Source organism: Clostridium culturomicium (genome assembly GCF_000821305.1).
Taxonomy (GTDB): domain Bacteria; phylum Bacillota; class Clostridia; order Clostridiales; family Clostridiaceae; genus Clostridium_J; species Clostridium_J culturomicium.
The window spans coordinates 288,358-403,700 of record NZ_CCXK01000016.1 but is presented as its reverse complement, the minus strand read 5'-3'; the positions used below and the strand labels follow the sequence as shown (position 1 = coordinate 403,700).

Here is a 115,343-nt window from a genome sequence, read left to right as displayed (position 1 = left end):
AGATGATTTTGATATAACCCCTTTAAAATTCATGCTTAGAACATCTTATTAATTTCCTTTAGAATTACTTCATAGTTTTCAAGTGAAAAGCCTAGAAGTAAAATTTGAACTACAAGAATTAAAGGAATACCAATAGTGAATTTTTTATGCTTAGTTTTATGCCTAAATATCTGCATTCCACAAAGCATACCAATTGATCCGCCAGCTACTGACATACCTATAAGAGCTTTTTCACTAATTCTCCACTGCTTATTAATTGCACGACGTTTATCTATTAACATTGCAAAGAATGCAACGGTATTTATAAATAATAAGTATATGATAAATGAACTAGTCATAATAGGACCTCCTTTATTATTATTTGGAGCTTTACTATATAATTTTATATCAATACTGCAATAATGAGAAGGTGTACATTAAAAAAGTGAAATAAAGCTATAGAATAGTGGAAAGTTTGTAGTATAATTGGGAGTGGACTAAAATATCACCGATGGGGGGAAAACAAATGAAGGCAGCAAATGAGATTATTGCCCTATGTTTTATGATGGCAATAGGTGTATATGCCAGAAAGAAAAATTTCATTGACGATAGAGTGGAAAAGGGTCTTAATAGTCTTTTAGTTAATATTACATTACCTTTATCTATAATTAATAGTTTTTATATGACTTATGATAAAAGTATTGTAGATAACTGTAAAAAATTAATTTTTTATTCTTTTATAATACATGTATTGGCATTTGTTATTAGTAAATTAGTATTTTGCAAGACAGAGAAGAAGCGTAGGTCTGTACTTGTATTTATGACAACCTTTAGTAACTGTGCTTTTATGGGGTTTCCTGTTTTAGGAAGTATTTATGGAGAAATAGGAATTTTCTATGCATCAATATATAATATATTTTTCTATATTTTCGTATGGACATTCGGCTATGGGTTGTTTAGTACAGGCCTAACAATTAAGGAATCATTTAAAAATATAGTGAAAAATGCTGCACTATGGGCTGTGGCAATTGGTGGAGTTATATTTATGACTCAAGTAACAATTCCAGATTTCTTGCTTTTAGGAGTAAGAAATGTGGCCGCAATAACAACACCACTTTCAATGATAATAATTGGTTCTATGCTATGTAGCAGTAGTATTAAAGAGGTTTTATCAGATTGGAGCTTATATCTTGTATCATTTATTAGGTTAATATTAGTTCCGATAATAGTATTTTTACCAATGAAATATCTTGGCATAGATCCAATGCTTATAGCTGTACCAACATTAATTATGGCTATGCCGGGAGCGGCAATATGTCCAGTTATGGCAATTGATAATAATGGTGATGGTAAATATGCATCTCAATGTGTATTTATTACTACAGTTTTATCTATTGTAACAATACCGTTGTTTGTAGCATTAGTTGGGTAAAATTAGGCTTGGACGTATACATGTTGAAAAATTGAACAAAATAATGATATAGTAAATTATATTAGTTTAATCAAAGAACAAGATGGAGGAACGTATGAGAATATTATATAAGAACCCAAAAGAATTGGGGTCATGCTTAAGAGATATGGTAGATGTTTATAGAGATGATTTAATGTCCTATGAAGATTTATCAGAAAGAATTAAGAAAATAATAAGTGCTAATGAAGAAAGAGTATTTAAAAAAGGTGGTAGCATAGAAGTTAAAATTGCTAACATCTTAGGAGAAGAAAGAGTAGAAATTATTAAGGACATAGTTAATAATTAATATAAAAATATTTCTAATAGCTTATGGATAAAATCCATAGGCTATTTTTTTATATTAAATAAAAAATATAAAAAAATATTAACTATTTGGTAATTTTTGCCAAATGGTTTCGTATATTGATTAAGCATGTTTTGGACATCAAGTTATAACTAGTTCTTAAACATTATTTTTATAAGAGGGGGATAAATTATGTCAAGAAAAAAATGGGAAAGGGTTCAAATGTGGAAACGTTTGATAAGTGGTACAATTTCGCTATCGTTATTCTTATCATTCTTTCCAATAAGTGCCGTAAATGCTTATGATATCCGTACTGACAGAAGCGCAAATGCACTAAAGGAATGGGTAGAAAAGTATAATAAGGAGCTTCAAGATTCATCGGCAGGGGTAAGTCCAATTAAGGATGGAGTTGATGTTTCAACAGAAGAATATCAGTCAATAATAATTGAGTTTAAATCATTACCAAGGATAACAGCCAATGTTCTAAAGGAGGAAAGCTCCAAGTACTCATTAGGAGATGAGATTGAAACAGAACATAAGGAGTTCAGCAAATTTTTAGCAGGAAAGGCTAAAGAAAAATCATCAGAAACTTATGAAATAGAACATTCTTATTACGATACCTTTAATGGTGTAGCCATGAAGGTTAGGGGAACGGATATATCAATGCTCCTTGAAAGTGGAGTTGTAAAATCCATTTGGAAGGATGAAGAGGTAAGAGTAGATCCGGAGATTAAAAGTGCAAAAAGCATAGAAGAAATATCATCTAGAATGGTATCGAGTACACCATTAATTGGGGTGGACAAGCTTCGAAAGGAAGGTATAACTGGAAAGGGGATTAAGGTTGGAGTTCTTGATACAGGAATTGATTATAATCACCCAGATTTAAAGGAGAATTATAGACCTGGTGGATATGACTATGTTAATAATGATGAAGACCCAATGGAAACAACTTATGATGATTGGAGCAAAAGTGGTGAACCAGAAAAGGATGATTGGGGAAATAACTATTATACATCTCACGGTACCCACGTTTCAGGGACTATTGGAGCTAATGGAAAAAATAGTGAAAGTGAATTCGCAGTCACAGGTATAGCACCTGATGTGGAGCTATACGCATATAAGGTTCTGGGACCTTATGGAGTTGGGTCATCTGCAGATATTATTGCTGCAATTGAACAATCAGTTAAAGATGGCATGGACGTAATAAACTTATCTTTAGGAATTACAACACCAAGTCCTCTATATCCAAGTTCCATTGCATGTAACAATGCTGCTATTGCTGGGGTTGTTCCAGTAGTTGCCAATGGCAATTCAGGTCCGGGAGCAAGCACCTTAGGGTCTCCAGGAACTTCACCACTATCAATTTCAGTTGGTGCAAGTACAACTAACATTTCCATAGATAAGTTTAAACTTGAACTTCCTGATGGTAATGCTATTGATGGTGAGCTTATTGCAAGACCATTTGACAGCATAGATAGTGTAGTAGGAAATGAATATGAAATCATTTATGGTGGTTTTGGTTTTGACTATGAACTTAGTGAATTAGATGTGAAGGGAAAAGTTCTATTTGTAGACCGTGGATATTTGTCCTTTGCAGAGAAATTTATTAATGCTAAGAATGCAGGTGCAGTTGCTTTAATATTAGCCAATAATGTTCCTGGAGAAATAGGATTATTCTTTGGTGAGGGAACTGATAGAGTTCTTGGAATTGGAATAAGTCAAGAAAATGGTAAAGTTCTTAAGGAAGCACTTGGTATAGCTACTACAGATTCAAAGGAAGAGAATCTTGAAGTACCACAAGTAGAAGATAAGCAAGATAGTGTAGAAGATATTGAAACTACAGAGGGACAACAAGAGGTAGAGGAAAAAGCAGAAACTAAAACAGAGGATCAATCAACAGTAGAAGTAGAAGAACAAAAGGTTAAAGAAGAGAAGGCTGGAGCCATTGTAGAGAATACTATGGAGGCTACAGCAGTAAAAAGTATTAAAATTGAGTTTAATGGTAAGACATCTACAAATGGGGACGAGTTAGCGGACTTTAGTTCAAGGGGACCATCTTCTGATGAAACTATAAAGCCTGATATCACAGCACCAGGAGTAGGAATATTCTCTACTTATCCAGAATATATTAATAGCCCGGAAGACGGCATTGATTACAGTATTGCATATTCACGTATTGATGGGACTTCCATGGCATCACCTCATGTTGCTGGTGTAGCAGCTTTAATGCTTCAAAACAATAAGGACCTTACTCCAGAACAGATTAAGGTTGCAATAATGAATACTGCAGAGAAGCTAACTAAGGATTATGGAGTAAATGAAATTGGAGCAGGGAGAATAAATGCATATGAGGCAGTTAATAGAGATATTGCTATAAAGGTTTTAGATAAGTGTGAATCTCTTGATGAGGATTATAAGAAAATTGAGTTACCTTATATAACAGGTTCCTTATCCTTTGATAGAATTGCTAAGGGTGAAGAAGCTGTAAGTAAATCATTAGCAATTCAGATGATAAATTCAGGAGAAAAAAATAAAACCTTTGATGTTGATGTTCAATTCCTAGGAGAAAGCACTAATTCACAGGATGCTGTAAAAAATGGAGTTGCTTTGGAAATTCCAAATAAAGTAACTTTAGAAGCTGGAGAAACTGTTGATATTAAGTCAGAAATTACAGTACCAGGTAACTCAGCAGTTGGAAGATATGAAGGGTTTGTAGTATTTACCAACACAGAAGACCCAGCAGAGGATTACAGAGTACCTTTTGCAGTTAAGTATTTAACTCCAGGAGTTGAGTCAGTAGTTTTATCTAGACCAGCTATGAGTAATGACCTTGAAATGATGCACTTTGCAAAAATACCAGGACTTTCTGCAATGATAAGTGTTTCCTCTCCAATCAGTACTGTAGAGGTCTATGTAAGGGATTATGAAACTAAAGAGCTTGTTGGATTATCATCAGTCATTGATATATCTTATCTTCCACCAGGATATAGTGATAATATTGTAGCTTTAGACAGCAGAGCGGGATATTTCCCTATAGACAAGGATGGCAATATGGATATGGTAAGAAGCTCTTTGAAAGATGGCAAGTACATTTTAGAGTTTGTTTGTAATGATGCAGAAAAGGATGCTAAGTACACTTCTAGCTACAATGTATTAGTAGATAATGAGGATGTTAAAATTAAATTAGATAAAGAGCCAGGCGTATATGAAGTATCTGAAAATATGTATACAGAGGAAGAATATTCAGGGGAAACTTTTAAGGCTTATTGGCTACATGGAAATGTTACAGATAACAGTATTGAAGTTTTAAATGAAATGGGTTATAAGGTTGATACCACAAGTATACAAATTGCAGGATTTGTAAATGGTATGCCTTACTATGGTATTTCTGTTGATAACCAAGGAAACTTTAAAATAGGTATACAGGAAGAGGATCTAGAAAATGGTATTTTTGAAGTTTCACCAATGCCAATAGATATAGCTACTTCACAAAACCTATATATGCCCCCAAGATATTTTTTCATTAAGGAGGGAACACCTTATCACAGTGTAACTTTAGATAAGGATGAAATGTCTCTTGGAGAAAATATAAATGCAACTATATCAGTGAATAATGTAATTGGAAGCAGTTTTAAAACTACATTGAACTTCTTTAAAGCCTTTGAAGTCATGGATGTAAGAGTAAATGCTCAGCTTCAAGAATTCTTAGATAAGAATGGATATGAAGTTAAAATTGATAAGAGAATCTTTGGTTATTCAACTAGAGAACTTGGATTAAATATTGAGTTAGTTGATAAGGATGGAAATCCAGTAAATATACCAGAGGATATGGCTTTAGTGGATGTAGAGTTAAAACTTGCATATGATGCAGAAACAGAGTTTTATAAAGAATATATCCAATGTCAAGGCATGGAAGTTAAAGATGCAGAAGGCAATCCAGTAGATATTTCTTACAATGGAACCTATGAAGGAGTTAAAATAAAACCCAAAACTTCAACACTTAAGACTTTCCAATTGGCAGAAGGTTTCTATGAAGTAAGTCTAATGGATTTATACAATCCAAAATTTGATAAGTATATATGGATTGAAGACTCAAAGGGAAATAAATATGATTTAACCTATGACGAGGGTACAGGTGAATATGATAACTATAACCTTCCAATAACAGATGAAGAAATGATGTTAGTAACAGCAATGCCAGGACATTTTAAAAAGACTGCTAAGTTTATACCATCTAGGATGATTGATGGTGAATTAATAGGTAAGGTTTATTACCTATTAGGTGCAGAGTTCTATAAAAATATTTTTGGTGGAGATGCTACAGAGGATGGAGTTATAGATATCCATGATGCTTTAGAGGTTGAAAAGTACTATGGTCAAAAGGTTGATTACTCAAAAGTACCAGTAGACTTTAACTTTGATGGTGTGGTTGATGTTTATGACATGGATTATATAGTGTATAATTTTGAACAATATAATGAACAAGCTCTAGACAGAAAAGATCCCGAGTTAAGTTATGATGGAAGAACTTTAGAGGATATTCTTGAAGCAGTAGGTTATCATGAAGAAGTACGTCTTGAAGAAATGACTATAGATAAAACTTCTATATTCTTAAACGTTGGTGAAACAGATAAAATAACTGCAACTATAACACCAGAGAATGTTACAGGAGTAAGTCTAATATGGAAATCATCAAATGAGAAGGTTGTAACCGTTGATTCAGAAGGAAATGTTACAGCAGTTGCCCCAGGTTCTACAAGGGTAACTGTTAAAACTAGTGATAATAGACTTGCTTTAAGCTGTTATATTTCTGTTGGCATTGATGGAAAAGTTCCAGAAATTGAAGATGTTATTATAGAAGAGCCAGTAAGAGAGGTTTATGTTGGGGATGAATTTGAACTTAACTTTAAGGTTGAGCCATATGAAAGTTTAGTAGACTCAGCAGAATATATATCTTCTGCAAACAGCATTGTATCGGTTGATGAAAATGGAAAAGCTGTAGCTAATAAGGTTGGAAAGGCCTTTGTATCTGTAAACATTGATGGTACATCTATAGTTAAAACTTGGGAAATAAATGTTGTAGAGAAGGAAGAGAAAATAATTCCATTAGAATCAATAAAGCTTAGCAAAAATAAGCTTAACTTAAATAAAAGTGAAGAAGCACAATTAGAGGTTACATTTAAGCCTGAAGACGCTACAAATAAAAATGTTAAATGGTCATCATCAGACGAGAGGGTAGCAACAGTTATTGATGGAAAAGTTGTAGCAATTGGTAAAGGTGAAGCTGTAATCGCCGTAATTAGTGAAGAAGGTGAATTTACTGACACTTGTAAAGTAACCGTTAAAGAAAAGGAAATAGAAAAACCAGAGAAACCAAGTAAGCCTAATAAGCCAAATCTTCCTCAAACAGGAGCAATGATAGGTTCAACTTTTGTATTAGTAGCTGGATTAGCTACTGTTGGAGCGGGACTATTTATTAAAAGAAGGAAGAGAAGTTAAGGCTTAAGGAAATGTATAACAAAATAAAATTTAACAACTGAATATTATTTTATAAATATATGTGTGAAAGGGTGCTGTCGAAACAATTATCGTTAGCACCCTATTTACATTGAATGCTATTTACTATAAAGTGGTATTATATATAACGAAGGAAAAGGGGAGAAAATTATGGGAAAATTAGATTTCATATACAAAAGACAAAGCATCAGAAAGTATAAGAATATAAGGGTTCCAAGAGAAGATATAATGGAACTGATAAAGGCTGCAACCTATGCTCCATCACCAAAGCATCAACAAAACTGGCATTTTGTTGTAATAGAAAATCGTGATTTGATAAATGAGATGGCTGATATAGTTTCTAGGAGTCATGATAGGTTAGCAGAAATGGCAAAGAATGAAAGTGATAGAGAATTATATTTGAAGTTAAAGAAATATTATATTTTATTTAAGGATGCGCCAGCATTAATCATTGTTTATGGAAAGCCATATGATATGATTGAATATAAGATTTTAAAAGAAGGTGGTGCTGATGAAGAAACTTTAAAAGATATATTAGCACCACAATCAGATGCTCAAGCAATTGGAGCAGCAGTAGAAAATTTTCTTTTAGGAGCAGCTGCCATGGGATATGGAACCTGCTATATGACAGGTCCAACACATGCTAAAAGGGAAATTGAGGAGTTGGTTGGTTTTAATAAAGGGGGTTATAGCTTAATGGCAATGATAACTCTAGGTATACCAGATGATAAGGTACCACAGCAGCCGGCACGCAAGCCTTTGGAGGAAGTTGTGACCATTATAGAATAATAAAATAGGTGATAAATAAGAGAAATCTAACAGATGTGTTATTTTTGTTAGGTTTCTTTTTTATTCGAAAAATCATGGATACTTAGAAGAAAATAAATCTTCAAGTCCTATTTAAAAGTATTGCTTTGTGTGCTAAATTTGTACATATATGTATAATTTAATCTAAGGAATGGTGAATATTTATTTATAATGAGGAAGGGATGAATTATGGATATTCAAACTGACATTAGAAAAAATGTTATTAAAAAGAGAAAGCTAAGTGAAGTACAGATTCTAGCAATTGGATTCATTATTGTAATTTTAGTTGGTGGAATGATTTTAAGTCTACCGATATCATCTGCTAGTGGTGAACCAACAAGCTTTTTAGACGCTGTGTTTACAGCTACATCGGCAACTTGTGTTACTGGTTTGGTGGTAGTGGACACTGGAACTCATTGGAATATGTTTGGACAAACTGTAATAATGATTTTAATTGAAATAGGTGGACTTGGATTTATGTCCTTTGCAGCTTTTATTACTGTACTTATGGGGAGAAAAATCACATTGAAAAGCAGATTACTTATGCAGGAGGCAATGAACACCTTTGGAATACAAGGAATTGTAAAAATGATGCTAAAGATAATGCATTTTGCTTTTGTCATTCAGCTAGTGGGTGTATTGATTTTGAGTACTCAATTTATACCGGAGTATGGCTTAGGAAAGGGATTATTTTATAGTCTTTTTCATAGTATATCAACCTTTTGTAATGCTGGCTTTGATATTTTTGGTAATTTTTCTAGTTATACAATATATTATAACAATCCAGTTATTTTATTGACAGTTTCTAGCTTGATTGCTATTGGAGGTCTTGGTTTCACAGTCCTTGTTGAACTGTATAATTTTAGGAGAGATAAAAAGCTATCACTGCATAGTAAAGTAGTTTTATATATTACTGGTATTTTGATTCTAGGAGGCGCTTTGTGCTTTTTTATCATGGAATATAACAATTCAGAGACAATGAAAGCAATGAGTCTAGGGGATAAGATAGTAAACTCTATTGTTGCATCTATAAGTCCAAGAACAGCAGGGATTAATAGTATTTCAACTACAGCTATGACTACTTCAGGAAAATTTCTAACTGTTATTCTAATGTTTATTGGAGGATCACCAGGATCTACAGCAGGTGGTATAAAAACTTCAACATTAGGAATTGTACTTGGTGGAATTATTTGTGTAATAAAGGGACGAGAGGACGTTGAGTTATTTCAAAAGAGAATTCCAAAGGACTTGGTGTATAGAGCTGTAGCAATTATTGGGATAGCAATGTGTTTAGTTTGTGTTGTAACTATGTTTTTAACCGTTACAGAACCAGGCCATGATTTCTTGGCATTACTTTATGAAACAACATCAGCTTTTGGAACGGTAGGATTGTCTTTAGGGGTTACACCAACCCTTAGCGGTGCTGGAAAAATTATAATTATGACCTTGATGTATTTAGGAAGAGTTGGTCCATTAACTGTAGTATTGGCACTTTTAAATAGAAAAACTGCAGGAAATATTAAGTACGCTGAAGGAAAGGTTTTAATAGGATAATACATTTATTAAAATAATAAAGGAATATTATGAACACTACAAGAATATTATTTTAGTAATAAGTAAGGCATAGGGGTTAGAAAAATTTCTATAATCAATATAGTTACACTGAACAAGATTGAGTTGTTGACATTGTTAAATATTTAATCTAAAATGAATATATAATATAATATAATATAATATAATATTTTATGGTTGCAAACGCAATAACAGGGAATGAGGTGAGAATCCTCAACAGCCCCCGCTACTGTAATGGCTACGAAACTCTCAATAGAGTCACTGAGATTAACTTGGGAAGACTGGGAGGAGTAGGTTTGAAGCATAAGTCAGGAGACCTACCATAGAATAAAACAGAAATTTCGGTGGGAAATAGAAGTGATATATGTGATGTATATTTAATTGTGAAACTATAGGTTGAGGGTTTTAAGCTTATAAGGTTCATGGTTTTTATTATATCGTTTATTATTGTTACTCAAAGGTTCTATGGAAATAGAACCTTTTTTATTTGCTCGGATATGTAAAATTGTAGAAATTGTAAATTTATGTGGTAAATATGGAAGTGGAAAGTAGACTGCTAAGCTAATTTTAAAACTCTATCTAAAAGTTCTTCAACGAGCTTACTAATTGTTTCTGAATTATGAATACTAATAATTTTAGATATCTATTAATCGTTTTCATGTAATTTATATCCTTTAACGGCAATAAGGTAAAAATCTACAATAGTTATTGGAAGTTATGAGATATCATTATTTTATTCGAGTATAAAATTACTAAAGCGTTTTTACGTATGTATAGTAAATGGGTTTTGTTAATAAATATATTTAATGATAAATATCACTAAATATACTTTTATTATATTTTAAAATTATAATTGGAAGGGGATTAAGAAATGGGAAAAAGGAATGCAATGAAGAGTAGATTTTTATCTATCATGCTTGTATTTACTATGGTATTTTCACTGTTCGGTCAAATGGTGTCGGCAGAAGCTGTGACAGAAATGGTAACAGGGGGAGTATCAATTTCAACTACTTTAACAGATGGGGTTATATTAAAGGGAAGTAAAAAAACTTTTGATGTAATAGCTCGGGATGCCGATGGCAAGAAAATACCTTCAGAGGTAACACTTAATGGTGAACCTGTTAAGTATAACTGGGATGACCAAGTGAAAACAAGTTATACCCTTACCTTTACACAAGAAGGTGAAAATAGCATTGTTGTGTCTGCTGGAGGAATATCACAGACATATAAGATTATTTATGAAAAAGCAGCACCGGGGGATATAATTGGATATTCTACTTGGTCCATTGAAGCTCTAACTATTGGAAGAGGATTTATTGAGATTCCAATGCAGGTTCCAATTTATGAAGGCGAAAATACAGCGGTAATGCTAGATCGTCTTTTAACGGAACATGGATACTCTTACAGCCGTACAGGTGAATTAGAAGGTGGTTTTTATTTAGCAATTTTAGGAGATGGTGGAGCAAAGAGTTCCTACAATGACAGTTCATTCAAATATGGTTGTCAAGATCCTGAAATAGGAGCAAAAATAAATACACCATTTAATCCAACAGATCAAGTTCCGCAGGCTTTAATATCGGTTTTAGACAAAGAGGGTGTTTCCTTAGAGGACGCTATGTATGTTGATGATAATAGTAAGCCTTTTGGATTAGGTGAGTTTGATTATACTTGGATGTCTGGATGGATGTATGCTATTAACTCTGTTTTCCCGAATGTTGGGTTTTCAGATTCCTATTTATCTGATGGAGATGTAGTACGTGTGCAATTTACTCTTTATGGCTATGGTGCCGATATTGGTGGTGGCTATTCAATGGGTGGAGATAACAGTGATTTTTATCCTATTGCAAATAAAGACAAGTTGATGACAGAAATTGCACGTGTTAATTCAGCAGAAGATAAAGAAGTAATATTGAGTAATGATGACATTAAGCAAGCTTATGAGAAGGCTATAGCTGTTGCAGAAAAACTAGATGCAAATCAAGAAGAAGTGGATAATGCTTATACCGAATTATCTAACATTTTAAATGCTATACCAGAGGAGCCTAAATATCCATTCTTTAAACTTACTACAGCAGATGATTCAACACAATTAAGAGATATTAAAGAAAGTCAAATTACAATAGATCCATGGGAAGATGGATCTGATATAACAATACCTATGTACATGGTTACAGTACCGGAGGGAACAGAGTTTGTAAATATTTATTATTCGTCAGATTCTGATATTTCAGATAAATGTGCTTGGTATGATCAGGCAACCAATAAATATCCTTTCCAAGAAGATGGAGAATATACACTTAATAAAATGCCTGACGGGTCATATAAGCTTTCAATAAAGGTGGACAAGACTGGAGATGGAAATCCAGATACCTTTATCATGGAAGATAATAGTTATAATTTTGTCAATGCAGTTTCATTTAATTATGAAAGTAGTCCAGAAGTAGTTTTTGTTGATGGTGTTTCAATTAATGAAAGCAATGTGGAAATAAAAAATAGTAAGCAGCTTCAATTAGAAGCTAAAATATCTCCAGAGAATGCTACAAATAAGAACGTAAGATGGAAATCTTCAGATATTAATATTGCATCAGTTGATAGCAATGGTCTTATAACAGCTAAAGAAATTGGTAGTGCAACTATTACTGCTACAACAATAGATGGTGGTTATATGGCAGAGTGTATTGTCAATATAATTCCAAATGATAGTGATACAGTTGAGGTTAGCATAAATACAACCCCGGAAGATGCCATTGTATTTATGACTGATAGCAGTTCTAATCGTATTTTACCATTAGAAAATGGAAAGTATTCTCTGAAAAAAGGGGATACTTACAGTTATCTTATTACTAAGAATGGATATGTGAGTAAAGTTGGAGATTTCATAGCTGGTGAAGAGATAATTAATGTTGAATTAGAAAAGGCAATTGATAATGAAGCTATAAAGCCAGATATGCCATCGTACTGGCCATCTTTCCGTGGAAACTCAAATAATAACGCAGTTGTTAATGCACCTACTTCAAAAACAGCTGATGAAACTACATTATATTGGGCAACAAAAGTTGGAGATGGTTGGGGTTCAAATGCAATTGGTTCACCAATCATTGTAGATGATTACTTAGTTTTCTGTTCAGGGACATCAGTCTATAAGATGAACCGCTTTACAGGTGAAGTGATGGAGCAGAAAGGTGAAATGGTTGCGAAATCTAATTTTAATATAATTCCTCCAACTTATGCAGAGGGGATGATTTTTGTAGGACTTGCCAATGGTACTATTCAAGCATTTAATGCGGATACTTTAGAATCACTTTGGGTTTATAAAGATCCATTAAAAGGACAGCCTAATAGTCCAATTATATACAATGATGGTTATGTATATACAGGTTTTTGGCGTAGTGAAGTATCAAATACTAACTATGTATGTGTTTCTATCACAGATGAGAAGATAGATGATACAGTAGAAGAAAAATTAGCTACTTGGAGATATACACAAAAAGGTGGATTTTATTGGTCTGGAGCTTATGTATGTGATGAATTTTTACTTGTAGGTACCGACGATGGGGTAAGTGGATATTTATCAGATACTTCTAATTTACTATCTTTGAATCCGAAAACAGGAGAGTTGCTTGGTAAGATTGAAAATTTAAATGGTGATATTAGATCATCTGTTTCTTATGATGAAGTAACAGACCGTTATTACTTTGCTAGTAAGGGTGGAAGTTTCTATAGTGTGGCAGTAAATGAGGATGGAACCTTTAAAAAGGATGACTTAGGTGTTCAAGGATACGATTTGAAAGAAATATTACTTAATAATGGTGCAAATGAGCCTGAATTACCTCCAATGAGTACTTCTACTCCGGTTGTATACAATGGGCGTGCATATATAGGGGTTGCTGGAACATCTCAGTTTGGACAGTATAGCGGACATAATATCACTGTACTTGATCTAACTACATGGGAGATTGCATATACAGTGCCAACTAAAGGATATCCACAGACTAGTGGACTTTTATCTACTGCATATGAAGATGAAGAAGGGTATGTTTATGTTTACTTTATAGACAATTATACTCCAGGACAAGTACGTGTTATAAAAGATAAACCAGGAGTGACTTCAGTTGTAGATGGTGTAACTGAAAAATATATAAATAATGGTAAAGTTGAAATATTAAATGGTTGTGCACCTGTTTTATTTACACCTTCAGGAAAGCAAGCACAGTATGCAATTTGCAGTCCAATTGTAGATGAGGAAGGAACTTTATACTTCAAGAATGATTCTGCAAATATGATGGCTTTGGGAAGCAAAATAAAAAATATTGTTGTTACAAATGAGCCCAATAAAAATACTTTTGTAGAAGGGGAAACATTTGATCCAGCAGGAATGAAAGTTACAGCTTATCTTACTAATGGAGTAGAACGTGATATTACATCTTATGTGTCATTTTCAAAAGATCCTTTAACTACGGCAGATACAGAAATTACAATTTACTACAATTATGTTATGTATGGGGATAAGTTTGATGCTGAAAATGGAAATGAAACAAATGTAACTGTAACACCTCTTGAAACTTATATTGATCTAAGAATATTATCTGCTAGTGATAAAGGTACTATTACTTATGTAGAAGAACAGATTGATGCAATAGGAGATGTGACATTAGATAGTGGTAATTCCATTAATTTAGCAAGAAGTGCCTATGATGCACTAGAAGATTCCTTAAAAGAATATGTTGCTAACTATAATTTATTGACTGAAGCTGAAGCAGAATATAAGACTATCAATGAAGTAGCATCTAAAATTAAAGAGATTGGACAGTTTTCTTATGATAAGAAGGATGTTATTAAATCAGCAAGGGAAGCATATGAGGCTTTAACTGATGAACAAAAGGAGAAAATTATCAATTATCAAGTGCTTGTAGAAGCGGAAAATACAATGACTAGTTTAATTGATGAAATTAATGCTGTACAACAGTTGATTGAAGACCTAGGAAAAGTAACTCTTAAAAGCGAAGATGCAATTGTGAAGGCACGTGCTGCATATGATTTACTTCCAAAAGAATCAAAAGTAGGTGTAGAAAATTATAATACATTAGTTGATGCAGAGAAGACTTTAAGTGAATTAAAGAAAGAAGAAGAGAATACCATAAATACAGTAGTATCTAAAATCGACGCGATTGGACAAGTTTCCTATTCAAAGAAGGATGTCATTAAATCAGCAAGAGAAGCATATGATGCTTTAACTGATGAGCAAAAGGTTAAAATTGGTAATTACCAAGTGCTTGTAGAGGCAGAAAACACAATGACTAGTTTGATTGAGGAAATTAATGCTGTAAAACAGCTGATTGAAAATATAGGAACAGTAACTCTTGACAGCGAAGCTAAAATCGCCGAGGCACGTGCTGCATATGATGCACTTCCAGAAGAATCAAAAGCAGGTTTGGAAAACTATAATATACTAGTTGCTGCTGAAAATTCTTTAGAGGAATTGAAGAAACCAGAGATTCCAGAGGAAGAAGTTCCAGAAGATAAACCTTCAACTGAAGGTGGACAAGGGAATGTACCTTTAACAGGGGATTATAGCAATTTAATTTACTTCATAATTACTTTTATTTTGTCAGGTGGATGTATAGTGGTGTTGATGAGTAGATCAAAACGCAAAATGTTTAAGAAGAATTAAGAAGTAATATAGCAGGGGCTGTTTATATTTATAATAGCCCTTGCTGTGTTATATATATAAGGTAAAATTAATGAAAATAAGGTGGAATTAATGAGAAAAATTGATAAGAAGTTGAGTAGATTTTTAAATGTTTTAATTATACCTATAGTTCTTATTACATGTATGATTTTGTCTGGATATCAAAAAACAGCTATTCCAGAAAATCCTTTAACAAGTGAGGCTAATCCATCAAAAGTGTTGCCGGATAATGGAAATACAATAGGGATTGATGACAATTATCTTGCTAACTTGATGGATGCAGATATTAATAAAGCAAAGGGAGCAGATGAAGAAAGTGATGATGCTAGTGAGGAATCTAATAATGAAAAGGAAGAACAACAACAAAATTCAAGTGAGAATATAGAAGATAGTAAAAGAGAAGAAAATAAATCACCTAATAAGGAAGAGAATAACTCTGGAAGTAGTGACATTTCAGATAATGTAGGAGATAGTGACAAGTTAAATCCCAATAATCCTGGAGATACTCAACGTCCTTCTGAAGATACAACAGAGATTGTATATTTTACAACAACAATTAAAGATGGAGAATTAATTTATAGTAGAGAATACTCCTTCACTATTACTCATAAACAGAAGGAGCTTAGAATTGAAAATGAGACTGTGTATATTAATAATGTGATATATCCACAGTTTAAAGGTGATGTTTTACTAGAGGATGGAAAAAATACAATTCGAATTGCTGTCACATACGTAAGGGAGGATGGAAAAAAGATTTCTGTGTATCAGGATTATGTTGTGTATGTTGATTTGGGGAGTATTACCATTGAAACAGATTTAAAAAATCAAACGGTTGAAACAAGCACTATAAATTTTACTGCCACAGCAACTTTAAAAGATAAGACTATCCCTATTGATGTAAAGTGTAATGGTGTAGATATGGAAAGTTCTTCCGGGAATTATACAGTAGATTTAATTGAAGGTTCAAATACTATTGAATTATCTGCAAAAAGTGGGGATAAGAGTATAACACAAACTTATTCCATTCAGTGCAATCTACCTAAGGAATTTTCTATTAAGACTGATCTAGAAGATGATCAGATTGTTAATACGGATAGTTTGTCTTTTACAGCTAGTATGGTTAATGGATCAAGTAAATCAAGGCTGACTGTGGTTTGTAATGGAAAAACCATGCTTCCTGTATCAGAAGATGAATATACGGTTCCCTTGAAGATTGGCACCAATGTTATTAGATTAAAAGCTACTGATATTATAGACGGCGAAAAGGTTACTTTAGATCAATCTTATAAAATTAAATATGTACCAATTGCAAATGAAGAAACAAAGCCAGTAATTAAGCATATAAATGTTACAGACAACATGGAGGTAACAGGAAATAAATTTACCTTGGATGTACTTCCGGAGGATTATAAGGGAAATAGAATCTACAGCGAAGGCATTACTGTACGTTTGAATGGTGTGGTATATCAAAATAATTGGCAGTCAGAGTATACTAGTTATCTTCTTTTTTTTGAGGGTGGAATTAATGCATTAGACGTTAGAATTACAGACTCTGAAGGGAGATATACAGATTACAGTTATAAGATTAATTGCACAACGATAGAAGATGGAGAAAAAATTGGTGAAATTACTCTCAGCATAGATGCAAATGTATTAGGATTAGGTTATATTGTTGCTCCAGTTCAAGTTGACGTGCTTCAAGGAGAGACGGCATCTTATAGTATTAGTCGCTTTCTGGAGGAGAATGGATTTACTTATGATAATACAGGTTCTCTTGATGTAGGCTTTTATCTAGCAAGGCTGGCAAGACCAGGTATTGGAGTTGGCGTAGCTATACCTGAGGATTTAAAGCAGGCTATTGATGAAGATGGACTAGAGTGGAAAGATCAGCGATATGATGATAGTATTGGTGAATTTGACTATTGTCAAGGCTCAGGATGGATGTATTCTGTAAATGGAGCATTCCCTAATTACGGATTATCTGATGCGGTATTTAAAGATGGAGATGTAGTACGTATAAGATTTACATTAGCATATGGCAGAGATATTGGAGGAGCTACTGCTACTGGTGGTTCAGGTGGAAATTACAGTAAGGTGTGGTGAAGAAGAAAGTTATGAAGCAACTGATAAGGAGAATAATAGTATTTACTTTAGCAGGATTAATTATTTTGTTTAGCACCCAAAGTTTTGCTTATGCAGAACATGAAGATTATACTTTATCAAATTTGGAAGAAACAATGGTAGACATTATAAATTGGAAAAAATCTGAAAGTGGTATTAAAGGTCAAAGTTTATTTAGTGAGAAAATATTGACGGATGCAGGAAAGAGTTCTATGGATTGGTTTGCTGTAGGCTTAGGGAGAATGGGATATACTGACGATTATATTTCTTATTTAGGAATGTTAAAAAATACTGTTAGACAGAAATATTTAACTGTGGATAAATTAGATGCACAAAAAGCTACTGAGTGGCACCGAATATCTTTAGCAATACTGTCCCTTGGTGGAGACCCTACAAATATAGAGAATGGTACAAAGGAGAATATTATCGATCTGATTGCAGATGGAACATATAATCGAGGTTATACGGAAGCTTTAGGTTCACAGGGGATAAATGGGTACATTTGGGGATTAATTACATTAGATTCTCTTAGATATTCTGTGCCAGAAAATTCATCAGATACTAGGGATAGCATTATTGAAAAAATATTAGAAAATCAACGTTCTGATGGGGCATTTTCTCTTAATGGTGAAGATGCAGATATAGATATAACAGCAATGGCATTAACTGCATTATCACCCTACTATAATAGCGAACAAAGTTACTCTATAAATGGTGAGGAGATGATAGTTCGACATTGTGTTGATAAAGCTGTAAATTATCTTTCAGTTAATCAAAATAGTGATGGCGGTTATACATCTTGGGGAATGGGTAACTGTGAAAGTACAGCACAAGTAATAGTTGCTTTATGTAGCTTAGGGATTGATCCTGTAAATGACATACGTTTTATTAAGGATGGCAACAATGTTCTTGATGGTTTGATGCAATATAAAATAGCGGATGGTGGATTTACCCATAGCTATAAGGCTGATGAGGACAATCCCTTTGCAGATCCGGGAAAATCTAATTCCATGGCAAGTGAACAGGCACTCTATTCTTTAGTTGCCTTATATAGATTTCAGACTGATTTACGATCACTTTTTGATTTTAGACCTGAGATGAGTAATATAGCAAAAACACAAATTCAGAATTTGGAAGATAGCATTGATAACCTTGTAGAGGATAGTGCAGTTGTAGAAAAATTATTTAAAGAATATCTTTTAATTCCAATCACTGAACGTTGTTATGTTAAAAATTATTCAAAGTTAGCAGATGCAATGGAGAATCTTGGAATTGAGAATACAAGTGAATATCTGTCTGCAAATATGAATGAAAACATATCGATGAATGGCACAGTAATTGATATTATAGGCGTGGATGCCATTACCACTAACTTTATTTTTAATGAAAGTGATTTGGAAACATATAAGGGGTTACCAAAGGAAATGGGGACGGAATATTATGCTATGGTTATTCGTCTTCTTGAGAAGTTAAAGTACTCCCAAAATATAGATAAATATGAGGATATTCTTACTGATTTGGAAAGTAAAAAAATTGATATTGAAGAGATTCAACAAGAAATCGAAAATATTAATGCAACTATAGTGGAGTCGCTTTATCCATTTGAAAACATTAGTTATAAAGATAAAGACACAATCGATAGTCTCATAAGCAGAATAGATGGGTTAAATGAGTATGATAGAAAGAAAGTGCTTGGATACGAAGATGTTATCCGTGCTAATACGCAAATCAAAACACAAATAAGAACTATAATGATTACTATATTGATTATTACAGTAGTAATTATATTAAGTATAGTTTTAGTAGTGCGGTATAAAAAGAAAAGACGTATGAAATTGGAAGAGAATTTAATTGATAATGATGAATGGTAAGGTGGAAATTATGATGAATAAAACTAATCAAATAATGGATGAATTAAGAAAAGTTATAGTTGGAAAGGATGATATTTTAATTAAAGTTTATATGGCTATAATCTCAAAAGGTCATGTTCTACTTGAGGATGTTCCTGGAGTTGGGAAGACAACACTAGCTTTAGCTTTTTCAAAGGTATTAGGGCTGGACTATAAAAGAATTCAATTTACATCTGATAGTGTACCTTCTGATATTATTGGATTTTCTTTATATGATAAATCGATGAATGATTTTAAATATCAAGAAGGAGCAGCCATGACAAATTTTCTATTAGCGGATGAGATTAATCGTACCTCAAGTAAAACACAAGCAGCTTTGCTTGAGGTTATGGAAGAAAGACAGATTACTGTAGATGGCATTACCCATCCAGTACCTTCACCATTTGTGGTTATTGCAACACAAAACCCAGTGGGATCTGCAGGAACTCAAATGTTACCTGCATCCCAACTTGATAGATTTATGATAAAACTAAAAATGGGATATCCTGATTTTAAGAGTCAGGTAAATATATTAAAGCATAGGCATAGTACAAATCCTATTGACTATATAAATCCAGTGATTACTCGTGATGAACTTATAGAAATTCAACAAGCAGTAGCTATGGTCAATGTAGAAGATCCAATTTATGAGTATATAACACGTATGGTTGAGATGACAAGAAGTCATAATTCTGTTGAATTGGGGGTTAGTCCTAGAGGTTCATTAAGCATCTGTAATATGACAAAGGCTCATGCATATATTCAGGGGCGTGACTATGTAATTCCAGAAGATGTTCAAGCTGTATTTTCGGATGTTAGTAAACATCGTTTAATAATGAAACAGAAAGCAAGAATCGCAGGAGTAGATTCATTGACCGTGGTTAATGAGATTTTATCCAATATAGAAAGACCTGCTATTGGAACAGGGATAGGAAATAAATCATGTTAAAATCAAGGATTTATTATCTCCTTTGGATTACGTTCATATTGATAGCAAATATATTAATTAATAATTTAGCTACCATTTTAGTTCTTGTTATTTCTGTAGTAATACCTGTGATAGGTATACTAATTTATATTTTTACATCACCACCAATTTTTATTTTGGTGGATTTCCCTGAAAATACTGATAAGAACAGAACTGCTTATGGAAATATTAAGGTGATTAACAAAGGATATCTCCCATATGCACGTATTTCATTTACGCTGCATTGTGAAAATTTATTAACAGGTGAGGTTATTGATTTTCCAATAAAAACGTCGGTGCCTTCTTTGGGAAAAGTTGATATAGCAGTTAAAATTAAAGATGACTTTTGTGGGAAAATCATATTTACAGCATCAAAAATGAAAGTATATGATGTCTTTTTACTTGTTTATAAATTAAGAGATTCTAATATAAGTGGAAGTATGCTTGTTTTACCGGATTGTCTTTCAAGTGAAGTAATAGTTAACAATACAAACCAGATTGCTTTAGATGCTACAGATTATTCAGCTGAGAAGGCAGGATATGACATGAGTGAAGCCTTTGGATACCGTGAGTATATTCCAGGGGACAGTCCTAGAAGTATACACTGGAAACTAACTCAAAAGCTAGATAGTTTAATTGTTAGGGAAGGTGGTAAGCCAATTTCTAGGTCTGTACTTATTCTTTTAAACACAGGAATTAATAGAGGTGAGCACTTACCAACATATAAAGCTAGAGATACATTGATGGAAACAACTATAGCTTTAAGCAAATCACTTCTAGAAAATAATATGGAACACAAAATAGCTTGGCAGGATCAGATTAATAAGGAGTTTACAATATTTGAAATTAATCGAGAGGATGATTTATCGAATATTATTACAAAATTATTAGCTGTATCTATTCAGATTGATGAAAGTTCTTGTATAGAGCATTATGTGAAAAATTGTGGGTTTAATAGTTTTCATCACTTAGTTTGTATTTCTACAGAGTTGCCTAGCAGGGAGTTAATACAGTATGAAAAAATAACAGTATTATTAGTTGAGGATGGAAGAAATCAAGAATCATATGAAGAGGATGAAGCGATGATTATACCAATTTCATCTGATAATATTGAAACTGATTTACTTAATATTATGATCTAAGGAGGGCATATCATGAAAAATATAGAAAAAAACACACTGAAATTTATAACTATTGAAAAAGATTTGCCCGAAAGCTTTTCATTAAAGCAGTTATCATTGGAGTGGATTTTATCTTTGATAGGAATTATAAGCTTTGTCAGCTTGTTAAGTTTATCTTTTTCGATTAATAATATCCAATATGGAATACTCATGGGAGCTATCTTATCTATAGGAATTCAATTTTTATATTACTCAGATAAGAAGGTTAATGGTATAGGATATAGTATTTTAGCGTTCATACTTATTGTGATGATTTTTCAGTATAGAAAAATATTTGGAGGTTTTTTTATTACTGCTAATGAAGTGATTGAGACCATTGGAATGAACTATGGAATAATTATGATGAAATTTTCCATACCAATTTCTGAGATAGATTATGCTTTAGCACAACAGCTATTTATTGCTTTAATAACATTTGTTTTCGCGATTCCAATTAGCTTTTCTGTAAGGTATAAGTATAGTGTGATTCCGGTTATTTATTCTTTTATTATATTAGTTGTATTAGGTATGTTAAATGGTGAACCATCATTGATTTTTCTTGTGTTTTGGTGTGTTTATTTTACTGGAGTAGTCTTTGGAGCAATTACTAAAGATAGAGGAATTACGGGAGTATTTACTTGTGCAACTATAGCTATATGCACTTTATTTTTAATGGGTTGTTATTTTTCAGGATTTACAGATAAATATCAGGGAATGGATATATTTTCAATGATGAAATCAACTGTAGTGAGTAAAATTGATTCAGTAAGATTTAGGGGCAGTAGTGTTTTACCAGAAGGAGATTTCCAAAATTTAAAAGGATTTCAACCAACAGAGAAGGAACAGTTAGAAGTTGTAATGAGCAGCCCAGATTCTTTATACTTAAGGGGATTTGTTGGAAGTAGTTATACTGGCACAGGATGGAATAGCATTTTAAATTCAGAGTTATATAAAAACTCAGAGCTTTTTTATTGGCTTCATGAGGAAGATTTTTATGGACAAACACAAATTTCTAATTTAGCTCAAGCGGTAGACAGTTCTATTACAGAGGAGTTATACAATAATATAGCTGTTAGAAATTTAGGGGCAAGTAGTAAGTATATGTATACTCCATATGAACTTATTGGACAGGAAGAGACTTTACTGAAAAAGAATAGGATTGGAGATGAAAACATACTTACACAGAAGTTATTTGGTGATGAGTATTACAAATATTCTTCACTTTCTAATCAGGTAAAGCAGTATACAGCTTTAGCAGAGAAGCTATATAATCAATCAGATTCAGCTACAGAAGAAGTAAAGAAGTATATTAATAATGAAAGTCATTATAATGAGTTTGTATACGACACTTATTTGGAAATACCAGATAATACAAGAAACTTATTGAAAAACAAATTAAAAGAATATGGAATAGATGAATACAACTTAGATGAAAATACTCATTTAAGTTATAATATTGCAAAACAAAATATATTAGCATATTTAACAGATGCCATAGTTTACAACACAGATGTACAATTTAAAGCTAGTGGAAGAGATTTTCTACAGGATTTTTTAGAAATAAGATGTGAAGGATATTCAGTTCATTATGCTACTGCAGCCACATTATTATTTCGTTATTATGGAATTCCAGCTAGATATGTAGAGGGATTTCTTGTTACACCTAGTGATATAGAAGGAGTACTTTCAAACTCTCCGATTTTAATTGATGAAACACATGCTCATGCTTGGGTAGAATTCTATCAAGATGGTGTTGGATGGATACCATTTGAAGCTACACCACCTTATCTAAATATTATGGAGAAGGATGAGGAGTTAGCGGGTATACCTAGCGCTGGTCAAAGTCAAGGTAGTATGGAACAAAAAATAGACGAGAGTGAAGGCGATAGTAATGAAGGAATCAATGAAATGAATCAACTTCCATATTTTAGTTTTATTAAATGGATTGTAAGGTTCATATTAGGAATAATGATTCTATTGTTATTGAGTTTAATTGTTACTGTAGCTACAAGGAGATCTAAGTTGAAAAAGAGGCTTAAAACTTTTGAGGATAATAATATTTCATACAGTATAATACAAATATTTAGCTATATAGTAGATATAATCATGGTCACAGGGGTAATAAATCACGAAAATGAATTATATGGAGATAATACGAATTTAACACAGTGGCTTATGGAGGATACAGAGGATTTTCAAAAAGCTTTGAAGATATATGAAGAGGCAAAATATAGTAGCCATGATATGAGTGATTTAGATAGAACTTTTTTAATTGAAATTAAAGGGAAAGTCATAAAAAAAATTCAAGAAGGAAATGGTTTTGTGAAGAATTTGAAATATCGTTTATTTGATTGTATTTATTAGGATAGGAAGATGTGTGATGAAAAAAGATTTGCTAGGAATATTTGCACTTATACTTTTGATATCCGTACTGGTAATGGGTACTGATATTAAATCAGTTGAAGAGTATTATATGACTAATATTGATAATATTACAGAAGATTCGGAAACAGTAACTATTAGTATACGTTGTGACACTGTGATGGATAATTATGAGAAATTATCAGAAAGCTTGAAGAGGGATGAATTTATTCCGCAGGATGGAATAATTCTTGAACCTACAGAATATGTGCTTCGGCCTGGCGACACCGTTTTTGATATTTTAGATCGTACAGTTCGTTATAATCGAATTCAGATGGAGTATCAAGGAGCAGATGAAAATAATTTTGGTAGTGTATATATTCAAGGAATTAATTACTTATATGAATTTTCTTGTGGTCCTCTATCAGGCTGGATGTATAAGGTAAATGGTGAATTTCCTAATCGAGGCTGCTCTAAATATGAATTAAATGATGGTGACGTCATTGAGTGGGTATATACCTGTAATTTAGGAATGGATGTTCGATGTGATTGGAACAAATAAAAGTAAACTATTAAGTAACAAGAGAGAAGGGATAGCGATATGAAAGCATTTGGTTCTTATAATCCTATAGTATTGATAATTTATTTTTTTTCAATATTACTAATTAGTATGTTTATAGTAAATCCAGTTATGCTAATTTTAGCATTTGGTGGCGGTATTTGTTACTGTTCTATTATGGAACAGCCAAAAGATTTTTTTCATAATTTATTATTTTATATTCCATTGTTTTTGATGATTGCAGTAACGAATCCGCTATTTTCTCATAATGGAGTTACTCCATTATTCTTTTTAAATGGTAATCCAGTTACGTTAGAAGCTATACTTTATGGACTAAATATAGCAGTAATGCTTATAGCAGTTATGTATTGGTTTAAATGCTATAACCAGATTATGACTAGCGAAAAGATATTGTTTTTGTTTGGCAAGATAATTCCAAAGCTTTCACTGATTTTATCAGCGGCATTGCGTTTTGTACCCTTGTTTAAAATTCAAATTAAGAAAGTACATAAAGCGCAGAAAGCAATGGGACTTTATTCATCTAATAGTTATATAGATAAATTGAGAAGTAGTATGAGAGTATTTTCGGCAATTGTTATGTGGTCCATTGAGAATGCAGTTGACACAGGGGATTCAATGAAAGCAAGGGGATATGGATTAAAAGGGCGGAGTCACTTTTCCATGTTTCCATTCACTTGGAAGGATGGGATTTTAGTTATTTTTATTGGGGTTTTCATGATAATTTTAGCCGTTGGCATAATATTTAAAACAACAGCATTTTCCTTTTATCCCCGTATTACAGAATTATCAACAACACCCCTTGCTTGGATAGTGTATTTTGTATATGGAATTTTATGCTTTTTGCCATTCATAATAGAAATCAAGGAGAATTTAAAATGGAAATATTACGTATCGAAAATTTAAGCTTCCGTTATGCTGGAGCAGAAAAAGCGGTATTGAATAATATCTCTTTTTCAATTAATTCTGGAGACTTTATATTGATTTGTGGTGAATCAGGATGTGGGAAAACTACGTTACTAAAGCTTTTAAAAAGAGAATTAGCTCCATATGGAGAGAAAAAGGGGAAAATTCTTTATCAGGGGGTTGAGCAGAGTGAACTTGATGAACGTACTGCGGCATGTGAGATTGGATATGTTCTTCAGAATCCAGAAAATCAAGTTGTAACAGATAAAGTATGGCATGAATTGGCATTTGGATTAGAAAGTCTTGGATATTCAACAGAAATTATTCGACGCAGAGTGTCTGAAATGGCAAGTTATTTTGGAATTCAAGCATGGTTTCGAAAAAACACAAGTGAACTATCTGGAGGGCAGAAACAAATGCTGAATTTGGCTTCTATTATGGTTATGCAGCCTAAAATATTGATTTTGGACGAGCCAACATCACAGTTGGATCCTATTGCAGCTGCTGATTTTATTGGAACATTACAGAAACTAAACAAAGAATTGGGATTGACCATAATTTTAGTAGAACATAGATTAGAAGAGGTATTTCCTATTGCGGATAAAATTATGATGATGGAGGAAGGAAAAATATTATTATATGAACCTCCAGAGCAGGTTAGTATAAAACTTCATAAAATTAGTCCGAACCATAGGATGTTAGAAGGATTACCTAGTGCAGTTCGAATTTTTTACGAGCTTGGCATGGAGGGAGCCTGTCCTCTGACAGTAAGAGAGGGACGCAATTTTTTAGAACAGAATTTTGATGCAAAGATAAACACATTGGAAATACCTAAATACATTCATAACGAAATAGCTGTATTAGAAATGAAAAATGTATGGTTTCGTTATGAACGAAATTTACCAGATATATTGCGTGGGGTTACTTTTTCTGTGTATTCAGGAGAGTGCTTTTGCATTTTAGGTGGTAATGGAACTGGAAAAACCACTACGTTAAGCCTATTAGCTGGGCTAAATAAGGCCTATAGAGGCAAAACATTGGTACAGGGAAAAAAGATATCAGAATTTAAAGGAAATTCCTTGTATAAGCATAATGTTGCGTTACTTCCACAAAATCCACAAACAGTATTTTTGAAGAAAACAGTACGTGAGGATTTTAAAGAAATTTGTAAAGTGATGGAGTATAAAAAGGAAGAACAGGAAGAGAAAATTAAAAATATTACTGAAAAACTTGGTATTTCACATTTACTAGATAGTCATCCATATGATTTAAGTGGTGGAGAACAACAGAAAGCCGCGCTAGCAAAAATGCTTTTACTGAAACCCAAAATTCTTTTATTAGATGAACCTACTAAGGGAATTGATGCATACTCAAAGAGAAATCTTTCTCATATTTTAAAGCAATTAAAAAAGGATGGAATTACAATTATAATTGTTACACATGATATAGAGTTTGCAGCTATAAATGCTGATAGGTGCGCTTTGTTTTTTGACGGTGAAATTACGTCAATTGATACACCCACAGCCTTTTTTTCAGATAACAATTTTTATACAACTGCAGCTAATAGAATAGCGAGGAATATCTATAAAAATGCTATTTCATGTGAAGATGTTGTGAAGCTTTGCAGAATTAATCAATAGGTATTAGATAAGGGGAGGTAAATTTGAAAGATATATTAAAATGTAAAGACAAGAAAAAATCTTGGTGTACTATATTTTTTATTACTGTGTTAATTCCTATATCTGTGTGGATTGGTTCGGCTATTTTTCCAGAAAGGATCTATGCATTAACAGCGCTTATTGTTGTAGTTCTATCATGCATTCCAGTTTTTATGAGATTTGAGAAGCGTGAAAATGTTACAAAAGAATTGACAGTACTTGCTGTGTTGATAGCTATTTCTGCTACAGGAAGATTTATATTTGCTTGGATTCCTGGATTTAAACCTGTAACTGCCATTACGGTAATTACAGGTGTATATTTGGGAAGAGAGGCAGGATTTGTGGTTGGATCTTTGTCTGCAGTAGTTTCAAATTTTTATTTTGGACAAGGACCATGGACTCCATTTCAGATGTTTTCATGGGGATTTATTGGCTTTTTAGCTGGGGTATTTGCTTCACATTTGAAGAATAAGAAAATGAATTTATTGGTGTATGGTGCTTTGGCGGGAATTTTATTTTCATTAATTATGGACACATGGACTACACTTTGGGTAGATGGTTCATTTAATTTAGCAAGGTACTTGACATTATGTATAGCTGCACTTCCAGTTACAATAGAATATATTATTTCCAATATAGTATTTTTAATCATAATGTATGAAAAAATTGGAGATGTTTTAGAGCGAGTTACGGTTAAATACGGATTATTCCAACAATGAGTGGGAACAAGGTGGGAGTATGAATAATGATAATATAATAAAGGCAATTACGATGTTGCAAAATAAGAGAGAAGCAATAGAAAGGGTGCCGAAAATAGCCGATTTTGGAATAGAAGAGGTAAGATTTATTAAACATATTCTTGGCCCATGGACTCGTGCATTGGAAGAAGTTGGATTAAAAGAAGTTAATTCAAGTTACTTAGTAAAGAAATCAAGAAATAAATCAAAACGTAGAACGAAAAGACAATCAAGAAGAAAAAATAAGATTAAAGAAATAGTTTCTGAAAATGAGAAATAAAATTATGGCTATAAATTGAATATGCAGCATATAAAAAGGAGCATACAAATATGAAACAAAATATTTTGATATCAATTTCACTTGTATTATTGATGATGATATTTATAGTAAGTGGATATCAAATTATAAGGATATTTAAAGAATATAAAATAGGTGAAGATACATATGCTCGTTTAGAAAAATATGTTAAGTTATATGAGCAGAATTTAAATTTATCGGAACAGGGAGAGATAAATGATCCGATAGTAAATTTTGATGAACTAAAAGACATTAATGAAGATATTGTAGGATGGATTTATTGCGATGGAACTGTCATTAATTACCCAGTAGTTAAGACTAATGATAACATTTTTTATTTAAATCATCTGTTTGATAAGAGTATTAATAGTAGAGGATGTATTTTTTTGGATAGTAGAAATAAATCTGATTTTTTAGATCAGCATAATATTATATATGGTCATCATATGAAGAATAACACAATGTTTTCAAGCTTAGTTGAATATAAGAGTCAAGAATATTATGATGAGCATCCACAAATGTTACTGCTTACTCCAGAGAAGAACTATAAGATTGAAATTTTTGCAGGATATGTATCAAATATTGAAGATAATGCATGGAATTTAAAGTTTTCTTCAGATGAAGAATTTGAAAAGTGGATAGAGCAAACTATTAAAAAATCATGTTTTAATAGTGACATAGTACCTGTACGTACAGATAGAATAATTACGATGTCAACATGTAGCTATGAATTTGATAATGCTCGATTTGTTGTTTTAGGTGTTTTGAAAAGTTTATCACCTGAAGAAAGAATAATAGTGAAGTAAAATAGAAAATGTTAAAATAATTAACAACATGCATAAAGTAAAATAAGATATTTTTTCTTATTAGTATCTCTCCTTTAAATATAAATGGTGTAACAAATTATACCATTTATATTTACCGTTTAGAAGCTGTTTTGGAGAGTGATTAAAATGAAGTTATCTAAAAAAGTAAAAACAAAAGTTTTAATATTATGTTGGATTATAATGATTCTTATGAGTATACACGACATAATGAAGGCCAATAGCTTTACTATTATTCCATTCGGTTTTGATAGAGTAAATGTTACGAGTCCCTCCTAGTCGTATTCAAACTTAAACTTTGATAGAAATAACAATTTAATAATTCTAAATATTGAAGATTTTAAAGGTCTTTATACTGTAGATGAAATAAAATTTAATGCTAATGAGGCAAATGTATCTTGGATCTCTGACTTTTCAAGTGAAGATCTTGAACTAATAATTTTAGATGCAAACTATAAAATAGTTGCTAAAGAAGATTTTAATAATACTTTTAATAACATATCATTCCCAGTAAGCTCCGATACGTTATATACTATAAGAATTCATGGAAAGTTAAAAAAAGGATATATAGAAATTGAATTTAAATAATAATTTTATTGCTAAACATTATATATATAGCACCACTTTACAATAAAATTTAACTCATCTTATCGTCAATGAATAGATATTTAAATATGTCCTCAACAGTTAAATTATTTTTCTTAATGTTGTAGTTTTTTCAACAACTTCTCATATATTAATTCACCTTTAAAGAAGAGAAAAGTGACTTCGAACAAGCATTATAATAACAACATCCTTTATCACTCATACCTTGTAAATACCCATGCTCCCTCAATAAATCTTGATAGTCATAAGAGACATATTTATTTATCGACAAGATTGAAATATGAAGTCTTCGGCAGGTCTATCTTTTAGCATAGCTGAATTAAAATCATTTATAACCAGTTTTCTAGTTATAGTAGAATCGATTTGACCACCCTAAAACTTATCTATCAAATAGATTGATAACTGTTGCTAAATACAACCATCTTTCTTCAGTTCCTATATAAGCTTTTTTGAAGCCTCTACATTTTTTATAGCTATTATCCGTACATTCTATGTGTTTATCAAATTAGGTATACAACATATAAAATCATAGCGGAAGATAAAATTATTTGGTAGAGTTTTAATATATATAATTATAGGGTATAATGGTGAAAATGATAATAAGATTTTAAGTTGATAAAGATAGGAATTAATAAAGAGATAGAACGGTAAGGAGAAATATAGATGGCAAAGGTAATAGTAGTTGGAGGAGGCCCTGCTGGAATAATGGCAGCATTAAGTGCTTCGAAAACTAATGAAGTTACATTAATAGAGAGAAATAATGAAATAGGGAAAAAGTTGAAGCTTACAGGCGGAGGAAGATGTAATATTACTAATAACAGAGTGATAGAAGAATTATTTGATAAAGTAGTGACAAACAAAAAGTTTTTGTACAGTGCTTTTTATACATTTTCAAATGAGGATTTACTTTCATATTTCAAGGAAAATAATCTTGAATATAAGATTGAATATGATGAGAAGGTTTATACTGCAAGTGATAGAGCTGATGATGTTATAGAAGTATTAAAGAATGACCTTAGAAAAAATGGTGTTAAGGTTCTTTATAATACATTAGTTGAAGACTTAATTATTGAGAATGGAGAAGTAAAAGGTGTTATTACCTATAGTGGAGAGAAGCTTTTAAGTGACAGAGTTATAATTACAACCGGAGGCAAAAGCTATCCGCAGACAGGTTCAGATGGGTCAATGTATGAGGTGCTAAAAAAACATGGACATAACATAAAACCATTGTACCCTGCATTAATACCTTTAGTCATAAAGGAAGATTTCGTGAAGAATCTTCAAGGGGTATCCATGAAGGAAGTAGTGATTTCTACGAAGATTAAAAAGAAAAAGATAGAATTGATTGGAGATATGATTTTCACTCATTTTGGAATATCTGGTCCAGGGGTTCTAAAATTTTCTTCATATATAAATAAACATCTTGAAAATGGAGAGGTTGAGATAAGTTTAGATTTTATTCCTGAAAAATCAAGGGAGGAAATTTCACAAATTATAAGGAGCAATCCTAACAAAAGTATGCTAAATAATTTAAGAACTATTTTACCACAGAACTTTGCAAAGGAAATATTAAATCTTTTAAATCTAACGGAAGTAAGCATCCACGATTTAAAGAAAGAAGATGAAAGAAAACTTATTGATTATATTAAGGAAATGAAGCTTACAGTTAGAGAAACCTTAACCATTAAGGCTGCAATGGTAACTAGCGGTGGAGTAGATGTTAAAGAAATTAACGCCTCTAATATGGAGTCGAAGCTTATAAAAAAACTCTACTTTGCTGGAGAGGTTATTGATGTTGATGCAGAAACTGGAGGTTATAATCTTCAAATAGCATTTTCAACAGGATATTTAGCGGGCTGTGGATATTAGAAATTAAAAATTTAGAATTAATATAGAAACTCCGTGGGAGTTTCTATATTTTTACAGTTTAAATCATAAGAAGTTTTATAAAATTTTTATCGGCATTTTATATCTTTCAGTTCTCCTTTTTAACTAAATAAATGTATAATAAAGTTATAGAGTTTAAGGGTGAAGGTGATTTAAGTGGATAAGAAAAAATTTTATACCAGCAGATTAAATATTGTGATGCTGGCAACTCTTTGCTGTGCTTTGTGGGGAAGCGCATTTCCATGTGTAAAGGTAAGTTATGAGCTTTTTAATGTAGCAGCAGGAGATGTTCCATCAAAGCTAATTTTGGCAGGATATAGATTCGCACTGGCAGGAATAATTGTTTTAATATTTCAAGGGGTTGCAAAAAAGAATATATATAAATATTCTGGGAAAGAGTTTGGTGAAATGACTATTATGGGAATAGCACAAACAGCTCTTCAATATACCTTTTTTTATGTTGGTATGGCGTATGCTTCAGGGGTTAGCGGTTCTATTGTAAATGGAACAGGAACCTTTTTCAGCATACTTATTGCACATTTTGTTTATAAGAATGACAGGATTAATTTTAATAAGGCTATTGGGTGCATTATCGGTTTCCTAGGAGTTGTTATTGTAAATTTAAGGGGCGGCTCTCTTTCAGAAAGTGGATTTACTTTCATGGGTGAGGGCTTCATAATTTTAGCAGCCTTTATAACTTCAGCTGCAGGAATATATGGAAAGAAGATTACTCAAAATAAGGATGCCTCTGTGGTGACTGGATACCAATTATTTATTGGTGGTGTTATTTTAACAGTAGCAGGCTTTGCTTTTGGTGGAAGTCTTACAGGTTTTACCGTGAAATCTACGGCACTGCTTATATATATGGCTTTATTGTCTTCAGTTGCTTTTGCAGTTTGGTCAGAGCTTTTAAAGTATAATAAAGTTGGAACTATTGCAATGTTTAACTTTTTAATTCCTGTATTTGGAACACTTTTATCAGCAATTATTCTTGGAGAGAATATATTTGATATAAAGATTCTAATAGCTTTAATTTTAGTTTGCACTGGAATATTCTTGGTTTATAGAGTTAAAGGTGAAAAAGAAATTGTTAATAAGGAAATTGAGTGTTAAGGGCTGTTGTACAATACAACAGCTATATAGAAAATGGGGTGTTGCAAAAAGATCTTTTAATCATTTTGCAACACCCTCCTTTTTAACGAAGAATTCCCCTGGGGGTTTTAACCATATTTTTTTCATTCTTCGTCTTTTATTTATTCAAGTATTTCTTTTGCACTGAGGGCATTATTCCTATAAGTTCTAGGTGAAGTGCCTGTTACCTTTTTAAACATTTGACTAAAATATGATGAATTTGAGAAGCCAACAATAGAGGTAATATCTTTTACTGAATAATTTGTATTAGTTAAAAGATTTTTGGATTCCTCAATTCGCTTTTTAATCAAATAGTTTATTGGTGAAATTCCCATCTGTTTTGTAAATAAGTGAACTAGATGGAATTTGTTTATGTATGTCATGTTAGATAGCAAGTCCAAATTAATATCCTGTGAAAAGTTTGAATCTATGAAGTTTTTAATTTTTAAACATTCAACATTAAGTTTTTCAGAGGTTTCTGTAATTAAAAGGTCAGGACTTGTATTTCGGGTAATATATATTAAAAACAAAGTTAGTATACTTTTGCAGGCTAACTCATAATTTTGCTTCTTCTCTTCTAGCTCTTCCATAAGGATATTGAGATAATAAAGAATTTCATGTTTTTTATTATCAAAGTTGAATTGCTTAAACACTAAGGTGTTGTGAGCCTCTTCTAAAGCTAGATTATTAATTCCAAATACGATATACTCTAAAGCGTCACTGGAATTTACGGACTTTTCAGTATGATAGCAGTTAGGGTTTATTATTATTAAGTCGCCTTCGGCAACAGCAATATTTTGTCTGTCAATTTCAAAAAAACCATGCCCTTTAGTTATAAAAAATAGTTCTGTAAAGGGGTGGACGTGAGGAGTGCTATGCCAGTCGCTGCCATATTTTGCTTTGCTTATATATATTAATTCAAAGTTTAAATTCGTTATGTTCTTTTCATCTACTAAGTATGTGTTATTGCTCATATTTCACCTCGTTTAAATGGTTGTCTACATTATATCATAGATTTAGAAAAGTTTGAATTGTTTACAAGATAGTATAAGGGAAATTTTTGAATAATTTCAAAAATTAATTATATTGTTAATAAAAACAATATACATAAATAACACAACAATAAATTTGTTGTGTAAAAGATTTCAAATTAATAAAATAATTATAATGGGTGAATTGGGAAGGGGAAATATTTATGAAAAAGAGAAGTCGAGGTAAAGGATTATTTGTAACGCTATCAGTATTACCAGCGTTAGTTTTATTCATTATATTTATGGTTATACCAACTATAAATGTCTTTTGGATGTCTTTGTTCAAATGGGGTGGACTTACTAATAATAAAAAGTTTGTAGGCCTAAATAACTTTAAAATACTATTCCAAGATATGAATTTTGTAAGATCACTAAAAAATACATTATTCTTAATTGTGATAGTAACTATTGTTACGTTAGTTCTAGCTATTGCACTAGCTGCAATTTTATCACGAGATGACATTAAGTTTAAAAATTTCTTTAGAATAATATTCTACCTGCCTAATATATTATCAGTTGTTGTTATATCAGCAATATTCTCAGCTATATTAGATGCAAATACAGGTATAGTCAATGCAACCTTAGGGTTCTTCAACCTAGAGAACTTTCAGCGAATGTGGCTTGGAGATCAAAAAGCGGTAATATGGTGCATTGCCATTGCTATGATATGGCAAGCAGTTGGTTATTACATGGTTATGTATATGGCTGGGATGAGTAGTATTCCAAAGAGTTTATATGAGGCTGCAGATTTAGAAGGAGCTTCAAAGTCATATCAATTCTTTAATATAACTTTACCACTTGTGTGGAACACAGTTAGAACAACATTAACCTTCTTTATTATAAGCAGTATTAACTTAAGTTTCTTGTTTGTAAAGGTAATGACAAGTGGAGGACCAGATGGCTCTTCAGAGGTGCTTTTAAGTTATATGTACAAGCAGGCGTACTCTAATTCAGCTTATGGATATGGAATGGCTATTGGAGTAGTTATATTCCTATTCTCTTTTGGTTTATCTCTTGTTATCAATAAATGTACCAAGAGAGATACAATACAGTTTTAGGAGGTGTTAATGTGAAGAATATGAAGAAAAAGTTTAATAATATGTCAGTAGATCAATTGGTTAAGTTCTTTACCTACTTTTGTTTAGGTGCCTTTGCATTAAGTATAATAATACCTCTTGGATGGTCAATTTTAGCATCAATCAAACATAAGTCGGAGTTCTACGGAAACCCATGGGCATTGCCAGAGGGCTTCTATTGGCAGAACTTCCAAAAGGCTTTTGTAGAAGCTAAAATGGGAGAGTATTTCTTAAATTCTATTTTTGTAACGGCTTTAGCGTTAGTTATTCTTTTAGCAGTTGCTATACCAGCTGCTTATGTATTAGCAAGATTCGATTTCAAAGGAAATAAATTAATAAATGGTATATTTTCTGCAGGATTATTCATCAACGTTAACTATATTGTAGTACCAATATTCTTATTGGTTCTAGATGGAGAAAAGCTAGTTAGACAGATGTTTGCATTGCCAATGTCCATGACCGTATTTTTAGATAGCAAAGTGGTACTGGCACTGATTTATGCAGCAACCCACTTACCATTTACCATATATCTTTTATCAAACTACTTAAAGACGATTTCTAAGTCTTATGAAGAAGCAGCAGAAATCGATGGCTGCAGCTACTTCCAAACATTAAAAAAGGTTATTATACCAATGGCTAAGCCAAGTATTATAACGGTTATTCTATTTAATTTCTTATCTTTCTGGAATGAGTATATTATTGCATTAACAATGCTTCCAAACTCATCGAAAACATTACCAGTTGGACTTTTAAATCTATTCCAGGTTCAAAAGACGGCAACGGACTATGGTGCACTTTATGCAGGTTTAGTTATAGTAATGGTGCCAACAATAATTTTATATATTATAGTTCAGAAGAAGCTTACAGAAGGTATGTCTATTGGTGGACTGAAAGAATAGGGGGAAGACAGAATGTCAAAGGGAAGAGTTACAATACCTACGGATGATAATTTTATAAAAGAAACCTTAGAAATAGTAGAAAAATGGGGAGCGGACGCAATAAGAGACTGCGACGGTTTTAAGCTTCCAAGAGAAATAAAAGGTTTAGCAGAAAGAATATACTCTACTTATTTTGTTGCACGTGGAGATAATGCCTGGGCAGAAGCAAATAAGGAAGAGTTACAACAGACATATTTAATGACAAAGCATCATGTGGCTGCAGGTGAAACCTTAACAATAAACATAATGAATGGTTACTTTGCAGAGCAGGTTCAGCCAGATACTTACCATGATATAAAAACCTGGTGGGAAGTAATAGATAGAACTACGGATGAAGTAGTAGGAGTAGATAGCTGGAGCTATGATGAAGAAGCTCAAACTGTAACTATTGAAGGTGCTAAAAGTTGGCATGAGTATACAGTATCATTCTTAGCATACTGTATTTGGGACCCAACACAAATGTATAACCATATTACAAACAATTGGGGAGATAAGCCTCATGAAATGCCTTTCGATGCAAGAAAGCCGAAGACAAATGAGTATATCTTTAAGGCGATGTACAAATGGTTAGATGAGCATCCAGAGTCTAACGTGGTTCGTTTCACAACTTTCTTCTATCATTTTACTTTAGTATTTAATGATTTGGCTAAGGAGAAGTTTGTAGATTGGTTTGGATATAGCTCAAGTGTAAGTCCAGAGGCTCTTGAAGCTTTTGAAAAAGCAAAAGGTTATAGATTAAGACCAGAAGATATCATCGATGAAGGATATTATAATTCAGCTTTTAGGGTTCCTTCAAAACAGTACATGGATTATATAGATTTCCAACAACAGTTTGTATCTGAAAATGTGAAGAAACTTGTTGATATAGTACATGAAGATGGCAGAGAGGCAATGATGTTCCTTGGAGATAACTGGATTGGTACAGAGCCATATGGTAAGTATTTTGAGAGTATAGGAATGGACGGAGTTGTTGGTTCAGTAGGTGGTGGAGCAACCTTAAGAATGATTGCTGACATACCTGGAGTTAAGTATACAGAAGGAAGATTTTTACCGTACTTCTTCCCAGATACCTTCTATGAGGGAAATGACCCAACTATTGAAGCTAAGGAAAACTGGATAACTGCCCGTCGTGCTATTATGAGAAAGCCTCTTGATAGAATTGGTTACGGTGGTTACTTATCATTAGCTTATAAATTCCCTAAGTTTGTAGAGTACATCGAGGGTGTATGTAATGAGTTTAGAGATATTTATGATAACATTGCAGGAAGCAAGCCATACTGTGGATTAAAGGTTGCGGTATTGAACTGCTGGGGTAAGCTTCGCTCATGGCAGACTCATATGGTAGCTCACGCTTTATGGTACAAGCAAATATACACTTATCTTGGAGTAATTGAATCTTTAAGTGGAATGAGCGTAGATGTAAACTTCATCAGCTTTGAAGATATAAAAGAAAATGGAATCCCAAGTGATATTGATGTAATAATAAATGCTGGGGATGCTGGAACAGCCTTCAGTGGGGGAGATACATGGCTTGATCCACAGGTTATAACAACAGTAAGACAGTGGATTTATAACGGTGGAGGCTTTGTTGGAATTGGAGAACCTTCAGCAGTGTTAAAAGGTGGACACTTCTTCCAATTAGCAGAAGCACTTGGTGTTGATAAGGAGCTTGGCTTCTCATTAAGCACAGATAAATATTTTAAAACTGCATTAGATAAACACTTTATAACTGAAGATGTGATAGAGGCAATCGATTTTGGCGAAAGTCAAAAGAATATATATGCAACTAAGGCATCAACAGAAATTATCACTTATGAAAATGGTGAGTTATTAATGTCTTCTAATGATTATGGAAAAGGTAGAGCGGTGTATATATCAGGATGTCCATATTCACCACAAAATACTCGTATTCTTATGAGAAGTTTCTACTATGCAGCTCATAAGGAAAGTGAAATGAAAAAATGGTATGCAGACAACTTAAATTGTGAAGTATCAGCGTACTTAGATACTAAGAAATATGCAGTAATAAATAATACAATGGAATCACAAAGCACCATGGTATATGATGGACAAGGAAAAGCTATCAGTATTGACCTTAAACCATGTGAAATAAGATGGATGAATATCTAGGTTAAATTTAAGAGCCAAGAGGTGGATAATATGATTAAAAAGTTAATTTATCTAGTAATATTTATAGTATCTATGACTTTAGTAATAAAGGGTAATAGAGTACCAGATTATAAAGGGCTAGTTATGATGTTTATAGGAGCAGCTGTTTTATTATCAGAGTTATATATTTACAATAAGGGTTATCAATAAGTGGGAAGGCTATCATTTTGATAGCCTTTCTATGAATACAATTAAGTATGCCTGAATTTAGAATTAAGTATGAAGGAAGTTTCTCCTCACTTTGCTTGTCTAAACTTTAAATTGATTTTGATGGAGAAGTGTAAATTATGTGGTTTATCTTACAAAATTGAAAATTTGGCAAGGTAAATATCTAAAAGAAATTCCAAAGAAATTTTATCCATCATTCTACATTCTTAATTCTACATTCTTAATTAATAAGGGGGCAGAAGTTAAATGGAAAATAAATATTTGGATATAGTTAAAGAAGCTGTTGAAGCCATTGACTTTAAAGGTGACATTGTTGAAGTAAAACCTTTTGGGGGTGGACACATTAATGATACCTTTCTAGTGGTAACAGAAAATGCTGAGAAACGAGAAAAATATATCCTTCAAAGAATAAATCATGATATTTTTAAAAATGTAGAAAAGTTAATGGAAAATTACTGCAATGTATGTGATTACTTAAAAGATGTAGTTGAAAGCAGAGGCGGCAATCCGTTGAGAGAAACCATAACAGTAGTTAAGACAAAAGATGGAAATAGTTTTGTTAAAGACTCTAAGGGGAATTACTGGAGAGGTATATTGTTTATTGAGAATTCAATAACCTCTGAGGTTATTGAGTGTAAAGAAGATTTATATAAAACGGGTAAAGCCTTTGGCGGTTTTCAAAATATGCTTTCGAAATATAAAGCTGACACCTTATTTGAGTCAATACCAAACTTTCATAATACAAAGGAAAGATTTAAGTCGTTTCTAGAGGCTGTTGAAAAGGACGTAGCTGGAAGAAGAAGTGAAGTTGAAGAGGATATTAAATTTATTTTAGATAGAGAAGAGGACACTGCAGCTTTAGTAGACCTCCTTGAGTCTGGTGAGCTTCCTTTAAGGGTAACACACAATGATACAAAGATAGGGAATATTCTTCTGGATAAAGATACAAAGGAAGGTATCTGTATCATAGATTTAGATACGGTTATGCCTGGGCTGTCACTTTATGATTTTGGAGATGCAATAAGAAGTGGTTCTACCTATGCAGCAGAAGATGAGAAAGACTTAGATAAAGTATATGTGGACTTAGAACTATTTGAAGCTTTTACAAAAGGGTTTATTGAAGGTTCAGCAGGAGTGCTGACGGAAAAAGAAATTGAAATGCTTCCAATGGGGGCAAAGGTTATTATTTTGGAACAGGGAATAAGGTTCCTTGGAGATTATTTAAATGGAGATGTGTATTATAAAACAAGCTATGACAAGCAAAATCTATATCGTACAAGAACACAATTGAAGCTTGTTGCAGATATGGAGAAAAAGTGGTCAAAGCTTAATGAAATAGTGAAAATGTGTAGTGGTGTTTAAGTTTAGCTGAAAGAAGGGGAAGATATGATAAAATTTGGTACAGGTGGTTTCAGAGCCATCATAGGGGATGAATTTACAAAGAACAATGTTGAGCAGTTAGCTAGAGCTGTTGCCAGAAAAATGAAGGTTGAAGAAGTAAAAGAAAAAACTATTGTTTTAGGGTACGATAGAAGATTTTTATCACGAGAAGCTTCACAGTGGGCAGCAGGTGTGTTTGCAGAGGAAGGTATAAAGGTGCTTTTAATTGATAAGCCAGTACCAACACCTATGATTATGTTTGAGGTTAAGAGGCTGAATCTTGACTATGGAATGGCGGTAACTGCCAGCCATAACCCAGCACTTTATAATGGTGTTAAACTATTTATAAAGGGTGGAAGAGATGCAGATGAAGTTACTACAAAAGATGTTGAAAAGTATATTGGAGCTTTAGAGGATGAAGCATTAAAATCAATAGATTTTGAGGAAGCTGTTGAAAAGCAATTGGTTGAAATTCATAATCCATTTAATGAATATATAGATGAAATTTTATCACAGGTGGATGTTGAGAAGATTAGAGAGGCAGGACTTAAAATTGCTCTAGACCCAATGTATGGAGTTAGTCAGACTTCCCTTAGAACAATATTAATGACAGCAAGATGCGAGCTAGATGTTATAAATGAAAGACATGATACTCTATTTGGTGGTAAACTTCCTACTCCAAATGCAGCAAACTTAAGAGCACTTCAGAATTATGTGATAGACGGACACTATGATATGGGAATAGCAACTGATGGTGATGCGGATAGACTTGGAGTTATAGATAATAATGGAAGATTTCTCCATCCGAATGACATATTAGTTCTTTTATACTACTATTTAGTCAAATATAAAGGCTGGCACGGACCTGTGGTAAGAAACATTGCAACAACACATCTTTTAGATAGAGTTGCAACCAGTTTTGGAGAAGAATGCTATGAGGTTCCAGTTGGGTTTAAGCATATTTCATCTAAAATGATAGAGACAGATGCAATCATAGGGGGAGAATCTTCAGGAGGTCTCACCGTGAAGGGGCATATTCAAGGAAAAGATGGAGTTTATGCAGCATCACTTTTAACAGAGATGATTGCAGTAACAGGTAAATCTTTGTCTGAAATCTATGAGGATATTTGTAATGAGTATGGACGTTTATATATGACAGAAAATGATTATTCAGTAACACAAAAGCGTAAAGAAGCTCTTCTGAAAGCTATTATGGTTGATAAAGAAACTATTGATTTTCCATATGAAATAGAAAAAGTTTCATATCTTGATGGATATAAAGTATATTTTAAAAATGGTGGCTGGGTAATTATAAGGTTCTCAGGAACAGAACCAGTGCTAAGAGTATTTGCTGAAATGGATACAGAGGAAAAAGCACAGGAGATTTCCAATATTGTTGAAAAGGCATTGAAATTAGTATAGAAGAAGAAATGTAGATATAAAAGTGTAGAATTGTAAGTAGTATCTAAGAAATATAATAAAAGTAGAAAGCTTTAAAATAATAAATATGTACAGGTATTTTTATAAGAGTTTTTTTAGAAATCTAAAATAAATTTTTATTATAGTAGAAAAGTTATTGAAGTACTTAGATATTTATTTATGATTCTACAATTTTTTATTTATTAAAAACTTTATAGCTAAATTGTTAATCCAGCAAGATATATAACAAAAAAAACAATAAGCTTATTGCAAAGCTTTAGAATTTTCAATAAAATTAAGGCATAAGGGTTAAGGAGGAAATAACTATGAAATTTAAAAAATTATCATTGCTATTAGCCATGGCTATAACAGCTACAACTTTTGTAGGATGTTCTAGTAAATCAGGGGATGACTCAGCAGGAAGTGATACTACAGGTGGGGACAAGCCTGCAGCTGAAGAACAAGTGTTAAAAATTGCAGCTCTTAAGGGAGGATATGGTGACGAATTCTGGGCACCATTAATAGAAAAATTTGAAGCTGCTAATGAAGGAGTTAAAGTTGAGGTTACTGCTGAATCTAATATTGAAGAAGTAATAAGACCTCAAATCCAAGCTGGTAATGTACCAGACTTAATATACTTAGCAACATCAAGACCAGAAGCTTTAACTGAAACATTTATTAAAGAAAAAGCTTTAACTGATCTTTCTGATGTATTAAAAATGACTGTTCCAGGAGAAGATGTAACAGTTGAAGATAAGATTCTTCCAGGATTCTTAGACACAACAGCTACTGCTCCATATGGAGATGGTAAGACTTATTTAGCACCTTTATTCTATAGTCCAACAGGTTTATTCTATAATAAAGGATTATTTGAAGAAAAAGGTTATGAGCTTCCAACAACTTGGGATGAGTTCTTTGCTTTAGGCGATAAGGCTAAAGCTGATGGAATATACTTATTCTCTTATCCAGTTGCTGGATACTTTGATGCTGTATTCCCAGCTATGATAGCTGCAGCAGGCGGAATTGATGCTTACAATGAATTTAACAACTACGGCGAAGGCTTCTGGACTGGCGAAGTTGGAACTAAAGTTTTAAAAACAATTGGTAAATTAAAAGATTATATAGAGCCATCAGTAGTATCTAATGCAAATGGCCAAAGCTTTACTAAAAACCAACAATTAATCTTAGACAACAAAGCTTTATTTGTACCTAACGGAAACTGGCTTCCAGACGAAATGAAGGATGCTCCAAGAGCAGACGGATTTGAATGGGGCTTCATGGCTTACCCAGCATTTGAAAAGGGTGGAGATTCATACTCTTACAACTTCTTTGAGCAAATGTATATTCCAGCTGATGCAAAAAATGCTGATTTAGCTAAGAAATTCATGGCATATATGTACAGTGATGAAGCAGTTGAAATAATTGCTGAAAAAGCAAAAGCTGCTGTACCAGTAGTTGGAGCAATTGAAATAGCTAAAAACCACTTAGAGCCACTTCAAGTTGAATTATTACAAGTATATGATAATGGAGCTCTTCCAGTAATGGGAAGCTTTGTAGGAACTGAAGCTGTTGAAGGCTTAGATTACAAAGCAGTTTGGTGTGGAACTATCGACTCTATAATGAGTGGAGATAAGACTGTTGAACAATGGCAGAAGGACTTACAAGATGCAACTGACAAAATGAGAGCTGCTATAATAAAATAGTTAAATATTTAAATTAGATAATTAAGCTGTTAAGAACTGATTCTTAACAGCTTAATTTTTTTATAGTCATCTTGTAAAAGGTTAATAATAGCTTCAAGGTGTTAAATAACAAGGAGCTATGATATTATATCTTTAGATTGATACTGGAGAACAAGCTAATGGAGGGAAAATATGGCTATATTAAGTATAAAAAATTTAACTTATGAAGCGGATAATACTCAAATTTTAAATGGTATAACCCTAGATATTGAAAAAGGTGATTGTATTTCAATAGTTGGACAATCGGGTAGTGGAAAGAGTACGTTTTTAAAGATATGCTCTGATTTAATTTCTATAACATCTGGGGAGTTGTATTATGATGGAAAAAACTATAAAGAGTATAATCCTTTAGAGTTAAGAAGAAAGATAAGTTACTGTGTCCAGCTTCCACATTTATTTGGAGATAAGGTGTGCGAGAATTTAGAGTTTCCATTTAAAATTAGAAAAAAACAAATGGACAAGGCTAGGGTTATAGCACTTTTAAAAAGATTTAATTTAGATGAAAGCTTTCTAGATAAGCAGGTTAAGTCTCTATCTGGAGGAGAAAAGCAGAGAATTGCTCTTATTAGAAATTTCATTTTTGAACCAGACATTATATTATTAGATGAAGCTACAGCGGCTCTTGATAAGGAAAATGCTAAGGTGATTGAGGAATATGTAAAAGAACTTAATCATAAAGGGGTAACGGTTTTATGGATAACCCATAGCAAAGAACAGAGTGAAGGAATATTTAATAAGAGAATAACAATAGATGAAGGAAAGATTGGAAGTGTTGAGGTGATAAAATAATGGATACAATATCTTTAGTTATAGCATCAGTTTTAATTTTAATTCCTATATTTATTTCTTATAAGGAACATTTGGGGTTAGAGAAGGAAATTATTATTAGTATTGTGAGGGCTATAATTCAGCTTATAATTGTTGGATATGTTCTGGATGTAATATTTGGCCTTCAAAAACCAATATATATTATAGTTCTTGTATTAATTATGGTTATTAATGCAGCTGCAAATACGAAGAAAAGGGGAGCAGGAATCGAAAATGTAGTTTTCATATCCTTTATTTCCATAGTAGTTGGTACAGTGGTAACCATGACTGTATTAGTTATATCAGGAGCTATAGAATTTACTCCTAATGAGGTTATACCAGTTGCTGGAATGGTAGTAAGCAACTCCATGGTTGCTATAGGACTAAGTTATAGAAATCTAAATAATGCCTTCAAAAATAGAAGGGTAGAAGTTGAGGTTAAATTATCTTTAGGAGCTGACACTAAAGAGGCTTCAAAGGATATATTAAGAGAAAGTATAAAGCTTGCTATAATTCCAACGATTGATTCAGCAAAAACATTAGGAATAGTATCTCTTCCAGGAATGATGACGGGACTTATATTGGCAGGCACATCACCACTTATTGCAATAAAATTTCAGATAATGGTTACATTTATGATTTTATCTGCTTCATCTGTAGCAACAATGATGGCTACGTATTTATCCTATAAAAGCTTTTTTAATGAAAGAAAGCAGTTGAAGATATAATAATTTCTTTCATTATTATGAAAATTTCTTGAAATAATATATAATAAATTAGAAAAAGTTTTTATAACTTTATTTTGAAGTGGTAAATATAGGGCGACTAAATCAAAGGGTTATAGGCTCACTTGTAGATAATATAAAAATGATATGTAACAGTGGAAGGATGGACACCAATGAAAAAGCATTTTGATATGAAAGAATTTCTACTTAAATATCCATTTACGAAGGAAATTATTGAGGAAAGTAATATTACCCAGGAAAATCTTAAGGAAATATATGAAGATTATATTTCTTGTGTAACTTCATATGAAAATCAAGCAAATTTTATTGCTAATATATTACGATCCAGTGAAAATGTACATTCAGTTAAATCTAGGCTTAAAGAACCTGATAGACTTATTGAAAAGGTCATTAGAAAAACAAAGGATAGAAGACAGAAATATGGCAGTGATTTTAATTTTACAGTAAATAATTATAAAGATGAAATTAATGACTTGATTGGAATAAGGGTTCTTCATATATTTAAAGATCAATGGCGTGATATTCATGAATTTATAACAAACACTTGGAATGTTATTGAAATTACTGCAAATGTTAGAGATGGTGATAATACTGAGGCATTTCATGAATTAAATATTGAGGTTCAGGAGAGGGTATCAGGATACAGGTCAGTACATTACTTAGTAGAGTTTTATCCAACAAATGAACGTGTTATTGCTGAAATACAGGTAAGAACAATATTTGAAGAAGGCTATGGAGAAATAGACCACAGTTTAAGATATTCCCATCACGAGATACCTGAAATATTAAAATCTAATTTAATGCTATTTAATAGGTTAGTTGGAAGTGCAGATGAAATGGCATCCTTAATTAATAATTTGGGGAAGGAATGGACTGCAAAGGAACTGGATTATAAAGAAACTATAGAGGCTCAAAAAAGAGAAATAGAAATACTGAGAAATAAAATATAAATAAATATTTAACACGTTAAGATTAATACAAATTTTGACGTGTTATTTTATATTTTCTGTTAATAATGATGAAATTAGAAAATTTATTACCATATTATGAAAAAAGCTATGAAAAACTTGTCAAATTAGGTATACTAAAAATGCATGTTAAATTGGGGGGATTTTATTTGGGAATAAATTACTTAACGGTTTTAGTATTAAGCAGTGATTCAATAATAGAAAAAAACTTAATAGAAATCTTTAAAGAAAATAAAGAAAAAGCCCATATTATTACTGTAAATAGTTTATTGGCATTGACAGTTAATGATATTAACCCTGATATAATAATTATGGATGAGGGCTCTTTTGATTTGCAAAGAGAGAGGATTAATTTTATTAAGAGCAAAAATAGTTTAGGAACATATGAAGTTATAGGAGTCTTAAAATTATCTAATGTTGATGAATTTAATAAATTAACAGAATTAGGTGTTAAGGAGGTTATTTTTCAGCCTTACACCATCGAAGAGATTTATGTAAGAGTCAAGATTCTAAGCCAGTATATTTCTATGAAAAATGAATGTAAGTTAAAAGCTATGCAGCTTAAAGCTTTAATGAACAATATACCTTATATGACATGGATAAAAGATGAAGAAAGCAGATATATTCATGTGAATAAAAAGTTTGAGAAAATATGTGGAAAAAGTGCAGAAGTCATTGAAGGCCAAACAGATGCATTTGTATGGGGGAGTAAATTAAATAATAAACATAGAGATGAAGATGTTAAGGTTATGGAAATTGGTAAGCAGTTAATTTCAGAGATTGCTGTTCCAGATACAGATGGTAAAACACAATTGTGTATTTATAAATCTCCAGTTATAGATGAAAATGGACGCGTAAGTGGAACAATAGGTATTGCATCAGATATTACAGAAGTAAAGCATATGGAAGCTGAACTAGATATTATTATTGAAAATATACCATTTGGAGTGTGTGTTAAGGATATAAATGGTAAAATTGTCAATTTAAATAAACAGTTTCTAGAATATTATGATATAAAAAAGCAAGACATAATAGGAAATGATGGACGTGAAGTCTTAAGTAAAGAATGTTATGATTTATTTAAGGAAGAAGATAATGAAGTAATTGAAGGCAAATGTGGTAAGATTTTTGAAAGAAAAGTTAAAATTAAAGATAAGTATAGAATTATGGAAGTACATAAGGAACCAATAATTGATAATTTTCAAAGAGTTATAGGAATTGTTGTGTTAATAAGAGATGTAACTAAGCTAATGCAATATCAAGAAAAGATTGAAAGACTTGCATATACTGATCAGCTAACTGGATTAGATAATAGAAGAAGTCTGTATGAACATATTAATAATGGAGATAAGGATAGTGAAAAGTGCTTAACTATTTTACTAGTTGATCTTGATAATTTTAAGAGATTAAATGACAGCTTAGGACATTGGTACGGAGATGAGGCATTAGTAAAAATATCTCAAAGAATTAAAGTGGCTTGTGGAGACGCATTTGTTGCAAGAACAGGTGGGGATGAGTTTGTAATTATTTTTGAAGGAGTTCTATCAGAAGAGAATCTGATGAGAAAGATAAGTGAGGTCTTAAAAGCTGCTAATGTAGAGTTTGTTTATGAAGATAAAATAAATCTTGTTTCTGCCAGCATAGGAGTTGTTAGAAGTTGTACTAGAAACCAAGATATTGAAAAAATTTTAACAAAAGGGTTCTTAGCGTTATATAAGGCGAAGGAGCAAGGTAAAAATCAATATATAATGTATACTGAAGAATTGGAGGCAGAAAGAAAATTTAATCAAGAAATTGAAACTGCACTAAGGGAAAGTATAAATAATGAGGAAGTAAAGGTTTATTTTAAGCCACAGTATGGAAAAGATAAAATAAGTGGAGATAATGTTTTGTTAGGATTTGAAGCTCTTTTTAGGTGGAATAATGATAAGTACAAGCATATGCCTGTAATTGATGTAATTAGAACTATCGAAAGATTAAATATTATAGATGTAATTGAAGAATATATAATGGTTGAATCTTTTAAATTTGCAAAAAAGATAAATGAGAACCGTATGGAAAAGATTATAGTTTCTATAAATGTATCTGCCCTCCAAATAATGGAAAGTGACTTTGTTGATAAGGTTAAAAATATTATTGATGAGGTTGGAGTTGATCCAGAAACTATAGGTGTTGAGATAACTGAAACAGTTTTACTTGAAAATTTGGATGAAAATATTTATAAAATAAATGCTTTGAAGAATTTGGGAATGAAGGTTGCCTTAGATGACTTTGGAACAGGATACTCATCTTTAAGTTATTTAGTAAAGCTACCACTATCCCATGTTAAGATTGATAAAAGTTTTATAAGTAATATGAGCAATGGATTTGAATATATAAAGTTAATTGGATTAATCACTGAAGCTACCCATTCTTTAGGATTAAAGGTGGTGGCCGAAGGGGTAGAGAAATATGATGAGTTAATAATATTAGAAGGTATGGGGATAGACTTTATACAGGGATATCTTTATTCTAAACCATTACCGAAAGCAGAGGCTGAACAGCTTGCATTTAAAAGTAAATAATAATTTAATTAAGAAACTCCTTAGGAAAAAGCCTAAGGAGTTTTGTGTTAGAAAATATTAGTTGAAAGATTGGTAGAAAGAGCCTTGTTTATTAATTAAACTGTCAATTTCGATAAAGGGTATTTTAAAGGTTACAAAGCCAGAAGCATAAGGAGCAATATCGTAAGGTGTAAAGTAGATAAATAGATTATCTTTATCTACATAGAAGGTTTGATTTTCTTCAATTCCTTTAAAGCCATCAGGATAAACATACTCATATTGAGGGTCAGTTTTAATCATATTTGAAATGATATCGTTAATATATTTTGTCCAGTAAATACCATCCTTGAATAAGTCACTTAGAGTATAGAATTCACCAGTTTTTAAGTTTATATTAGGAGTTTTTCGTGTTGTCATTCCATGGGCGGCGCCAAAAGGATAGTTATAAATGTTTATTTCTGGAATGAATAAGTGTTTTTCAAAGAAAAGTATACTAAAATTTCCATACTTATCATAATCTAAAACTGTTGATTCATTAATTTTTTCTAAGTCTGATAACTCTCTTAATTTTGCATTTATTTGTATTGCAATATTAAGAGGGGTAACCCCTTGTATTTGAGGATAGTAAATTAAGTAATTTACGTTAGGTTTATATTTTACTATTAAAACAGAATATAGATCATCTAGTGGGATAATCTGGTTAGGTTCATAGATAATATCACCATTCGTTTTCAAATACATTGGCCAATAATCGGTGTCAGCATAAACTATACCACATTTTATTGAAAGGGTACCTGTACCCTCTACGATAGGGAGGTATTTAATCCTTATACCTCTTAAATCAATGAAAAATGTGTATTTTAAGTCTGAAGCAGAAGCTATGGAATTATTATATTTACTAATGTTTTTAAATACAAAGTTAGTTAAGATAATGCCTTTTTTATTTCCTAAGGCATACAGGTTATTCATAAATAAGCTGTTTTCACTTCTAGGGATACCAAGTGCAAAGTGTCCATCACTTAAATATTGGATGTCGTTATAAGTATATGGATATATAGGCAGGTTAGTCACAGTTACTGCACCATATTTACCTAGATAATTAGGGGATATACTAGCGATTATATAATCATCAACAACGGGAGATGCCGTGGTGTATTTAGGAGGGACTATAACGTGGCCATCAAGATCAACATAGCCTATTAAATCATTTTCAGTTTCTGAAAAGGTAAGATAATTGTCATTGAAATTCCCCATAGATTTATATGGGAACATGGTTTTTACAATTCCTTTTTTATCTATAATTTCATAGGTGCCAGTGGGTGTTTTAACTAATGCATAACCATTATTGAAGGAGAAAGCTTGGCTAAAGGATATAGGAATAACCTCTTTTCCACTTTTATCAATATATCCATAAAGGGGAGTTTCATTATCTTTGTTTATTGAAACTACAGCAAGACCTTCACTAAAATTATTAATAAAGCTATAGTTGTTAGTTGGAATAATGACACCGTGCTCATCCATTATTCCAGTAGTCCCATTTTGTGTAAATACAGCAACTTCATCTTCAAAGTTATTAATGTAATTATATATTGGTTTAACAACATAGTTGCCAGATGAATCTATAAGTCCCCATAGGTCATCCATGCTTACGATAGCAGTCCCACTTTTAGTGAAGTCCATGGCACTAGTATATTGGGGTTTAATAATAAAATTTCCTGTTGAGTTAATGTAACCATATAGAGTACCTTTTTTAGTATTAACCATGGCAGGAAAAAGATTAACAGAACAGGTATATTCTTTTAACATAATATTTCTCCAATAAGCATTTATTATTAGTGTATTATTTATGCATAGATATTGTTCAAGTAAGAATTTGTTTATGTTTTTGTACTTAAAATGTTAACAGGTTACTAAAAAGTTATTTATTGAAAAGTGGTATTCTTATTGTTATATTAAAGCTATAAATTTTATAATAATAAATTTTAGTTAATAAATTTTACAAATAAACTACAGGAGGTTTATATGGAATACATTTTATTGTTTTTAGAAGGTATTATCACCTTTATATCACCTTGTATTCTTCCAATGCTACCAATATATATTTCTTATTTTGCAGGTGGAGATTATGCTGACGGAGAAAATAGAGGAAGTACTTTGAAGAATTCTATAGGCTTTGTTATAGGTTTTACAATTGTATTCACACTCTTAGGAACTGTGGCAGGAACTTTAGGGAACTTTATCAAAGAGTATTATAATGTTCTCAATATAATTGGAGGAGTAATAATTGTTATATTTGGACTAAATTATATAGGTCTATTCAAAATAGGGTTTTTAGAAAGATCTTATAAAATGGACATAGAAGTAAATCCCATTAAGTTTTTATCTGCTATAGTGTTTGGTATGGTATTTGCAGTAGGATGGACTCCGTGTGTAGGTACATTTCTTGGCTCAGCCTTAATGATTGCAGCAAATAGTCAAAATATAATTAAGGGAGCATCTATGTTACTTGTGTATAGTATAGGGCTTGGTATTCCATTTATAATTTCAGCAGTTCTTATAGGACAACTGAAGGAAACAATGAATTTTATAAAGAAAAATTATAAAATAATTAATTTTATTTCTGGAATAATTCTTATTGCTATTGGTATAGCAATGATGACGGGATATTTAAATAGAATTTTATCAATATTAAGTTCATAGGAGGAGTTATGAAAAATAAAAAATTAATTTTAGGCATAGCTGGTTTTGCAGTATTTTTAGGCTTGGTATATGCAGCTTATAATGGGTTAACAGAGGAATACAAGGATCAAATTAATGGCTCGGGCAATAGTGCAGTACCAAATAATGATGAAGGCAGTTCAAGTGAAAAGCAGAAGAATAAGGCTCCAGATTTTACAGTGTATGATGAGGATATGAATGAAGTTAAGCTGTCTGATTTTGAAGGTACACCTGTTGTGCTGAACTTTTGGGCTACCTGGTGTGGATATTGTAAAGATGAAATGCCTTATTTCCAAAAGGCTTCAGAAAACTTCAGTGAAGAGCAAGTGAAGATTCTGATGATAAATATGACTGATGGAAGAAGCGAAACAAAGGAAAAAGCCATTGAATATATGAAGAATAATAATTATAAAATAAACCTGCTTCTAGACATTGATCAAGAGGTAGCAAATGGGTATAGAGTTTCAGGGATCCCAAGGACTATTTTTATTGATAAAGATGGATATATAAGAGAAGATAAGGTTGGTAAAATTGATGCTGATACTTTAAATACCATGATTGAGGAGTTAGTCAATGAATAAAATTAATTGGAACAAAATATCTAACTGGTTATTTTATATGGGAATACTTACTGGAGGCCTTGGTTACTATAAAATATATAAAGTTAAGTCAGCATTGCCACCAGGGGTATGTCCTGTAAATGATAATAGGTGGATGCTATTTTTAGGGATTTTCATATTGTTTGCTTCTGTAGTAACAGCATATATAAATGACTTAAAAATTAAAAAGCATAAGGTTGAGAGTTAAAAAAAGATAGGTAGTTCTACATTTTAAGTTAATAATGGAGAAGGAACTTAAATTATAGATAAAGTACTTTATCTATAATTTTTTTGCGAGTGTAGTTAAAAAAAACACAAAAGAATACTAAGACATTTAGAGAAAATTATATTTTTTTATCACAAAGCAAGTAAAATAAACAAATCAATAGAAATAATATTTATATTTTTCAAAAAAACTATTTACATACCTTTGAAAGAGTGTTAAAATTATAACATAGGTAAGATACTTTTGTTACAACATTTTAAGCAAAATTAATAACACAATAAAACAGTGCCAATATGTAAGCGTTGGTACTGTTTTATTGTGTTATTTTTATTTTATATATAATAGGAATGAGATATATTTAAAGAATTTTTTCAATATGGTATAATGTTACTAAATCAAAAATTAGAAAATTCAGTGGGAAACTTTTTGCTTAAAATTATAAGGTTAGGGAGTAATAAGTTTTAAACCAAAGAAAATCAACTAATACAGTAATGAGGGACTTGATATGGAAAACTATATAACTAAAGTTGAAGGTTTTTATTATGATGGAAATGGCTGTTATGAAGAAGATAGTGTAGTAGATAAGTACAAAAAATCAATAGATTCTGCAATCCAGGAGATAATAAATAGTGATAAGCGTCTTGTGTTTGCTAATGTAGCTAAGGAAGCAGAGGTTACTAATATTACAGTATATAAGTATCCAGAATTAAGGACTTACATTCTTAAAGAGATAGAATTTCAAAAGCAGCTTCAAGTTATAAACGAAAAAATCGAAAAAGCAGTGAATAGATTGAAGAAAAGCAAGAAAAAAGTTACCTTTGTAGCACTTATGAATAGTTGTAATTTTGACTTTGATGATATGGCAAGAAATGTATATATAAAAGCTAGAGTCAGAGAGACCGTAATTCAAAATGTTAAGTGTAGAAAGAAACCTCGAATTAGCAGTAAAGCTAAAGAAAAAATTAAATAGGTAAAGTGGAGTAGTGGGAAGTTTGGCAAAGAGTTTAGTGTGTATAAGAAAGAAATTCCAAAGTAATTTTAGTTAGTATTCTAAATTTTACATTTAAAAATGGAGGTATGTTATGATGGATAAAATTAAAACTCGTGATGAGATTGATGAAAAGTATAAGTGGAAAGTTGATAAGATGTATTCATCAGATGAAATCTGGGAAGAAGATTTTAAAGCAATTAAGGAACATGTTTCTGGACTGCTTAAGTTTAAAGGGAAATTGCACATTGGAAGTGAGCTTTTAAATTATCTTGTAACTTATGAAGAGCTTCTTGGGTTATATGAGAATTTAATGGTATATGCTCATTTAAAGAGTGATGAAGATAAGTCAAATTCAAAATATCAAGTTATGATGGATAAAATAGCTACTTTTGGAGCTGAGTTTAGTGGGACTTCATCCTTCTTTTTACCAGAGCTTTTATCCTTAGAAGAATCGGAAGTACAAGAATCGATTAACTTAACAGAAGGTTTAAAGCACTATGAAAAATATATAAAAAATATATTTGAAAGTAAACCTCATGTTTTAAGTGAAGCTGAAGAAAATATTTTAGCTCAGGTTAGTGATTGTTTAAGTGCTCCAAGTAACATATACACAATGTTTACTAATGCAGATATGACCTTCCCTAAAATTAAAAATGAAGATGGTGTAGAGGTTGAATTAACTGATTCAAACTATAGTACATTTATTACAAGTAAAGATAGAAGAGTGAGGAAAGAGGCTTTTAAAGCCTTATTTGGAACCTATAAAAAATTTGAAAATACAATTTCAACATCTTACACTGCATCAGTAAAAAATAACATATTTGAATCTAAGATAAGAAAATATGAATCTTGTTTAGAAGCATCTTTAAAGCCAAATAAGATTCCAGTTGAAGTGTATAAGAATGTAGTAAATACTATAAATAATAGAATTGGTTCACTTCATAAATATGTTGATTTAAAGAAAAAACTTCTTGGAGTAAATGAAATACATATGTATGATTTATATGTGCCAATTATTGATACTCCTAAGTTTAATATTCAATTTGAAGAAGGAGTTAAGCTTTGCGAGGCGGCATTAAAACCTATGGGGGAAGAGTATATTAGTATATTCTCTGAAGGGGTTAAAGATGGTTGGATAGATGTTTATCCTAATAAAGGTAAGAGAGGTGGAGCATACTCAAGTGGAAGCTATACTTCAATGCCTTATATCCTATTAAATTATAATAATCAGGTTGGGGATGTATCTACTTTGATTCATGAGATGGGTCATAGCATTCATTCATATTATTCAAGAAAAAATCAATCCTATACCTATGCAGATTATGTTTTATTCTGTGCTGAGGTTGCTTCAACCACTAATGAGTGTCTTCTAATGGATTACTTAATAAAAAATGAAGATGAAAAATTAAAGAGATTATATTTAATAAATCAACAATTAGAAGGAATCAGGACTACAGTCTTCAGACAAACTATGTTTGCAGAGTTTGAGTTAATTGTTCATGAAAAGATGGAAGCTGGAGAAGCTCTGTCAAGTGATGATTTAAATTCTATCTATCATGAGTTAAATGTAAAATATTTTGGAAAGGCAATGGTTGTAGATAGTGAAATTGATATTGAGTGGGCAAGAATTCCACACTTCTATAGAGATTTCTATGTTTATCAATATGTAACTGGATTTGCAGCAGCAAACTCTTTCTATAACAAAATTTTAACTGGTGGTGAGGAAGCAGTAGAAAAATACAAGGGCTTCTTAAAGGCAGGATGTAGTGATTATCCAATTGAGATTCTTAAAGCTGCAGGTGTAGATATGACTACTCCAAAGCCACTTGAGGATACAATTGATAGGTTTGATGAACTTTTAGAAATGCTTGAAAGAGAAATAAATAAATAGAAATTTAAAGAATCATACATTAGTCGTGAGGATTACGGTGGATGTGTGGTTCTTTTTTAGTGATTTTATTAAGTGGTTGTTAATTAATTTGAACAAAAGGTATAAAAGGTATATATTAAAGTAAAATAAGAGGTAATAATTATATAGATAATATAAATTTTATTGTGAAAAACATCCATATTTGATGGTTATAGAATATTAAAAATAGGAGGATTAAAGATGAAACATAAATATGAAAAGAAGTCAAAGGAAGAGCTAAAGGAAATTCTTACAGAGGAGCAGTATAGAGTTACTCAAGAAAATGGTACAGAAAGACCTTATACAAATGAGTATGATGAACATTTTGAAGAAGGTATTTATGTTGATATAACCACTGGTGAGCCACTATTTTCTTCAAAGGATAAATTTAATTCAGGATGTGGATGGCCAGCTTTTACAAAGCCAATAGATAGAAGCTTAATAAGGGAAAAAGTTGATAAAAGTTATGGAATGGTTAGAACAGAAGTTAGAAGTAATATAGGCGATGCTCATTTAGGACATGTGTTTTGTGATGGTCCTGAAAGTCATGGTGGTCTTAGATATTGTATAAATTCAGCATCATTAAAATTCATACCAAAGAATAAACTAATAGAAGAGGGATATAGTTATATCTTAGAACAATGGGAAAAGAAATAGATAAATTCCATTGTGTCTTTTAGCTTGATATTATGGGGTGTGGTGTATGAATAATTGTGAAGGAAACATGGCAAAAAAAACTGTTGATAATTTTCTATTTAATATAAAAACATCTTTGATTTTTGAAATGCTATATAAACTAGTTATTTGGTTTATTTTTGTACCAATTAATTATTATATTTTAAATAGATTTTTAAGTGAAATTGGAGTAGACAATATAACTAATAAACAAATTATAAAGTTTGGTTTGAGTTATCAAGGAGCACTATATATGGCAATAATGATGAGTATTGCTTTTATAGCAGTATTTATAGAAATTAGTGTGCTTACGTATATATCCAAAAGGTCACACGATAAAAAAAGAGCAAGCATAATTGAAGGTTTAATAAGTTCAATAAGACTATTTAAGAAGCTTCCCAGTTTATACTCAGTTGGAATTATTGTGATTTCTACAATAATAGGTCCCCTTGCAGGTGTTGGATTGTATAACGCACTAATAAAGAGTTTATCTATTCCAGACTATGTGAAATATCAGCTTTCGAAACATTCAGGATGGCAGTTTATGTTAGTAATAGGAGTTATACTTTTTGTTATAATTCTTGTAAGATGGATATTAGTGATACCATCATTAGTTATAGAAGATGTTTCCGTAAAAGTAGCATTTAAGCATAGTTATGCATTATATAAGAGGAATAATATTAAATTTTTTATTTATATTATTTGTTGGGTAATTGTGAATTATGGATTAAGGATATTTTTATTAGGAGGCTGCGTTGGAACTGGTTTATTTTTTATAGCATTATCTGAAGGAAGCTTAATGATTCAAGAGATTATTAGTAATTCAAGTTTAATTATATTTTTTATTGGATATGTTATTATTTCAATTATATCATTGCCAATATTTTTTTCATTTATAGTGGAAGTGTATTATAAATATAAATTTTATCATGTAAAGGAACGTGTATTTACTGCACAAGATTACATTGAAGGAAAGAAATCTTTTAGTTTAGTAAAGAAAAATAGGGAAAGGTGTATGGTATTAATCTTAGTAGTGTTTGTATTTATTACAGGCAGTAGAGGGTTATCTATTGTTTTTAATAAGGTTGTGGATAAAGAGGTTCAAATTACAGCACATAGGGGGAGCTCATTAAAGGCACCTGAAAATAGTATTTCAGCTGTTGTAGAAGCAATTATTGAAGGTTCTGATTATGTTGAGGTAGATGTAATGACAACACTAGATGATGAAGTTGTGTTATTTCATGATAATACATTAAGGCGATTTACTGGCTCTAGCAAATCTATTAAAAAGCTTACCCTTGAGCAGGTACAGCAAATTGATATAGGTTCAAAGTTTAGTGATAAGTATAAGGGGGAAACTATTCCAACCTTGGAGGCGGTGCTTCAATTATCAATGAACAATGTTAAACTAAATATAGAGTTAAAGCCGAGGAAAAAAAATGATAAATTAGCTGAACTGGTAGCTAATATGATAACAGAGTATGAGCTTGAGGATCGAGTTATAATTTCATCACAAAGCTATGAGAGTTTACAAACTGTAAAGGAAATTAATCCACTTATAGATGTTGGGCTAATTGTAACTTTTGGCATTGGTGATTTCTCTAAAATGAATGTAGATTTTATTTCAGTTGGATATGAAATGGCAAAAGAAGAACTTATTTATACTATGCATGCTCTCGATAAGGAAGTTCATGTATGGACCATAAATGATAAAAAGAAGGCTGAAAATGCTATTAAAATGGGTGTAGACAATATTATATCGGATAATGTTGGGATGGTTCAAAGGACTAAAACTTCACTCCATGAAAGTGATGATGTAAATTATGTAACTAGATTTTTAGATGGAATTACGTCTATAATGAAGCATGTTAAAATATAAAGAGTAATATGAGTATATAAATTTATAAATAAGGAGAAACGATGTTTTGGTTTACTAATGAAAATAAAAGTATAAAACCTAAAGAGTTGACAAAAGAACAAGAAGTTGAAGCTTTGGTATGGAAGTTTTTTATGGAGAAGCTTCCAAGGCTTGGGTTTGAACAGCGAGAAGGGCAGGAGGATATGGCCTTAGATATTTGCAATGCAATATCAGAGAGGCAACATACAGTTATTGAAGCAGGTGTTGGTATTGGAAAATCCTATGCATATATAGTTCCCTTATTATATTATAATAAGATTTTTCATAAACCTGTTATTATCGCTACATCAACTATAGCATTACAAGAACAGTTGATAGAAGATATAAAAAGGGTTTCATCCTATATAAACTACAGACCTGAAGTAGTTTTGGCAAAAGGAATGACACATTTTGCTTGTAAAAGGAGAGCAGATGAAGTTTTAAAACCTAAAGTTCAAAAGGGGTTAGATGAAGACGCTGAAACGCTATATAGATATATTTATGGTGGGAAAGTTGATAGAAGATATATTTCAATGGATATAAGTGAAGAGTTATGGAGCAGTGTTAATGTTGAAATGACTGATCATAATAGGTGTAAGCATTTTAAAAGCTGTAGATTTATGGAGCTGAGGAAGGATATGCTTACTACAGAGGGGGTAATACTATGCAATCAGGACTTATTAACAGTACATCTTCAAAAGCTTAGAAGAGGACAAAGAGGATTATTAAATCCAGAAGCTGATCTGATTGTTATTGATGAGGCTCATAATTTAGAAGAAAAGGTTAGAACTTCACTTATTGAAAGCTTTACTAAAGAAAGTATACGAAGTATTGTGATGGAAGCTAAAAATGGTATAAAGGAACCTTCCTTAAGAGAGCATATTTATGAAAAAATTAAAGAGTTAATGGGGCTTTTAAATCAAGTATTTAAGGAACTAAATATCCAAATCGATTATCAGCTTCAGAAGAGTGACAATACAGAGGATATGGAAAAATTCTTTGTGAATCTTTATGATATCAGAGGACCAATAGGAAAGGCTGAAGGGGTTGTAAAGTATATATATAATAGATTGAAAGGAAATGGAGATAACTTTATACCAGATGATATCATGGATGAAATAGATAATTTAAAGGTGTTTCTTAAAGAAATGAATACTCCTAAGAGCAATTATTTATTCTGGTTAGAGAAGGAGAGGCATATTAGAATATTTGCATGTCCTAAAAATATGGATAGTGAAATTAAGTCTTTATATTTCGATAAACTGAAAACAACAATTCTAACTTCCGCAACTATTGCAGATAAACATGAAGGAAGTGAAGAAGAGATTTATGAGTATTTTATACGGAGCACTGGATTCCCGGTAAAGGATGGTTTTTTATCATCACCAAAGGAATCGCCCTTTCCATATAATAAAAATGCAATGATATATTATGCTGAAAATATGCCTCATCCAGTTAAAGAACGTGAATTGTTTATAAAAGCTGGAGCCGATGAAATTGAGAAGCTTATTAAAATTACTGAAGGAAGAGCATTAATATTATTTACTGCTAAAAGTGATTTGAAGTCTGTTTACGAAATTCTTAAAGAGCGTAACTTAGGCTATGTACTTTTAAGGCAAAGAGCATCTTCATCACAAGATGAATTATTACATCAGTTTAAAGAAAATGAAAAATCTATTCTTTTAGCAACGGGAACCTTTTGGGAAGGGATTGATGTACCAGGGAAGGCCTTATCAAATGTTATAATTTTCAAGCTTCCATTTCCAGTACCTGATCCTATAATAGAGTATAAGAGAAATAATTGTGAGGATTTCCTCATGGAAGTAAGTGTTCCTTTAATGATAGTCAAACTTAGACAGGGAGTAGGAAGGCTTATTAGAAAGCAGGATGATAAAGGTATTGTAGCAATTTTAGACCCAAGAGTAAGTGATGGAGTTAAAAGAAGATATAAGGAAGTAGTATTTAATTCTCTTCCAATAAAAAGAAAAACCAATGATATAGAAAAGATTGAAGGATTTTGGGGTAAGATAAAATAGTATTAATAATGAAAACAAATCACATGTGAGCTTTAATTGCCATGTGATTTGTTTTTTTTTTATTTTATTATTTTAATTATGCCTTTTTTACGGGGTGGAGCTTTAGGGATCTTAGTGCCATATCCAAGGGCTGCACATCCCCATACTATGTGTTCTTCAGGAATTTGAAAGGAATTTAAAAGTGTTCTTATTTTGGGAGTATCACAAACGTTATTTAGTTGATTAATCCAACAAGAGCCAATATTCAATGAGGTTGCAGCTATAAGAATGTTTTCTAGGGCAGCTGCACAATCAAGATTCCCAGTTTTACTGTTCCTGTCAGAAGAAATTATTATTAAGGTAGGAGCACCATGAAAATTGTATTGAAAATCTCTTTTCATATTTAGCTCTAATTTTATATCATCAGCAAGTTCTTTTAATAGGTTAGGATTTTGAACGACAGTGAAGTTCCATGTTTGCTGATTTCTTCCGCTTGGTGCATAAGCTGCAGCATGTAGAATTAAAGCTAAATCCTCATCAGAAATTTGTTTATTGGTAAATTCCCTTATACTTCTTCTTGTGTAAAGGGTTTTTAATGTCTCATTCATACTTTATACCTCCTTCATATATGTCCTATTAAAATTATAGTATTAATGAATAGAAATTTACAATGGAATAGATTGAAATATTAATTTTATTTTGAAGATATTAAAAAGAAGTTTGTATAAGATTATTAGCTATAAAGAAAAAGTGAACAAATGATAATTATATGTGATGAAATCACAGAATAAAATAATAGGTTAAGTTAAAATTATATAAAAGGATGAAATTATTATATTAATATATATTGAAAAGGAGAAAGGGATATGGATATCGGTAATAAAAAAGTTATTATTGTTGGAGGTGTTGCAGGGGGAGCATCTACAGCAGCAAGACTAAGAAGACTAAATGAAAATGCTGAAATAGTAATGTTTGAAAAAGGAGAGTATATCGCTTTTGCAAACTGTGGACTTCCATATTATATTGGGGGTGTAATAAAGGAAAGAGAAAACTTACTGGTTCAAACTGTAGAGCAGATGTCTAAAAAATTTAACATGGATATTAGAAATTTTAGTGAAGTAATAAAAATAGATAGGGATAATAAAAAAGTTGTAGTTAAAAACCACTTAACTGAAGAGATATATGAGGAAGACTATGATGTTTTAGTTTTATCACCAGGGGCACAGCCAATAAAACCACCAATTAAAGGGATTGAGGATGCTGAAAATTTATTTACCTTAAGAAATATACCGGATACAGATAAGATAAAAAGCTATGTTGATACTAAAGATATTAAGCATGCAACTGTAATAGGTGGAGGTTTTATTGGTCTTGAAATGGCTGAAAATCTTCATAAAAGGGGGATAAAAGTAACTTTAGTCGAAGCAAGCAGCCAGGTGATGGCGCCATTAGATGAAGAAATGGTTAGTGTTATACATGATCATTTGATAGAAAAAAAGGTTGAATTAATTTTAAATGATGGTGTAGCAGCTTTTGAAAATAAGGGGCATAAGGTGATTTTAAGTAGCGGCAGAGAAGTAGTTACAGATATGATTATCTTATCAATAGGAGTTAAACCGGAGACAGCAATAGCAAAAGAGGCAGGGTTAAAGCTTAACGAAAGAGGGGCTATTGTTGTTGATAAATTCATGAAAACTTCAGAGCCAAGTATATATGCCCTTGGTGATGCTGCTGAAGTTCAGGATTTTGTCAATAAACAGCAAACCATGATTCCGTTGGCATGGCCTGCAAACAGACAGGGAAGGATAGTTGCAGATAATATTTCAGGAAGAAAAACAGCGTATAAAGGAACTTTAGGTTCATCTGTAGCTAAAGTTTTTGATTATACCGTTGCCACAACTGGTAATAACGAGAAGACTTTGAAAAAGCTCGGGTTAGAGTATCAGGCAATTCATATTCATCCCAATTCTCATGCTGGTTATTATCCTTATGCAAGTCCAATTGCATATAAGTTTCTATTTAATCCTAAAACAGGAACTATCTATGGAGCACAAGGAGTAGGAATAGATGGGGTTGAAAAGAGAATAGATATTATTGCAACAGCAATAAAGGCTGGATTAAAGGCTGATGAACTTCAGGATGTTGAGCCATGTTATGCTCCACCATATAATTCAGCAAAGGATCCAGTTAATATGATGGGATATTATGCGGAAAATATTATGGCGGGATTAGTTAAAACTATTCAGTGGAATGAAGTAGATGAAATAGATAAAGGAGCTTCAGTAATTTTAGATGTAAGAGATGAGATAGAATTAGCTACAGGGGAAATTACGGATTCAGTGAATATTCCTTTGGGCCAACTAAGAAAGAGAATAAATGAAATTCCTAAAAATAAAAAGATATATGTAACTTGTCAGGTTGGTTTAAGAGGATATTTAGCATGCAGAATATTAGAAGCTAATGGATTTGAGTGCTTCAATATAGATGGTGGAGTTAAGACTTACTTATCTGTCAAAAGAGCAGAGCAGAGCATAGAAAGCCAACAGTGTAATAAAGAAATAGGAGATCATGAATCTGCGGTCATGAGCATGGGAGAGGTTGAAATGAAGGATGTAAGTGCAAAGATAACAATAGATGCATGTGGATTACAATGTCCAGGTCCAATAAGAAAAGTATATGAAGAAATTAATAAAATGCAAGAGGGGGAAGTTTTAAAAATAAGTGCTAGTGATCCTGGATTTGGTAAGGATATACGAAGCTGGTGTGAGAAAACAGGCAATACTTTGTTAAAGGGCGAAACCAATGAAGAAAAGGTGTTTGAAGCATTTATTGAGAAGGGGAAAAAAAATAATGCAATAGAAGCAGGCTGTTGTGAAGCTTCTAATGCAGTAGTTGCAGATAAAACAGGAGCTACAATGGTTGTTTTCAGCGGAGACTTAGATAAGGCAATAGCATCCTTTATAATTGCAACAGGTGCTGCATCCATGGGGAAAGAGGTTACGATGTTCTTTACATTCTGGGGATTAAATATTCTTAAGAAAAAAGATAAACCAAAGGTTGAAAAGAAAGCTATGGAAAAGATGTTCGACGTTATGCTTCCAGGACATCCAGGAAAACTGCCACTTTCACAAATGAATATGATGGGAATGGGTTCAGCGATGATTAAAAAGATAATGAAGGACAACAATGTAGATAGTTTAGAGGTTTTAATTGAAAATGCAATTAAAATGGGAGTTAAGGTTGTTGCATGTTCAATGAGTATGGACCTGATGGGAATTAAAAAAGAAGAATTTATTGATGGAGTTGAAATTGGCGGGGTGGCTTCTTATCTAGGAGCTGCAGATGATTCTGGATTAAATTTATTTATATAATTTGAAAGAGGTTTTAAAGGAGATAGTTAAGTTGGGTTAACTATCTCCTTTAAATTTAGCTTAAATAAGTATCCATACTAAAACTAAAGAACTTATAATTTGAACAGCAGCAATATAGAAACAGTATAAAGAAGTTTTTATGCCTTGAGCTAATAAATCTCTAATGAATACTCTCATACCAATTCCAGCTAGGGCAATGATTTCAAAGAAATTACTAAATTCCTTAAATGTATGAGAAAATTCGGTGTTAATAATATTAAAGGAATGAAGGGCACAGGTAATAAAAAATCCAACTATGTACCAAGGGATTTTGATTGCTGATTTATGATGATGGAGTCCGGCAATTTCTGCTTCCACATATTCAATAGCTTTCGCGTTGCTTTTTTCTTTTATAGTAGCTAAAAGAAAAACTATAAAAACTAAAAATATTATTCTGACTATTTTATATATGGTTGCTAAATCTTTTACTTTTTCACTAAGCATATCTCCGCAAGCAACAACCTGACCAACAGATTGAAGAATTCCACCAATAAAGGCAGACCTTTGTTCAACACCATTATTGAAGAAAACAGATGTTAATAAAGGAAGAATGAGCATTAATACGGTCCCAGTAACATTAACCATTGTTATTGAAATACCTTTATCACGGCTATTAGAAAATATAACTGGAGCTGTGGCAGCAATTGCTGAAGAGCCGCAGACTGCGTTTCCGCTAGCCATTAGCAAACTAAAGTCTTGTGAAAAGTGCATTGCTTTTCCAATCATAATAGTGGAAAAAGTAACGATGAGAATTTCAATAATAATAAATCCAAGACCGTTAAATCCAATATGCAGAATTGAGGAGATACTAAGAGTTGCTCCGAGAAAAACTATTGATATTGAAAGTAAGGTATGCTCACAGAATTTTTTTCCTCGATTAAGAATTTCTTTTTGACCGATGGTATTTCCAACTAAGATTCCTATTAGAATAGAGAGTGTTGGGGCACCTAGTTTTGGAATATATATTGCTAAAAGCTTGCTAAGTATGGCAATGCCAACGCAAATCAAGATACCAGGCAAAGTCTTAATTAAATCATTAACAGTAAAGGAAGTTTTTTTACTCATTTTCACACATTCTAACATTAAGTGAATATCTAAATAAGTAATTTGGTTAATATGAACTTAATTATTTTTAGTAAGAGAAAAAGTTTGTAAAATAGGTATATATGAAACTTGTTTAATAAGGATTAAAGAAATAAGTTCATAGTATAGCTTTTGTAGTTAACATAAAATAATTACAAAGAATATGCGGTAAATTATGGCTATTTATAACTGAAGGATAATTAAAGGTATAGGTGGAAGATCCATTAGTGTTGAAAAGAAAAGATGGCATTAGGTGAAGATTTTTCTTTATAGACTGAAAGCGTACCAGATGTAATTGAATTTTTAGGAGTTCGAAATTGAGAAAAGGATGCTTGTTACTAGCTACATCATCCGAAATTTTAAATTGATGAAAGCAATTTAGAGTTAGGACTGTGTTGCATACTCAATATGATTTAGAGTTTCTTAAATAGTTTAAAGGCTGAAGAATAAATTCTTCAGCCTTTATTATTGGAGCGGAAAACGGGATTCGAACCCGCAACGTCCACCTTGGGAAGGTGGCACTCTGCCGTTGAGTCACTTCCGCGAAATATATAAGCATATAATTATAATACAATATTTACCATGAGAAGTCTATAGATTTATTAAAAAATTGAGAAATTTTACTTATAAAAATAAAAGTATTGCACATACTTTAATTAAGTTGAATTATAACTCCTTTTGGAGAGTATTGGAGGAAGAAACATATGAAGAAATGGATTTGTACAGTTTGTGGATATATACATGAGGGAGATACTCCCCCTGAAGTATGTCCTATATGCGGAGTAGGAGCAGATAAATTCAAAGAAATGGAAGGTGACATGGCTTGGGCTGATGAGCACCGCATTGGAATTATTAATGGTATAGACAATGAAATTATTGAAGGATTAAGAGCTAATTTTATGGGTGAATGTACAGAAGTTGGAATGTACTTGGCTATGGCGCGTCAAGCAGACAGAGAAGGTTTTCCAGAAGTCGGTGAAGCTTATACACGTATTGCTTATGAAGAAGCAGAACATGCATCTAAATTTGCAGAAATGTTAGGTGAGGTTGTTATGCCAGATACTAAAGCAAATTTACAAGCTAGAGTTGAAGCTGAATTTGGTGCATGTGAAGGAAAGAAGAAGCTAGCAGGGTTAGCTAAACAGAACAATTTAGATGCAATCCATGATACAGTACATGAAATGTGTAAAGATGAAGCTAGACATGGAAGAGCATTTAAAGGTTTATTAGATAGATATTTTGGTAAATAAAATATAGTTTAAGGAGTGTTGAATATGCAAAAAATAACTTGTGATGTAACTAACTGTTCCCATAATAGTTCAGGATCTTGCTATGCAGAGCGTGTTAATATTGGAGGAGAAGGAGTATTAGCTGAAGAAGAAACTTGTTGTGGTTCTTTTTTAGATTCTAGATTATATAGTACTCTTACAAATTGCGCATCTTGTGATAAAAAGGCGGTGGAATTAGTTTGTACTGCTAATGAATGTGCTCATAATGAAAATAATCTTTGTACTTTAGATTCTATAAAGGTTTCAGGAGGTCCATCTAACATATATTCAGAGACTTTCTGTTCAAGTTTTGAAGAATAACACATAAAGAATTAACTTATTTATATATTTAATATAATAAGTTTAGGAACCTTATAACGGAGAGAAAAATCTTTTCATTATAAGGTTTTTTTATTTAACATATTTGAAGGTTATAGTATTATGAAAGTAAATGAAGAAAGGCAGGTGAGGATTGTGCAAGAAATTATTGAAGCGTTAAGTGAAAGTTTTCTTTTTAAAGAAATAAGAAAAAAAGAGTTAGATGATATTGTTGGGAAAATGATATATAGAAGATTTAAATATAAAAAGGGACAGATTATTGCTCATGAGGATGAGCCTTGTACAACCTTAGGAGTTATATTAAAAGGAGAGGTTGAAATACAAAGACTTTATTCTAGCGGGAAGACTATTGTTTTATCTAGATTTAGCAAAGGGGATGTTTTTGGAGAAGCAATTCTTTTTGCTAGCACATCTGCATATCCAGCTACAGTTGCAGCAGTAACAGACTGTGAAATTTTATATATTAACAGAGATGAAATATTGAAGATTTTTACTCAGAACGAAGTGGCTTTAAATAATTTTTTGGTTTTATTAAGCAATAAAATTATGATTTTAAATTCAAAGATAAAGAACATTTCGTTTAAATCTATAAGACAGAAAGTAATTAATTATATTCTAGTTAAAAGTAAGGATGGAATGATAAAACATATCATATTAAAAGAGAATAAGGAAGTTATTGCGGCAGAACTTGGAATTCCAAGGCCTTCATTATCTAGGGAATTGATTAATTTAAGAGAACTTGGCTATATTGCATTTGATAGAGGTTCCATTGATATATTGGACCTGGAGGCTTTAGAAGCTGAAATGATGGAGTAACATAATATAAAGTATGGTTGGATATACTGGTTAAGAGCTGGTGATGTTGTAGTGAAATAGTCTAAAAAAACTTATGATACACAAATTTGTATTAGAAGATTCATAATATATTGTTGAATAATTAATAGGTATCTAGTTATAATTTAATTAATTAATTTAATTGTAAATTAGATGGGAGGAGAAATTTATGAACAAGAGAGAAGACTATATTTCATGGAATGATTATTTTATGAGTATTTCTATATTATCAGGAATGAGAAGTAAAGATCCATCTACTCAAGTTGGAGCATGTATTGTAGATGGAAATAATAGAATTATTTCTATAGGATATAATGGATTTGTTAATGGATGTAGTGATGAGGATTTCCCATGGGCTAGAGAGGGTGAATTCTTAGAGACAAAATATCCTTATGTTGTACATGCTGAGCAAAATGCAATTTTAAATGCAAGAGGAAAATCCCTTGAGGGGTGTAGGATATATGTGAATTTATTTCCATGCCATGAGTGTGCAAGAAACATCATACAATCAGGAATTAAAGAAGTGTACTATTTAAGCAATAAATATGAGGATACTGATTCAATAAAAGCATCCCAATATATGTTTAGCAAAGCTGGCGTGAAACAAATTCAATTAACACCAAATGTAGATAAAATTGAAATAAATTTAAAGTAATTTACTGAAAGGTCGTATCATTATATGTGGTATGACCTTTTTGAACGAAATGTTTATTTTTAATTTCTGAATTCATATAAAATTATATATATTTACAATTTATAAATATAATACATGTATAAAAATGTAAAAACGTCAGCCGTTGAAATGACTAAGGTATAAAGCTGTTCAAAAAAAGTCAATGGATTTTAAAGAAATAATCTTAAGAAAATAATGTTTAAAAACATTGATAATATACTATATGTGGTATAGAATAATCGTTATGATACTAGATATGGTATTCCAGGTTGTACTAGGAGGATATTTTATGGTTGGAGAATTAAAGATAATTAAGAGAAATGGCAGTATTGTTGACTTTGACAAAGATAAAATAGAGTATGCAATACTAAAGGCTATGAAAAATGGAAGCGGGATTTATGAGCCGGAAATTGCAAAAAAAATTGCTGAGGACATAGAAGGTGCTTGTAAGAAAAATACAACGTCACCTACAGTATACCAAGTAGAAGAAATGGTATATAAAACATTGATTACATACAAGCAAGAATTAACAGCGAGAGCATATGAAGGATATAGAGCGGTACAATCCTTTAAAAGAGAAATAAACACAACAGATGATAGTATATTAGGACTTTTAGACAAAAGTAATGAAGACGTATTGAACGAAAACTCAAATAAAAATGGAGTATTAGCTTCAACACAGAGAGATTTAGTTGCAGGAGAAGTTTCAAAGGATATATCAAGAAGAAAACTTATTCCAGCGCACATTGTACATGCACATGATGAAGGCGTATTACATTATCATGATATGGATTATGCAATGCAACCAATTCATAACTGTATGCTTATTAACTTAGAGGATATGCTTACTAACGGTACAGTAATAAATAATAAGCTTGTTGAAAGTCCAAAGTCATTTGGAACAGCGTGTACAATTGTAACACAGATAATAGCTCAAATTGCTAGTGGACAATATGGTGGAAATACAATAACAATTAAGCATATAGCACCTTTCTTAAGAGTGTCATATGATAAATATTATGGTAGATATAAGCAAAAGTACTCTGAAGAAATGGCTCGTGAACTTGCTGAAGAAAGAATGATGGAAGAGCTTAAGTCAGGAATTCAGACTATTAGATATCAGCTTTCTACATTACATACAAGCAATGGTCAAGCGCCGTTCTCAACAATTTATTTAGAAATTGAAGAAGGCAGTGAGTATGAAAAAGAAATGGCTTTAATTTGTGAAGAAATGATTCTTCAAAGATTAGAGGGAATGAAAAATTATAAAGGACAGCCAATTGGAGAGGAATTCCCTAAACTTGTTTACTTATTAGATGAACATAACTGTTTAGAGGGTGGAAAATACGATTATATTACGAAACTTGCAGCTCAGTGTAACACAAAAAGATTAGTTCCAGATTATCAATCAGCTAAGATTATGAGAATGAACTATGAAGGAAATACATTCCCTCCAATGGGTTGTAGATCTCACCTTAGTCCATGGAAAGATGAAAATGGAAATTATAAGTGGTACGGAAGATTTAATCAAGGTGTTATCTCTTTAAACTTAGTTCAAGTAGCATTAACTGCAGATAAAGACATGAATAAATTCTGGGAGATTCTTGAGGAAAGATTACAGCTATGTAAAGAAGCACTATTAGTTAGACATAATCTTTTACTTGGAACAACTTCAGATGTATCACCTATTCACTGGCAGCATGGTGGTATAGCTAGACTAGAAAAAGGTGAAAAGATAGATAAGCTATTAAAAGATGGTTATTCTACTTTATCTTTAGGTTATGTTGGAGTTTATGAAATGACTCAAGCAATGCTTGGTGTTTCTCACACAACTAAAGAAGGCGAAGAATTTGCTCTAAAAGTAATGAACCATTTAAATGATACGTGTCAAAAGTGGAAGGCTGAAACAGGATTAGGTTTTGGATTATATGGAACTCCAGGTGAGAGTTTAACTTCAAGATTCTGTAGAATTGATAAGCAGAAGTTTGGAGAAATAGAAAATGTAACGGACAGAATGTATTATACAAACTCATATCACGTACATGTTACTGAAGAAATAGATGCTTTCAGTAAGTTGAAATTTGAGAGTCAGTTCCACGATATCAGTTTAGGTGGATGTATAAGTTATGTTGAGGTTCCAGACATGAGTAAAAACCTAGAGGCTGTTGAGCAGATAATTAACTATATATACCACAATATTCAATATGCAGAGATTAATACAAAGCCAGATGTATGTTATAAATGCGGCTATACAGGGGAGATTAAGCTAGATAAAGGCTTAGAGTGGTATTGTCCAAACTGTGGAAATAAGGATAAAAATGAAATGCAGGTTATGAGAAGAACTTGTGGTTATATAGGCTCTAATATGTGGGGGAAAGGTCGTACTCAAGAGATAGGACAAAGGGTACTTCACTTATAATTTATTGTGAGGTGAAAGTATGAAATATACTAAGATTAAGGATAATGATGTTGCAAATGGTGTGGGAATATCTATGTCTTTATGGACACAGGGATGTCCTCATCGTTGTGAAGGGTGTTTCAATGAAGAAACCTGGGATTTTAACGGTGGACAAGAATTTACCGAAGAAAATCTTAAATATATATTAAGTAATATTGATAAGCATGGTGTTGAAAGAAATTTAGCCATTCTTGGTGGTGAGCCACTATGTCCTCAGAATGTTGAGGGGGTATTGGAGCTTTGCAGAGAGTTTAAAAATATGTATCCTAATAAAAAAATATATATTTGGTCTGGATATATTTTTGAAGAATTTAGTGAGCTGCAAAGGGAAATACTAAATTATGTTGACATACTTGTTGATGGACCTTTTCAACTTCCTAATAGGAATTTATCACTTACTCTTAGGGGATCATCTAATCAAAGAGTTATTGATGTGAAAAAGACTTTAGAAAATAAAGTTTTGGTGCTAAGTTCTTTGAATTCTTAAGATTTAAACTAAAGTTATATATGTTGTTTAGGCCTTACCTATGTGTTAACATAGGTAAGGCTATATTAATATATTTTACTAAAGATGAAAGGTTTGAAAAAACATGGAAAAACTATTTGCAGTTATAGGTATGGCACTGTGTATTGGTGTAGCATACTTGTTTTCAACAGAAAAGAATAATATTCAATGGAGAAGTGTTCTTGTAGCCTTCTTTGGACAACTTTTATTAGCAGTTCTGCTGATAAAAACACCATTATGGAAAGGGATAGAATGGTTAGCTAACGGTTTTACCTGGGTGATTAGTCAATCTACTGAAGGAATAAGCTTTGTATTTGGTGGCATAACTGAAAACTATGTATTTTTTATAAATGCATTGCTTCCAATAGTGTTTATAAGTGCACTTATGGGAATTTTATTTCATTTTAATGTTTTACAAAAATTTATATCCATAGTAGGAAAGTTTGTTGCTAGAATTTTAAGGGTAGATACTTTGGTTGCAGTAAATGGGGTTGCCAATATGTTTCTAGGACAGTCAGAAAGTTTATTTGTAACAAAATCTTATCTTCCAAGTGCAAAGGATTCAGTTATTTTTGCAACACTTGTGGGAGGAATGACATCTATTAGTGCATCAGTGGTTGGATTGTATGCATCTTATGGAGCTTCAATGGAGTGGATTATTGTTTCAATGCCACTGACCGTATTCAGTACTTTTGTTTTAACTCAAATAGTAATGCCTACTCAGTATGATGCTGGCAAAATCGAAATTGAAGATGATAAAGGTGTTAATGTTATTGAAACTATGATGAATTATGCTATGGCTGGATTTAAAGGTGTTATTGGTATAGCAGTTGCTTTAATAGTATTTTTATCAATAGTTGCAATGATAAATAACTTTATAGGAATTTTTGCTCCTGGAGTTACACTTCAATCAATGCTTGGAATAGTATTTAAACCATTAGCTATATTAATGGGAGTTCCTTCAACTGAGTTACAGTTAGCTTCGGAAATATTAGCTACAAAGCTTGTAACTAATGAAGCAGTAGCCTTTGGGTTACCACAGTTTGCTATGCTTTCAGCAAATACAAAGGCAATGATAACAACTGCACTTTGTGGCTTTGCAGGGATTGGAAGTATAGGGATATTAATTGGAGGATATTCAGCGGTAGCACCAAATAAAATTAATGTGGTTGCAAAGCTTGGAGTTAAGGCTTTAATTGTTGCAACAGCAGTAAATTTATTAACTGGAGCTGTAGTTGGTTTAGTATTATAAGATTTTAAACAACTATATAAGAAAAATTTATATTAAGGAATCCTTGAGGCTGTGATAAACAGCTCAAGGATTTTTTTATTTTGACGACATAGTGGACATGCTTTGGAACATATAACGTAAGAGGAGAAAATTAGAAAAATTCATAGAAATAAAGGTGAAAAAATAAATTAAATACTGTATCAATTACAGTTGTACTTGCATTCATAATAATATAGCAATATAAGGAGGTTGTACATGGATATAAATAACTTTGTTAATATGGAATTTTTAGCTGGGTTCACTGGTACCATCGTTGGTGTGGAACTATTAGTTTATTGTACAAAGGGATTACCAATTATAAAAAAAATTCCAACTAAAGTTTACACATTTTTATTAGCTGTAATTCATCTACTTATAGTAAAATATGTAACAGGAAGCTTTACTTTAACTTTAGGAAATGCATATTTATTAATTATAAATTCACTTTTAATTTCAACTATTCTCTGTGGTGGTTATGATGTGGCTATTGGAAATATACAAATTCCTAAAATTACTAATGGGCAAAAGAAAAACATCAGCATAGATATTCAACCAAGCACTGATAATGGACAAGAACAAAATGCTGACAGCAATAAAACACCAGAAAGCAATAATATGACTACAGCCGCGACTATAGCTACGCCGGTAGAAGAGAATACAAGTTTAAGCAATCAAAGGAGAAATACCAATACAAATGATAAAATAAATTAATATCATAATAAAATATAATTAAATTATTTTTTATAAAAGGTGTCATGTTTGATGCCTTTTATTTTATTTCTGAAAATGGATAAATTATGTAGAAAAATAATGGAATAGAGAGTATAATGTATGTTGTAGAAAAAATACAAAATTATATATGAAATTGTAGAAACTTCGGTTAGCTTTGCTGGGAGGAAATATGCTAGAGACTATATTAATAGCCTTTTTGGTGGCTAAATTAAAAGGATATGATATTAAGCTTATATTTAAAAGCTGGGCAATATATCCAATCATAGTTATGGAAATCATTAATTGTATTGTACAAGTTATGATTTTTTCAGGTAATTATTCTGCAGTAAGCTATTTAGCTATGTCAAAAAGTTTTTATTTAGCAATATATTTATGTTTAGTATATAAATATGAAATTTATAGTAGTGCAATTATTGGTTCTGCATTTATGATTGGTGGGGGACTTCTAAATGATTTAGCTATAAAAGCTAATAATGGATTTATGCCGGTTTATCCAACATTATCATATTTGACTGGATATACTAATTCTGAAATGTTTAATACAATACAAGATATACATATATTGGGAAATGGTGAAACTAATTTAAAAATATTAACTGATTTTATTGATTTGGGATATAGTGTATTAAGTATTGGTGACGTATTTATAAGGGTATTTGTATTTTTGATAGTATATAATGCTATAAAAAAAGCAAATGCATTGACAGCGGGAGGAAAAATTACATGTTAAAGTTATCTATTTTTGAATTATTTGCAAGGCTAATACCAGAGGTATTAGTATTTATATTTGCAGCATATGTTTTTACTAAAACTAAGATTGAGAGTAAGCAATTTATTATTTCTGCAGTATTATTAGGAATATGCGTTTTTACTATAAGAATGTTGCCTATTAATTATGGAGTGCACACTATCTTGAATATTATAATGCTTACTATAATTGCGTGTACAGTTATAAAGGCAGATATAATAGATGGAATAAAATCTTCGCTTTTAACTGCAATTATTTTATTTGCATTAGAAGGTATTAATATAATGATATTACGTATGTTAGTTGGTGAAAATTTAGAAAATATAATTTCTAATCCAGTTACAAAGACACTATATACGTTACCTTCCTTGATAGGATTACTAGTAGTAGTATGGATATGCTATAGACAATTAAAGAAAAGAAAGAAGTTAAAAGATGATTAGTATAGAAGATATATGTAATAAAATATCTAACACTATTTCAAGAGAACTGAATTTAGATAGTGAAAAAACAGCAGTGATTAATTATGGAATATTTGCATTTATTCAAATGTTGATGTCAATATTGATAGTTTTTTTGGTCGGATTTATTTTTAATGTAGCAATTGAGTCTTTAATAATATTGTTAACAATAAGTATATTACGACAACAATCGGGTGGGATTCATGCAAGTTCACCAAGGATATGCACAATAATTGGTACAATATTAAGTGTTGGTATGGCTGTTGTTATTAAAAAAGCTAATATTGATTTAGAAATTATTTATGTTGCAGGTGTGATAATTTTTATATGGTCATATTATAGTGTATATAAGCTTGTTCCTGTAGATAGTCCAAGTAAGCCAATTAAAACTGAAGCAAAACGTAAACGGTTAAAGAAAAGCTCTTTACTGATTCTAAGTGTCTATCTAGTAATTGTATTAGGAAGTATTTTACTGTATTATGCTACAAGAAAAGCAAACCTGTTAGTGTACTCAGGATGCATCTACATAGGGTTGATGTGGCAAATATTTTCGTTAACAAGATGTGGACATGTAGTATTAGGAAAATTAGATGCTTTATTTAAATAATTATTAAATAGGAGGGAGCTAATATAATGAAAAAGAAACTATTTATGACTGTTGCAACAGTAGCAACTTTAGTTGCTTCTTTTGTAGCAACATCAGCATGTTGGGCATGTTTTTATCAACCAGAAGAGCCAAAATCTTTAAGAGACGAATAATCTATGTAATGGGACTGGAGAAATCTAGTTCCATTATATCTATGAGGGATGAAAATGAGCAAAGTTGAGAAAAGTAAGAGGAAGCAACTTAGTGAAATTGTTTCAGTAGTTAAGTTATCATCATTATTATTTGTTGGTATAATAGTGTGTAAGTATATATTTACTGATGGTAGAATAGCGCCTAATTCTGCAGTTGCATATTATACAATAATGTCCATAATTTTACCGATTTTTGTGTTAGTTTTAATATATTTTATGTGGACATTTTCATCAAAGAGTAAGATGAAAAATAAATATGGTAATCTAATTAGTAATATTGAAACAGTAGCATTTATTATTATTTTTACAGTTGTTATATTTGTTTGTGGTGCTTATGAAAGTGAATATAAATTTTTATATTTATTTATTATAATAACTACAACTATTGAGTCTGGAATGAAAAAAGGAGTTATTGTTTCGTTTATATCATCTATAATAATACTTGCAATGGATTTGATAATGGTTCCAGGAGATATAAATGTGTATTTTGAGAATGATTTAATTTTAGCAGGTATTTTTGTTTTGACTGCATGGCCATTAGGTTTTTACGTTAAGATTGAAAGTGAGCATATTAAACAGTTAGAAGATCAAGTTAATATAGATGGACTTACAGGTGTGTATAATCATAGATATTTTCATGATGAATTAAGAAAGAAAATTATGCAAGGAAAAATGGATCACAAACCTGTGTCCATGATTTTTATTGATATAGATTATTTTAAGCATTATAATGACCTTTATGGGCATCAAAAAGGTGATACTATTTTAAGAGAGATGGCAACGGTCATTAAAGAAAATGTTGATCTGGATAATATTGTTGCTAGATATGGGGGAGAAGAATTTGCAATTATTCTTCCAAATACCAGAGAGGATATTGCAATGAGAATTGCAGAAAATCTTAGAGCAAAGATTGAAAGCACTTACTTTGAAGGAGAAGAAAATCAGCCTAATGGTAAAATTACAGCATCCTTTGGGATTTCAGTATTTCCTGATAAGGCTAAGGATGATATGGATTTGATTAAAAGTGCAGATGATGCATTATATAGGGCTAAATTCTTTAATAAAAACAGAGTAGAGGCATATACCTCAATCTTGGATGATATAAAACAAAACATTAGTGATGAGAAGGATATTGAGCTTGTTGCATCAATAAAAACTTTAATCAGTGTTATTAATGCTAAGGATAGATATACCTATGGTCATGTTGAAAGAGTTGTTATTTATAGCAGGCTTTTAGCTGATCAGTTAAAGCTATCAGAAAAAGAAAAAGCAACGTTGATATATGGTGCATATATGCATGATATAGGTAAAATTAATATAGCTAAGGATATATTAGTGAAAAAAATGAAGTTAACTAATGATGAGTGGGGGGAATTAAAGCAGCATCCTAATAACGGAGTTGAAATCATTAAACCAGTTGAATCTTTAAAGGATGTAATTCCACTAATTCAGTTCCATCATGAGAGATTTGATGGAAAGGGATATCCACATAATCTTAAGGGGGAAGATATACCGTATCTTGCAAGAGTACTAACTGTTGTAGATAGCTTTGATGCGATGACTTCTAATAGGCCTTATAATAAGCGCAAGACTTACGAGGAAGGCGTAGAAGAGTTGCGTAAATGTAGTGGATCACAATTTGATCCAGACATTGTAGAGGCATTTATCAAGGTCATTACAAGTAAAACAGGTCAGATATGTATCGGCAAGATAGAGGCTGGTAGTGAGGCTGCGGTAGATTCAATTTCAACGTTGACTTATGATGAGTATAATTTAAAACTTTAATTATAAAAGGAACTTCTAGTGAATAGAAGTTTTTTTTATTTTGGAAAAAAATCATGCAATAAGAGAAATAAATTAAAAATTTAATAGGCGTTAAAATATATGATTATGTGGACATTAAAATGTCAATCCTATAATAGAGATTATTCTTAAGGGGTTATAACAAAAAAACTAAGGAAGGATAAGACTATGGATAAAGGTGTAAATAATTATGAAGGAGTTTTACCAGGCAGCAATGTAGTAAATATTACGGAATCTATAGTAGATGAAATTATGAAGCTTTTAACGAAAGAAGAGGTTAAGGGGTATTTAACCCCACAGGAAAAGAAAAAATATTTTCATTGCCTGAATATGCTTAGTGAAGTATATAAAGATAAGAAAAAGATTTAATGGTTGAAGATAAAAAGGGCGCCATGCGTCCTTTTACTTTGAGCATAACTAAAATTTGAATGAGATTAAACTTTACAGTTAGGTGATTGTATATAAGTTGTATATGGTGAGGTGTTATGAAGTAAAAAGGTATATTCAAGTATAAACATAAAAGTGAATTTTGAGAAAACGGATGGTGAGTATATAGGAGGGAACATATGGTCCTAGTGATATGGACAAGGTATCAATGCTATGAAATTTACGCATAGAATTGATAAAGGCATATATGTTGCTTTCAGCATTGATTTTAGGAGCAGGAGCTTTAGGGTTTAGAAAAAAATCATAATTATTAATATAAGGAGATGAGGAAACCCATCTTTTTATTATTAGTTTATATGAGATTTTATATGTTAGTGGTATCATAAGGAGTAGTGCACCTTAATGACTGTACAAATTGAAGGAGTTGAATAAAACAGGGATATAGGTTAGAATACTTTAAGTGATAATATGATTGGCATTAAGTCGAGGTATGGGGGCGATTAAGTGAAATTATTAAAGTTTTTGTTAAGTAGAATGGTCATTGTCGGAATCATTCTTGCCATACAAGTAGCTTGGTTTGTTGGTATTTTAGCTACGTTTAGTAATTATTCTATGCAGATTTCTTTTGCATGTGCATTACTAAGCTGGGTAGCAATAATTTGGATTATAAATAAACCGGAGAATCCGGCATATAAAATAGCATGGATAATACCAATTTTAACTTTCCCAATTTTAGGAGGTCTGCTATATTTAGCATTCGGAACTAAAAAGCCATCTAAAGCTATGAGAGAGAAGCTTGCGAAAGTTATTGGTGAAACCAGACACTTTTTAAGACAGAATGAGGCTGTATTTGAGGAAGTTAGAACTCTTGATGAACATGTTGCTGGACAAGCATATTATATTGCAAATTCAGCAGGGTTTCCAATTCATAAAAATACAGAAGTTCAATATCATAAAATTGGAGAGGAAAGCTATAAAATTCTTCTTGAAGAGTTAAAAAAAGCAAAACACTTTATATTTATGGAATACTTTATAATTGAAGAGGGGCACATGTGGAATAGTATTCTTAAGGTATTAGAGGATAAAGCAAAAGCTGGAGTAGATGTAAGACTTTTGTATGATGATGTAGGGTGTGTATCATTACTTCCTTATGGATATCATAAGCAAATGGAAGCTAAAGGAATAAAATGTATACCGTTTAATCCTTTTATACCAATTTTTTCTGTGGCTATGAATAATAGAGATCATAGAAAAATAACTGTAATTGATGGACATACTGCTTTTAGCGGAGGCATTAATCTAGCTGATGAGTATATAAATGAAAAAGTCAGATTTGGACATTGGAAAGATACAGGAATTAGAATTAAAGGTGAAGCAGTATGGAATTTCACTCTGATGTTTTTACAGATGTGGAATGCATATAGAAAGACTGATGATGATTATGAAATATTCAGACCACATGTAAATAAAGAAGATATATTTACTTCTGATGGATTTGTACAGCCATATGGAGACTCACCATTAGATGGAGAGATAGTTGGTGAAAGTGTATATATGAATATACTTAACAATGCAAAGAGATATGTATATATTTTTACACCATATTTAATTATTGACAATGAAATGACAACAGCATTATGTTTAGCTGCTAAAAGAGGGGTTGATGTTAGAATTGTAACCCCAGGGATCCCTGATAAGAAGACGGTGTTTAGATTAACTCAATCTTACTATGCTCAGTTAATAAAAGCCGGAGTAAAGATTTATGAATATACACCTGGATTTATTCATGCTAAAAGTTTTGTATGTGATGATGAGGTTGCAACAGTAGGTACAATAAATATGGATTATAGAAGTTTATACCTTCATTTTGAATGTGGTGTGTTTATGTATAAGACTTCTGCTATAAGGGATATTAAAGCAGATGCTTTAGACACTATAGCTAAGAGTAAGGAGATAACAATCGAAGACTGTAATCGTGGGTTAATTATTGGGTTAGGACAGGCAATTCTAAGAGGTTTTGCACCGTTAATGTAATATGAAAAAGGCTTTACTATTAATATAAATTGATAGTAAAGCTTTTGTACGATTGACAATGAGATGTAAACGATGTAATATTAATATATGAAGTAAATATTTGTGAATTTGGGTTTGATAATTTTTTTATCAATTAAAAGGGAAGTTGGGTGAAAATCCCACGCGGTCACGCCGCTGTAAGAGAGGAGTTTTCTTCTATTGAGCCACTATTTATATGGGAAGGCAGAAGAAAATTATGATACTTGAGCCAGAATATCTGCCTATTTTCTGCCACTAATTCTACGAGGGATGGAAGGGGGCGATTAAATCTTGGTAACATGATTTGTTGACTTTTAGCCATTTGGTCTAAAGGTCTTTTTTTATTTAAGCTTTCAAAAATTATGATAGGAGTGTTGATAAAAATGAAAAGAACTCAATTTAATGTAGAAGGTTTAGCCACTGTTACAGAAGATTTATGTAAAGTAATAGAGCGTATAGATGTTGTTATGGATAATTATAATGAGGAGAATATTTTAAATGTAAGAGTTTTTAATGATTCTTTTGATAAGTTTATGGATTTAATAGGAAAGTATATGGGAAAGTGTTTAGTTACGATTAGTGAACCATATAATGATGGGTTATTTAGTGTAAGTGTTGATAAATCAGTTGATGCAGGGATTTTACCTGATATTGATAATGAGTTTTATAGAGAGTTGAAGTTGTTTAATAAAATTAAGAGTGCTAAGCCTGATGATTATTATTACACAGCGTACAAATTCTATGGCAAAAATAATGAAAAGATAAAAAAATTATATAATCATATGGTTAAATATACAAATAACTTTATTAAATATTAAAGAGATTATAACATAGATATATAATTATTTATGTTGTTATAAAAATGAATATAAATAGCTTTTAGGTTTCTGTAAAGAATTAATAGGGAAGTTAGTGTGAATCTAACACAATCCCCGTTGCCGTATTGAATGATGGAGCAAGCAGGATAAAATATATGTTTTCAGGCAATAGCTTGAATAGCATTGTTAAATCAGCCACTGACTATTTGTTGGGAAGGTGCTTGCAAAAGATGATCTCTAAGTCGGAAGACCTGCCTAGAAGTTAAAGCGATGTCCTTTCGGGTTGAAGAGGTTATTATGCACTTTTTATATTTTAATAATAAGTTAAATCCTAAATTGCTAATTTAGAGTTTATGAACTTGTTTATTCTATTATAGAATAAAAATTAAAAATATAAATGTGATTAAAAGCTAAACATTCTTATGCATTAGTTATAAAGATGTGTTTGGTTAATTTTAATGAGCTGTATAGCTATCCTCTGCTTCATGGACATGAAGCAGATTTTTTTGTAAAAGGACGAAGGCTTTACTATTTATATTAATAATAATATAGAAAGGAAGTCGGGAAAATGAAAAGAAACATTAAAAACAAAATCAAAGCTGCGCTAACAATAATAGGAGGTTTACTAATAGGTTTACCAACCCATGCTTTTGCAGACTCAGTAGCTAAAGTGCAATCAGAAAGTCAGGATATAAGAGGTTATATATTGGTAGTTAGTCTTCTTGGCATATTAATTTTGCAATTAATTTATCCATTAAGAAAAGAATTTAAAAAAAGTAGATAAAAAGCAAAAAGAGAAGCTGTCCATGTAGAGCATACAATGGACAGCTATTTTTATGTTTCAAAATAATTTTGAAACATTATGTATTAATTTGGATAAGTTGAGAGAAATATGGGGTATATAGATGTGTTATGTAAAATAAAAATGAAAAGTTCTTTTTTAGCGGAGGTATAAAATAGTATATAATATAAATAATGCTTGGAAAATATTTCTAAAATTTTGATATATTAAAGAAGGTGTTGACATTGAAGAATATAAAATGTATGAAATGTGGAAAAAGGTTAGAGGAAAATAAAAGTTATTGTACATATTGTAAGTATACTAATAATTTAGAAAGCGGATATATTGATGAAAGTACAATAATAAGTAAACCAGGAGAAAAAAGAGTACTGGATTATAAAAAGATTGCAAAAAAAACTTTCATTGCAGTAATAACTACTGCAATGATTGGATTAGCTTCAGCAGGCACAGTATTTATTTTATCTGCAGATAAAGAAATGAAAGTATCTATGGGACTTATGTCCACTTCAGGTATAGCGCTTAAAAAAGAGGTTAAAGAGCTTCTTAGAGGTGTAAAATTTGGAATGTCTAGAGAAGATATAACAGGTTTAGAAAGTAAATATAGTGATTCGGTTAAAGAGTTAAATAATGAAGATTATATTACTTATACAGGGTGTAAATATGGAGGATATGAAGGTAGAACTACATATAGGTTTACTGCTAATAATTTGAGTGAAATTTCCGTTGTTTTTTATCCGCAAGAGGATACAAAGGCTACTTATGACAGTCTGATTTCAACATTTACTAAAGAATATGGAGAACCAGTGAAGACTGAAGATGAAACAGAAGCTGCAACAGTTACTAATTGGAATAATGGGAAATTATCTGTAAAGCTGCAATTAGGAGAATATATTAATTTAATAATAATCCCTGAAAATAAAGAGAAGAATTAAATGCATATAAAATGGCTTACCCTGTGTTAGTGGTAAGCCATTTTATATGAAGCTCCTTTTCATGTCCATTCAAAGGAGTGCTCTTCTGAGTAAGTTCGAGGAACTAAATCAAAGATTTAGACTTTCACTTATAGATATTTTAAGGAAGTACAAATTATTATTTATTAGTACTAATCTTTGAATAACAAAGTTTACATATGTTTATAACCTTACCTTCATCATCCTTCTTAGTCCATGCTAACCTTAAGCGTGGTCTTCCACAAACTGGACAAGTTCCCCTCCAGCCTGCATTTTTTTTTATTATTTTACCTCTTCGTTGTTTACCCATTTTTCATCTCTCCTTTCAATAAATTATATTAGGAAGAAGAAAAGTTATGACTAAAAATTTTATAATGTAGAATAATAATTACATGAATTTCCTTGACACTTTGTTTTTTTAAAAGTATAATTGTTAGAAATTTATATATCTTAAGTGGGTGGAGGATTGTATAATGCAAATGAACGACGTAGTTATCCCTAAAGGATATAGAAGTCAGGGTACGCTAATAGAAACGGAAATACATATAAAAAAAATTAAGGATTTTTTTGAAAAAGAATTATTTAAAGCATTAAATTTAACAAGAGTATCAGCCCCTTTATTTGTAGATTCAAGTAGTGGGTTAAATGATAATATGACTGGTTATGAAAGACCAATAGTTTTCAGAGCATCAGCTGCAGGTAAGGATGTTGAGATTATTCAATCATTAGCAAAGTGGAGAATTATGAGTCTTCATAGATATGGTTTTTGTGAAGGACAAGGATTATATACTGATATGCATATAATCAAAAAAGATGATACAATGGATAATCTTCATTCCATATATGTTGACCAATGGGGATGGGAAAAGGTTATCAGCCAGGATGAAAGAAATGAAGCCTATTTAAAGTCCATAGTTAGATCTATTTATGGGGTGTTTAGAATAACTGAATCCTTTGTGAATAGTGAGGTTACTGCTACAGGCCATAAGCTTCCACAAGACATTTTCTTTATTACAGCACAAGAACTCGAGGATAAATATCCAGACTTGAATCCAAGGGAAAGAGAACAGGAGATTTGTAGAGAGCATGGTGCTGTATTTATAATGAAGATTGGAGATGCTCTTAAATCAGGAGAGAAGCATGATGGTAGAAGTCCGGATTATGATGATTGGAATTTAAATGGCGACATTCATTTTTGGTATCCATTATTAGATACTTCTATGGAAATTTCATCCATGGGTATAAGAGTTAATGAAGAAGCTTTAGAACGACAGCTTAAATTAGCAGGAGCTGAAGATAGAAGACAGTTATATTTCCATAAGGCTCTTTTAAAAGGAAAACTTCCTTATACAATAGGAGGAGGAATTGGTCAGTCTAGAGTTTGTATGTACTTCTTAAATAAAGCTCATATTGGTGAAGTTCAAGCGTCAGTATGGGATGAAAAGATTGTTACAGCATGTAGAGAAAATGGTATAAATCTATTATAATATTTTAAGCATTAACCTATAGTAAAATAAGAACTGTTTTACTATAGGTTTTATGATTTTAAAATTACAACAAGAAATTATTTATTTGAACTATAAGCGAGGGAGAAGAAAAATGATAAGAGAGATACAAAAGGATATTTATCAGATAGAAGTAGTTTTACCCAATAATCCATTGAAGATATTGAATGCATACTTAATTAAGGGAAAAGATAGAAATCTATTAATAGATACTGGTTTTGCAAAGAAAGAGTCTTATGAAAGTCTTTTAAGGGGACTTGATAAATTGAATATAGATATGAAAAAAACTGATGTATTTTTAACTCATCTTCATAATGATCATATTAGTTTGGTTAAGTATATTATTGAAGATAATTGTAAAGTGTACATGCACCCCTTAGACCAGAAAGCTTTAAGGTTGCTTAATGATAAAGCAGTTTGGAAAAGTGATGAACAATTTAATGAGGAAATGGGATTTCCAAAAGGTCGAATTGGTGAGGCTTTAAGCAGTTTTAGAGATTTGAAGGAAATTGAAAAACAACCTAAAGAGTTTATTTATGAAGATATATTTGAAGGTGATATTATAAAGGTTGGAGAATATGAATTTAAATGTATTTTAACGCCTGGACATACTCCAGGACATTGTTGTTTGTATGAAGAAAACAATAAGATTTTAATTGGTGGAGACCTGATTTTGGACAAGATAACACCTAATATATCTTTAAATAATAAACAGTGGCTTGGTAATCCATTAGAAGCATATATTGATAGCTTAAATAAGGTGAAGAAGCTTCAGATAGATATCATATTACCTTCCCATAGGAATTGCATAAATGGTGCTAAGAGTAGGATTGAAGAGTTAAAGGAACATTCCTATAAAAGACTTGAGGAAGTTATGAGAGCGTTACAGGCAAAACATATATCATGTCCATATGATTTAGCTGGATGTATGAATTGGAATATAAGAGCAAGAAGCTGGGAGGAGTTTCCTTTAACTCAGAAGTTTTTTGCACTAGGAGAAACTATGGCTAATCTTGTGTATTTAGAAAGCAAAGGATTAGTCGAAAGAGATATTATTCAAGGAAAGATATACTTTAGTATTTCAACAATTGGTCTTTCAGTTCTTAGTAATAAAGCATAATTTTTAAAACAAAGATTCAGATTATGTCTATCTGCCATTCCTAATGATGGGAGAAGGCGAATAATAGATGAATCTTTGTTTTTTATTTCTTAAAAAAATAAAGGACAACGGGTATAAATGTTGAATTACTAGAAAATGGAGGTAACATTATGGAGGAAAGGATGAATACTTATGGGGAGAAAGAAAAGAAAGTCGGAGGCTAAAGTTAAAAAAGAAGCAGATGTTCAAAAGAATATTTTATATATAAAGCCAGAGGTAGAGTTAAAGGATGTTTTAAGGGATAGAAGTATAAATAGCAAGGTTATACCTAGTGCGTGTAGTTTAAGAGACGTGTTACAACATTTAAGTGAGAAGAACTGGAATATATCAAAGCTTAAAAAGTATGAAAAAAGCTGTTGCGAGGCATATAAATTAAATCAAGTTTTGGGGATGCTTAAAGATTTTGAGGAAAAATACTGGAAAGAAATATTGAGAATAAATGTATTATCTACCTATGGTGAAGATATTGGTGCAAATTGTGCAGCAATTTACCTAGTAGGATATGTTGCGGAAAAAATGGGGGCTGGAGAGCATATGATGCAGGAATATTGTAAGCTTGCGGGTATCACTGAAAAGGAGATTTGCGTTAAAGCCATTTACAATACTGGAAAAAATGATGGTGAGTATCTTGGAATTCTAAATGAAGATGGAACTATAGCTGATTGGGATTTCTTAGAAAAGTGGGTAATGGGATAAAATCTGTGAATGGTTGAGATAAGGCTGTTTTGAAATGTTTATGTTTCAAAGCAGCTTTTTATTTATGAGAACCAGTTATAAGTGAATTTGGACTATTGGTGGTACTTTAAGTGTTCGAATTGAAGTAGTATTATAAAAACATAATATTACGAGAATCGGAGGGCACAAGTATGAATTCATTTATTAGTCCAGATAATACCTGGGTATTATGGACAATTTTAATAGGGATTGCAGCTATAAGTATAGTACTTGAACAAAAGTACAAATGGGCGGCAAGAATAACGGGAGCAATAATAGCTTTAATTGGAGCAATTTTACTAGCAAATTTAAAAATTATACCAACTGAAAGTTTGGTTTATGACACTGTATGGGATTATGTAGTTCCTATAGCAATACCATTATTACTATTAAAAGCAGATTTAAGAAAAATAAGGAAAGAAAGCGGAAAAATGTTTGGAGTGTTTCATATCTCAGCATTAGGAACGATCATAGGGACATTTATATCTGCGTTTCTATTTGCATCAGTTATACCTTATGTAGCAGAAATTGCAGGTATGATGACTGGCAGCTACATTGGTGGAGGGGTAAATTTTGTTGCAATGACTTCAAGTTTTTCAACTCCAGAGAATATAACAAATGCTACTATAGTAGCGGATAATTTAGTAATGGTTGTATATTTCTTTATTGTAATGTCTATACCTTCCATGAAATTATTTAAAAAGTGGGAAATGGCAACTGAGAATAATAATGAAGAAAAAGGTTCAGCAAGTTATTGGACAAAGAAAGAGATATCTTTAAAAGATATAGCGGTATCCTTAGCAATTGCCTTTTCAGTAGCATGTGCATCAAACCTACTTTCGTCATTTATAGGATCAGTAGTGCCAGATACAACAGCCTTATTCAGGATGTTAAAATCTATTTTTGGAAATATGTACTTAATAATGACTACCTTAATGTTGATTGTTGCTACAATGTTTTCGAAGCAGTTAGAGGAAATTAATGGTGCAGAAGAGATAGGAACATTTTTAATATATTTATTTTTTGTAGTACTGGGGGTCCCAGCATCTATTTCGGAGATAATCAAAAATGGAGCGTTTATATTACTATTCTGTATATCTGCAGTGATGATTCACTTAATTGTTACTTTAGGAATAGGTAAGATGATGAAATGTAAGTTGGACGAACTGCTTCTTGCATCTAATGCATGTATAGGTGGACCAACTACGGCAGTGGCAATGGCAATTGCAAAGGGCTGGAATGGATTAATTGTTCCAGTGATGGTATCAGGAGTATGGGGATACGTTTTAGGGAATTATGCAGGTGTGTTAGTTGGAAATATTCTTCAAAATCTAATTTAAAAATATAACAAATTAAAGCTAAAAGTTTCTAATATGATGTGATTAGAAGCTTTTAGCTTTAATAAAATAAGGAGTTTAATAAAGGGATTATATTGGGGTAAAGCTCAGGTTTATATATCTAAAGCTAAAGAATACTCCTTTTTGTCTTTACGGCACTCTAGAATTTCGACGATATCAGTCATAGTGAAAAATTGAAGTTTAATATCACTATTAGCCTTAAGTTGGTTCATGTACTCAAGAGCGTTGGCGTGGATGCTTCCAGTTGTAATGATATAACCAGTTTTAACATTATTAGCAACCATGGCTCCAACAAGTTTTTGGCATATTTCACGACCTATTGTAAAATCTAAATCTTCTTTTGTAACAAGTTTTCCGCCTTCGTGAGCCTGGATTAAATCATATCTTTTACATTCTACATAAATTTGCTCGTCTTCTAGAGTTGTTAAAATTAAATCTACACCTCCATCATTAGAGGGTGGTGTAAGTTCTACGTTTTTAAAATTAGGATCTTCTTCAAAAAGCCATTTACAAAAGCCTTCAAATTCAAGTCCGGTCATATTTTGAATACTTTCTTTTTTTATATTAATATTAAATGTTAACTTATTATCATTATATTTTACGAACATCATAATTAAAGGAGAAATACTTTTAATTAAGAGTATTATTAGGATTAGTAAAATACATATTTCATATAATTTCATAAAATCACCTCAAATTAAATTATTGTCAAATTTTAAAATTCTAAACTTCTTAAATGTAATATATAGATTTTAAATAAAAAAATTCGGAATCTATTGAAATTATATGAAATTAATGGTAATATATAATATATGGTAACGATACCATATATTATACAAGAATATTACGGATTAAAATACTTTGATTTAAAAGTATAATTTTATTGTTTGTTTTGGAAACGGTTCCAAAATGCGATTACATAGAATTAGAGTTTTAGTTTAGAAGGTGCAATAAAAAACATGTTGAGTTTATAATATCTTACTTGAGTAAATCGCTCTTAACATCTTATTAAGATGTTAAAATATATTACATTAAAAATAGGGGGAAGTTTCATGTTAAAGAAATCAAGAAAAATTATGTCTATACTCCTATCAACAATAATGGCGTGTTCATTATTTGTAGGATGTGGTTCAAAGGATGATTCAGCTGGAAAGGATAACAATGGGGATAAGACAGCTTCAGAGACTCCAGCAGAAAAAGAGAAAGTTTCTTTAAAAGTTTGGGGCTCACAAGAAGACCAACAATTACTTGGGGAATTAGTTGAGTCATTTAAGACTGCACACCCAGATAAAGAATACACTATTGAGCTTGGAGTTGTGGGAGAACCTGATGCTAAAACAAAGTATCTTGAAGACCCAGCAGCGGCTGCTGATGTATTTGCTTTTGCAAATGACCAATTGTATGATCTAGTAAATGCTGGTGGATTATATGAGGTTACTAGAAATAAGGAAGCAATAATGGCAGCTAATGTTGCAGGTTCTGTTAACGCTGCTACAAAAGATGGTAAGTTATATGGATATCCTATGACTGCTGATAATGGGTATTTCTTATACTATGATAAAAGTGTAGTTAGTGATGAAGATGCTAAATCTTTAGATTCTATTTTGGCTGCTGCTAATAAAGCTGGTAAAAAAGTATTTATGGATGTATCTAATGGTTGGTATATTGCTTCATTCTTCTTAGGAGCAGGTGGTAAATTAACTATGGATGACGCTGGAAAGCAAGTATGTGATTTTAATAATGAAACTGGAGTTAAGGTTGGAGAAGCTATAAAAGCATTTACAGCTGATCCTGCATTTTTAACTGGTGATGATGCCGTTTTAACTGGTGGTTTTGGTGATAACATAGTAGCTGGTGTTTCTGGTACATGGACAGCAGATGCTATAAAAGAAAAATTAGGAGATAACTTCGCTGCAGTTAAACTTCCTACTTTCACAGTAGATGGAAAGCAAGTTCAAATGGGAAGTTTTGGAGGATATAAATTAATTGGGGTTAACAGTCAAACTAAGGCTCCAGTAGATGCTATGGAACTTGCAGAGTTTTTAACAAACGAAGAGAGCCAAGCGTTAAGGTTTGAAAAGAGAGCAATGGGACCTTCTAATATTAAGGTTTCTGAAAGTGATGCTGTTAAAGCTAATATTCCTCTAGCTGCTCTTGCAATGCAAAGTCAATTTGCAACTTCTCAAAAGGAAGTTCTAGGTACTTATTGGACACCATCAGAGGCATTTGGTACAGCAATGGAAGCTAAAGACTACTCTAAATCAATAAAAGAGCAGTTAGATGCAATGGTTGAGCAAATCTGCCAATAGTTTATTTCAGTAAAGTTTATTGACATAGAATTTAACTATTAATAGGAAGTTACCACTTTATAAAATTAGTGGAATAAGTGATAATAAACAAATCTAAGGATTTGGAACATCACTTAAAGAAATAAATAAGATATAAATATTGAGATTGAAATAATGAAATTCATAGAAAAACGGCTGGAATTACATCTAGCTGTTTTTCTATAACATGAAAGCATCCTAATTTTGGAAATATGAATTATGGAGGTATTTATGGAAACGGAAAAAATACCGGGAAAAAAGAATTTGATAAAAATTTTCTTCGATTTATGTAAAAATGGATTGAAGGGTGCATATATAGGATTTATTAATTTTTTTAAGATTTTTGGGAAAGGAACTATAGTCACAAAACTAAGCTATCTTATTATGGGACTTGGATGCTTTTTAAGAGGACAGGTTATAAAAGGTATTTTATACTTTGCAACTCAGCTTTGCTATATAGTTTATATGGTTACCTTTGGGTGGGGGTATTTAAAGAATATAACAACCTTAGGTATTAGTGCTCAAAAACAAGTATGGGATGAGGGACTTCAAATTTATCTAAACAAGCCTGGAGACAACTCCATGCTGATTTTACTTTTTAGTGTGGTTACAATTGTTGTAACTCTAGCCTTTATTGGAATTTATGTTGGTAGCATTAAAGCAGGGTATAAGTGTGAACTTCTTAGAAGAGAAGGTAAAAAGCCAAAGACTTTTAAAGAAGATTTAAAAAGTTTATTAGATGAAAATTATCATAAGACACTTATGACGTTACCAATGTTGGGCACCATATGCTTTACAGTATTACCACTAATATTTATGATTTTAATAGCCTTTACTAATTTTGATAAAACTCACCAGCCACCAGGAAATTTATTCACCTGGGTTGGACTTCAGAATTTTAAAGATGTATTTTGGGATAACCCATTAAAGTCACACACTTTTAGCAGTCTATTCGTTTGGACAATGGTTTGGGCTACTTGTGCCACATTTAGTAACTATTTTTTAGGTATGATTCTAGCACTGCTAATTAACAAAAAAGGAATTAAGGGAAAAGGCTTTTGGAGAACCCTATTCGTTTTAACTATAGCGGTACCACAATTTGTAACTTTACTATTAATGTCCAAGATGCTACATGATTCAGGACCAGTAAATGTATTGCTTGGATATCTTGGAATGTCACCGGTGCATTTTTTAACCAATGGTAATATAGCTAAAATAGTAGTCATTGTAGTTAATATGTGGGTTGGTATTCCATATAGTATGCTTATAACTTCAGGAATTCTAATGAATATTCCAGAGGATATATATGAAAGTGCAAAGATTGATGGAGCAAGTCCTTTTACAACCTTCGTTAAGATAACACTTCCATATATGTTGTTTGTAACAACGCCTTATTTGATTACACAGTTTATTGGAAATATAAATAACTTTAATGTTATATATTTGCTTACAGCTGGAGGACCAGCAAGTCTTAATTACTTCCAGGCTGGAGAAACAGATTTGCTAGTAACATGGTTATATAAACTAACAGTAAATGAGCAAAATTATAGCTTAGCATCCACTATAGGAATAATTATATTTGTTATTTCTGCCGTATTATCACTGTTAACTTATAATATGTCAGCATCAGTTAAAAAGGAGGATACGTTCCAATGATAGAAAATGGTTTAGAAGTAAATAAAAATGTTAAAGAAAAAAAGAGAAAGTTAAAAAAGAATAGAACCAAGCTAACTAATGGAATTGTATATGTTATTTTAGCTGTTTTAGGAATTATTTGGATTATACCTCTTCTATGGCTGCTTCTAATATCTTTTAGAGAAGAGCCTGGGGCTTTTACAACATATATAATGCCAAAGGGATATACTTTAAATAATTATATAAAGTTATTTACAGAAACTCAGCTGTTTAATTATCCAAGATGGTATTTAAATACTTTTATTGTGGCTGTATTTAGCTGTATTTTATCAAGTTTTTTTATACTTGCAATCAGCTATACTTTAAGCAGAATGAGATTTAGAATGAGAAAGCCGATAATGAATATAGCTTTAATTCTTGGCATGTTTCCAGGCTTCATGTCCATGATTGCTATATATCATATTTTAAAAGCCATAGGCCTTCAGCAGTCATTATTATCCTTAGTACTTGTATACTCTGGAGGAGCGGGGCTTCAGTATTATATTGCTAAAGGCTTCTTTGATACTATTCCTCGTTCCTTAGATGAAGCTGCAATGTTAGATGGGGCTACAAAGAATGATATTTTTTGGAAAATAACACTTCCAATGTCTAAGCCAATAATTACTTACACGGTTTTAATGGCATTCATGGCACCTTGGGTAGATTTTATCTTTGCAAGTGTAATTATGAAGGATAATTATCAAAACTACACCATCGCTCTTGGATTGTATCAGATGCTGTCTAGAGAAAATCTTTATAAATACTTTACCCAGTTCTGTGCAGGTGCAGTGTTAATAGCTATACCAATAACTATATTATTTATAAAGATGCAGAAAAACTATGTTGAAGGAGTAACGGGTGGTTCTGTAAAAGGATAAGATATATGGAATTGAATTTAGAATGCCCGAATGTAGCATTTAGAATTAAGGATGTTTTTTCTCACTGAGTTCGAAAAAACTTTGATAAGATTATTTTAATCGAGAATATGATAATTAAAATTTATTGAATTATAGTTTAAAATAATATGAAAAAGTATGAATAAACTCCAGAGGAGTTTATTCATACTCAAAAATAAAAGAAATCCCTTAGGGATTTCATCCACCATTCTAAATTCTACATTCTAAATTAAAAATAGGGGTGTGTTATGAAAAAAGCTGTTATAGCATTACTAATTGTGACCATATCCATGTTAAGTGGTTGTTCAAAGAGGGCAGAAGTAAAAGAAATTGATGATAAATATAAAAATTACTATGAGATTTTTGTTGGTTCCTTCTATGATAGTGACGAAAATGGTATAGGGGATATCAATGGAATTATTGAAAAACTGGATTACTTAAATGATGGTGATAGGAAGAGTGATAAGGATCTTGGAATTAATGGTATATGGCTTATGCCAATTATGCCATCACCAACTTATCATAAATATGATGTTACAGACTATTTAGGAATAGATCCGCAGTATGGAACTATGGAGGATTTTGAAAAGTTAGTAAAAGAGTGTGATAAAAGAGGAGTAGATTTAATTATAGATTTAGTTCTAAATCACACTTCAGCTCAAAATCCATGGTTTATTTCAGCTAAAAAAAGTTTAACAGTTGAGCCTTGTGGTAAGGAAATTTGTGCTTATAGTGAACCATGCAGAGAGCATAATAAGTATGTTAAATATTACAACTTTAGTCAAGAGAAGTTTTCTGGTTATCATTCAGTTGGGATGCCTACTGGTTGGTATTATGAGGGAGTATTTTGGGATCAGATGCCAGATTTAAATCTTGATAATGAAGAGGTTTGGAAAGAAATTGAGAATATTAGTAGGTTCTGGCTTGATAAAGGGGTATCAGGGTTTAGGTTAGATGCAGTAACCTCCTATTACACCGGAAACGTTTCTAAGAATGTTGAGGCGTTAGAGAAGATTAACAGCATAACGAAAAATTATAAGGAGGATGCTTATGTTGTTGGAGAAGCTTGGGCTGATGCAGGAACTATTACAAATTACTATGAAAGTGGAATTGATAGCTTTTTTAACTTTCCTTGTAGTGACAGTAACGGTCTGTTAGTTAATACAATTAGAAATAAAAATGGGGCAGATTTTGCTAAAAGAGTTGAAGAGTGGCAGAAAACTATTAAAGGTATTAAAGAAAATGCTGTAGATGCACCATTTCTTTCTAACCATGATATGGGTAGAAGTGCTGGATTTTTAATGCGGGATTTAACAAAAGAAAAAATGGGGGCCGGCCTATATTTAATGATGCCAGGAAATTCATTTATATATTATGGTGAAGAAATTGGAATGATAGGTTCAGGGAAAGATGAAAATAAAAGACTTCCTATGGTATGGTCAGTAGAGGATAAAAAAGGAATTACTAATGCACCATCTGGAGCTACTTCAGATAATGGCAGTATTGAAGCGGGAGTTATGGAACAGGAGAAGGATAAAGAGTCTTTATTAAACTTCTATAAGGAAGCTATAAAACTTAAAAATATGAATCCAGAAATTGCTAGAGGTACAGTGAGTGCGATAGATATCGGTAACGATTCCATCGCTATGTATAGTTGTGAATATGCAGAATCTAAGGTGTATGTCGTTCATAATTTATCAGATGATGAAATAAAAATTGACTTTGAAAAAGCAGATTTTAATTACTCTGGAATAAGCGGGTACTTAACCGCAGCCGGAGGAAAGGCAGTTCTTAAGGATAATGTTTTAAATTTACCACCAACATCAACAGTAATTATAAGATAGCAGGAGGATGATACAATGCTACAGTCAATCAACTTTAATAAAGATAAATTTGTATATTTTTTAAATGAATATTTAAAATTGGAATATCAGAAGACTATTTCTACAGCAACAGTATATGAAATGCACAATGCTCTTTCTAAAACTTTAATGGGGGATATTAGTGAAAGTTGGAAAAAGAGTGAAGAAAAGAATTGGAGAAAAAAACAAGCATTTTATTTCTCAGCTGAATTTTTAGTTGGAAGAGCTATCTTTAATAATCTCCTTGCTATGGGGATCACTAGTGATGTTACAGACACCTTAAAAGAACACGGCTTTGATATAAATTCTTTTGAGGAGATTGAAGATGCGGCTTTAGGAAATGGTGGTCTTGGAAGACTTGCAGCATGCTTTTTAGATTCAGCAGTTACACAAAATTATCCTTTAAATGGATATGGTATTAGATATAAATATGGATTATTTAAACAAAGGTTTGAAGATGGTATGCAGGTTGAGGAAGCTGATAACTGGACTAAGCATGGGGACCCATGGTCATGTGCAAAGCTTGATGAAGAGGTAATCATTGAATTTGCAGATCAAAGGGTTAGGGCGGTTCCTTATGATATGCCAATCATAGGATATGATACGAAAAATATTAATACCTTAAGACTTTGGCAGGCCGAGCCAATAGAGGAGTTTGACTTTAAAGCATTTAATAATCAGGAGTATATAGAAGCTTTAGCAGAAAAAAATCGAGCAGAGGATATCTCAAGGGTTTTATATCCAAATGATTCAAATGAAGAAGGTAAAATTCTAAGAATTAAGCAGCAGTATTTCTTTTGTAGTGCATCAATACAGGATATAGTTAGAAAGCATGTATCTAGGTTTGGAAAGGATTTCGAGAATTTTCCTGAGAAGTATGCAATTCAGCTTAATGATACTCATCCAACGGTTGCAATTCCAGAGTTAATCCGTATATTTGTGGACGAATATGAAGTTGATTTTTCAACTGCTTTGAAGTTAGCTAAAAAAACCTTTAACTATACTAATCATACTGTAATGCAGGAAGCCTTAGAAAAGTGGAATTGTGAGCTTTATAGAAGAGTTATTCCTAGGGTATTTGAAATAATTAAACTTATAAATGAGGATTTAATAGAAACCTATACTGAAAAGGGTGGAAAATTTAAAGAGAATCTTGAAGTCTTTAAGATAATTAAAGATGATACTATTCATATGGCGAACCTTGCTATTTATGGTTCAACTTATATTAATGGGGTTGCAGAAATTCATACGGAAATCTTAAAAACTTCAACCTTAAAAGAATGGTACGAGATCCGTCCAGAGTCATTTCAAAATAAAACAAACGGAATAACTCAAAGAAGATGGCTGGCTCTTTGTAATCCGAAGTATGGAAAGATGATTTCTCGTCTTTTAGGGAGTGACAGTTGGGTTACTAATTTAGACTTATTAAAAGGTTTAGAAGAATTTAAAGATGATAAAAAAGTGTTAGATAGATTTATGCGAATAAAGACAGATAATAAAAGACAGCTTTCTGCTTATATTGAAAAGTATGAAGGAATTAAAATTAATCCTGATTTTATATTTGATATTCAAATAAAAAGACTTCATGAATATAAAAGACAATTTCTCAATGCTCTGTCCATATTAGATATCTATTTTAGATTAAAAGATGGAGAGTTAATGAATTTTAGACCAACTGCATTTATTTTTGGGGCTAAATCTGCACCGGGATATGATAGAGCAAAGGGCATTATTAAATTCATTAATGAGATTGCTGAATTAGTAAACAATGATGAGGAAGTAAGCAATAAGTTAAAGGTTGTATTTGTTCAAAATTATAATGTTTCTTATGCAGAAAAATTAGTATGTGCAGCTGATATTTCAGAGCAGATATCTACAGCAGGGACAGAAGCATCAGGAACAGGTAATATGAAATTTATGCTTAATGGCGCAGTAACCTTAGGTACTTATGATGGTGCTAATGTTGAAATTGTAAGAGAAGCAGGCTTTGAGAATAACTATATCTTTGGTGCAAGAGTTGAGGATTTAGAAAGAATAAAGGATTTCTATGATCCTGTTGAGATATACAATAGTAATCCAAGAATCAAGCGTGTACTAGATACCTTAATAGACGGTACTTTTGAGGATGGTGGAACAGGGATATTTAAGGAACTTCATGATGCAATTTTAAAAGGTGCAAGCTGGCATAAGGCTGACCATTACTATTTATTGCTTGATTTTGAGGAGTATGTTGATACAAAGCTACAGGCAATTAAGGATTATGAGAATAGCTATGAATTTGCTAGAAAATGTTTAATAAATACAGCCAATGCTGGAATATTCTCAAGTGATAGAACCATAGACCAATATGCAAAAGAGATATGGAACATTAAAAAAGTACAAGGTAAAAAAATATATTAAGTAATTAGCTAGGGAGGAGAAAACAATGAGGAAAAGTGGAATATTGCTGCATATATCATCCCTGCCATCTAAATACGGTATAGGAACTTTTGGAGAAGAAGCTTATGAATTTGTAGATTTTTTAAAGGAATCAGGACAATGCTTATGGCAGATACTCCCTATAGGGCCTACGAGTTATGGAGATTCTCCTTATCAATCTCCGTCTACCTATGCTGGGAATCCATATTTCATAGACTTTGATTTACTTGCAGAGGATGGGCTGTTAGAGGAAGAAGAGTACAAGTGTTATTATTGGGGAAATGATGAAACGGATATAGATTATGCAACAATATATAATAATAGATTCAAGGTACTTGAACTGGCATATAAAAGAGGTTGGGAAAGAGATAGAAGTCAGGTTGAGAGGTTTTTCAAAGAAAATGAATACTGGCTTTCTGATTATAGTTTATTTATGGCTGTAAAAGAACATTTTCAAATGAAGTCATTTTTGAAGTGGGATGAAGATATTCGCCTTAGAAGCCCACAGGCTATGGAGCGATATAAGGAGATGCTTTCTGACAGGATTAAATTCCATGTGTATATACAGTATTTATTTTATGAACAGTGGATAAATTTAAAGGAATATGCAAACCTAAATAATATAAAAATCATAGGAGATATTCCCATATATGTGGCAGAAGATAGCGCAGATGCATGGGCAAATCCAGAAGTTTTTATGCTTGATGAAAACCGAATACCAATCCAAGTAGCAGGATGTCCTCCAGATGCATTTAGTGATGATGGACAATTATGGGGGAATCCATTATATGATTGGGAGTCTCTTAAAAAGGAAAATTTTAAGTGGTGGATAAATAGGATTAAAGGTGCGTCAAAATTATATGATGTGGTGAGAGTTGACCATTTTAGAGCTTTTGCATCCTTTTATGCAATTGAATATGGTGCTAAGAACGCAAGAATTGGTGAGTGGAAAAAAGCTTATGGCAGTGAGTTATTTAAGTTAGTTAAGGAACAAATGCCAGATATAAAAATAATAGCTGAAGACTTAGGATTTCTTACTGATGACGTATATGAACTTATGGAAGAGGTTGGATTTCCAGGAATGAAAATTTTACTTTTTGCTTTTGGAGCTGATGGAGATTCAGAGTTTATACCGTATAAGATAAATGAAAATAGCATTGCATATATTGGAACTCATGATAATGATACTTTCATTGGGTGGTGGGAAAATGCTGACCCTAAGGAAAAGGAATTAGCTATTAGATATATGAATTTAACTGAAGAGGAAGGGTTAAACTGGGGAATAATAAGAACTTTGTTTGGAACTAAAGCAGAAGCAACAATTGTGCAATTGCAAGATATTTTAGGTTTAGATAACGAAGCTAGAATGAATCTTCCTTCAACAATTGGAACGAATTGGCGATGGCGTGTTAAAAAAGAATATCTTACTAAGTCATTAGCTGATAAATTATATATTTTAACAAAAACCTTTGGCAGGTTAGGTGAATAAGTGAAAGATTAAAAACAAGTCCTCAAATATAATTATTTGGGGATTTTTTATATTAAGAAAATAATTTGGACAAAGAAAAAGTAAAGGTGAAAACTAATAAAGAGATTTTTAGTGTGAAGAAATAATTGAAATGTTGAAAGTAGCTAGATAACTAAGATTATTCACAATATAGGTATGGAGATTGTCAGCAATGTTAGTTTCTAATATTTACAATAATGTGGTATAATAGTAAAGGGTAAAAGATAATGAATTAGAAATGGAGTTGATAATATGGCGGTATTAGTAACTGGTGGAATGGGTTATATAGGAAGTCATACGGTAGTAGAGCTACAAAACATAGGTAAAGATGTAGTAATAGTTGACAACTTATATAACAGTAAAGAATTAGTTAAGGATAGAATTAAAGCTATAACAGGAATAGAACCAAAGTTTTATAATTGTGATGTTTTAGATAAAGAGAACTTAGAAAAGATATTTGAAGAAAATGAAATAGATTCAGTTATTCACTTCGCTGGATATAAGGCTGTTGGTGAGTCAGTGGCAAAACCACTTGAGTATTATCACAATAACATAGGAAGCACTCTTGTACTTTTAGAGGTTATGAGAAAATTCAATGTTAAAAACTTCGTATTTAGCTCATCAGCTACAGTTTATGGAGATGCAAAAATAATTCCAATAACAGAGGATTCTCCGTTATCAGCAACAAATCCATATGGGCAAACAAAGCTTATGATAGAAGAAATATTAAGAGATTTATATGTTTCTGATAATACTTGGAACATAGCATTACTTAGATACTTCAATCCAGTTGGAGCTCATAAGAGTGGAACTATTGGAGAAGATCCATGCGGAATACCAAATAACTTAATGCCTTATATAACAAAGGTTGCAATTGGAGAACTTAAGGAGTTAAGTGTATTTGGAAATGACTACAATACTCATGATGGAACTGGGGTTAGAGATTACATTCATGTTGTAGATTTAGCAAAAGGTCACTTAAAAGCAATAGATAAATTAGAAAGCAATCCAGGACTTGTAACTTACAATCTAGGAACAGGAAATGGCTATAGTGTTCTTGATGTAGTTAATGCTTTTGCAAAAGCTAGTGGAAGAGAGATTCCGTATAAGATTGCACCAAGAAGACCTGGAGATATTGGAACATGCTACGCTGATCCAAAGCATGCCAATGAAGATTTAGGATGGAGAGCTGAAAAAGGAATAGATGAAATGTGTGAAGACTCTTGGAGATGGCAAAGCCAAAATCCAAAGGGATATAACATATAATAAAATATCAAATTAATTTTTAAGACAAGTAGAGTATGGTCTACTTGTCTTTTGTTATTTGCAATACCCATAAGTATTAATCACAAAACTTAAATTTATGAATAATCTATTACTAGATTTATATAGATTGATGGAGGTATAAATGGGGTATTATGTTAAAGTTGAACCCGATGTAAAAGTTTATGTAGAGGATCTTAATCCAGAGGGAAAGAAGACAATTGTATTTTTACACGGATGGCCTGGCAGTCATAATTTGTTTGAATATTAGTTTGATGAGCTTCCTAAACATGGCTATAGGTGTATTGGAATAGACACTAGAGGGTTTGGAGAGTCTGATAAGCCTTATAAAGGATATGACTATGATAGATTATCAGATGATGTTAAATGTGTAGTGGATGCATTAAAGTTAAAGGATTTTACACTGGAAGGACATTCAACAGGTGGTGCTATGGCTGTTAGGTATATGGGTCACCATGGTGGTTGTGGGGTATCTAAGTTAGTTCTCATCTCTGCAGCGGCACCTAGACTTACTAAAAGTAAAGGTTTTCCTTACGGATCAGATGAGGAATCAATAAATAAAATTATTGAGGGAACATATGCAGACCGACCGAAGATGATTAGTGATTTTGGAGATATATTCTTTTACCAACATATAACGCAGTCATTTTCTCAATAGTTTTTAAATTTAGGATTGCAAGCAGCTGGATGGTCCACAGCATCAATTGCAAAAACTTGGTTAAAAGAAGAGTTATTTTCAGATCTTGAATCAATAAAAGTACAAACTCTAATTCTTCATGGAATTCATGATAAAGTTGTTTTATTTGAATTAGCTAAGATACAGAATCAGTGTATTAGAAATTCAAAACTTATACCATTTAAATTTAGTGGGCATGGAGTATTCTATGATGAGAAAGATAAGTTTAATAAAGAATTAATGGAGTTTATTGAGGAATAAATTTTATATCAATAGAATGAGTTATTTGGAACTTAAGAATAATGTTTGGTAAAAATTAGGATAATGATAAATAGAAGCAGGATAATTAAATTTATCCTGCTTCTATTTTGTGATTTAATAAATGATAGTTATTGTAATAGGTGGTAAGGGAAGTAAATGAAAAGTATGGTATAATACAAAGATAATATTAGACAAATTAGTAGATAGATATTAGTTTTTATAGAGAGGAAGTAAAAAATGGGAAAAATATTAGTTTTAGCGGAAAAGCCGTCCGTAGGAAGAGATTTAGCAAAGGTTTTAAAATGTAATCAAAATAAAGGTGCATATATAGAAGGTAGCAAATATGTTGTAACTTGGGCTTTAGGACATTTAGTTGGGCTTCAGGACCCAGAGGACTATGATGAGAAATATAAGAAATGGGCAATGGAAACTCTTCCAATGCTTCCTAAGCATATGAAACTTACAGTTTTAAAAAAGACTCAAAAGCAATTTTATGAAGTAAAAAAACAGCTTTTAAGAAATGATATAGAAGAGATTGTTATCGCAACGGATGCTGGTCGTGAAGGTGAGTTAGTAGCAAGATGGATAATAGAAAAAGCAGGGGTAAGGAAGCCACTAAAGAGATTATGGATTTCCTCACAGACAGATAAGGCTATTCTTGATGGATTTAGAAATCTTAAGCCAGGGGCAGCTTACGAGAATTTATATAAGGCAGCAGTATGCAGGGCAGAAGCAGATTGGATTGTAGGGCTTAATGTAACTCGTGCTTTGACTTGTAAGTATAATGCTCAGCTTTCAGCAGGAAGAGTACAATCACCAACCCTTGCAATGATTGTGCAAAGAGAAGAAGAAATTAAAAATTTCGTTCCAACTGACTATTATACCTTGTCTGCAAAGTCAAAAGATTTTTCTCTTCAGTGGATTGATAAAAATAATAATCAAAGGATATTTAATGAGGGTACAGTAGAAAAGCTTATTGGAAAAATAAAAGGATGTAATGGTGAAGTTATAGATGTGTCAGAAAGCTTGAAAAGAAAGCCGGCACCAGCTCTATATGATTTAACTGAATTACAAAGAGATGCAAACAGAATTTGGGGATATTCTGCAAAACAGACTTTATCCATAATGCAGAGGTTATATGAAAATCATAAGGTTTTAACTTACCCAAGAACAGATTCAAGATATATAAGTACAGACGTTGTTGCTACAATTCCAGATAGATTAAAAGCTATTTCCGTTGGAAATTATAGAGCAGCTGCAGTTTCAATATTAAAGAATAAAATAGTACCGTCTAAGAGCTTTGTAGATAATAATAAGGTTTCAGACCACCATGCTATAATTCCAACAGAGGAAAGTCCTAACTTTATGCATTTTTCTTTAGAGGAAAGAAATATTTATGATTTAGTTGTAAAGAGATTTTTAAGTGTTTTAATGCCACCATTTGAATATTTACAAACTAATGTAACTGCAGAAATAGCAGGAGAAAAATTCATTGCTAAGGGTAAGGTTATAAAATCAAAAGGATGGAAGGTCGTATACGATAAAGAGGATGTAGAAGAAGGTTTAGAGGACGAGGATATTAAAGACCAAGTTCTTCCACAGTTAAAAAAAGGCGATAAAATAAGCATTACTTCAGTTAATTCAAATAAAGGACAAACAAAACCACCAGCAAGATTTAATGAAGGAACATTACTTTCAGCTATGGAAAATCCTCATAAATATGTGAAGGTTGGAAAGGATGCTGCCAAAACGTTAAATGAAACAGGTGGACTTGGAACAGTTGCAACAAGAGCTGATATAATAGAAAAATTATTTAACTCCTTTGTTATTGAAAAAAGAGGTAAGGAAATAGTACCAACATCAAAAGGAAAACAGTTAATTGAACTTGTACCTACGGAGCTGAAATCACCACTTTTAACAGCAGATTGGGAAAGTCAGCTTGAAGATATAAGCAAGGGAAAACTAAATGATAGAAAGTTCATTGATGCTATGAGAGCATATGCTACTGAACTGGTTAATGATGTTAAAGGAACTGAAAGCAAATTTGTCCACGATAATCTTACAGGAGCAAAATGCCCTAAGTGTGGTAAATATATGCTTGAAGTAAAAACTAAAACAGGAATAATGAATGTTTGCCAGGATAGAGAATGTGGACATAGAGAAAGTGTAAGTAAAACTACAAATGCTAGATGTCCAGAGTGTAAAAAGAAGTTAATGCTTAAAGGGCACGGGGAAGGTCAGATATATGTGTGCCCAGGTGCAAATTGTAACTTTAGAGAGAAGGCATCACAGTTTAAAAAGCGTTTTGAAAAAGGCGGTAAAGTAGATAAGAGAGATGTTAAGAACTATATGAAAAAGCTGGAGAAAGAGGCAGAAAAGGAGTCAGCTAAGGATAATCCTTTTGCAGCATTAGGAGATTTATTTAAAAAATAACCAGTAGTTGGAAGAATACAAAAAAATTTCAATAATATATTTACTATAAACAAGAGCTACACCTGAGGATTTTGAAGGTGTAGCTCTTGTTTATGGGTAAGCATAAATAGTTGTATTTATTAGAATTAAAATAGTAAATAAGGTAGAAGGTTTTAATTTGAATATAACCTCAAATAGGCAAAATTATTTCATAAGTAAAATAATATAAGTTTTTAATGTTATAGCTTGAATACATGTTAATTATCAGTTTTAGTAGAATTTATAATTTTAAAATGAAATATGTTATATCAATAAACAATATATAGAAGTATAGTATTAGAATCCTATAAATACATAAATATATAAACATATAAATATATAAATGAATCATATATTGCATGAATTTAATAAATTTACTCATGGTAACTTTAACCATGGATATATTTATAAAATTATGACTAATGTAGAGATAGCCTTATTTCTTTGATGGTATATTAAGTTTATCGTGGTTATTTTTTCATATATAGGGGGAACACCTAAAGCTTGGAACTAATCTCCTAATAATTTAGACCTAATTGTATGTTATAACTAAGGAGTCACGATGTAGACGTAAAAGTACATTACTAACGAAAATATGGACAAGCACTTAGTCCAAAAAATAGGAGGAATGGAAATGAAATCGAAAGTAATAGCATTAACACTAGTAACTTTACTAGGAACAACAGTATTAGGAGGAGTACAAGCTCACGCAGCTGATTTTGAAAGTGAAGCAAACATTGTAAAAAAGGTTGTATATCAAGAGAATGATAATGATTGTGAGAATGATAGCTTAAGAAAAATTACTTGTATAAAACCTAATAGACCAGGAAGACCATTCAGGACATCTATTGGAAATGGATGTGATACAGGGGTAGTACTACCATCAGATGATAATACAGAGGTAGTACCACCAGAAGTAGTGCCACCAGTGGAGGATGATACAGTGGTAACACCACCAGAAGTAGCACCGCCATCAGATGATAGTACAGATGTAGCACCACCAGCGGATGGAGATATTGAAAATACACCTGATAATGGAAATGATGATACAGTTGTAAATGATAAGTTTATGGCTGAGGTTGAACAAGCTATCTTTAAAATAGTAAATGAAGAAAGAGCGAAAGCAGGAGTAGCACCGTTATCTTATAATTCAACTATGGAAAAGTATGCAAGAATTAAATCTCAAGATATGGGAGATAAAAATTATTTCAGCCATGAGGATTTAAGTGGGAATTTAATAACGACTCAAATGAAGGCGGATGGAGTTTCCTATAGAGCTTGGGGTGAGAACATTGCATATATAGGTGGAAACACAAATGCTACAGAACTGGCCAAGCAGTTTATGACTAATTGGATGAACTCTTCAGGTCATAGAGCAAATATATTATCAACTAATTTTGATAGTATAGGGGTAGGTGTATATAAGATAGGTAATAAGGTATATGCAACTCAAGAGTTTTATAGGTAGTGAATTATTAACAATTAAGTATAAAAATATATTATAATATAGCATAAAGGGAGCCTAATTATTTAGGCTCCTTTTGTATATTAACCCAGCATTTAATTGACATTAGAAAGAAATGAAACTCAAAAGTTATATATTCCAATAGAGTGTTAGAGAAAATTATAAGGTTTATTTTCTAATAGGTAAAGAAGATGAGTTTGTACTATTATTGAATTATTACGATACTTTTAGGGAAGCATATTATATGGTGTTTAGTTAGTATAATTTTTTAGCAATATAAATGAAGATATTGACAAGAAAACTAACATAAAAATCGAAAAAATAGTTTTTGATATATTTTATAGCAATAAATTATATGTTACAATTAATTTGAAATATATAAATATTGCATTTAATTCTATAATATGTTATCTAAGGAAGTGGTTTCATGATAAGTAATTTAGGGTTTTATAGACAATGGAAAGAGACTAGAAAGGCAGGCATAAAAAAGTATATGATATCAAAAATTAAGAGTGGATTCAGGTTGGGACTTTTAATATACTTAGGACTTTTTTCATGTCAAATAGTATTTATTAAAAAAATATATCCTTTGTGGTTTTTGTATGCATTAATCGCAGCCTTTTTAATTTCGGTATTATCAATAGTTGCAAAGTGGGAATATAATGAGTATAAGTTTAAAAATGTATTAGAATTGTATAAGCCAATTAAATGATATAGAAAAGGAGCCTTATGGGCTCCTTTTTACATTTCAAAATTGTCTGGTGAAATAATATGTTTTATTTTTGTACTGTATATATGCTTTAAGAAAATTGTACTTAAAATTACAGAAGAGATTTCAGCTAGTGGAAATGCAAACCATACTGCATTTAATCCTAAATATTTTGCGAATAGGAATGCTGCTGGAAGAATAATTACTAGTTGACGAATTATAGAGTTAATTAAGCTAAGCATACCATTTCCAAGGGCTTGAAAGGCAGAATTTAGCACAATACAATAACCAGCAAAAATAAAGGAGAAACTTATGGTTCTTAGAGCAATTACACCAATGTTTATAAGTTCTGAGGAAGCGTTAAACATTGACAGAAGTTGTTTGGGGAAAATTTGAAAAATTGAAAACCCAATTAACATTATTGAAACGGCATAGATTGCACTAAGTTTTATTGTTTTAGTTAATCGTTCTTTATTTCCTGCACCATAATTATAAGCAACAATAGGTATCATCCCAATTGTTATACCAAAGATGGGCATAAAGATAAAGCTCTGAAGTTTGAAATATATACCTAGCACTGCAGCAGCTGTGGAGGAGAAAATAAGAAGTATGTTGTTTAATCCAAATACCATTACAGAAGAAATTGACTGCATTATTATTGAAGGTATACCAACACTATATATTTTTTTTATTGTCAATTTATTAGGTTTAAAGTTTTTAAATTTAAGCTGTATTTCTGAATTTTTCTTAACATTATAATATAAAGTCAAAAACATGCCTATAATTTGGCCTATTACAGTCGCTATAGCTGCACCTGTTACACCAAGCTTTGGAAAGCCGAATAATCCAAAGATAAGGATGGGATCAAGAATAATATTGATAATAGCACCTATACTTTGGGTTATCATGGTGTAAAAAGTTTTTCCTGTTGATTGAAGAAGTCTTTCAAAGGTTATTTGTCCAAAAATACCAAAGGAAAAAATGGTACAAATAGAAATATAGGTACTTCCATAATCAATAATTTCTTTTATTTGAGTTTGAGATTCAAAGAATATTCTAGAAAAAAATATACCGAAAATAGTGAATACACCTGCACTTAAAAGGGCAAGAAAAACACCATTATTTGCAGCTTTATTTGCTTCTTTTAAATTTTTCTCTCCGAGACTTCTAGATAAAAGTGCATTAATTCCAACACCGGTTCCAGCAGCAACTGCAATCATGAGATTTTGTACTGGAAATGCCAGGGAAACTGCAGTTAAAGCATTTTCACTTATTTGAGCCACAAACATACTGTCAACTATGTTATATAGCGCTTGAATAAGCATTGAAATCATAACGGGTAAGGACATAGAAATAAGTAATTTACTTATAGGCATAATACCCATTTTATTTTCTTGTGGATGTTCGTATGAATCCATTAATGCTGCCTCCTTAAGTAAAAAATACATTATAGTTAATATTTTAAGGAATGGTGCTGGGTATGTCAAATTTTTCAAATAAAATATCCAGCTTACGTATTTATAAGCTGGATACGAGTATATATTAAGCTGTTGAACTAAGCTTTAATAACCTTGGTGAGCTCCCTCTTTATTAGTGGCTTAATTTTTAAAGCAATTATAACAGCCACAGCAGTTAATATTAGATCTTTAATAATATATGGATAGCAACCAATAACAAGAGCTTCTGAAATGCTCATATTAAGGACTAGAGCTAGTTGAAGAACACCAACTACATAGTCAGCGATTAAGCCTAGATAAGCTCCTGTGAATATAAGTTTTTTATTTTTACTTTTCGAAAAAATTCCAACAATAAATGCCATGATTAGAAAACCGCTTAAGAATCCACCTGTTGGACCAAGAATTGCACTAAAACCAGATTGGAAGTTTGCAAATACAGGCAGTCCAATAGTACCTATAAGAATAAAGGTAAGAATAGAAAGTGAACCTAACTTTTCCTCTAGAAGTATGCTTATTAAGATTACAGCAAAAGGTTGGAGTGTAATTGGAACCCCTGAAGGAAGTGGAATTGAAATTTGAGAAAACACTGCCATAAGGGCAGCACATAAGCCAATCATTGTTAATTCTTTAATATTATATTTATTCATAACTACCTCTTTAAATTTATTTCATTATAGAAATAGTATATATACTTCCTTGAAGGTTGTCAACTGTGAAAATGAAACGGGTTTACATTTAAAGTGTAACGATTGTTACGTCATTATTTTTGAACTTTTGATATTATAAATGCAGCTGAAGAAACTTCAATAATAATAAAGTGATAAGGATAAAATATTAATATGAAATTCAGGAGGAGGAGAAGTTATGAGTTTATATTTAGGGAAGCTTCATTACTGGTTATTTAATAAAATTTTATGGTTTCAAGGCATAGAGGAGTCTATCATAAGTACATTAGAAAAAGATGCGGCTGATATAGAAGTATATCTGCAGGAGATTAATAATAATTATGGAGAAAAGTTACCGAAGCTACCGTTAGAAGAGATTATTGATGAAAGCAATATACATGGCTGGCTTCAAGAGAAAATTAATATATCTGAGGGAAGAGTTGCAGCTTGGAGTAAGGTTTTATTATCACGCAATGAAGGAAAAATAAAACTAGACAATATATTTATTTCACAGGGAATGAAGGCTGGAGAAGAAGTAAATAGAAGTGGAAAAACTTTGAGTACAGCCTTTGAAATATATAACAGTTTGAATGATTATATTTTAGATGGAATGCCTTGTGATAGAGTAGATGAAATAATTGATTCTAATGATTTAAGGGTTCATTGGAGAAAAAGAATTTGTGTTCATAGAGAGATATGGGAAAGATCTGGTGTTGATGTAAAAGTGTTTTATGAGCTTAGAGCTCTATGGATGAAAGCATTTATTACTGAAGTAAATAGTAATTTTCATTTTACAGTTTTAGAAGATGGAACTATGCTTATTGAGAATAGTATGAGCAGTGATAATATGCATATATATGCATTAGACTTGTAATGAGGTGTGAGAATGAATGCTATTGAGATAATGATGGAGGAACATAAATATATCTATCGTATGCTTAAAGTTGTTAGAAGTATATGCTATAAATTGTATGAAGAGAAAAAGATAAACCTTGAAGACTTTAAGGATGTTTTATACTTTATAAGGATTTATGCAGATGGTCTTCATCATAAAAAAGAAGAAATAATGTTATTTAATAAAATGGTGGAGCACTTAGGAACTGTTGCTGAAAAAACAATAAACTACGGTATGTTGGTTGAACATGACATGGGAAGATTGTATGTTAAGGATTTAGATGAAGCTTTGACAGAATATCAAGGTGGGAATGAAGCTGCAGTTATTGATATAATAGCTAATGCTGTGGCGTATACCAATTTATTAGAAAGACATATTGATAAGGAAGATAATGTAATCTATAAGTTTGGGAAAAAGCAGCTTGGAACTGAAATATTAAGTGAAATAGATGAAAAATGTATTATTTTCGAAGAAGAAAATAAGGTTTTAAGGGATGGCTGTTTAGATATCTTAAAAAGGTTAGAAAAGAAATATTTATAATTAAACCAGGTAGAGGCGTTATTGATTCTGCCTGGTTTAATCATAATTTATTGTTTTTAAGAGATTATATTAATTAAAACGTAACTATAGAATTCAGCAATAATAATTATTAACAAATAGAAAAGACAATGGACTTTTTAAATGGATTAATTTATATTAATGTATGGAAGTTTATTAGTTAATTATAAAAATAGAATTAATGAAAATAATAAAATAAAAGTTACGTAAAAGTTATTAAGTATAGCTTTTAGAAAGGAAAAAGAATGATTAACAGACTTAAAGAGTTAATAATAGATAACAAGTATCCCATAGGTAATTATGGCATAGAAAGAGAAATGCTTAGGGTAGATGAAAATGGTGTGCTAGCATTTACACCACATCCAAGAGGTTTAGGTAGTAAGTTTGAGAACCCATATATAACCACGGATTTTGCTGAAAGTCAGATTGAAGTAATAACACCAGCTTTTCAAGATTCAGAAAAAGCTTTTAATTTTTTAAATGACTTGTATGATATAGTGGCTAAGGAAATAGGTAAGGAGTATTTATGGCCTCAATCTATGCCTTGTGAAATACCAGATGATAAAGAAATTCCAGTTGCAGAGTTTGGCACTGAAAAAGATGCAATTGATGCTAAGGAATATAGAGAAAAATTATTAAGTAAGTATGGTGGAAAAAAGCAGCTTATATCTGGGATACATTATAATTTTTCTTTTTCGGAAGAGCTTTTGAAAGGACTATATGCAGATGAGTGTAATGAATATACTTATAAAGAATTTAAAAATAAGGTATATCTTAAGGTTGCAAGAAATTATCTGCGTTATCGATGGATATTAATTTATCTATTAGGAAGTTCCTCCATTTTACATAAAAGCTTTATTGAAGAGGAAGATTGTACTAAGTGTTATAAAGAGGTTGTAAAGGATACTTTTATTCATGAAGGTGGTATATCATATCGTAATGGTGAATGTGGATATAGAAATTTAGTTGATCTTTTTCCTAACTATGATTCTGTTGGAGAATATGTGGAAAGCATAGAGGGATTCATAAAAGAAAAACTAATCGAAAGTCATAAGGAATTATATAGTCAAATTAGATTGAAAGCCAATGATCCAAATAAATTTCTTGAATCCTTAAGACAAGAGGGAATTAAATACTTGGAGTATAGAACAATAGATGTAAATCCTTTTGAAAAGGGTGGTATTTCTTTAGTTGATTTAGAATTCTTGAAAGTATTTAATCTTTTTCTTCTTCTTAAAGATGAAAGCAGCTATAGCCAGTGGCAGGAAGAAGCTTTACATAATCAAAATCATGTTGCTAAGTTTGGAAAAAATCAAGTTCAGTTAAAACGTGATGGAGATAATATATCTAAGGTGCAGTGGGCGTTAGAAATCCTAGAAGAAATGAAAGGCATCAGTGATAAACTACAATTGGACAAAGAAAACATTATAAATATTATGATTGAAAGGGTACAGGAGCCGGAGTTAACCTATTCCTATAGAATTGAAGAAGTAGTAAAGAAGGCTGGATATATTAATGCTTATATGGCTTTAGCAAAGAAATATAAGGAAGAAGCTAACAATAATGTTGAACTCACAGAAACTTATTCTAAAGTACATCAATGGTTGTAAATAAAATATAAAGTTTTACTAAAGCATAAGGTAAGGCATTATTGCCTTATCTTATTTTTGTATTTTTAGTTTTAGTGAATAAATAGTACTTTTGAGGAATATAGTAAAATAGTTAGAATATAAATATCTTAATATGAGCTAAGATAAAGTAGGAAGGGGTGGGCAATATGAAATATGAAAAAATAAATTTACCTTATGGATATAATGAGCTAGAACCATATATAGATGCTGAAACAGTTGAGATCCATTATAGTAAGCATCTGCAGACTTATGTTGATAATTTAAATAAACTGCTTGAGGATTATCAAACATATACTTGCGGGAAAACTATGGAAGAAATTTTGAAGGATATAGAAGACATACCACATGCCATAAGACAAGGGGTAATTAATAATGGTGGGGGTGTAGTAAATCACAATTTCTATTTTTCAATATTAACCCCTAATAGTAGTGGGAAGCCAAAGGGGATTCTCATGAATCATATTGAGGAAGAGTTAGGTGGTTTTGAAAGGATGAAGGAGTTAGTTTCAAATGCTGCTGTTAGTAAATTTGGGTCAGGATGGAGCTGGCTTGTTTTAAATAAATTTGGTGATTTAGAGATTATGACTACATCAAATCAAGATACACCTATTTCGGTTGGAAAAGTTCCATTGCTTACTATAGATGTGTGGGAACATGCTTATTATCTTAAATATAAAAATCTTAGAGCAGAATATGTGAAAAATATATGGAACTTATTTAACTGGGAAATTATTGAGAGCATATATGAAAAATATAGAGCAAAGTAGTGATTTAACAGGCAGAGAATCTTCAGTTCTCTGTCTGTTTTTTTCTTAAGAAAATCGTAAGATTTATTTTTTTTTAATGACTATTGTGTATGGCATAGTACTATGCTATTATAGATTTATAGGTACTGTGTAAAACGTAGTACCTTATAAAATAAATTACTATTATGTTTTACATAGTAGGCTTTATTAAATAGAAGAACCTTAAATAAGTTAAGGGACTTCTAAAATTTTAAAACTACTATAATGTTATACACAGTATAGATAATACTAGAAAGGGAGGTGCTACAATGAGTACACAACTTAGAAAAGGTGTAATTGAGATATGCGTACTAACTCTTATAAATGATCAAGATATGTATGGATATGAAATCGTGGAAAAGATATCTATTGTGATGTCTGTTAAAGAAAGTACTATTTATCCGTTGCTTAGAAGATTGACTTCAGAGGGTAATTTTGAGACTTATATGGTTAAATCAGAAGGTGGACCTGATAGAAAATATTATAGAATTACGGAGTATGGAAAAAATAACTTAAAGACACTGGTAAAAGAATGGGATGAATTTGTAAGAGATGTAAATATAATTTTAAAGGGATACAGAAAGGAGATGGATGATAATGAGTAAGAATGATTTTTTAGATATATTAAGAGATTATCTTAAGGGAACCTTCAGTCAGTTAGAAATAAATGATATTTTGAGAGACTATGAGGAGTTTTTCTTAAATGGAGAATTACAGGGTAAGAGTGATGAAGAGATAATAAGAGGCTTAGGTTCTCCGAAGAGTATTGCTCAGGAGTTAATCGAAGAAATGAAGGGTCAGGCCCCAATCAATGACAATAACGGCAGCGAAGTGTTTGATAAAGTTAATAAGGAAGCTAAAAGAGCCTGGAAAAGTGCTAAAGCAACAGGAAAAAAAGCTGGAAGCAAAGCAAAGGAATTTTTAGATTCGAATTCCGTGATTAATGGAAATATATCTTCGGCAGGAGTGAAGTTGATAATAGCTATTATAACTATTACAATCATTATATTTGCGCTTCCAATAATACTTAGTATGTTTGGTTCACTTTTAGCTTTAATAGGTATGTCTATTGCGAATTTCATCGGCTACCTTGGAGCAGCTGTTTTATGTGGTATTAATCTGTCTATGGGGATTTTTGGATTCTTCGCATGCATTGCTTGGACAGGTTTCTTAATACTTGGCTGGGTATTATATACTCTAGCATACAAAGGAGTAAAATATCTTTGGGTAAAGTATATTTCATGGGTTAGAACCAGGAAAATGTATGTAAGAGTAAAAGAGCAACAACAGAATACTTCATCTAATGATGAAACCAAAGAAAATTTTGAAAATGAAGAAACGGAATGTGAAGCAAAGGTTACTGAGGATGTATATGATGAAGAGGTTATTATAGTTGAGCCTATTCTCCTAGAAGAAGCAAAGGATTTAGAAAATCATGAGGACGATAAGGAGGTAAGGGGTTATGATGAGTAAGGTTAAGAAGGCTCTGATAACTGCAACAATTTTTATAGTAGTTGGAATTTCAGGCTCCATAGTAAGTGGCTTTTATGTAGTTCCTCAATTTGCAGCAGAAGCTTATAGAGTGCAAAGAGAAGTTAGAAATGCTGTTCCGAAAGAGAAAGAAGTTTTTGTAACAAGTGAAGCTGTTGAAACTTTAGATATTTCAGCATTACAAGGTAATGGATTTGATGTAGAAATTAAACCTTCAAGTGATAATAATACTAGAGTTAAGACCTATGAGTATTATGATAACAGCATAACAGTTGATACAAGTTATGATGGTGAAGGTAAAAGACTTATAGTTTCAGGTCAAAGGAGTATATATAATTTATTAGATGCTGAAAATCTAAAAGGATTCTTTGAAGAAGGGTACAAAACTATTATAGGTAATTTGGTGGAGGAAGCTAATAGAACTAGTCAAATTGTTATAGAGGTTCCAACAGGAATTAATGTTAATTTTAAAGGAACTGATGGAACTAATTTAATAGTAAAGGATTCTTCAGTGTTAAAAGATAACTTAAATTTTTCTTGTTACTATGGATATGTTGATTTACCATTTAATAATAATCTTAAGAATATTGATATTAAAACAAATGCTTATTTTGAGATGGATTTAAGAGAATTTATTAATGCAGATAAAGTTAATATAGAAGCATCAAACATATCTATTGTTTCAAGAGGATATAGTAATGAATACAGCAATATAACTAAGTTGCCAGAATCAGTAACTATATTTGGACGTAACAATGTAGATGTAGAATCTTTTCTTCCGTTAGGTAAAAATGTTGTTATTTCAAGTGATCACGTAGAGTATGATAGTAATTTTGAAACTTATCCTGTTAATCTACAGCTTAGAGGAAGAGAGAGAGCTAATTCTTATTATTCAGATAGAATGAAGGGAGATTGGGACAGATATATAGACAGTGAAAATTTCCAAGGTGTTTTAGGAAGTGGAGAATCGGCTGAATATAATCTAAGTATAAATAGGTATTATAGTTGTGATATAGAGAATTTATCCAATTTAGATATTGAGGCTGATTTAAGAGAATATTAATTAAAACTATCCTATGAAATGAGTTTATTTCATAGGATAGTTTTTTATATGACTAAATTGTAAGATTTCTCTTCAGTTTGTAAGGTTAGATTTATGGTTACCAGGGGTAGAATTATTTATAATGATTACAGTGATACAGAATATTAACCATTTGGAGGGAGAATATATATGGAAATTTTAAAGGTTGAAAATTTAAGAAAAGTTTATGGCAAAGGCGATAGTGAGGTAAGAGCACTTGATGGTGTGAGTTTTACTGTGAATAAAGGTGAGTTTATTGCCATCATTGGAGCATCAGGTTCAGGAAAGTCAACACTGCTTCATTTAATGGGAGGGCTAGATCGCCCAACATCAGGTAAAGTAATTATAAATGATATGGATATATACAATCAAAATGAAACGAGCTTAAGTATTTTTAGAAGAAGAAATATTGGTTTCATATTTCAATTTTTCAACTTAATGCCTATTTTAAATGTTGAGGAGAATATTTCCTTACCAGCTCTATTAGATAATGAAAAGGTAGATAAAAAGTATTTAGATGAAATTATTAAACTGATAGGTCTCGAAGATAGAAAAAAACATATACCATCAGAATTATCAGGTGGACAGCAGCAGAGGGTATCTATAGCAAGAGCTTTAATTAATAAACCGTCTATAGTTTTAGCAGATGAACCAACAGGAAATCTTGACAGTAAAAATTCAAAGGAAGTAATAGAACTTTTAAAAACTACGGCAAAGAGATATAATCAAACACTTATTTTAATTACTCATGATAGCAGAATTGCCGAACAGGCAGACAGAATCATTACTTTAAGTGATGGAAAAATAAAAAGTGATGTAAAGCTGGCATAGGGGGAAGAGATAATGATAAATAGTTATAAGGCTATAAGCGGTCGTTACTTAAAAAGTAACAAGAAGAGGACTGCTCTAACAATAATTGGAATAATATTATCAGTGGCACTAATAACTTCTATATGCACTTTTATATTAACTGTTCAAAACTCAATGCTTGAACAGCAGATAAAAGAAGTGGGCGCATTTCATGCAGTTGTAGAGAAGGCTACTAGAGCTGATATAGAGAAGCTTGAGATTAATCCTAAAATAGATAAGCTAGGTCTTGGCAAAAGTGAGGAGCCTGTTCAATTTATAAAGGATAAGCTTATTGGTATTAATCACTTAAACGAAAGTGGCTTTGAATTGATGAATGTCCAATTAGAGGAGGGAGAGCTTCCTAAAAAAGGTAATGAAATAGCTGTTGAACGATGGATTCTTAGATATTTTGAAAGTGGAATTAAGGTAGGGGATGAAATTGAGATTAAGGATGAAAAAGGGAATGCCAAGAGTTATGTACTGTCCGGAATTGTAAAAGATGATTGGCGTTCACAGAATATAGGAACAGCTAAAGGCTACATGGCAGTTGATCATGAAATATTACAAGGAAGTGAAGTTACAGCATTAGTACAGATTAAGGAAAAAGCTGATAAATGGCAGGTTATTAACGAAATTAAGGAAAGTGTTAGTGAAGGTGCCGAGGTAAGTCATAATGAAGATTTAATGAGACTTACAGGAGAATCATCAGATTCAGGGTTGAATGCTGCTATAACTACAGTTGTAATTATGGTAATTGGAATAGTGGTTTTAGCTACAGTAGTAGTAATATATAATGCTTTTCAAATCAGTATTGCAGAGAGAATAAAACAAATAGGATTATTAAGAGCTATTGGAACTACTAAAAAACAGATAATCAACTTAGTTTTAAGAGAAGCGACTTTAATGATATTAATAGGGGTACCCTTAGGAATGTTCTTTGGAATAATAGCTGTTTACTGTATAGCTTTTGTATTTACTAAGCTTACTCCAACAGGAGATTTTTCAAATCTGAAGGTAGTATTATCTCCAATAACATTAATTTTAAGTGGTATTATAGGAGCTTTATCAATATACGCTTCAGCATATCTTCCAGCAAGGTCTGCAGGAAAGACATCACCTCTTGTGGCAATTAGTTCACAAGCTTTAATTAAGAAGGAGAAAAGAAGCAGAGGTGGCTTATTTTTAGGAAGATTTTTAAAGATAGATTGGGGCATGGCTTTGAAAAATGTTAAAAGAAATAAAAAAAGATTTTATGTAACTGTATTTTCTATGGCAATCAGTGTAACACTATTTGTTACATTTACATTTTTTGCTAAGTTTTCAAGCAATTTTACTGATGAGATTACAGAATCTAATGACATGGATTTTTCTGTTTCCTTAAATTACAATGATGATAATGTAGATGGAATCAGTGAAAAATTGATAGATGAAGTTAAAGCTATACCCAATGTTGAGAATATATATAAACGCTATAGTAGACTTTCAACTTGCGAGGCATTAGTAGATAGAAGTATTATTCCAGAAGAAGTTTTAAAGTGGAGTGAAGAAAGTGGAAAAGAATTTGGCATGAATGAAAACAGGTTACCCACAGTATCTTTAGATGGAAAAGAAAAGCTTAGTATACCAGTTGTAATAGATGCTTACGACGAAGGCAAATTAGAAAAATCGCATAAGTATGTAAAAGAGGGCAGTATTGATAACCTTAAAGAAGATGAGATTATAGTAGTAAGAAATACAAGATTTTTCGGCGAAAGAACATTAATTTCACCTATGGCAAACTTAAAAGTTGGAGATGAGGTTCCATTAAGCACAGATTACTACTACTATGATGGTGAGAGTAGTGAGGTTCAAATAAAAGAAGATCTAAATTACGCTAGTGATGAAGTTGAAAAACTAAAAGTAGCAGCCATTGTAGAGGTTGCACCATTTAAAGATGCAGATTATTATGAGACGCTTAATATTATAGTCAGTGAAAAAACAGCAGAAAAGATTATAAAAGATAATTTATATTTACAAAATCAATATTATGTAGAAAGCTTAGATATACGTCTTACAGATGATGTATATGTTGATGGTGTAGATTCAGCATTAAGGGAGTTAGAGAATACTAATCCAGGAATAACTTACTTCAATAAAATTGAGTTTAATAAGCAAGATAAAGCTTTTAAGATTCAAATGCTTATACTTTTAATGGGCTTTACCATTGTTATAAGTTTAATCAGTGCAGTTAATATAGTTAATACTGTAACAACAAATATTCTTTTAAGAAGAAAAGAGTTAGCTGCTTTAGAAGCCATAGGCATGACTAATAAACAGGTAAGACGAATGATTACCTTCGAAGGAGTTTTATTTGGAATTTATGGGGGAATAATTGGTTCCGTATTAGGTACAGCCTTCAGCTATATGCTTTATGAGCCAATGAGTTCTATAAGAAGATTTGCCTTTGCATTCCCATGGCAAAGTATAATTATAGCTGTAACTGCTGTAGTGATAGTGGGTTATATTTCGGCTCTAATACCATTAAGAAGGTTAAAAAAGGATAGTATTATTGAAGTGATTAGAGGAGAATAAAATGAGGGATAGCCCATAGGCTATCCCTCATTAATTAAGCAATATTTGTATTTTAACTTGCTGAAGAGTCTATCTCACCTAATATTTTTTTATAGGAGTTAAGGAATATTATAAGGGTTGTGAAAGAAGCGACTATGTCTGCCACTGGTTCTGCCCAATAAATTCCAACTACACCTGCAAATTTTGGTAAGATTATAGCGAGTGGAATTAATAAAATTACCTTACGCAATAAAGCTAGAAATAAAGAAATTTTAGCTTGACCAAGCCCCATGAAGGTTGCTTGGCATGCCATTTGTATTCCAAAAGCCCACATTCCACACATAAATATTTTTATCATTTTAGCTGTTAAATCAGCTAGTTCTTGTTGTTGGGTAAACATTCTTACAAAAACATTTGGGAATAGTATGATTGCAAGAGTCCCTAAAACTGTAGCAGTAAAAGATACAATGATTAAAAGTCTAAAGGTCTTTTTAACTCTATCATATTTTTTTGCACCGAAGTTATAACTGATGATTGGTTGAACACCTTGAGTAAGTCCACTAATAGGAACAACTAGAAGTTGCATTATGCTCATCATAATTGTCATTGAACCTACATATAGGTCTCCACCGTAGTTTTGTAGACCAGAATTTAGAACTATTCCAATTAAGCTTTCTGTTGCTTGCATAATAAATGGAGCAACACCAAGAGCTACAATACTTCCAATAATAGTCTTATTAATTTTTAAATTCTCTTTTTTGATTTTAATAACACTCTTACTTTTCTTAGATAGTAAGAAGTTAACAACCCAAATAGCACTTAAGCATTGAGATATTATTGTTGCAAGAGCGGCACCTTTTACACCTAAGTCTAAACCAAAGATAAAGATTGGATCTAGAACAATGTTTGTGATAGCTCCGATTAGAACAGAGAGCATTGCTGTTTTAGCAAACCCTTGTGCACTTATAAACATATTTAAACCTAAAGCAAATTGTACAAATACAGTACCCCATAAATAAATAGTTATATAGTCTAGACTATAGCCTATAATATTTTCACTTGCACCAAACATGTAAAGTAAAGGTTCTTTAAATACTGAAAATAAGATAGTTAACACAATAGAGAAGATGATTAGTAAAGTTGTAGCATTACCTAGTATTTTTTCAGCGCCATCTTTATCACCACTACCTAATTTTATAGAAGTAAGTGGGGCACCACCCATTCCGGCTAGAGCACTAAAGGCTGAAATAAGAATTATGATTGGAAA

At 31.6% G+C, this 115,343-nt stretch carries 90 protein-coding genes, 1 tRNA gene, 2 pseudogenes and 3 riboswitches (1 of these 96 running past the window's edge); of the genes and pseudogenes, 81 read left to right on the top strand and 12 right to left on the bottom strand.

The genetic code is table 11. The features are described from left to right. Positions 1-35: 35 nt before the first annotated feature. Entirely contained in the window at positions 36-338 is a 303-nt protein-coding gene (locus tag BN1075_RS11210; RefSeq protein WP_042387221.1) for a DUF1294 domain-containing protein, read from the bottom strand. Positions 339-505: 167 nt separating this feature from the next. Here BN1075_RS11210 and BN1075_RS11205 point away from each other — a divergent pair, with 167 nt between their 5' ends. The 17 genes from BN1075_RS11205 (at position 506) to srtB (ending at position 28,798) form a co-directional block, all read left to right on the top strand. Then, positions 506-1,411, top strand: a complete 906-nt coding sequence (locus BN1075_RS11205; protein WP_052406513.1) for an AEC family transporter — start codon at positions 506-508, stop codon at positions 1,409-1,411. A 94-nt stretch (positions 1,412-1,505) separates the two neighbouring features. Next, complete coding sequence (locus tag BN1075_RS11200) at positions 1,506-1,736, top strand: TIGR04540 family protein (protein WP_040193229.1); 231 nt, start codon at positions 1,506-1,508, stop codon at positions 1,734-1,736. Between the two features lie 189 nt (positions 1,737-1,925). Further along, on the top strand, positions 1,926-7,232 hold the full coding sequence (locus BN1075_RS11195; RefSeq protein WP_040193228.1) for a S8 family serine peptidase: 5,307 nt from the start codon (positions 1,926-1,928) through the stop codon (positions 7,230-7,232). A gap of 168 nt (positions 7,233-7,400) precedes the next feature. Then, on the top strand, positions 7,401-8,039 hold the full coding sequence (locus BN1075_RS11190; protein ID WP_040193227.1) for a nitroreductase family protein: 639 nt from the start codon (positions 7,401-7,403) through the stop codon (positions 8,037-8,039). A gap of 207 nt (positions 8,040-8,246) precedes the next feature. After that, positions 8,247-9,611, top strand: coding sequence for a TrkH family potassium uptake protein (locus tag BN1075_RS11185; protein ID WP_404988688.1), 1,365 nt, complete (start codon positions 8,247-8,249; stop codon positions 9,609-9,611). A 175-nt stretch (positions 9,612-9,786) separates the two neighbouring features. Further along, positions 9,787-9,968: riboswitch (cobalamin riboswitch) on the top strand. A 532-nt stretch (positions 9,969-10,500) separates the two neighbouring features. After that, positions 10,501-15,300, top strand: coding sequence for an Ig-like domain-containing protein (locus BN1075_RS11180; RefSeq protein WP_040193226.1), 4,800 nt, complete (start codon positions 10,501-10,503; stop codon positions 15,298-15,300). 90 nt (positions 15,301-15,390) lie between these two features. Next, complete coding sequence (locus tag BN1075_RS22145) at positions 15,391-17,421, top strand: DUF4430 domain-containing protein (RefSeq protein ID WP_040193225.1); 2,031 nt, start codon at positions 15,391-15,393, stop codon at positions 17,419-17,421. An 11-nt stretch (positions 17,422-17,432) separates the two neighbouring features. After that, positions 17,433-19,310 carry a prenyltransferase/squalene oxidase repeat-containing protein gene (locus BN1075_RS11170; protein WP_148315495.1) on the top strand — a complete coding sequence of 626 codons (1,878 nt, stop codon included), beginning with the start codon at positions 17,433-17,435 and terminating at the stop codon, positions 19,308-19,310. 10 nt (positions 19,311-19,320) lie between these two features. Next, the gene (locus BN1075_RS11165) at positions 19,321-20,277 is read left to right on the top strand and encodes an AAA family ATPase (protein ID WP_040193541.1); all 957 of its coding nucleotides are present in this window, start codon (positions 19,321-19,323) and stop codon (positions 20,275-20,277) included. 38 nt (positions 20,278-20,315) lie between these two features. Then, on the top strand, positions 20,316-21,437 hold the full coding sequence (locus BN1075_RS11160) for a DUF58 domain-containing protein (protein ID WP_197072303.1): 1,122 nt from the start codon (positions 20,316-20,318) through the stop codon (positions 21,435-21,437). A gap of 12 nt (positions 21,438-21,449) precedes the next feature. Then, positions 21,450-23,819 carry a transglutaminase domain-containing protein gene (locus tag BN1075_RS11155; RefSeq protein WP_040193222.1) on the top strand — a complete coding sequence of 790 codons (2,370 nt, stop codon included), beginning with the start codon at positions 21,450-21,452 and terminating at the stop codon, positions 23,817-23,819. Between the two features lie 16 nt (positions 23,820-23,835). After that, positions 23,836-24,378, top strand: coding sequence for a DUF4430 domain-containing protein (locus tag BN1075_RS11150; protein WP_040193221.1), 543 nt, complete (start codon positions 23,836-23,838; stop codon positions 24,376-24,378). A gap of 39 nt (positions 24,379-24,417) precedes the next feature. Beyond that, positions 24,418-25,299 (top strand): energy-coupling factor transporter transmembrane component T, encoded by an 882-nt coding sequence (locus BN1075_RS11145; protein ID WP_040193220.1) that lies wholly within the window; start codon positions 24,418-24,420, stop codon positions 25,297-25,299. Next, on the top strand, positions 25,272-26,939 hold the full coding sequence (locus BN1075_RS11140) for an ABC transporter ATP-binding protein (protein WP_040193219.1): 1,668 nt from the start codon (positions 25,272-25,274) through the stop codon (positions 26,937-26,939). Before BN1075_RS11145 ends, BN1075_RS11140 begins: the two co-directional genes overlap by 28 nt. Before the next feature lie 23 nt (positions 26,940-26,962). Then, positions 26,963-27,676: an ECF transporter S component gene (locus BN1075_RS11135; protein ID WP_197072302.1), complete on the top strand. Its 714-nt coding sequence runs from the start codon at positions 26,963-26,965 to the stop codon at positions 27,674-27,676. Positions 27,677-27,695: 19 nt separating this feature from the next. Then, positions 27,696-27,974: a hypothetical protein gene (locus BN1075_RS11130; RefSeq protein ID WP_040193218.1), complete on the top strand. Its 279-nt coding sequence runs from the start codon at positions 27,696-27,698 to the stop codon at positions 27,972-27,974. A 50-nt stretch (positions 27,975-28,024) separates the two neighbouring features. Then, positions 28,025-28,798 carry a class B sortase gene (srtB, locus tag BN1075_RS11125; protein WP_040193217.1) on the top strand — a complete coding sequence of 258 codons (774 nt, stop codon included), beginning with the start codon at positions 28,025-28,027 and terminating at the stop codon, positions 28,796-28,798. Positions 28,799-29,561: 763 nt separating this feature from the next. On the opposite strand, the pseudogene BN1075_RS22560 reads toward srtB, so the two are convergent. Then, a pseudogene (locus tag BN1075_RS22560) lies at positions 29,562-29,864 on the bottom strand (DDE-type integrase/transposase/recombinase); the annotation flags it as partial. 221 nt (positions 29,865-30,085) lie between these two features. Between BN1075_RS22560 and BN1075_RS11120 the strand changes: the two are divergent. Further along, entirely contained in the window at positions 30,086-31,291 is a 1,206-nt protein-coding gene (locus BN1075_RS11120; protein WP_040193216.1) for a BaiN/RdsA family NAD(P)/FAD-dependent oxidoreductase, read from the top strand. 174 nt (positions 31,292-31,465) lie between these two features. Next, a complete protein-coding gene (locus tag BN1075_RS11115) occupies positions 31,466-32,422 on the top strand; it encodes a DMT family transporter (RefSeq protein WP_040193215.1) in 957 nt (318 codons plus the stop codon). A 140-nt stretch (positions 32,423-32,562) separates the two neighbouring features. On the opposite strand, the gene BN1075_RS11110 is transcribed toward BN1075_RS11115, so the two are convergent. Next, positions 32,563-33,414, bottom strand: a complete 852-nt coding sequence (locus BN1075_RS11110; RefSeq protein WP_040193214.1) for an AraC family transcriptional regulator — start codon at positions 33,412-33,414, stop codon at positions 32,563-32,565. 221 nt (positions 33,415-33,635) lie between these two features. Here BN1075_RS11110 and BN1075_RS11105 point away from each other — a divergent pair, with 221 nt between their 5' ends. The 11 genes from BN1075_RS11105 (at position 33,636) to BN1075_RS11060 (ending at position 47,448) form a co-directional block, all read left to right on the top strand. Beyond that, on the top strand, positions 33,636-34,529 hold the full coding sequence (locus BN1075_RS11105) for a carbohydrate ABC transporter permease (protein WP_040193213.1): 894 nt from the start codon (positions 33,636-33,638) through the stop codon (positions 34,527-34,529). 20 nt (positions 34,530-34,549) lie between these two features. Next, positions 34,550-35,446 (top strand): carbohydrate ABC transporter permease, encoded by an 897-nt coding sequence (locus BN1075_RS11100; RefSeq protein WP_040193538.1) that lies wholly within the window; start codon positions 34,550-34,552, stop codon positions 35,444-35,446. Positions 35,447-35,458: 12 nt separating this feature from the next. After that, on the top strand, positions 35,459-37,615 hold the full coding sequence (gene gnpA / locus BN1075_RS11095) for a 1,3-beta-galactosyl-N-acetylhexosamine phosphorylase (RefSeq protein WP_040193212.1): 2,157 nt from the start codon (positions 35,459-35,461) through the stop codon (positions 37,613-37,615). A gap of 30 nt (positions 37,616-37,645) precedes the next feature. Beyond that, a complete protein-coding gene (locus tag BN1075_RS21580) occupies positions 37,646-37,804 on the top strand; it encodes a DUF6903 family protein (protein WP_156132789.1) in 159 nt (52 codons plus the stop codon). A 264-nt stretch (positions 37,805-38,068) separates the two neighbouring features. Then, complete coding sequence (locus BN1075_RS11090) at positions 38,069-39,184, top strand: phosphotransferase enzyme family protein (RefSeq protein WP_040193211.1); 1,116 nt, start codon at positions 38,069-38,071, stop codon at positions 39,182-39,184. Between the two features lie 24 nt (positions 39,185-39,208). Next, positions 39,209-40,624 (top strand): phosphoglucomutase/phosphomannomutase family protein, encoded by a 1,416-nt coding sequence (locus tag BN1075_RS11085; RefSeq protein WP_040193210.1) that lies wholly within the window; start codon positions 39,209-39,211, stop codon positions 40,622-40,624. A 323-nt stretch (positions 40,625-40,947) separates the two neighbouring features. Further along, positions 40,948-42,324, top strand: coding sequence for a carbohydrate ABC transporter substrate-binding protein (locus tag BN1075_RS11080; RefSeq protein WP_040193208.1), 1,377 nt, complete (start codon positions 40,948-40,950; stop codon positions 42,322-42,324). 171 nt (positions 42,325-42,495) lie between these two features. Beyond that, a complete protein-coding gene (locus BN1075_RS11075; RefSeq protein ID WP_040193207.1) occupies positions 42,496-43,152 on the top strand; it encodes an ABC transporter ATP-binding protein in 657 nt (218 codons plus the stop codon). Beyond that, positions 43,152-43,898, top strand: coding sequence for an ABC transporter permease (locus BN1075_RS11070; protein WP_040193206.1), 747 nt, complete (start codon positions 43,152-43,154; stop codon positions 43,896-43,898). The genes BN1075_RS11075 and BN1075_RS11070 overlap by 1 nt, the downstream gene beginning before the upstream one ends. Before the next feature lie 170 nt (positions 43,899-44,068). Beyond that, complete coding sequence (locus tag BN1075_RS11065; RefSeq protein WP_040193205.1) at positions 44,069-44,866, top strand: RelA/SpoT domain-containing protein; 798 nt, start codon at positions 44,069-44,071, stop codon at positions 44,864-44,866. Between the two features lie 167 nt (positions 44,867-45,033). Continuing rightward, positions 45,034-47,448 (top strand): sensor domain-containing protein, encoded by a 2,415-nt coding sequence (locus BN1075_RS11060; protein ID WP_052406512.1) that lies wholly within the window; start codon positions 45,034-45,036, stop codon positions 47,446-47,448. A gap of 57 nt (positions 47,449-47,505) precedes the next feature. Here BN1075_RS11060 and BN1075_RS11055 read toward each other — a convergent pair whose 3' ends face one another. Then, the gene (locus BN1075_RS11055; RefSeq protein ID WP_042387217.1) at positions 47,506-49,233 is read right to left on the bottom strand and encodes a WG repeat-containing protein; all 1,728 of its coding nucleotides are present in this window, start codon (positions 49,231-49,233) and stop codon (positions 47,506-47,508) included. 216 nt (positions 49,234-49,449) lie between these two features. On the opposite strand from BN1075_RS11055, the gene BN1075_RS11050 reads away from it, so the two are divergent. The 8 genes from BN1075_RS11050 to BN1075_RS11015 all read left to right on the top strand — a co-directional run bounded on the left by BN1075_RS11050 (position 49,450) and on the right by BN1075_RS11015 (position 58,478). Beyond that, complete coding sequence (locus BN1075_RS11050; RefSeq protein WP_040193203.1) at positions 49,450-50,127, top strand: cytochrome c biogenesis CcdA family protein; 678 nt, start codon at positions 49,450-49,452, stop codon at positions 50,125-50,127. Positions 50,128-50,135: 8 nt separating this feature from the next. After that, a complete protein-coding gene (locus tag BN1075_RS11045; protein ID WP_040193202.1) occupies positions 50,136-50,726 on the top strand; it encodes a TlpA family protein disulfide reductase in 591 nt (196 codons plus the stop codon). After that, complete coding sequence (locus BN1075_RS11040) at positions 50,719-50,952, top strand: hypothetical protein (protein WP_040193201.1); 234 nt, start codon at positions 50,719-50,721, stop codon at positions 50,950-50,952. The genes BN1075_RS11045 and BN1075_RS11040 overlap by 8 nt, the downstream gene beginning before the upstream one ends. Before the next feature lie 523 nt (positions 50,953-51,475). Then, positions 51,476-51,940: a hypothetical protein gene (locus BN1075_RS11035; protein WP_052406511.1), complete on the top strand. Its 465-nt coding sequence runs from the start codon at positions 51,476-51,478 to the stop codon at positions 51,938-51,940. A 115-nt stretch (positions 51,941-52,055) separates the two neighbouring features. Continuing rightward, positions 52,056-53,852, top strand: coding sequence for an oligoendopeptidase F (gene pepF / locus BN1075_RS11030; protein ID WP_040193534.1), 1,797 nt, complete (start codon positions 52,056-52,058; stop codon positions 53,850-53,852). Positions 53,853-54,071: 219 nt separating this feature from the next. Next, entirely contained in the window at positions 54,072-54,527 is a 456-nt protein-coding gene (msrB, locus tag BN1075_RS11025; RefSeq protein ID WP_040193200.1) for a peptide-methionine (R)-S-oxide reductase MsrB, read from the top strand. Between the two features lie 46 nt (positions 54,528-54,573). Then, positions 54,574-56,424, top strand: coding sequence for a glycerophosphodiester phosphodiesterase family protein (locus tag BN1075_RS11020; protein WP_040193199.1), 1,851 nt, complete (start codon positions 54,574-54,576; stop codon positions 56,422-56,424). A 41-nt stretch (positions 56,425-56,465) separates the two neighbouring features. Further along, positions 56,466-58,478, top strand: coding sequence for an ATP-dependent DNA helicase (locus tag BN1075_RS11015; protein WP_052406510.1), 2,013 nt, complete (start codon positions 56,466-56,468; stop codon positions 58,476-58,478). A gap of 59 nt (positions 58,479-58,537) precedes the next feature. On the opposite strand, the gene BN1075_RS11010 is transcribed toward BN1075_RS11015, so the two are convergent. Beyond that, positions 58,538-59,065: a nitroreductase family protein gene (locus BN1075_RS11010; protein WP_040193198.1), complete on the bottom strand. Its 528-nt coding sequence runs from the start codon at positions 59,063-59,065 to the stop codon at positions 58,538-58,540. A 258-nt stretch (positions 59,066-59,323) separates the two neighbouring features. Here BN1075_RS11010 and BN1075_RS11005 point away from each other — a divergent pair, with 258 nt between their 5' ends. Then, positions 59,324-61,828, top strand: a complete 2,505-nt coding sequence (locus tag BN1075_RS11005) for a CoA-disulfide reductase (protein WP_040193197.1) — start codon at positions 59,324-59,326, stop codon at positions 61,826-61,828. Between the two features lie 60 nt (positions 61,829-61,888). Here BN1075_RS11005 and BN1075_RS11000 read toward each other — a convergent pair whose 3' ends face one another. Beyond that, positions 61,889-62,932, bottom strand: coding sequence for a YeiH family protein (locus BN1075_RS11000; protein ID WP_040193196.1), 1,044 nt, complete (start codon positions 62,930-62,932; stop codon positions 61,889-61,891). A gap of 487 nt (positions 62,933-63,419) precedes the next feature. After that, positions 63,420-63,494: transfer RNA gene (locus BN1075_RS10995), tRNA-Gly, on the bottom strand. A 160-nt stretch (positions 63,495-63,654) separates the two neighbouring features. Here BN1075_RS10995 and BN1075_RS10990 point away from each other — a divergent pair. The 18 genes from BN1075_RS10990 to BN1075_RS10905 all read left to right on the top strand — a co-directional run bounded on the left by BN1075_RS10990 (position 63,655) and on the right by BN1075_RS10905 (position 79,830). Continuing rightward, entirely contained in the window at positions 63,655-64,200 is a 546-nt protein-coding gene (locus BN1075_RS10990) for an NADH peroxidase (protein WP_040193195.1), read from the top strand. A gap of 24 nt (positions 64,201-64,224) precedes the next feature. After that, a complete protein-coding gene (locus BN1075_RS10985; protein ID WP_040193194.1) occupies positions 64,225-64,539 on the top strand; it encodes a DUF1540 domain-containing protein in 315 nt (104 codons plus the stop codon). 120 nt (positions 64,540-64,659) lie between these two features. Next, positions 64,660-65,373, top strand: coding sequence for a Crp/Fnr family transcriptional regulator (locus BN1075_RS10980; RefSeq protein WP_148315494.1), 714 nt, complete (start codon positions 64,660-64,662; stop codon positions 65,371-65,373). A gap of 187 nt (positions 65,374-65,560) precedes the next feature. Further along, on the top strand, positions 65,561-66,046 hold the full coding sequence (locus BN1075_RS10975; protein WP_040193193.1) for a deoxycytidylate deaminase: 486 nt from the start codon (positions 65,561-65,563) through the stop codon (positions 66,044-66,046). Positions 66,047-66,353: 307 nt separating this feature from the next. After that, on the top strand, positions 66,354-68,483 hold the full coding sequence (nrdD, locus tag BN1075_RS10970) for an anaerobic ribonucleoside-triphosphate reductase (protein ID WP_040193192.1): 2,130 nt from the start codon (positions 66,354-66,356) through the stop codon (positions 68,481-68,483). 19 nt (positions 68,484-68,502) lie between these two features. Next, positions 68,503-69,009, top strand: a complete 507-nt coding sequence (gene nrdG, locus BN1075_RS10965; protein ID WP_040193191.1) for an anaerobic ribonucleoside-triphosphate reductase activating protein — start codon at positions 68,503-68,505, stop codon at positions 69,007-69,009. Positions 69,010-69,112: 103 nt separating this feature from the next. Then, positions 69,113-70,279: a NupC/NupG family nucleoside CNT transporter gene (locus tag BN1075_RS10960; RefSeq protein WP_040193190.1), complete on the top strand. Its 1,167-nt coding sequence runs from the start codon at positions 69,113-69,115 to the stop codon at positions 70,277-70,279. A 234-nt stretch (positions 70,280-70,513) separates the two neighbouring features. Beyond that, complete coding sequence (locus BN1075_RS10955) at positions 70,514-71,008, top strand: hypothetical protein (RefSeq protein ID WP_040193188.1); 495 nt, start codon at positions 70,514-70,516, stop codon at positions 71,006-71,008. A 190-nt stretch (positions 71,009-71,198) separates the two neighbouring features. After that, positions 71,199-71,759, top strand: coding sequence for a DUF5317 family protein (locus BN1075_RS10950; protein WP_040193187.1), 561 nt, complete (start codon positions 71,199-71,201; stop codon positions 71,757-71,759). After that, positions 71,753-72,220 (top strand): hypothetical protein, encoded by a 468-nt coding sequence (locus BN1075_RS10945; protein WP_040193186.1) that lies wholly within the window; start codon positions 71,753-71,755, stop codon positions 72,218-72,220. Before BN1075_RS10950 ends, BN1075_RS10945 begins: the two co-directional genes overlap by 7 nt. Beyond that, entirely contained in the window at positions 72,213-72,845 is a 633-nt protein-coding gene (locus tag BN1075_RS10940) for an accessory gene regulator ArgB-like protein (protein ID WP_040193185.1), read from the top strand. The genes BN1075_RS10945 and BN1075_RS10940 overlap by 8 nt, the downstream gene beginning before the upstream one ends. 26 nt (positions 72,846-72,871) lie before the next feature. Beyond that, a complete protein-coding gene (locus tag BN1075_RS10935; RefSeq protein WP_040193183.1) occupies positions 72,872-72,997 on the top strand; it encodes a cyclic lactone autoinducer peptide in 126 nt (41 codons plus the stop codon). A 54-nt stretch (positions 72,998-73,051) separates the two neighbouring features. Further along, the gene (locus BN1075_RS10930; RefSeq protein ID WP_081911563.1) at positions 73,052-74,821 is read left to right on the top strand and encodes an HD-GYP domain-containing protein; all 1,770 of its coding nucleotides are present in this window, start codon (positions 73,052-73,054) and stop codon (positions 74,819-74,821) included. A gap of 186 nt (positions 74,822-75,007) precedes the next feature. Then, positions 75,008-75,208 (top strand): hypothetical protein, encoded by a 201-nt coding sequence (locus BN1075_RS10925; protein WP_040193182.1) that lies wholly within the window; start codon positions 75,008-75,010, stop codon positions 75,206-75,208. 552 nt (positions 75,209-75,760) lie between these two features. Further along, a complete protein-coding gene (cls, locus tag BN1075_RS10920) occupies positions 75,761-77,260 on the top strand; it encodes a cardiolipin synthase (protein ID WP_040193529.1) in 1,500 nt (499 codons plus the stop codon). A 93-nt stretch (positions 77,261-77,353) separates the two neighbouring features. Continuing rightward, positions 77,354-77,538, top strand: a riboswitch (cobalamin riboswitch). A 123-nt stretch (positions 77,539-77,661) separates the two neighbouring features. Beyond that, positions 77,662-78,096, top strand: coding sequence for a hypothetical protein (locus tag BN1075_RS10915; RefSeq protein WP_040193181.1), 435 nt, complete (start codon positions 77,662-77,664; stop codon positions 78,094-78,096). Positions 78,097-78,142: 46 nt separating this feature from the next. Continuing rightward, positions 78,143-78,369: riboswitch (cobalamin riboswitch) on the top strand. Between the two features lie 295 nt (positions 78,370-78,664). Then, on the top strand, positions 78,665-78,880 hold the full coding sequence (locus tag BN1075_RS10910) for a hypothetical protein (RefSeq protein ID WP_040193180.1): 216 nt from the start codon (positions 78,665-78,667) through the stop codon (positions 78,878-78,880). A gap of 242 nt (positions 78,881-79,122) precedes the next feature. Beyond that, complete coding sequence (locus BN1075_RS10905) at positions 79,123-79,830, top strand: zinc ribbon domain-containing protein (RefSeq protein WP_040193179.1); 708 nt, start codon at positions 79,123-79,125, stop codon at positions 79,828-79,830. Between the two features lie 157 nt (positions 79,831-79,987). Here BN1075_RS10905 and BN1075_RS21935 read toward each other — a convergent pair whose 3' ends face one another. Continuing rightward, positions 79,988-80,158, bottom strand: a complete 171-nt coding sequence (locus BN1075_RS21935; protein ID WP_197072301.1) for a hypothetical protein — start codon at positions 80,156-80,158, stop codon at positions 79,988-79,990. 169 nt (positions 80,159-80,327) lie between these two features. Between BN1075_RS21935 and asnA the strand changes: the two genes are divergently transcribed. The 4 genes from asnA (at position 80,328) to BN1075_RS10885 (ending at position 84,566) form a co-directional block, all read left to right on the top strand. Next, positions 80,328-81,335 carry an aspartate--ammonia ligase gene (gene asnA, locus BN1075_RS10900; RefSeq protein ID WP_197072309.1) on the top strand — a complete coding sequence of 336 codons (1,008 nt, stop codon included), beginning with the start codon at positions 80,328-80,330 and terminating at the stop codon, positions 81,333-81,335. 112 nt (positions 81,336-81,447) lie between these two features. After that, positions 81,448-82,473 carry an MBL fold metallo-hydrolase gene (locus tag BN1075_RS10895; RefSeq protein WP_042387213.1) on the top strand — a complete coding sequence of 342 codons (1,026 nt, stop codon included), beginning with the start codon at positions 81,448-81,450 and terminating at the stop codon, positions 82,471-82,473. 171 nt (positions 82,474-82,644) lie between these two features. Beyond that, on the top strand, positions 82,645-83,208 hold the full coding sequence (locus tag BN1075_RS10890) for a hypothetical protein (protein ID WP_052406509.1): 564 nt from the start codon (positions 82,645-82,647) through the stop codon (positions 83,206-83,208). Between the two features lie 170 nt (positions 83,209-83,378). Next, entirely contained in the window at positions 83,379-84,566 is a 1,188-nt protein-coding gene (locus tag BN1075_RS10885; RefSeq protein ID WP_040193177.1) for a DUF819 family protein, read from the top strand. A 110-nt stretch (positions 84,567-84,676) separates the two neighbouring features. On the opposite strand, the gene BN1075_RS10880 is transcribed toward BN1075_RS10885, so the two are convergent. Continuing rightward, positions 84,677-85,195, bottom strand: coding sequence for a restriction endonuclease (locus tag BN1075_RS10880; protein WP_197072300.1), 519 nt, complete (start codon positions 85,193-85,195; stop codon positions 84,677-84,679). A 441-nt stretch (positions 85,196-85,636) separates the two neighbouring features. Here BN1075_RS10880 and BN1075_RS10875 point away from each other — a divergent pair, with 441 nt between their 5' ends. The 11 genes and pseudogenes from BN1075_RS10875 (at position 85,637) to BN1075_RS10825 (ending at position 102,117) form a co-directional block, all read left to right on the top strand. After that, positions 85,637-86,893 carry an extracellular solute-binding protein gene (locus BN1075_RS10875; RefSeq protein ID WP_040193175.1) on the top strand — a complete coding sequence of 419 codons (1,257 nt, stop codon included), beginning with the start codon at positions 85,637-85,639 and terminating at the stop codon, positions 86,891-86,893. A 249-nt stretch (positions 86,894-87,142) separates the two neighbouring features. Continuing rightward, a complete protein-coding gene (locus BN1075_RS10870) occupies positions 87,143-88,567 on the top strand; it encodes a carbohydrate ABC transporter permease (RefSeq protein WP_040193174.1) in 1,425 nt (474 codons plus the stop codon). Continuing rightward, on the top strand, positions 88,564-89,463 hold the full coding sequence (locus BN1075_RS10865) for a sugar ABC transporter permease (protein ID WP_040193173.1): 900 nt from the start codon (positions 88,564-88,566) through the stop codon (positions 89,461-89,463). The genes BN1075_RS10870 and BN1075_RS10865 overlap by 4 nt, the downstream gene beginning before the upstream one ends. Before the next feature lie 266 nt (positions 89,464-89,729). Beyond that, positions 89,730-91,325: an alpha-amylase family glycosyl hydrolase gene (locus tag BN1075_RS10860; protein WP_040193172.1), complete on the top strand. Its 1,596-nt coding sequence runs from the start codon at positions 89,730-89,732 to the stop codon at positions 91,323-91,325. Positions 91,326-91,340: 15 nt separating this feature from the next. Further along, a complete protein-coding gene (locus BN1075_RS10855) occupies positions 91,341-93,743 on the top strand; it encodes a glycogen/starch/alpha-glucan phosphorylase (RefSeq protein ID WP_052406508.1) in 2,403 nt (800 codons plus the stop codon). 25 nt (positions 93,744-93,768) lie between these two features. After that, positions 93,769-95,250, top strand: a complete 1,482-nt coding sequence (gene malQ, locus BN1075_RS10850) for a 4-alpha-glucanotransferase (protein ID WP_040193171.1) — start codon at positions 93,769-93,771, stop codon at positions 95,248-95,250. A 270-nt stretch (positions 95,251-95,520) separates the two neighbouring features. Continuing rightward, complete coding sequence (galE, locus tag BN1075_RS10845) at positions 95,521-96,534, top strand: UDP-glucose 4-epimerase GalE (RefSeq protein WP_040193169.1); 1,014 nt, start codon at positions 95,521-95,523, stop codon at positions 96,532-96,534. A 142-nt stretch (positions 96,535-96,676) separates the two neighbouring features. Next, positions 96,677-97,489: pseudogene (locus BN1075_RS10840) on the top strand (alpha/beta fold hydrolase). A 237-nt stretch (positions 97,490-97,726) separates the two neighbouring features. Further along, on the top strand, positions 97,727-99,922 hold the full coding sequence (locus BN1075_RS10835) for a DNA topoisomerase III (RefSeq protein WP_040193168.1): 2,196 nt from the start codon (positions 97,727-97,729) through the stop codon (positions 99,920-99,922). A gap of 652 nt (positions 99,923-100,574) precedes the next feature. After that, positions 100,575-101,408 carry a CAP domain-containing protein gene (locus BN1075_RS21930; RefSeq protein WP_040193167.1) on the top strand — a complete coding sequence of 278 codons (834 nt, stop codon included), beginning with the start codon at positions 100,575-100,577 and terminating at the stop codon, positions 101,406-101,408. Between the two features lie 424 nt (positions 101,409-101,832). Beyond that, positions 101,833-102,117, top strand: coding sequence for a hypothetical protein (locus BN1075_RS10825; RefSeq protein WP_040193166.1), 285 nt, complete (start codon positions 101,833-101,835; stop codon positions 102,115-102,117). Between the two features lie 29 nt (positions 102,118-102,146). Here BN1075_RS10825 and BN1075_RS10820 read toward each other — a convergent pair whose 3' ends face one another. Together BN1075_RS10820 and BN1075_RS10815 are read right to left on the bottom strand one after the other, a co-directional pair. After that, positions 102,147-103,532: an MATE family efflux transporter gene (locus tag BN1075_RS10820; RefSeq protein ID WP_040193165.1), complete on the bottom strand. Its 1,386-nt coding sequence runs from the start codon at positions 103,530-103,532 to the stop codon at positions 102,147-102,149. Between the two features lie 137 nt (positions 103,533-103,669). Then, positions 103,670-104,218 (bottom strand): biotin transporter BioY, encoded by a 549-nt coding sequence (locus BN1075_RS10815; RefSeq protein ID WP_040193164.1) that lies wholly within the window; start codon positions 104,216-104,218, stop codon positions 103,670-103,672. A gap of 217 nt (positions 104,219-104,435) precedes the next feature. Here BN1075_RS10815 and BN1075_RS10810 point away from each other — a divergent pair, with 217 nt between their 5' ends. The 9 genes from BN1075_RS10810 (at position 104,436) to BN1075_RS10770 (ending at position 114,097) form a co-directional block, all read left to right on the top strand. Further along, on the top strand, positions 104,436-105,110 hold the full coding sequence (locus BN1075_RS10810; RefSeq protein ID WP_042387210.1) for a hypothetical protein: 675 nt from the start codon (positions 104,436-104,438) through the stop codon (positions 105,108-105,110). 12 nt (positions 105,111-105,122) lie between these two features. After that, positions 105,123-105,671 (top strand): hemerythrin domain-containing protein, encoded by a 549-nt coding sequence (locus tag BN1075_RS10805; protein ID WP_040193163.1) that lies wholly within the window; start codon positions 105,123-105,125, stop codon positions 105,669-105,671. Positions 105,672-105,934: 263 nt separating this feature from the next. Continuing rightward, positions 105,935-107,299 carry a bifunctional glutamate--cysteine ligase GshA/glutathione synthetase GshB gene (gene gshAB, locus BN1075_RS10800; protein ID WP_052406507.1) on the top strand — a complete coding sequence of 455 codons (1,365 nt, stop codon included), beginning with the start codon at positions 105,935-105,937 and terminating at the stop codon, positions 107,297-107,299. A 167-nt stretch (positions 107,300-107,466) separates the two neighbouring features. Beyond that, a complete protein-coding gene (locus tag BN1075_RS10795; RefSeq protein WP_040193162.1) occupies positions 107,467-108,087 on the top strand; it encodes a superoxide dismutase in 621 nt (206 codons plus the stop codon). A gap of 287 nt (positions 108,088-108,374) precedes the next feature. Then, entirely contained in the window at positions 108,375-108,710 is a 336-nt protein-coding gene (locus tag BN1075_RS10790; RefSeq protein WP_040193161.1) for a PadR family transcriptional regulator, read from the top strand. After that, positions 108,703-109,578, top strand: a complete 876-nt coding sequence (locus BN1075_RS10785; protein WP_040193160.1) for a DUF1700 domain-containing protein — start codon at positions 108,703-108,705, stop codon at positions 109,576-109,578. The genes BN1075_RS10790 and BN1075_RS10785 overlap by 8 nt, the downstream gene beginning before the upstream one ends. After that, positions 109,568-110,659, top strand: a complete 1,092-nt coding sequence (locus tag BN1075_RS10780; RefSeq protein ID WP_040193159.1) for a hypothetical protein — start codon at positions 109,568-109,570, stop codon at positions 110,657-110,659. The genes BN1075_RS10785 and BN1075_RS10780 overlap by 11 nt, the downstream gene beginning before the upstream one ends. A gap of 168 nt (positions 110,660-110,827) precedes the next feature. Beyond that, positions 110,828-111,508: an ABC transporter ATP-binding protein gene (locus BN1075_RS10775; RefSeq protein WP_040193158.1), complete on the top strand. Its 681-nt coding sequence runs from the start codon at positions 110,828-110,830 to the stop codon at positions 111,506-111,508. A gap of 12 nt (positions 111,509-111,520) precedes the next feature. Next, entirely contained in the window at positions 111,521-114,097 is a 2,577-nt protein-coding gene (locus BN1075_RS10770; RefSeq protein WP_052406506.1) for an FtsX-like permease family protein, read from the top strand. A 52-nt stretch (positions 114,098-114,149) separates the two neighbouring features. On the opposite strand, the gene BN1075_RS10765 is transcribed toward BN1075_RS10770, so the two are convergent. After that, positions 114,150-115,343 carry the 3' portion of an MATE family efflux transporter gene (locus tag BN1075_RS10765; protein WP_040193157.1) on the bottom strand. It continues 180 nt past the right edge of the window, so the window shows 1,194 of its 1,374 coding nt (coding positions 181-1,374); the start codon falls outside the window, past its right edge — the gene reads right to left on this strand; the stop codon is at positions 114,150-114,152.

Coding starts and splice junctions, on each gene's coding strand:
- BN1075_RS11210 (WP_042387221.1), bottom strand. CDS start 338: ATGACTAGTTCATTTATCATATACTTATTATTTATAAATACCGTTGCA.
- BN1075_RS11205 (WP_052406513.1), top strand. CDS start 506: ATGAAGGCAGCAAATGAGATTATTGCCCTATGTTTTATGATGGCAATA.
- BN1075_RS11200 (WP_040193229.1), top strand. CDS start 1,506: ATGAGAATATTATATAAGAACCCAAAAGAATTGGGGTCATGCTTAAGA.
- BN1075_RS11195 (WP_040193228.1), top strand. CDS start 1,926: ATGTCAAGAAAAAAATGGGAAAGGGTTCAAATGTGGAAACGTTTGATA.
- BN1075_RS11190 (WP_040193227.1), top strand. CDS start 7,401: ATGGGAAAATTAGATTTCATATACAAAAGACAAAGCATCAGAAAGTAT.
- BN1075_RS11185 (WP_404988688.1), top strand. CDS start 8,247: ATGGATATTCAAACTGACATTAGAAAAAATGTTATTAAAAAGAGAAAG.
- BN1075_RS11180 (WP_040193226.1), top strand. CDS start 10,501: ATGGGAAAAAGGAATGCAATGAAGAGTAGATTTTTATCTATCATGCTT.
- BN1075_RS22145 (WP_040193225.1), top strand. CDS start 15,391: ATGAGAAAAATTGATAAGAAGTTGAGTAGATTTTTAAATGTTTTAATT.
- BN1075_RS11170 (WP_148315495.1), top strand. CDS start 17,433: ATGAAGCAACTGATAAGGAGAATAATAGTATTTACTTTAGCAGGATTA.
- BN1075_RS11165 (WP_040193541.1), top strand. CDS start 19,321: ATGATGAATAAAACTAATCAAATAATGGATGAATTAAGAAAAGTTATA.
- BN1075_RS11155 (WP_040193222.1), top strand. CDS start 21,450: ATGAAAAATATAGAAAAAAACACACTGAAATTTATAACTATTGAAAAA.
- BN1075_RS11150 (WP_040193221.1), top strand. CDS start 23,836: ATGAAAAAAGATTTGCTAGGAATATTTGCACTTATACTTTTGATATCC.
- BN1075_RS11145 (WP_040193220.1), top strand. CDS start 24,418: ATGAAAGCATTTGGTTCTTATAATCCTATAGTATTGATAATTTATTTT.
- BN1075_RS11140 (WP_040193219.1), top strand. CDS start 25,272: ATGGAAATATTACGTATCGAAAATTTAAGCTTCCGTTATGCTGGAGCA.
- BN1075_RS11130 (WP_040193218.1), top strand. CDS start 27,696: ATGAATAATGATAATATAATAAAGGCAATTACGATGTTGCAAAATAAG.
- srtB (WP_040193217.1), top strand. CDS start 28,025: ATGAAACAAAATATTTTGATATCAATTTCACTTGTATTATTGATGATG.
- BN1075_RS11120 (WP_040193216.1), top strand. CDS start 30,086: ATGGCAAAGGTAATAGTAGTTGGAGGAGGCCCTGCTGGAATAATGGCA.
- BN1075_RS11110 (WP_040193214.1), bottom strand. CDS start 33,414: ATGAGCAATAACACATACTTAGTAGATGAAAAGAACATAACGAATTTA.
- BN1075_RS11105 (WP_040193213.1), top strand. CDS start 33,636: ATGAAAAAGAGAAGTCGAGGTAAAGGATTATTTGTAACGCTATCAGTA.
- BN1075_RS11100 (WP_040193538.1), top strand. CDS start 34,550: ATGAAGAAAAAGTTTAATAATATGTCAGTAGATCAATTGGTTAAGTTC.
- gnpA (WP_040193212.1), top strand. CDS start 35,459: ATGTCAAAGGGAAGAGTTACAATACCTACGGATGATAATTTTATAAAA.
- BN1075_RS21580 (WP_156132789.1), top strand. CDS start 37,646: ATGATTAAAAAGTTAATTTATCTAGTAATATTTATAGTATCTATGACT.
- BN1075_RS11090 (WP_040193211.1), top strand. CDS start 38,069: ATGGAAAATAAATATTTGGATATAGTTAAAGAAGCTGTTGAAGCCATT.
- BN1075_RS11085 (WP_040193210.1), top strand. CDS start 39,209: ATGATAAAATTTGGTACAGGTGGTTTCAGAGCCATCATAGGGGATGAA.
- BN1075_RS11080 (WP_040193208.1), top strand. CDS start 40,948: ATGAAATTTAAAAAATTATCATTGCTATTAGCCATGGCTATAACAGCT.
- BN1075_RS11075 (WP_040193207.1), top strand. CDS start 42,496: ATGGCTATATTAAGTATAAAAAATTTAACTTATGAAGCGGATAATACT.
- BN1075_RS11070 (WP_040193206.1), top strand. CDS start 43,152: ATGGATACAATATCTTTAGTTATAGCATCAGTTTTAATTTTAATTCCT.
- BN1075_RS11065 (WP_040193205.1), top strand. CDS start 44,069: ATGAAAAAGCATTTTGATATGAAAGAATTTCTACTTAAATATCCATTT.
- BN1075_RS11055 (WP_042387217.1), bottom strand. CDS start 49,233: ATGTTAAAAGAATATACCTGTTCTGTTAATCTTTTTCCTGCCATGGTT.
- BN1075_RS11050 (WP_040193203.1), top strand. CDS start 49,450: ATGGAATACATTTTATTGTTTTTAGAAGGTATTATCACCTTTATATCA.
- BN1075_RS11045 (WP_040193202.1), top strand. CDS start 50,136: ATGAAAAATAAAAAATTAATTTTAGGCATAGCTGGTTTTGCAGTATTT.
- BN1075_RS11040 (WP_040193201.1), top strand. CDS start 50,719: ATGAATAAAATTAATTGGAACAAAATATCTAACTGGTTATTTTATATG.
- BN1075_RS11035 (WP_052406511.1), top strand. CDS start 51,476: ATGGAAAACTATATAACTAAAGTTGAAGGTTTTTATTATGATGGAAAT.
- pepF (WP_040193534.1), top strand. CDS start 52,056: ATGGATAAAATTAAAACTCGTGATGAGATTGATGAAAAGTATAAGTGG.
- msrB (WP_040193200.1), top strand. CDS start 54,072: ATGAAACATAAATATGAAAAGAAGTCAAAGGAAGAGCTAAAGGAAATT.
- BN1075_RS11020 (WP_040193199.1), top strand. CDS start 54,574: ATGAATAATTGTGAAGGAAACATGGCAAAAAAAACTGTTGATAATTTT.
- BN1075_RS11015 (WP_052406510.1), top strand. CDS start 56,466: ATGTTTTGGTTTACTAATGAAAATAAAAGTATAAAACCTAAAGAGTTG.
- BN1075_RS11010 (WP_040193198.1), bottom strand. CDS start 59,065: ATGAATGAGACATTAAAAACCCTTTACACAAGAAGAAGTATAAGGGAA.
- BN1075_RS11005 (WP_040193197.1), top strand. CDS start 59,324: ATGGATATCGGTAATAAAAAAGTTATTATTGTTGGAGGTGTTGCAGGG.
- BN1075_RS11000 (WP_040193196.1), bottom strand. CDS start 62,932: ATGAGTAAAAAAACTTCCTTTACTGTTAATGATTTAATTAAGACTTTG.
- BN1075_RS10990 (WP_040193195.1), top strand. CDS start 63,655: ATGAAGAAATGGATTTGTACAGTTTGTGGATATATACATGAGGGAGAT.
- BN1075_RS10985 (WP_040193194.1), top strand. CDS start 64,225: ATGCAAAAAATAACTTGTGATGTAACTAACTGTTCCCATAATAGTTCA.
- BN1075_RS10980 (WP_148315494.1), top strand. CDS start 64,660: ATGAAAGTAAATGAAGAAAGGCAGGTGAGGATTGTGCAAGAAATTATT.
- BN1075_RS10975 (WP_040193193.1), top strand. CDS start 65,561: ATGAACAAGAGAGAAGACTATATTTCATGGAATGATTATTTTATGAGT.
- nrdD (WP_040193192.1), top strand. CDS start 66,354: ATGGTTGGAGAATTAAAGATAATTAAGAGAAATGGCAGTATTGTTGAC.
- nrdG (WP_040193191.1), top strand. CDS start 68,503: ATGAAATATACTAAGATTAAGGATAATGATGTTGCAAATGGTGTGGGA.
- BN1075_RS10960 (WP_040193190.1), top strand. CDS start 69,113: ATGGAAAAACTATTTGCAGTTATAGGTATGGCACTGTGTATTGGTGTA.
- BN1075_RS10955 (WP_040193188.1), top strand. CDS start 70,514: ATGGATATAAATAACTTTGTTAATATGGAATTTTTAGCTGGGTTCACT.
- BN1075_RS10950 (WP_040193187.1), top strand. CDS start 71,199: ATGCTAGAGACTATATTAATAGCCTTTTTGGTGGCTAAATTAAAAGGA.
- BN1075_RS10945 (WP_040193186.1), top strand. CDS start 71,753: ATGTTAAAGTTATCTATTTTTGAATTATTTGCAAGGCTAATACCAGAG.
- BN1075_RS10940 (WP_040193185.1), top strand. CDS start 72,213: ATGATTAGTATAGAAGATATATGTAATAAAATATCTAACACTATTTCA.
- BN1075_RS10935 (WP_040193183.1), top strand. CDS start 72,872: ATGAAAAAGAAACTATTTATGACTGTTGCAACAGTAGCAACTTTAGTT.
- BN1075_RS10930 (WP_081911563.1), top strand. CDS start 73,052: ATGAGCAAAGTTGAGAAAAGTAAGAGGAAGCAACTTAGTGAAATTGTT.
- BN1075_RS10925 (WP_040193182.1), top strand. CDS start 75,008: ATGGATAAAGGTGTAAATAATTATGAAGGAGTTTTACCAGGCAGCAAT.
- cls (WP_040193529.1), top strand. CDS start 75,761: ATGGTCATTGTCGGAATCATTCTTGCCATACAAGTAGCTTGGTTTGTT.
- BN1075_RS10915 (WP_040193181.1), top strand. CDS start 77,662: ATGAAAAGAACTCAATTTAATGTAGAAGGTTTAGCCACTGTTACAGAA.
- BN1075_RS10910 (WP_040193180.1), top strand. CDS start 78,665: ATGAAAAGAAACATTAAAAACAAAATCAAAGCTGCGCTAACAATAATA.
- BN1075_RS21935 (WP_197072301.1), bottom strand. CDS start 80,158: ATGGGTAAACAACGAAGAGGTAAAATAATAAAAAAAAATGCAGGCTGG.
- asnA (WP_197072309.1), top strand. CDS start 80,328: ATGAACGACGTAGTTATCCCTAAAGGATATAGAAGTCAGGGTACGCTA.
- BN1075_RS10895 (WP_042387213.1), top strand. CDS start 81,448: ATGATAAGAGAGATACAAAAGGATATTTATCAGATAGAAGTAGTTTTA.
- BN1075_RS10890 (WP_052406509.1), top strand. CDS start 82,645: ATGGGGAGAAAGAAAAGAAAGTCGGAGGCTAAAGTTAAAAAAGAAGCA.
- BN1075_RS10885 (WP_040193177.1), top strand. CDS start 83,379: ATGAATTCATTTATTAGTCCAGATAATACCTGGGTATTATGGACAATT.
- BN1075_RS10880 (WP_197072300.1), bottom strand. CDS start 85,195: ATGATGTTCGTAAAATATAATGATAATAAGTTAACATTTAATATTAAT.
- BN1075_RS10875 (WP_040193175.1), top strand. CDS start 85,637: ATGTTAAAGAAATCAAGAAAAATTATGTCTATACTCCTATCAACAATA.
- BN1075_RS10870 (WP_040193174.1), top strand. CDS start 87,143: ATGGAAACGGAAAAAATACCGGGAAAAAAGAATTTGATAAAAATTTTC.
- BN1075_RS10865 (WP_040193173.1), top strand. CDS start 88,564: ATGATAGAAAATGGTTTAGAAGTAAATAAAAATGTTAAAGAAAAAAAG.
- BN1075_RS10860 (WP_040193172.1), top strand. CDS start 89,730: ATGAAAAAAGCTGTTATAGCATTACTAATTGTGACCATATCCATGTTA.
- BN1075_RS10855 (WP_052406508.1), top strand. CDS start 91,341: ATGCTACAGTCAATCAACTTTAATAAAGATAAATTTGTATATTTTTTA.
- malQ (WP_040193171.1), top strand. CDS start 93,769: ATGAGGAAAAGTGGAATATTGCTGCATATATCATCCCTGCCATCTAAA.
- galE (WP_040193169.1), top strand. CDS start 95,521: ATGGCGGTATTAGTAACTGGTGGAATGGGTTATATAGGAAGTCATACG.
- BN1075_RS10835 (WP_040193168.1), top strand. CDS start 97,727: ATGGGAAAAATATTAGTTTTAGCGGAAAAGCCGTCCGTAGGAAGAGAT.
- BN1075_RS21930 (WP_040193167.1), top strand. CDS start 100,575: ATGAAATCGAAAGTAATAGCATTAACACTAGTAACTTTACTAGGAACA.
- BN1075_RS10825 (WP_040193166.1), top strand. CDS start 101,833: ATGATAAGTAATTTAGGGTTTTATAGACAATGGAAAGAGACTAGAAAG.
- BN1075_RS10820 (WP_040193165.1), bottom strand. CDS start 103,532: ATGGATTCATACGAACATCCACAAGAAAATAAAATGGGTATTATGCCT.
- BN1075_RS10815 (WP_040193164.1), bottom strand. CDS start 104,218: ATGAATAAATATAATATTAAAGAATTAACAATGATTGGCTTATGTGCT.
- BN1075_RS10810 (WP_042387210.1), top strand. CDS start 104,436: ATGAGTTTATATTTAGGGAAGCTTCATTACTGGTTATTTAATAAAATT.
- BN1075_RS10805 (WP_040193163.1), top strand. CDS start 105,123: ATGAATGCTATTGAGATAATGATGGAGGAACATAAATATATCTATCGT.
- gshAB (WP_052406507.1), top strand. CDS start 105,935: ATGATTAACAGACTTAAAGAGTTAATAATAGATAACAAGTATCCCATA.
- BN1075_RS10795 (WP_040193162.1), top strand. CDS start 107,467: ATGAAATATGAAAAAATAAATTTACCTTATGGATATAATGAGCTAGAA.
- BN1075_RS10790 (WP_040193161.1), top strand. CDS start 108,375: ATGAGTACACAACTTAGAAAAGGTGTAATTGAGATATGCGTACTAACT.
- BN1075_RS10785 (WP_040193160.1), top strand. CDS start 108,703: ATGAGTAAGAATGATTTTTTAGATATATTAAGAGATTATCTTAAGGGA.
- BN1075_RS10780 (WP_040193159.1), top strand. CDS start 109,568: ATGATGAGTAAGGTTAAGAAGGCTCTGATAACTGCAACAATTTTTATA.
- BN1075_RS10775 (WP_040193158.1), top strand. CDS start 110,828: ATGGAAATTTTAAAGGTTGAAAATTTAAGAAAAGTTTATGGCAAAGGC.
- BN1075_RS10770 (WP_052406506.1), top strand. CDS start 111,521: ATGATAAATAGTTATAAGGCTATAAGCGGTCGTTACTTAAAAAGTAAC.